93 protein-coding genes and 8 pseudogenes (1 of these 101 running past the window's edge) are annotated in these 115,343 nt (G+C 48.1%); 80 read left to right on the forward strand and 21 right to left on the reverse strand.

Annotated elements, in window-relative coordinates:
• Positions 1-95: 95 nt before the first annotated feature.
• Positions 96-1,607: an alpha/beta fold hydrolase gene (locus ABNN70_RS06700; protein ID WP_353949208.1), complete on the forward strand. Its 1,512-nt coding sequence runs from the start codon at positions 96-98 to the stop codon at positions 1,605-1,607.
• A gap of 61 nt (positions 1,608-1,668) precedes the next feature.
• Here the strand turns inward: ABNN70_RS06700 and ABNN70_RS06705 are convergent.
• Together ABNN70_RS06705 and ABNN70_RS06710 are read right to left on the reverse strand one after the other, a co-directional pair.
• A pseudogene (locus ABNN70_RS06705) lies at positions 1,669-2,165 on the reverse strand (hypothetical protein).
• A 105-nt stretch (positions 2,166-2,270) separates the two neighbouring features.
• Positions 2,271-3,266 (reverse strand): LacI family DNA-binding transcriptional regulator, encoded by a 996-nt coding sequence (locus ABNN70_RS06710; protein WP_353949209.1) that lies wholly within the window; start codon positions 3,264-3,266, stop codon positions 2,271-2,273.
• Between the two features lie 654 nt (positions 3,267-3,920).
• Here ABNN70_RS06710 and ABNN70_RS06715 point away from each other — a divergent pair.
• Both ABNN70_RS06715 and ABNN70_RS06720 read left to right on the forward strand, forming a co-directional pair.
• Positions 3,921-5,342: a sugar porter family MFS transporter gene (locus tag ABNN70_RS06715; protein WP_353949210.1), complete on the forward strand. Its 1,422-nt coding sequence runs from the start codon at positions 3,921-3,923 to the stop codon at positions 5,340-5,342.
• 421 nt (positions 5,343-5,763) lie between these two features.
• Entirely contained in the window at positions 5,764-7,089 is a 1,326-nt protein-coding gene (locus tag ABNN70_RS06720; RefSeq protein ID WP_353949211.1) for an MFS transporter, read from the forward strand.
• Positions 7,090-7,362: 273 nt separating this feature from the next.
• On the opposite strand, the gene ABNN70_RS06725 is transcribed toward ABNN70_RS06720, so the two are convergent.
• Positions 7,363-8,247 carry a DMT family transporter gene (locus ABNN70_RS06725; protein ID WP_353949212.1) on the reverse strand — a complete coding sequence of 295 codons (885 nt, stop codon included), beginning with the start codon at positions 8,245-8,247 and terminating at the stop codon, positions 7,363-7,365.
• A 114-nt stretch (positions 8,248-8,361) separates the two neighbouring features.
• On the opposite strand from ABNN70_RS06725, the gene ABNN70_RS06730 reads away from it, so the two are divergent.
• From ABNN70_RS06730 to ABNN70_RS06800, 15 genes and pseudogenes are all read left to right on the forward strand, one after another.
• Positions 8,362-9,258: a LysR family transcriptional regulator gene (locus ABNN70_RS06730; protein ID WP_353949213.1), complete on the forward strand. Its 897-nt coding sequence runs from the start codon at positions 8,362-8,364 to the stop codon at positions 9,256-9,258.
• Positions 9,259-9,363: 105 nt separating this feature from the next.
• Positions 9,364-10,518 carry a PucR family transcriptional regulator ligand-binding domain-containing protein gene (locus tag ABNN70_RS06735; RefSeq protein ID WP_353949214.1) on the forward strand — a complete coding sequence of 385 codons (1,155 nt, stop codon included), beginning with the start codon at positions 9,364-9,366 and terminating at the stop codon, positions 10,516-10,518.
• Positions 10,519-10,715: 197 nt separating this feature from the next.
• The gene (locus ABNN70_RS06740) at positions 10,716-12,083 is read left to right on the forward strand and encodes an aminotransferase class III-fold pyridoxal phosphate-dependent enzyme (protein WP_353949215.1); all 1,368 of its coding nucleotides are present in this window, start codon (positions 10,716-10,718) and stop codon (positions 12,081-12,083) included.
• Positions 12,084-12,104: 21 nt separating this feature from the next.
• Entirely contained in the window at positions 12,105-13,256 is a 1,152-nt protein-coding gene (locus ABNN70_RS06745) for an iron-containing alcohol dehydrogenase family protein (RefSeq protein ID WP_353949216.1), read from the forward strand.
• Positions 13,257-13,279: 23 nt separating this feature from the next.
• Positions 13,280-14,509, forward strand: a complete 1,230-nt coding sequence (locus ABNN70_RS06750; protein WP_353949217.1) for a Zn-dependent hydrolase — start codon at positions 13,280-13,282, stop codon at positions 14,507-14,509.
• 143 nt (positions 14,510-14,652) lie between these two features.
• Positions 14,653-16,176, forward strand: a complete 1,524-nt coding sequence (locus ABNN70_RS06755) for an NCS1 family nucleobase:cation symporter-1 (RefSeq protein ID WP_353949218.1) — start codon at positions 14,653-14,655, stop codon at positions 16,174-16,176.
• Between the two features lie 49 nt (positions 16,177-16,225).
• On the forward strand, positions 16,226-17,578 hold the full coding sequence (locus tag ABNN70_RS06760) for an NAD(P)-dependent oxidoreductase (protein ID WP_353949219.1): 1,353 nt from the start codon (positions 16,226-16,228) through the stop codon (positions 17,576-17,578).
• Positions 17,579-17,594: 16 nt separating this feature from the next.
• On the forward strand, positions 17,595-18,851 hold the full coding sequence (preA, locus tag ABNN70_RS06765; protein ID WP_353949220.1) for an NAD-dependent dihydropyrimidine dehydrogenase subunit PreA: 1,257 nt from the start codon (positions 17,595-17,597) through the stop codon (positions 18,849-18,851).
• Between the two features lie 33 nt (positions 18,852-18,884).
• Positions 18,885-19,112 carry a hypothetical protein gene (locus ABNN70_RS06770; protein WP_353949221.1) on the forward strand — a complete coding sequence of 76 codons (228 nt, stop codon included), beginning with the start codon at positions 18,885-18,887 and terminating at the stop codon, positions 19,110-19,112.
• 41 nt (positions 19,113-19,153) lie between these two features.
• Positions 19,154-21,238, forward strand: a complete 2,085-nt coding sequence (locus tag ABNN70_RS06775) for a hydantoinase/oxoprolinase family protein (RefSeq protein ID WP_353949222.1) — start codon at positions 19,154-19,156, stop codon at positions 21,236-21,238.
• A gap of 77 nt (positions 21,239-21,315) precedes the next feature.
• Positions 21,316-23,000: pseudogene (locus ABNN70_RS06780) on the forward strand (hydantoinase B/oxoprolinase family protein).
• A gap of 785 nt (positions 23,001-23,785) precedes the next feature.
• A complete protein-coding gene (locus ABNN70_RS06785; RefSeq protein ID WP_353949223.1) occupies positions 23,786-24,718 on the forward strand; it encodes a DMT family transporter in 933 nt (310 codons plus the stop codon).
• Between the two features lie 79 nt (positions 24,719-24,797).
• Entirely contained in the window at positions 24,798-26,078 is a 1,281-nt protein-coding gene (locus ABNN70_RS06790; protein ID WP_353949224.1) for an aspartate aminotransferase family protein, read from the forward strand.
• Positions 26,079-26,092: 14 nt separating this feature from the next.
• Positions 26,093-27,079 (forward strand): C-terminal binding protein, encoded by a 987-nt coding sequence (locus ABNN70_RS06795; RefSeq protein WP_353949225.1) that lies wholly within the window; start codon positions 26,093-26,095, stop codon positions 27,077-27,079.
• 50 nt (positions 27,080-27,129) lie between these two features.
• Positions 27,130-27,675, forward strand: coding sequence for a phosphoribosyltransferase family protein (locus ABNN70_RS06800; RefSeq protein WP_353949226.1), 546 nt, complete (start codon positions 27,130-27,132; stop codon positions 27,673-27,675).
• On the opposite strand, the pseudogene ABNN70_RS06805 reads toward ABNN70_RS06800, so the two are convergent.
• Both ABNN70_RS06805 and ABNN70_RS06810 read right to left on the reverse strand, forming a co-directional pair.
• A pseudogene (locus tag ABNN70_RS06805) lies at positions 27,672-28,608 on the reverse strand (nucleoside hydrolase). The gene ABNN70_RS06800 and the pseudogene ABNN70_RS06805 sit on opposite strands and share 4 nt — an antisense overlap.
• 87 nt (positions 28,609-28,695) lie before the next feature.
• Positions 28,696-29,780, reverse strand: a pseudogene (locus ABNN70_RS06810) (BMP family ABC transporter substrate-binding protein).
• A gap of 326 nt (positions 29,781-30,106) precedes the next feature.
• Here ABNN70_RS06810 and ABNN70_RS06815 point away from each other — a divergent pair.
• From ABNN70_RS06815 to ABNN70_RS06825, 3 genes are all read left to right on the forward strand, one after another.
• Positions 30,107-30,367 (forward strand): hypothetical protein, encoded by a 261-nt coding sequence (locus ABNN70_RS06815; protein WP_353949227.1) that lies wholly within the window; start codon positions 30,107-30,109, stop codon positions 30,365-30,367.
• Positions 30,325-31,179, forward strand: coding sequence for a M20/M25/M40 family metallo-hydrolase (locus ABNN70_RS06820; protein ID WP_353949228.1), 855 nt, complete (start codon positions 30,325-30,327; stop codon positions 31,177-31,179). Before ABNN70_RS06815 ends, ABNN70_RS06820 begins: the two co-directional genes overlap by 43 nt.
• 94 nt (positions 31,180-31,273) lie before the next feature.
• Entirely contained in the window at positions 31,274-31,759 is a 486-nt protein-coding gene (locus ABNN70_RS06825) for an S-ribosylhomocysteine lyase (protein ID WP_129930580.1), read from the forward strand.
• Positions 31,760-31,868: 109 nt separating this feature from the next.
• Here the strand turns inward: ABNN70_RS06825 and ABNN70_RS06830 are convergent, their stop codons facing one another.
• Positions 31,869-33,215 (reverse strand): methyl-accepting chemotaxis protein, encoded by a 1,347-nt coding sequence (locus ABNN70_RS06830; RefSeq protein ID WP_129930578.1) that lies wholly within the window; start codon positions 33,213-33,215, stop codon positions 31,869-31,871.
• A gap of 436 nt (positions 33,216-33,651) precedes the next feature.
• Between ABNN70_RS06830 and ABNN70_RS06835 the strand changes: the two genes are divergently transcribed.
• From ABNN70_RS06835 to ABNN70_RS06845, 3 genes are all read left to right on the forward strand, one after another.
• Positions 33,652-35,991: a nitric-oxide reductase large subunit gene (locus tag ABNN70_RS06835; RefSeq protein WP_353949229.1), complete on the forward strand. Its 2,340-nt coding sequence runs from the start codon at positions 33,652-33,654 to the stop codon at positions 35,989-35,991.
• 85 nt (positions 35,992-36,076) lie between these two features.
• Positions 36,077-37,312 carry an IS256 family transposase gene (locus tag ABNN70_RS06840; protein ID WP_353949230.1) on the forward strand — a complete coding sequence of 412 codons (1,236 nt, stop codon included), beginning with the start codon at positions 36,077-36,079 and terminating at the stop codon, positions 37,310-37,312.
• A 200-nt stretch (positions 37,313-37,512) separates the two neighbouring features.
• Complete coding sequence (locus ABNN70_RS06845; RefSeq protein WP_353949231.1) at positions 37,513-39,177, forward strand: IS1634 family transposase; 1,665 nt, start codon at positions 37,513-37,515, stop codon at positions 39,175-39,177.
• Between the two features lie 311 nt (positions 39,178-39,488).
• Here ABNN70_RS06845 and ABNN70_RS06850 read toward each other — a convergent pair whose 3' ends face one another.
• Positions 39,489-40,004, reverse strand: a complete 516-nt coding sequence (locus tag ABNN70_RS06850) for a hypothetical protein (protein WP_353949232.1) — start codon at positions 40,002-40,004, stop codon at positions 39,489-39,491.
• A gap of 563 nt (positions 40,005-40,567) precedes the next feature.
• Here ABNN70_RS06850 and ilvB point away from each other — a divergent pair.
• From ilvB to ABNN70_RS06935, 17 genes and pseudogenes are all read left to right on the forward strand, one after another.
• On the forward strand, positions 40,568-42,274 hold the full coding sequence (ilvB, locus tag ABNN70_RS06855; protein WP_353949233.1) for a biosynthetic-type acetolactate synthase large subunit: 1,707 nt from the start codon (positions 40,568-40,570) through the stop codon (positions 42,272-42,274).
• A gap of 4 nt (positions 42,275-42,278) precedes the next feature.
• Positions 42,279-42,539, forward strand: coding sequence for an ACT domain-containing protein (locus ABNN70_RS06860; protein ID WP_129930572.1), 261 nt, complete (start codon positions 42,279-42,281; stop codon positions 42,537-42,539).
• A gap of 44 nt (positions 42,540-42,583) precedes the next feature.
• A complete protein-coding gene (ilvC, locus tag ABNN70_RS06865; RefSeq protein WP_353949234.1) occupies positions 42,584-43,618 on the forward strand; it encodes a ketol-acid reductoisomerase in 1,035 nt (344 codons plus the stop codon).
• A gap of 43 nt (positions 43,619-43,661) precedes the next feature.
• Positions 43,662-43,799, forward strand: a complete 138-nt coding sequence (locus ABNN70_RS06870; protein WP_353949235.1) for a hypothetical protein — start codon at positions 43,662-43,664, stop codon at positions 43,797-43,799.
• Positions 43,800-43,814: 15 nt separating this feature from the next.
• Complete coding sequence (locus tag ABNN70_RS06875) at positions 43,815-44,597, forward strand: ABC transporter ATP-binding protein (protein WP_353949236.1); 783 nt, start codon at positions 43,815-43,817, stop codon at positions 44,595-44,597.
• Between the two features lie 852 nt (positions 44,598-45,449).
• A complete protein-coding gene (locus tag ABNN70_RS06880; RefSeq protein ID WP_353949237.1) occupies positions 45,450-45,878 on the forward strand; it encodes a DUF5082 family protein in 429 nt (142 codons plus the stop codon).
• Entirely contained in the window at positions 45,878-46,132 is a 255-nt protein-coding gene (locus ABNN70_RS06885) for a DUF5344 family protein (RefSeq protein ID WP_129930564.1), read from the forward strand. The genes ABNN70_RS06880 and ABNN70_RS06885 overlap by 1 nt, the downstream gene beginning before the upstream one ends.
• Positions 46,129-48,177: a T7SS effector LXG polymorphic toxin gene (locus ABNN70_RS06890; RefSeq protein ID WP_353949238.1), complete on the forward strand. Its 2,049-nt coding sequence runs from the start codon at positions 46,129-46,131 to the stop codon at positions 48,175-48,177. Before ABNN70_RS06885 ends, ABNN70_RS06890 begins: the two co-directional genes overlap by 4 nt.
• A gap of 49 nt (positions 48,178-48,226) precedes the next feature.
• On the forward strand, positions 48,227-48,622 hold the full coding sequence (locus tag ABNN70_RS06895; RefSeq protein ID WP_353949239.1) for an Imm63 family immunity protein: 396 nt from the start codon (positions 48,227-48,229) through the stop codon (positions 48,620-48,622).
• A gap of 87 nt (positions 48,623-48,709) precedes the next feature.
• The gene (locus ABNN70_RS06900) at positions 48,710-48,880 is read left to right on the forward strand and encodes a hypothetical protein (protein WP_353949240.1); all 171 of its coding nucleotides are present in this window, start codon (positions 48,710-48,712) and stop codon (positions 48,878-48,880) included.
• A gap of 304 nt (positions 48,881-49,184) precedes the next feature.
• Positions 49,185-49,709, forward strand: coding sequence for an IS630 family transposase (locus tag ABNN70_RS06905; protein WP_353949396.1), 525 nt, complete (start codon positions 49,185-49,187; stop codon positions 49,707-49,709).
• A gap of 86 nt (positions 49,710-49,795) precedes the next feature.
• On the forward strand, positions 49,796-50,086 hold the full coding sequence (locus ABNN70_RS06910) for a hypothetical protein (RefSeq protein WP_353949241.1): 291 nt from the start codon (positions 49,796-49,798) through the stop codon (positions 50,084-50,086).
• A gap of 188 nt (positions 50,087-50,274) precedes the next feature.
• Positions 50,275-50,727 carry a hypothetical protein gene (locus ABNN70_RS06915; RefSeq protein WP_353949242.1) on the forward strand — a complete coding sequence of 151 codons (453 nt, stop codon included), beginning with the start codon at positions 50,275-50,277 and terminating at the stop codon, positions 50,725-50,727.
• Positions 50,728-50,897: 170 nt separating this feature from the next.
• Positions 50,898-51,188 (forward strand): TNT domain-containing protein, encoded by a 291-nt coding sequence (locus ABNN70_RS06920; protein WP_353949243.1) that lies wholly within the window; start codon positions 50,898-50,900, stop codon positions 51,186-51,188.
• Complete coding sequence (locus ABNN70_RS06925; RefSeq protein ID WP_353949244.1) at positions 51,185-51,424, forward strand: hypothetical protein; 240 nt, start codon at positions 51,185-51,187, stop codon at positions 51,422-51,424. The genes ABNN70_RS06920 and ABNN70_RS06925 overlap by 4 nt, the downstream gene beginning before the upstream one ends.
• A gap of 124 nt (positions 51,425-51,548) precedes the next feature.
• Positions 51,549-52,127: pseudogene (locus ABNN70_RS06930) on the forward strand (transposase); the annotation flags it as partial.
• A gap of 462 nt (positions 52,128-52,589) precedes the next feature.
• Positions 52,590-54,255: pseudogene (locus ABNN70_RS06935) on the forward strand (IS1634 family transposase).
• A gap of 169 nt (positions 54,256-54,424) precedes the next feature.
• Here the strand turns inward: ABNN70_RS06935 and ABNN70_RS06940 are convergent.
• On the reverse strand, positions 54,425-54,631 hold the full coding sequence (locus ABNN70_RS06940; protein ID WP_353949245.1) for a hypothetical protein: 207 nt from the start codon (positions 54,629-54,631) through the stop codon (positions 54,425-54,427).
• A gap of 105 nt (positions 54,632-54,736) precedes the next feature.
• Complete coding sequence (locus ABNN70_RS06945; protein WP_353949246.1) at positions 54,737-55,618, reverse strand: ISL3 family transposase; 882 nt, start codon at positions 55,616-55,618, stop codon at positions 54,737-54,739.
• A 77-nt stretch (positions 55,619-55,695) separates the two neighbouring features.
• Here ABNN70_RS06945 and ABNN70_RS06950 point away from each other — a divergent pair, with 77 nt between their 5' ends.
• The 8 genes from ABNN70_RS06950 (at position 55,696) to ABNN70_RS06985 (ending at position 68,401) form a co-directional block, all read left to right on the forward strand.
• On the forward strand, positions 55,696-56,061 hold the full coding sequence (locus ABNN70_RS06950; protein ID WP_353949397.1) for an ADP-ribosyltransferase: 366 nt from the start codon (positions 55,696-55,698) through the stop codon (positions 56,059-56,061).
• Positions 56,062-56,072: 11 nt separating this feature from the next.
• The gene (locus ABNN70_RS06955) at positions 56,073-57,095 is read left to right on the forward strand and encodes an ADP-ribosylglycohydrolase family protein (protein WP_353949247.1); all 1,023 of its coding nucleotides are present in this window, start codon (positions 56,073-56,075) and stop codon (positions 57,093-57,095) included.
• Positions 57,096-58,427: 1,332 nt separating this feature from the next.
• Positions 58,428-58,721: a WXG100 family type VII secretion target gene (locus ABNN70_RS06960; RefSeq protein ID WP_129930558.1), complete on the forward strand. Its 294-nt coding sequence runs from the start codon at positions 58,428-58,430 to the stop codon at positions 58,719-58,721.
• Between the two features lie 94 nt (positions 58,722-58,815).
• A complete protein-coding gene (locus tag ABNN70_RS06965) occupies positions 58,816-59,055 on the forward strand; it encodes an EsaB/YukD family protein (RefSeq protein WP_165364330.1) in 240 nt (79 codons plus the stop codon).
• Between the two features lie 11 nt (positions 59,056-59,066).
• The gene (gene essB / locus ABNN70_RS06970; RefSeq protein WP_353949248.1) at positions 59,067-60,410 is read left to right on the forward strand and encodes a type VII secretion protein EssB; all 1,344 of its coding nucleotides are present in this window, start codon (positions 59,067-59,069) and stop codon (positions 60,408-60,410) included.
• Between the two features lie 40 nt (positions 60,411-60,450).
• The gene (gene essC, locus ABNN70_RS06975) at positions 60,451-64,932 is read left to right on the forward strand and encodes a type VII secretion protein EssC (RefSeq protein ID WP_353949249.1); all 4,482 of its coding nucleotides are present in this window, start codon (positions 60,451-60,453) and stop codon (positions 64,930-64,932) included.
• 165 nt (positions 64,933-65,097) lie between these two features.
• Positions 65,098-68,100: a type VII secretion protein EsaA gene (gene esaA, locus ABNN70_RS06980; RefSeq protein ID WP_353949250.1), complete on the forward strand. Its 3,003-nt coding sequence runs from the start codon at positions 65,098-65,100 to the stop codon at positions 68,098-68,100.
• Positions 68,081-68,401: a type VII secretion EssA family protein gene (locus tag ABNN70_RS06985; RefSeq protein ID WP_129930056.1), complete on the forward strand. Its 321-nt coding sequence runs from the start codon at positions 68,081-68,083 to the stop codon at positions 68,399-68,401. The genes esaA and ABNN70_RS06985 overlap by 20 nt, the downstream gene beginning before the upstream one ends.
• A gap of 134 nt (positions 68,402-68,535) precedes the next feature.
• On the opposite strand, the gene ABNN70_RS06990 is transcribed toward ABNN70_RS06985, so the two are convergent.
• The 5 genes from ABNN70_RS06990 to ABNN70_RS07010 form a co-directional block, all read right to left on the reverse strand.
• Positions 68,536-69,657 (reverse strand): ABC transporter ATP-binding protein, encoded by a 1,122-nt coding sequence (locus ABNN70_RS06990; RefSeq protein ID WP_353949251.1) that lies wholly within the window; start codon positions 69,655-69,657, stop codon positions 68,536-68,538.
• A 77-nt stretch (positions 69,658-69,734) separates the two neighbouring features.
• Positions 69,735-70,568 (reverse strand): ABC transporter ATP-binding protein, encoded by an 834-nt coding sequence (locus tag ABNN70_RS06995; RefSeq protein ID WP_353949252.1) that lies wholly within the window; start codon positions 70,566-70,568, stop codon positions 69,735-69,737.
• Positions 70,569-70,624: 56 nt separating this feature from the next.
• Positions 70,625-71,554: an ABC transporter permease gene (locus ABNN70_RS07000; protein WP_353949398.1), complete on the reverse strand. Its 930-nt coding sequence runs from the start codon at positions 71,552-71,554 to the stop codon at positions 70,625-70,627.
• A 14-nt stretch (positions 71,555-71,568) separates the two neighbouring features.
• Positions 71,569-72,507, reverse strand: coding sequence for an ABC transporter permease (locus ABNN70_RS07005; protein ID WP_353949253.1), 939 nt, complete (start codon positions 72,505-72,507; stop codon positions 71,569-71,571).
• Between the two features lie 79 nt (positions 72,508-72,586).
• Positions 72,587-74,209 carry a peptide ABC transporter substrate-binding protein gene (locus ABNN70_RS07010; protein ID WP_353949254.1) on the reverse strand — a complete coding sequence of 541 codons (1,623 nt, stop codon included), beginning with the start codon at positions 74,207-74,209 and terminating at the stop codon, positions 72,587-72,589.
• A gap of 343 nt (positions 74,210-74,552) precedes the next feature.
• Between ABNN70_RS07010 and ABNN70_RS07015 the strand changes: the two genes are divergently transcribed.
• Entirely contained in the window at positions 74,553-75,506 is a 954-nt protein-coding gene (locus ABNN70_RS07015; protein WP_353949255.1) for a ketopantoate reductase family protein, read from the forward strand.
• Positions 75,507-75,611: 105 nt separating this feature from the next.
• Here ABNN70_RS07015 and ABNN70_RS07020 read toward each other — a convergent pair whose 3' ends face one another.
• On the reverse strand, positions 75,612-76,640 hold the full coding sequence (locus ABNN70_RS07020) for an LCP family protein (RefSeq protein WP_353949256.1): 1,029 nt from the start codon (positions 76,638-76,640) through the stop codon (positions 75,612-75,614).
• Positions 76,641-76,911: 271 nt separating this feature from the next.
• On the opposite strand from ABNN70_RS07020, the gene ABNN70_RS07025 reads away from it, so the two are divergent.
• The 7 genes from ABNN70_RS07025 (at position 76,912) to ABNN70_RS07055 (ending at position 83,932) form a co-directional block, all read left to right on the forward strand.
• Entirely contained in the window at positions 76,912-77,772 is an 861-nt protein-coding gene (locus ABNN70_RS07025) for a zinc-ribbon domain-containing protein (protein WP_353949257.1), read from the forward strand.
• Positions 77,769-78,518, forward strand: coding sequence for a hypothetical protein (locus ABNN70_RS07030; RefSeq protein ID WP_353949258.1), 750 nt, complete (start codon positions 77,769-77,771; stop codon positions 78,516-78,518). Before ABNN70_RS07025 ends, ABNN70_RS07030 begins: the two co-directional genes overlap by 4 nt.
• A 237-nt stretch (positions 78,519-78,755) precedes the next feature.
• Positions 78,756-80,066, forward strand: coding sequence for a transposase family protein (locus ABNN70_RS07035; protein ID WP_353949259.1), 1,311 nt, complete (start codon positions 78,756-78,758; stop codon positions 80,064-80,066).
• 247 nt (positions 80,067-80,313) lie between these two features.
• Positions 80,314-80,703 carry an AEC family transporter gene (locus ABNN70_RS07040; RefSeq protein WP_353949260.1) on the forward strand — a complete coding sequence of 130 codons (390 nt, stop codon included), beginning with the start codon at positions 80,314-80,316 and terminating at the stop codon, positions 80,701-80,703.
• Positions 80,682-81,221, forward strand: coding sequence for an AEC family transporter (locus ABNN70_RS07045; protein WP_353949261.1), 540 nt, complete (start codon positions 80,682-80,684; stop codon positions 81,219-81,221). Before ABNN70_RS07040 ends, ABNN70_RS07045 begins: the two co-directional genes overlap by 22 nt.
• Before the next feature lie 37 nt (positions 81,222-81,258).
• The gene (locus ABNN70_RS07050) at positions 81,259-81,999 is read left to right on the forward strand and encodes a YdcF family protein (protein WP_353949262.1); all 741 of its coding nucleotides are present in this window, start codon (positions 81,259-81,261) and stop codon (positions 81,997-81,999) included.
• 265 nt (positions 82,000-82,264) lie between these two features.
• Positions 82,265-83,932 (forward strand): RNA-guided endonuclease TnpB family protein, encoded by a 1,668-nt coding sequence (locus ABNN70_RS07055; RefSeq protein ID WP_353949263.1) that lies wholly within the window; start codon positions 82,265-82,267, stop codon positions 83,930-83,932.
• Here ABNN70_RS07055 and ABNN70_RS07060 read toward each other — a convergent pair.
• Positions 83,916-84,374, reverse strand: a complete 459-nt coding sequence (locus tag ABNN70_RS07060; protein WP_353949264.1) for an alpha/beta hydrolase-fold protein — start codon at positions 84,372-84,374, stop codon at positions 83,916-83,918. The two genes, ABNN70_RS07055 and ABNN70_RS07060, sit on opposite strands and share 17 nt — an antisense overlap.
• A gap of 443 nt (positions 84,375-84,817) precedes the next feature.
• Positions 84,818-86,059: an RNA-guided endonuclease TnpB family protein gene (locus ABNN70_RS07065; RefSeq protein WP_129930062.1), complete on the reverse strand. Its 1,242-nt coding sequence runs from the start codon at positions 86,057-86,059 to the stop codon at positions 84,818-84,820.
• Between the two features lie 389 nt (positions 86,060-86,448).
• Here ABNN70_RS07065 and ABNN70_RS07070 point away from each other — a divergent pair.
• A pseudogene (locus ABNN70_RS07070) lies at positions 86,449-87,371 on the forward strand (DUF1861 family protein).
• 202 nt (positions 87,372-87,573) lie between these two features.
• Here the strand turns inward: ABNN70_RS07070 and ABNN70_RS07075 are convergent.
• The gene (locus ABNN70_RS07075; RefSeq protein ID WP_353949265.1) at positions 87,574-88,212 is read right to left on the reverse strand and encodes a DUF421 domain-containing protein; all 639 of its coding nucleotides are present in this window, start codon (positions 88,210-88,212) and stop codon (positions 87,574-87,576) included.
• A 221-nt stretch (positions 88,213-88,433) separates the two neighbouring features.
• Here ABNN70_RS07075 and ABNN70_RS07080 point away from each other — a divergent pair, with 221 nt between their 5' ends.
• Both ABNN70_RS07080 and ABNN70_RS07085 read left to right on the forward strand, forming a co-directional pair.
• Positions 88,434-89,399 (forward strand): phosphoglycerate dehydrogenase, encoded by a 966-nt coding sequence (locus tag ABNN70_RS07080; protein WP_353949266.1) that lies wholly within the window; start codon positions 88,434-88,436, stop codon positions 89,397-89,399.
• Positions 89,400-89,417: 18 nt separating this feature from the next.
• A complete protein-coding gene (locus tag ABNN70_RS07085; RefSeq protein ID WP_129930066.1) occupies positions 89,418-90,458 on the forward strand; it encodes a dipeptidase in 1,041 nt (346 codons plus the stop codon).
• 201 nt (positions 90,459-90,659) lie between these two features.
• Here ABNN70_RS07085 and ABNN70_RS07090 read toward each other — a convergent pair whose 3' ends face one another.
• Positions 90,660-90,923 carry a hypothetical protein gene (locus ABNN70_RS07090; RefSeq protein WP_353949267.1) on the reverse strand — a complete coding sequence of 88 codons (264 nt, stop codon included), beginning with the start codon at positions 90,921-90,923 and terminating at the stop codon, positions 90,660-90,662.
• A gap of 375 nt (positions 90,924-91,298) precedes the next feature.
• Here ABNN70_RS07090 and ABNN70_RS07095 point away from each other — a divergent pair, with 375 nt between their 5' ends.
• Complete coding sequence (locus tag ABNN70_RS07095; protein WP_353949268.1) at positions 91,299-92,588, forward strand: aspartate aminotransferase family protein; 1,290 nt, start codon at positions 91,299-91,301, stop codon at positions 92,586-92,588.
• A 129-nt stretch (positions 92,589-92,717) separates the two neighbouring features.
• Entirely contained in the window at positions 92,718-94,178 is a 1,461-nt protein-coding gene (locus ABNN70_RS07100) for an NAD-dependent succinate-semialdehyde dehydrogenase (RefSeq protein WP_240697339.1), read from the forward strand.
• Between the two features lie 97 nt (positions 94,179-94,275).
• On the opposite strand, the gene ABNN70_RS07105 is transcribed toward ABNN70_RS07100, so the two are convergent.
• Positions 94,276-95,097 carry a glycoside hydrolase domain-containing protein gene (locus tag ABNN70_RS07105; protein WP_353949269.1) on the reverse strand — a complete coding sequence of 274 codons (822 nt, stop codon included), beginning with the start codon at positions 95,095-95,097 and terminating at the stop codon, positions 94,276-94,278.
• 153 nt (positions 95,098-95,250) lie between these two features.
• Between ABNN70_RS07105 and ABNN70_RS07110 the strand changes: the two genes are divergently transcribed.
• The 18 genes and pseudogenes from ABNN70_RS07110 to ABNN70_RS07195 all read left to right on the forward strand — a co-directional run bounded on the left by ABNN70_RS07110 (position 95,251) and on the right by ABNN70_RS07195 (position 114,750).
• A complete protein-coding gene (locus tag ABNN70_RS07110) occupies positions 95,251-95,514 on the forward strand; it encodes a hypothetical protein (protein ID WP_353949270.1) in 264 nt (87 codons plus the stop codon).
• Positions 95,515-95,641: 127 nt separating this feature from the next.
• Positions 95,642-96,964: a UDP-glucose/GDP-mannose dehydrogenase family protein gene (locus tag ABNN70_RS07115; protein WP_353949271.1), complete on the forward strand. Its 1,323-nt coding sequence runs from the start codon at positions 95,642-95,644 to the stop codon at positions 96,962-96,964.
• A gap of 66 nt (positions 96,965-97,030) precedes the next feature.
• Positions 97,031-98,308, forward strand: a complete 1,278-nt coding sequence (locus tag ABNN70_RS07120; protein ID WP_353949272.1) for a glycosyltransferase — start codon at positions 97,031-97,033, stop codon at positions 98,306-98,308.
• Entirely contained in the window at positions 98,308-98,490 is a 183-nt protein-coding gene (locus tag ABNN70_RS07125) for a hypothetical protein (protein WP_353949273.1), read from the forward strand. The genes ABNN70_RS07120 and ABNN70_RS07125 overlap by 1 nt, the downstream gene beginning before the upstream one ends.
• A 63-nt stretch (positions 98,491-98,553) precedes the next feature.
• Positions 98,554-99,972 (forward strand): oligosaccharide flippase family protein, encoded by a 1,419-nt coding sequence (locus ABNN70_RS07130; protein ID WP_353949274.1) that lies wholly within the window; start codon positions 98,554-98,556, stop codon positions 99,970-99,972.
• A gap of 18 nt (positions 99,973-99,990) precedes the next feature.
• The gene (locus ABNN70_RS07135; RefSeq protein ID WP_353949275.1) at positions 99,991-101,109 is read left to right on the forward strand and encodes a glycosyltransferase family 1 protein; all 1,119 of its coding nucleotides are present in this window, start codon (positions 99,991-99,993) and stop codon (positions 101,107-101,109) included.
• A 522-nt stretch (positions 101,110-101,631) separates the two neighbouring features.
• Positions 101,632-102,249 carry a sugar transferase gene (locus tag ABNN70_RS07140; protein ID WP_353949399.1) on the forward strand — a complete coding sequence of 206 codons (618 nt, stop codon included), beginning with the start codon at positions 101,632-101,634 and terminating at the stop codon, positions 102,247-102,249.
• A gap of 31 nt (positions 102,250-102,280) precedes the next feature.
• On the forward strand, positions 102,281-103,216 hold the full coding sequence (locus ABNN70_RS07145; protein WP_353949276.1) for an NAD-dependent epimerase/dehydratase family protein: 936 nt from the start codon (positions 102,281-102,283) through the stop codon (positions 103,214-103,216).
• A gap of 46 nt (positions 103,217-103,262) precedes the next feature.
• The gene (locus ABNN70_RS07150; protein ID WP_353949277.1) at positions 103,263-104,732 is read left to right on the forward strand and encodes an O-antigen ligase family protein; all 1,470 of its coding nucleotides are present in this window, start codon (positions 103,263-103,265) and stop codon (positions 104,730-104,732) included.
• Positions 104,729-105,403 (forward strand): hydrolase, encoded by a 675-nt coding sequence (locus tag ABNN70_RS07155; RefSeq protein WP_353949278.1) that lies wholly within the window; start codon positions 104,729-104,731, stop codon positions 105,401-105,403. The genes ABNN70_RS07150 and ABNN70_RS07155 overlap by 4 nt, the downstream gene beginning before the upstream one ends.
• Positions 105,404-105,430: 27 nt before the next feature.
• Complete coding sequence (locus ABNN70_RS07160; protein ID WP_353949279.1) at positions 105,431-106,195, forward strand: glycosyltransferase family 2 protein; 765 nt, start codon at positions 105,431-105,433, stop codon at positions 106,193-106,195.
• Between the two features lie 7 nt (positions 106,196-106,202).
• Positions 106,203-107,375, forward strand: coding sequence for a glycosyltransferase (locus ABNN70_RS07165; protein WP_353949280.1), 1,173 nt, complete (start codon positions 106,203-106,205; stop codon positions 107,373-107,375).
• A gap of 976 nt (positions 107,376-108,351) precedes the next feature.
• A complete protein-coding gene (gene speD, locus ABNN70_RS07170; RefSeq protein WP_353949281.1) occupies positions 108,352-109,155 on the forward strand; it encodes an adenosylmethionine decarboxylase in 804 nt (267 codons plus the stop codon).
• 66 nt (positions 109,156-109,221) lie between these two features.
• Positions 109,222-110,670 (forward strand): aminotransferase class I/II-fold pyridoxal phosphate-dependent enzyme, encoded by a 1,449-nt coding sequence (locus tag ABNN70_RS07175; RefSeq protein ID WP_353949282.1) that lies wholly within the window; start codon positions 109,222-109,224, stop codon positions 110,668-110,670.
• Between the two features lie 192 nt (positions 110,671-110,862).
• Positions 110,863-111,713 (forward strand): annotated as a pseudogene (gene speE / locus ABNN70_RS07180) (polyamine aminopropyltransferase).
• 25 nt (positions 111,714-111,738) lie between these two features.
• Positions 111,739-112,938: a saccharopine dehydrogenase family protein gene (locus tag ABNN70_RS07185; protein WP_353949283.1), complete on the forward strand. Its 1,200-nt coding sequence runs from the start codon at positions 111,739-111,741 to the stop codon at positions 112,936-112,938.
• Positions 112,939-112,949: 11 nt separating this feature from the next.
• Complete coding sequence (nspC, locus tag ABNN70_RS07190; protein ID WP_353949284.1) at positions 112,950-114,086, forward strand: carboxynorspermidine decarboxylase; 1,137 nt, start codon at positions 112,950-112,952, stop codon at positions 114,084-114,086.
• Between the two features lie 403 nt (positions 114,087-114,489).
• Positions 114,490-114,750, forward strand: a complete 261-nt coding sequence (locus ABNN70_RS07195) for a hypothetical protein (protein ID WP_129930085.1) — start codon at positions 114,490-114,492, stop codon at positions 114,748-114,750.
• A gap of 49 nt (positions 114,751-114,799) precedes the next feature.
• Here ABNN70_RS07195 and ABNN70_RS07200 read toward each other — a convergent pair whose 3' ends face one another.
• On the reverse strand, positions 114,800-115,343 hold the 3' end of the coding sequence (locus ABNN70_RS07200) for an amidohydrolase (protein ID WP_353949285.1). 611 nt of this gene lie beyond the right edge of the window; 544 of the gene's 1,155 nt are visible here — the last part of the coding sequence; its start codon lies beyond the right edge, outside the window; the stop codon is at positions 114,800-114,802.

The following is a 115,343-nucleotide window of genomic DNA, read 5'->3' on the forward strand; positions in this document are numbered from 1 at the left end:
ACTAAGATTGTTGCATTGCGTTTACAAAATGTTCAGATTTTGATCAGACAGTTTCTTTATTATGAGTTAAAGAACTGAAATGAGCGTGATGACCGATGACCATGTTGAAAATAGACGATTACAAACTGCATTTCGAATATCACTTTACTGATCCACATCTGCCGACACTCCTCCTGATTCACGAGCTGTGTCTTGACGGGTCGATGTGGGACGGGCTGATCAGTCACTGGGGATCTGCCTTCAACGTGGTCACCTACGATATGTTCGGGCACGGTCGGACGACAGACAGTGAAAAAAAGGTAACCTCTTTCCGGCTGCTGAAAGAATTGTCCGTTCTGATTCATACCCTTCATTTAAAACACATTCATCTCGTCGGAGCGCATGCGGGCGGTCTGCTGGCTATTCTGGCTGCACGTACTTTTCCCGAGTCGATCGTTTCACTTTCCCTCCTCTCCGTGCCCTATTTTTACCCGAAAGACATTTTAACCCGTTCTTATCAGGAAATGACACGAATATACAGGGCAGACAGAGCGCTTTTATCCCAAATATGGGTGGCAACTTCTGTATTTCCGGTGACCCGGAACAAGACAAATTACATCGTCCGGGCTTTCAGACGTCTGAAGGGACAGACTTTTCTCGATCTTCTGGGTCTGTGTCATGCCATCATCCGTTCACGGGCCTTTGCTTTGATGGATGAGCTCAAGAGCTTAAATGTACCGGTTCTGATTCTGATCTGTGAGAAAAATTTACTGATACCGAAAGAGCTGCACATGGTTTTTTCTACTTTTGTTCCGGACAGCAGTGTATTTGTCGTACCGGAAACTTCGTGGCTGATGGCACTTGACCGACCCGAGAGAGTGGCGGATCTCATCAGGTCTTTTATTACCCAAAAGCAGGTGGCACTCCCCAAGCCGTTATTGATCAATCATAATGAAGCTTTTATGGAAATGCGTGAAACTCTGCAGGCTGCTCTTTCTGAAAGTATGAATAAGAGACAGCATGTTCTGAAAATCCGGTCAATGGAGGGCCATTTCCGTGTGATGTGGAATCAGCAGGAAGTGGCGGGTGAGTGGAGCAGACGGCATGCGATGGAACTGATCATCTATCTTGCAGTTCACCATGGTGTGGCAGCAAGGGATCAGATTATTGATGCCTTACTGCCGGATCTCCCGGTGGACATTGCCCGGCAGCATCTGCGTGTCCGGCTGTCTCATCTTCGAAAGATTTTCCATAACCATTCGGATCCGGCTGTACATCATCTGCTAGTCACGACACGAAGTGCAGTAAGGATAAATGGCCTGGTCACCTGTGATGTCCTGGATTTTTTTAATTTTTTGAAACGATTACAGAACGAAGAGGCAGCTCTTGCGGTTCGTACCGGCTGGTTTTTTCATGTTGCGGAACTCTATCATCCCGGCTGCCTGGACTATATCGGCAGCCAGTGGCTTGAAAAGAGGATATCCAGGGCTAGACCGACATTAGCCGGGATCATGTCTTTGCTGGTTCACCAGATTCTGCATCACGGGGATAAGCTGCTTGCCATGAAAGTTCTGAAGGCGGGTAAGCCTTTTGAATCTGTTAAACAGGGTGCTGCAAAGAAAAAATAGGTGAATGAAACAGGCAAGATCTGACTCTGGCGTATTGATCGAGGCCATTTACCGGCGCTTGTCAGCCGCACCAGACGATGACCCGGTAAGGTACTGTCCGGGCGGGAATGCTTTTAGTTGCAGGGCCGTATATTACGATCAGATCATGGTTTCCGGGGTACCCGGTGAAGTCCAGTCCGTTTGTCAGACGAATCAGGGTCTGGGGGAAAGAGTGAGTTGCAGCAGTCCATCCCGGCTGATCAACTGCTCATTGAAGAAATCGACTTTTACCTGCTGATCGGGCTCTTCTCTCACGATAACGAGCGCCCGGTATTGCGGCGGATAGATCAGCGGAACCGGTGCATTTCCGTCGTAATATCCGGTCAACGTGTCACCATTTGCGAGACCGGCACCGTTAACGACATACGTATCGGGCGAAACCACAAAATGAACGACGTTTTCCTGCTGCTGAACAATGATAATCTTATAGCACCCCTGTGTTTCTTCGTTCTGACCTATTGGGAAATCCATGACAGCGGTGACCACTCCGCGGAATGCCAGCCATTGAACCGTATTCATATCGATCCCTCGCGTCTTTGTGATGGGGCGATGACTTATTCCTACTTTATGTCATTCGGCCGGATTGATGACGCATTTGTTTACAGGGATCGATGCGTTCATTTTTCAGGTTGATTGTCGTTTAACCAGCACCGGGGCAAAAAGGATATGCTGTTTCTGCAAGGCAGGACGGCTGATCTGGGAAACAATTAATTCCATCGTCCTGCGGCACATGTCTTCCAGCGGTTGGTCGATTGAGGTTAATTCCGGCGAAACAATCTCCGACATAATGGTGTTATCGAATCCAATAATCGCAACGTCTTCAGGGATCCGAAGCCCCTTTGATTTTGCTTCCAAAATCGCGCCGATAGCCAGGACATCATTATAGCCAAAAATTGCCGAAGGAGGAGGCTGCAGTTGAGACAGCTTTGCAAAAGCTTTACGGCCTTCACTGATTGATGACTTCGCACAGATGACGTAATCAGCCGAAAAATCCAGATCGTGTTTTCTAAGTGTATCTGTATATCCTCTTAATCTTTCTTTGCTCTGGTTTCCTTCTTCAAGGATCAGGGCAATATGCCGGTGCCCCAGTCCGGCTAAATACTTTATAGCGATACGTGACCCTGAATAATCGTCAACAGAGACAGAATTGACATTTAACCCATAAACATCATTGGATGAAACGAATACCAGTGGTTTGGATGAAGGAATAATCGAATGGAGAGCGGGTTCATCCAGATTAGTCGAACTAATGACCAGTCCATCTATACCTTTTTGAAGCAGTGACTGGATATCGTTTATCGCTTTCTGTTTTGAATAATCTGTATTGCAGACGGTTAAGTCGTATCCGCAGTCACGCGCAGATGCCAGCATCTCTTTTGCCATTGCCGCAAAAAAAGGGTTCGTAATATCAGGGATAAGCAAACCGATCGTATTTGTCTGTCTTTTTGACAGACCGGAGGCATTTTTATTGGGTAAATAACCCGTTTCCCTTATGATCTGATGGATCTTTTGTTGCGTCTTTTGACTGATTTTACCGGTCCTGTTGATCACTTTAGAAACCGTAGCGGTCGATACACCGGCTTGCCGGGCAATATCATAAATAGTTATTTTTCTGTCCATCGTGGTTGTCCTCCTGCCCTGATTGGAAAATGCATGCTCATGGTAAAAACGGGACATTTTCTCCAGTGAATGAAGAATACGCCGGGGTTGCCTGGTCATGCCTTTCCGCACATTTCACCGAATATCAATAAAGTGAAACTTCAATCAGTGGGGGATTTTCTTCATCCCCCACTAAGACTGCTCGTTGAACTCATCGAGCTGCTGCGGGCAAGTTATCCCTGCCCGGAAGAATGTTTGTTTACAGGATAAAGTTAACCGATTACCTCCAACCATCTGAATTTTATAAAACGACAGTCAGGATGTCAAGCATTTTTTTCGGAAATCAGGCGCATTTTCAGGGGGAAAATATAGTAAATCGGGGGACCTGATTTTGAATATTTCCAATGGATGGCATGCTGCAAACGCTAACCCGAATGTTGACATTCTGCAAAACTAGTGAAACAATCAAGTATGAAGGGAACAAAGAACCTGTTCGTGGTATTTCTTTTACGCCGGATTCTTTGATAAAAAAATCACATATTCATTCTGATGCATTCTGATATCTGGAGGGAGAAAGATCGATTGAATGACTGAATTACGCCTCATAGGGAAACCGGTTACCTCTTCAACTGACAGAGCTTAACCTGGTAATATAAGAAAGGATGTCTATTTGTCATGTATAATCAGTCCAGTGCAGAACCTGTCAAGTCGCACAGAAAGAACAGTGCAGCGATCAAAAATTTGAAGCGAATTGCTGCCCTGTCTACATTTGGCGGGTTGCTTTTCGGAATCGATACGGGTGTTATAAATGGCGCCCTGGTCTTTATGAAATTACCTGAAGAATTAAATTTAAACTCAACCAATGAAGGGTTAGTGACGAGCAGCATCACACTGGGAGCAGCTCTGGGGGCTGTTACCGCAGGCTATCTGTCTGATCGATTTGGACGACGCCGGGTTCTGTTTTACCTTTCATTTGTGTTTCTTGCTTTTACCGCCGCCTGTTCCATCGCACCGAACGCCTGGGCGATGATCATTTTTCGCTTTTTGCTTGGCTTGGCAGTTGGCGGTGCATCAGTTGTCGTACCCACTTACTTGTCGGAATTGTCCACGCCCTCCATCCGGGGACGTTTGGTCTCGCAGAATGAACTGATGATTACGGGCGGGCAGTTGCTGGCTTTTACTGTTAATGCCATTCTCGGGACATCTTTTGCTTCTTATACCGGTATCTGGCGCTGGATGATTGCCTTTGGGATGATCCCTTCACTCTGCCTGCTCGTGGGCATGCTCATTGTCCCTGAATCCCCAAGGTGGATGGTCATGAAGGGCTGTGTTGACAAAGCTTCGGAAACATTAAGCAAGGTACGTGAAACATCGGAAGAAGTGGGCCATGAAATCAGCCAGATCCGGACGACACTCAATCAGGCCGGAAAAACGAAACAGGCCGGATTTCGCGATCTGAGGATCCCCTGGATTCGCCGGCTGGTGTTAATTGGAACCGGAATTGGCATCATGCAGCAAATCATCGGGATTAATATCATGATGTATTATGGGACAACGATACTTATGGAATCCGGTTTTGGTCACTCCGCCGCGCTGATTGCCAATATATTCAATGGCGTTGTTTCGGTTCTGGCAACCTATACAGGTATGAGACTGATGAATCGCGTTAACCGAAGAAAGATGCTGCTGACGGGTATCACCGGAACAGGTATCTCCCTTGTTGCCATTGCATGGATTTCCCACGCGCTCGTTCAATCCCCGCTTCTGCCTTATCTGGTCATTTTGACAACGATGATTTTCTTAGGATTTTTTCAGGGGTGCATTTCACCAACTACCTGGCTGCTTATGTCAGAAATTTTCCCTCAGAAACTTCGCGGGCTGGGTATGGGCGTTGCAACCTTCTTCCTTTGGATAAGTAATTTTCTGGTGGGGGCCTTTTTCCCGGTTCTTTTAGCAAATATCGGCCTCTCACAGACATTTATTGTTTTTGTCGCCTGCAACATGGCCTCTTACCTGTTTGCCTGGAAATTTGTCCCGGAAACACGGGGAAAGTCCCTGGAACAGATCCAGGTCAACAGCTCGATGCTGAAGCGATGAGTCTCCTCAGCCGGCGGCGCTGCGCAGGATGGCGAGTCTGAGAACGGAGAACCATACATCTGGTCCGGACGACAGATGAGGTATTTCAATAAGAAAAGAGAAAGCAAGAGCAGGCATGCCCGCAAACCCCATCTGCCACCTGGCCGACTCCCATTTTGAATATAAAATGAATGAAGTGTTTAAACTCAATACATTCGTATCGAGTTTTTTATTCTAAAAATAGTTTAGCCCAAGCACGATCTGTAAAGATTGAGAGGGCTGAAGACACAGATGATGATGTTTAAGAACACGTGATGGATTGTCCGGAATTTGAACTAGCAAAACCGGATGATTCTCGCTGTGGCCGTTCAATCTTCAGCAGCTGCTTTCATGCATGGAGTGCCTGCTGTCTCATGCAAAATTATTTTATTTTTTGGGGGGTATGATCACGACAGATACAAAAGTGAAATTAAGTAAAGATCATATCATGCTTATTATCATAGCAGGGGTGGCCTCTTATCTGGATGCTGCACTGGCCGTCAGCTTAGGCGTTTCTCTTCCTGTCTGGGCAAAGTATCTTAATCTGAACAGTTGGCTCGTTGGCTTATTGAGTACGACACTGACGGTAATGATCGCGGTTGGCGCTTTTATTGGCGGCAAATTATCTGACCAGTTTGGTCGAGTGACGGTTTTTAATATTGATATTTTCTTTGTTGCCGTTGGTTCTGCTGTTATGGTGTTTTCGGATCATTTTACCGGCCTAATGGTGGGTGCTGCGATTACTGGACTTGCTTCTGGCGCTGACTTACCGACATCATTGGCGGTTATTTCGGAACGAACTTCCAGGGAGGCCTATGGTCGGGCCATTTCCTCGACTCAGATTTTCTGGTCGGTTGGTATTATCCTTTCTCAATTCATTGGTTTTCTTACCGCAAATTATGGAATGGGAAGTCCGAAGATTTTATTTGGCTTTATCGGTGTTATTGCTTTCGTGAACTGGAGTGTGCGCGTATTCTCTAAAAATTTGAAAACAATCGAGTCCAATCTTGTTACTTCAGTTAAAGAAGAAGACCATGAAGCAGCTGGTGAAGCCGGGGAGAAAATAAAAATCCGTGATTTATTTAAAAATAACCATTATCTCGTACCCTTAATTTTGTTAACTTTGTTTTACTTGTTTTGGAATCTACCAGCTAATACCTGGGGATCGTTTATTAACTACTTTTTGGTGACGGTTGATCATCAAAGTCAGATGTTCTCAACAATGGTAGCCATGACAGCCAATATTCTGAGTATGATCCTTGTTTTCATTTACCTCAGAATATCTGATTCAAAATATAGATACAAAGCCATGTATGCGGGAATAGCCATTGCATTTCTGTCTTTTGCAGCTGCAGGAACTTTCAGTGGAAATTGGCAGATCTTTACGTTCGCATATATTTGTTATTGCTTAAGCACGGTTCTGTGTGGCGAGCCGATATATAAAGTTTGGTGCCAATCTTTCTATCCAGTGAATGCGAGAGCGACCATGACAGGATTTTCGTACGGTATCGTTCGAGCCTGTACAGCCGTGTTTTCAATAGCAACGCCAACACTGATGGGGTATTCGCCAAGTCTTCTCCTTTGGATCCTGATGGGATGTACCGTTATTTTTGGCCTCTGCGCGATAAGCATTGTCCAGCTCATCAGACGGTTAAATATCAGTGATCCGGCAATCAATAAGGGGGAAGTTAACGTGTTAATCAAACATTATCATCAAACAGGCGCCTGACTTCTTCAGACATCAACGCAAATAGAATTCCGGAATCGCTGAATCATGGCGAATTCCGGATTTTTTAATTTTCAGCTTCATTTCAGGTGATCATATTCTGGCAGACGCTGACGGGCCTATTCAGCTGAAACTTTATCAATGGTAGCGCTGGTAGCGCCGCCCGTGCGCTGATTCCTCTCACGATTAAAGTCAGCTGGCGGCACGTCATGAATGCTTATTCAACATGTCCATTTTTAATGAGTTCTGTAACTCTTCCGGCATGCGACTGGTGGTTCATCTGTTCGCGTGCATCGGGCGGGGATGAAAATACTTCCAGGGATCCACTTCCATGATCATGATGCCGGAGAGGATGATCGCTGCCCCGATAGTTCCTCTCGCAGGCAGGGCTTCTCCCATGAAGATAAAAGCAAACAGCGCGGCAAAGACAGGTTCAAGCGAAAAGATCAAACTGGCATGGGCAGGGACGGTATATTTCTGGGCAACCGTCTGCAACATGTATCCGGCAGCGCTGCACAGGATGGCGAGTCCGAGAACGGAGAGCCAGGCATCTGGTCCGGACGGCAGGTGAGGTGTTTCAATAAGAAAAGAGAAAGTAAGGGCAAAAATGCCCGCAAACCCCATCTGCCAGACCCCGAGGCAGATTGTATTAACGCGTTTTGTGAAGTGGTCGGTCAGGAGGATATAGCTGGCGTTTGCCAGGGCACCGAGGATGCAGAGCAGGTCGCCGGGCTGGAGGAGAAACTGCCCGTTCCATGTCAGAAAACCGATACCGGTGAGGGAAAGACAGGCCCCTGCCGACACGTTCATCCCGGGTTTTTTCCGGAAAAGGACAAAGTTGAGCAAGGGAACGAAGACCACGGTCAGAGCTACCAGAAAACCGGCTTTAGCTGCCGAGGTGGATTTCAGGCCGTATAGAATGCCGGTGAAGACAAGGCAAAGGTTTATGGCGAGGATCATGCTGCAGAACAGGGTGTGCCTGTCTGTGTGCCGGAGTTCGCGGCAAAAGAGCGCTGCCGTGACCAGAAAAGCAATAAGAAATCTCAATGCGATCAGGTTAAAGACATCCAGTGTCTCCAGCCCGGATTTCATGAAAAGGTAGGATGAACCCCACATCGCCGTGGCAAGAACGAGTAACAGATCAGCTCTTCTCTGACTCACCTTCACTTGCTCCTTTCTGTTTACAGGATCAGTATAATCCGGTTATTGTCATAAATAAAATGAATGTTTATAATGATGAAAATGAAATGAATTTATGGAAACGTGGTGTGCAGCATGAGCCTGATCAAATACCAGATTCTTGTAAAAGTCGTTGCATGCGGCAGTTTTACGAAAGCCGCCGGGCAGCTCGGTCTGACGCAGCCGGCCGTCAGCCATGCGATCAACAGTCTCGAAACGGAGTTCGGCTTCCCGCTGATCAACCGGAACCGTTCAGGCATTCAGCTGACGCGGGAGGGTGAGATCCTGCTGCCTTCACTCCGCAGGATTCTTCAGGAAGACAGAAATATCCATCAGCAGGCATCTGAGATTCACGGTACGACGAGGGGGACGCTGCATGTCGGCATTTTTACCAGCGTCACCAGGCATCTTCTGCCCCGGATCATTCAGGTCATGGATAAGGATTATTCGGGCATCCGATTATATCTCCATGAAGGCAATTACATTCAGATCATGGAACAGATCAGCGCCGGAAAACTGGACTGCGGGTTTATTACCTTTTCCGTCTCGAAGGATCTGCGGTGCAAACCCCTGATGCGGGACCGGATTCTCTGCATCGTTTCCCCGCGAAGTGCGCTGTATCATCAGGAAGCTGTTTCCTTCCGGCAGCTGGAGGAGGAACCGTTCATCATGCCGGCTTTTGGCGGTTATCACGAGATCAGACGGATCCTGTCGGAACACGATGTTCATCCGGATATCCGCTTTGAACTGATGGAGGAGAATGCGATTCTGTCGATGGTTGCCCATCATCTCGGGATCAGTATTCTCCCGGAACTGGTTCTGCCGGAAGATATCGCTCCACTCCGGGCGATTCCGCTTGAGTCGGAAAGTTACCGGACGATACAGATTGCGACACGCCTCCATCCCTCACCTGCGGCAGAACGGTTTGTTGAAGTGGCAGAGCGGGTCGTAAAAAAACAAGAGGTAAGTTCAGAGAACCGGTCACATCAGTAATCGGCCTGTTCAGGTGTATTTCAGAGAGGAGTTCAGGATGCTTATGGTATAGTAAATGTATGTTTTTTCACAGAATCATTGCTTTCACTCAGGGAGATGGTCAGAATGATCACACTGCAGGAACTGTTTACCTTACCTGAATTTGATACGATCCATATTGTGGCAGGTGAGCGTGGAATCAGCAGACCGGTCAGCGGTGTCAATGTGATAGAAAGTGCCCATCTGGCTGAATTTTTTAAGAAATATGAGCTACTTATTACAACCGGAATCAATATGCATCAGGATACCGCACAGCTGACTGATCTGGTTGAAACGGCATTTGAGCGCGGGGCGGCGGGGATTATTTTAAACGTCGGTCCCTATATTCCAACGATTCCGGAACAGGTGATTCGCTTTGCAGATCAGAACCATTTCCCTGTGTTTAAGATGCCCTGGGTCTATCGGGTGGCCGATTTCGTCAGGATATCCTTTCAATATCTGGCCGTTGCCGATCAGAAGCAGGCAAAAACAGAAGAACTGTTTTCAGAAATATTGTTTCAACCGGAACATGACAGGGAACGCCTGGCCGGCGATCTTCTGCAGCTGGGGATTAAAAGTCACGCCCATTATGCCGTCATCGTCTGTTCTGTCCGTCCTCCGGCTGCTGTTCCGGCGTGGATGACCTTTTCGTTAGAAGAAGAGCTGCAGAAAAAGTATACGATCCGTCTGTCGATGAATCACGACAATCAGCTGATTTATATGGCTGACCGAAAGGAAAAAGGGGTGACGCGACAGTTTTTCGCAGAGGTGACGCGACATGTGCTGCAAAAGCGACCCAATTCTGGAATTGACCTTTTTATCGGAATCGGAGGTGCCTACAGGGTGGAGCAGCTGTCGAAAAGTTATCGGGAAGCTCTCTCTGTGGTTCAGCTTGTCAGCCGCCGGCCGGAGCTGCCCTTTTTTCAGTATAAAGATGCCGGCGTGTACCGAATCCTTCTGGAGACTTCCGATAAAGCAGTATTTCAGACGTTCCAAAGCGAGATGCTCGGCCCCCTGTATCGCTATGATCATCTGCACCAGACGGATCTGGTCGGCTTCCTGCGCACCTTTCTGGATGAAGACGGAAGGACAACCCCAATCGCCCGGAAAGAATTTATTCACCGAAATACAGTTCTCTATAAAATGAAAAAAATCCAGTCTATCCTAGATATGGATTTAAATAACCCCTATGTCCGGACGAACCTCCTGCTTGCCTTTATGATTGAAGACGTCAGCGACTGATCTGACCCTGACTTTCTCCTTATTTTGACGTCATCTCCCGTTTTCTTACGCACCCTGCCCAGATTTTCCGATAACTCATTCTGACATCCCTTTGTGCAGATGCACAATAATATTTATCTGAATAGGCATTGAATTCAATATATAATGTTTTATTATTAAATTATATTAATTCAGAAAAAAACCGGAGCTGATTGCAGATGAAGACCATAGATAATCAAAAAATTCACAAATTGGATCATCAGTATGTCCTGCATTCCTGGGCGAAGCAGAAGGGGATTCATCCGAAAATCATTAAAAAAAGTCACGGCATTTATTTCTGGGACGAAGGCGGTAAAAAGTACTATGATATGTGTTCCCAGCTCGTATACCTGAATGTTGGGCATCAACATCCGAAGCTGATCGAGGAATTTAAGCATATCGGCGAGATTCCGCTTGCCGCGCCCGGGTTTGCGACAGCATCTAAGGCAGAACTGGCCCGGAAGATTATCGAAGTGGCGCCCCGGAACATGGCCAAAGTCTTTTTTGCAAACGGTGGCGCGGATTCAAATGATCACGCCATTAAGATTGCACGGATGGTGACCGGGCGCTATAAAGTTTTCTCCCGTTACCGGTCTTATCACGGTGCAACTTTTGGTGCGGGGAATCTCTCCGGCGAGGGTCGGCGGTTTCTTGTCGAACCGGGCATTCCCGGATTTATCAAATTTGAAACACCTTATCTGTACCGCGCACCTGTGGATTTTAAAAGTGATGAGGAGGCAACCGCCTTTTATCTTAATCGGCTGAAAAACCAGATGCTCTATGAAGGCCCGGATCAGATTGCGGCTGTGTTCATGGAAACCATTCCCGGCAGTAACGGGGTTCTGATTCCACCGAAGGGATACATGGAAGGCGTCCGGAAGCTGTGTGATCAGTTTGGTATTCTGATGATCTGCGACGAGGTCATGTCCGGTTTCGGCCGAACCGGGAAAATGTTTGCCGTCGATCACTATGATTTTGAACCGGATATGATCACGTTTGCCAAAGGCGTGACCAGTGGGTACAGCCCGCTTGGCGGGGTGATGGTCAGTAAAACCATAGCGGCGTACTTTGACGATCATGTCCTGATGACCGGGCTGACCTACAGCGGGCATACCGTTTCGACGCAGATCGGCTGTGCGACGCTGGATATTTATCAGGATGAGCATCTGATTGAACATGCAGAGGCTATGGGTGAGGTCCTTGCCGGACGGCTTGAAAGGTTAAGAACTTATCAGTCTGTCGGCGATGTCAGGCACATTGGATTATTTGCGACGGTCGAACTGGTGAAAGATAAGAAGACAAAAGAACCGATTATTGCTTACGGTATGGATTACGGAAAGGATAAGGCCGGACTCATGGCAAAATTCATCGGCATGCTGACTGAGAACGGATTCTATACGTATTCGCATGAATCGAGTGTGATGATTGCACCGCCGCTTGTCATTACCGAACAGGAAATAAATGAAGCACTGGATATTTTTGAACGTGTTCTTTCTGAATTTGAGTCGACGGTCCTGTTTGCGGATCAGTCTGTGATTTCAAAATAACAAAGGCGGGGTGGAATACGGATGGAGCATTTTTTTTATAAACTGCCTGTACCTGTCGATTTTGGAGCGGGTAAAAGACATAAGCTGCCGCAGCTTCTGAAGGATATGCATCTGGACCGCGGGCTTCTGATCAGCGCGCCGTCGATGGTCAGAAAAGGGCTGGCGCAGGAGCTGAAAGAAGCATCAGATGGACGGATTGTGGCCATTTTTTCCGATATTCAGCCGAATCCGACGGTGGTCAATACTGAGGCCTGTGCGGAACGGCTGCGTAAAGAGCGGTGCAGTTTTGCGGTCGCGCTTGGCGGCGGAAGTGTGATGGACTGTGCAAAGGCCGCCTGCTTCGCTGCCCGGACGCCCTACCGTATTGCGGATTATCTGAGCGGGAAAAGATCAGTCACTGCCCCGGGCATTCCGCTGATTGCCATGCCGACGACATCCGGAACCGCCAGTGAAGTCACCGGTGCTTCGGTGATCACAGATACGGAGAGGAAAGTCAAGGCACTGATCACAAGTGAATATTTCTATCCGGTGTATGCGCTGATTGATCCGGAGCTGACTTACTCCTGTCCGCCGGCTGTTACGGCGGCAAGCGGGCTGGATGTTCTGGCTCATTCACTGGAAGCCTGGTATGGGAAGCGGCATCAGCCCCTGACCGACCTGGCTGCGCAGCAGGCGGCTTCTCTGGTATTTCAGTTTTTATTACGTGCCTATCATCAGCCGGATGATGCGAAAGCGAGGGAACAGATGAGCCTGGCTTCAGTGACAGCCGGTCTGGCGTTCGGTCTCACATCAACCGCGGCAGCTCACGCCTGCTCTTATCCGCTCACGCAGGATTATGGTCTGCCCCACGGGGAGGCCTGTGCCTTCACTCTTCCCGCATTCTGGAGATTGAACAGCCGTCGCGGTCCGGAATCCGGACGACTGCAGGCGCTCAGCAGACGGCTCGGGTTTAAAGATTCGGATGACCTCGCGGACCGTATTGATCAGATGAAAAAGGAAATGGGTATGCGCACGACTTTAGAGGAGGTGGGGATCCGCAGCGACGAACAGCTGGACAGGCTGGTGGCAAAGAGTTTTGCCCCGAATATGGATAATAATCCGGTCAAAATCACCCGGGAAAGCCTCAAAACTTTATACCAGGATTTATATGAAGATTCACGGACCTCTGTCTGATGCAAAAAGGGGAGGACAAGGACATGCAGAAACAGAAGCTCCTGATTAATCAACGACGCTTAAAAGAAACAATTGAGAGATTTGCAGATTTCGGACGGACGAAGAATCATGGCGTGACGCGCCTGTCTCTTTCCAAAGAAGATATTGGAGCAAGAGATGATCTGATTTCCTGCTGCCGGGAACTCGGGATGACCATAAAAATTGATGACGTGGCCAATATTTACGCGACACTGCCGGGCATTGAAGACAAGCCGCCACTGGTCATGGGATCTCACCTGGACACCGTTATTAAAGGCGGACGTTTTGACGGGGTACTGGGCGTGCTGGCGGCACTTGAAGTTGCGAGAACGCTCCATGATCACCATGTGAAACCGAAGATTCCTTTTACCCTTGTTGATTTTACCAATGAGGAAGGCGCACGCTTTGATCCGGCCATGATGTGCTCCGGCATCCTGTCCGGTATGTTTCAAAAAGAAGACATGCTGCAGATCAGGGATAAGGAAGGCACGACATTCGGTGAGGCATTAAAGGCGAGCGGTTATCAGGGTTCAGCAGAGAACCGGCTGAAAGAAGCTGCGGCTTATCTTGAAATGCATATTGAACAGGGACCGGTCCTGGAAAGCGAATCACTCGAAATCGGAGTGGTCGAAGGCGTTGTAGGTATGGTGAATTATGAAATTGAGGTGACAGGCGAATCAGATCATGCCGGAACCACACCCATGAAGATGAGAAGGGATGCCCTGTTTGCAGCGACAGATCTGATCGGCATCCTGAGAAGCAGGCTCAATACACTTGATCCGAATCTTGTTTACACAATCGGACGAATGAATGTCCTGCCGAATGTCCATACGGTGATTCCGGGAAAAGTGGCGTTCACTCTTGAAGCGAGACACAAGGATCCTGAAGTGATCGGGCAGGTGGTTCACATCATAAAGCACCTGCCGGAAACGGTCGACGGATGTTCCGTCGCAGAGCGAAAACTCTGGGGACGTGATACGGTTGCCTTTGACCCGGACTTATGCGACCGGCTTGAGGCCTCAGCGCAGGGACTTGGCTATTCATATAAGCGGATGTACAGCGGTGCAGGTCACGACGCCCAGTATATCGCAAGTTTCTTGCCTGCTGCGATGCTTTTTGTGCCGAGTGCAGGCGGGAAGAGTCATTGCGAGGAGGAGGAGACGTCTATTGAGGACTGTGCTAAAGGAGTTCAAGTTGCCCTGGATACGGTGCTGGGGATGCTGACGGATCCATAAATCTGCCGATGATCGGTGATAAGAGATTGCATCCTTTCTTCAAATTCATGAAAAAAACAGACAGAACATAATGATGGTGCGCATCGAGCAAATGGCTTCAGGTTGACCTGTGACAGAACCAAATCACAGGGAGTGAAGTACCGATGAAAACCCAGATTGAGAAAGACGGAGTGGTCACCCTTACTGGCGACGCGATCAATAATCTGAAAGACAGTCATATGTGGAATGAGGATCTGCGGCCGACATCCGGAAAGGAGCACGACTGGACCTCTTACAACTTCGCCAGTCTCTGGATTGGCATGTGTATCTGTATTCCAACTTATACAATGGCTTCCGGTTTAATTGCACTTGGGATGAACTGGTGGCAGGCCATTGTCACCATTATTCTCGGAAACCTGATTGTTCTTATCCCCATTCTTTTAAATTCTCACGCAGGAACAAAATTCGGCATTCCCTACCCGGTGTTTGCCCGTGTCTGGTTTGGATCCAAAGGGGCGCATATTCCGGCCATCGCCCGGGCACTCGTTGCCGCCGCATGGTTTGGCATTAACTGCTGGTACGGCGGCGCGGCAATTGACGCGCTGCTCGTCTCAATGAGCGGCTGGGGAAATGTTACCGGACATACGTTTATCGCCTTTCTTCTCTTTTGGGCACTGAATATCATCATTGCTTATCGAGGGCCTGAATCCATTAAAAAAATGGAGGCCTGGGCTGCACCGATTCTCCTTATTCTTGGAGCTGCTCTGTTCATCTGGGCGATTACGGCTGCCGGAGGTATGGGACCGATGCTTTCAGCCCCTTCCAAATTCGAATCTGCGGGGCAGTTTTTCGCCATTTTCTTTCCGGCCCTGACCGGCGTCATCGCTTTCTGGGCAACGCTGGCCCTGAACATTCCCGACTTCTGCCGTTATGCAAAAAACCAGAAGGCACAGATAGTCGGACAGTCCATCGCACTTCCAGGGACCATGGGACTTTTTTCATTCATCGGTGTTGCCGTGACTTCCGCAACGGTAGTGATTTTTGGTGAGGCGATCTGGGATCCGGCCGCTCTCCTGTCACAATTCCACCCTGTCGTCATTCTGATTGGTACGATCGGTATTGCACTGGCTGCGTTAACAACAAATGTTGCCGCCAATATTGTAGCTCCTGCCAGAGCTGTAGAAAACATATGGCCCAAAAAAATCACGTTTGGCGGAGGGGCTGTTCTGACCGGCCTGATTGCACTGGCGATGCAGCCCTGGTATCTGGTTGGTGATATGTCAACGTATATCATGGGATTTCTCGGTGGATATGGTGCGCTGCTTGGACCGATCGACGGCATTGCTATCGCTGACTACTGGCTTGTACGGAAACGTCGTCTCGCCCTGACGGAACTGTATACGAAAAACGGGCGGTACAGTTATCAATCCGGGTTCAACAGAAACAGTATCATCGCATTTGCGGTTGCTATTGCTGTCTCATTGATTGGCCTGCTTGTCCCCGGACTGCGTTTTCTCTGGGATAATGCCTGGACGATCGGCCTTTTGGTTGCCGGTGCTGTTTATGTCTGGCTCATGCAGAACAGCAGCAGTATTCTGACAAGTCAGGAATATAAAGACATGACGATATTCGAAAATTCCGATATGGTGGGCGATCTGGCACCGGGAACGGTCAAGCCGAATGCATAATGACTCATGGCCACGTGAAACAGGTAGAAATTCATGGAGGTGACGGGGAATGTGTGCTTCTGCAACTGAAACAGATTTATGGAAGAGATTTGATGAAGTAAAACCTGATCTGAAGCCTGAAGAAGCAATGGATGAAGCGAACCGCTGTCTGTTCTGTTATGATGCGCCGTGCCGGAAAGCCTGTCCGACCGGCATCAACATCCCGTCTTTTATCAAAAAGATAACGACCGGAAATCTGCAGGGATCGGCAAGGGTAATCATGGAGGCCAACCCGATGGGGGCGACATGTGCCCGCGTTTGCCCGACCGAAGAACTCTGCGAAGGGGCCTGCGTCCTTAATCAGTTTTCCCTTCCCATTATGATCGGCGACCTTCAAAGGTATTCGACAAACTGGGCGATGAAAAATAACCCTCAGCTTTTCACAGAATGTAAGCCAAATGGAAAATCTGTGGCAGTCATCGGCAGCGGGCCTGCCGGTCTGTCAGCGGCGCGTGAACTTGCGCGCCTTGGTTACAAAGTCACTGTTTTTGAAAAAAAAGAAAAGGCGGGAGGACTGGATACGTACGGCATTGTCCCCTTCCGGCTCCCTCAGAGTATCTCTCTCTGGGAAGCAGAACAGGTGGAGCGACTGGGCGTCGAAATTCGCACCGGTGTTGAAGTGGGAAAGGATATGCCGGTTGAAAAGCTGATGCATTCACATGATGCAGTCATTCTTGCTATCGGCATGTCCAGCGTGCCTGAGCTTCATATTCCTGGTGAAGATTTGAAAGGGGTATATGATGCCATCCAGCTGATCGAGAGAGTGAAAGAAGGTCAGATGAAGGATGATCAGTTCATGGGTAAACGTATCGCAGTGATTGGTGCTGGAAATACGGCCATTGATGCGGCTACGTGCCTGAGACGCCTGGGTGCTTCCACCGTCCGGATCGTCTATCGCCGTTCGGAGAAAGAGATGAGTGCTTATCCTTCTGAATATGCCTTTGCCCGGCAGGAAGGGATCGAATTCCGATGGCTGACCTCCCCTGAAGCGATTAAGGATGACGGAAAGGGCCATGTCGCCGGCCTGACCTGTGTGCGCATGACCCTGGGTGAAGCAGATGCTTCGGGACGTCCAAGGCCTGAAGTGATTCAGGGATCTGAATATGATCTCTCTGTTGATATTGTTGTCCGGGCGATTGGCCAGTCGCGGTATACTTCCCTGATTGATGCACTCTGGCTGGAACACGATCAGGGGGTGGTGAAGGCAGATCCTGTGACGCATCAGACATCAAATTCCAAAGTGTATGCGGCGGGGGATGTGACTTTTGGCAGAGGGCACGGTGAAGCGATGGTGGTGGCTGCTGCTGAACAGGGGAAACAGACGGCATACGCCATCCACCGGCAGTTGTCCACTGAGAGTTAAGAGAGGAGGGACTTTTTTGGCAGATTTACAGGTGACTTGCGCAGGAATTAAGTCGATGAACCCATTTTGGCTCGCATCCGGGCCGCCGACGAATACCGGCTATCAGGTGCAGCGTGCCTTTGAAGCCGGTTGGGGCGGCGCCGTCTGGAAGACGCTTGGAGACCCGATTATTAACGTCAGCTCGCGTTTCTCTGCGCTGCAGTACAAAGGCCGTCGTGTCGCCGGATTCAATAATATTGAACTGATTACCGACCGGCCGCTAGATGTGAATCTCAGGGAAATCTCGGAGACGAAGAAAAAGTTTCCCGGACATGTTATCATTGCTTCTCTGATGGTGGAACCACAGCAGGAAAAATGGCACGAGATTGTGAAAAAAACAGAAGCGGCCGGGGTTGATGGACTTGAACTCAATTTTGGCTGTCCGCACGGGATGGCTGAGCGTGGCATGGGATCTGCATCGGGTCAGGTGCCTGAACTTGTTGAAAAGCAGACATACTGGGTGAAAGAGGCAGCCGAAACGCCAGTAATCGTTAAACTGACGCCGAATATTACCGATATTACGGCCACGGCTTATGCTGCGACAAGGGCAGGTGCGGATGCAATCAGTATGATTAATACGATCAACAGTCTGATGGGCGTTAATCTTGACACATGGAACACCATTCCTGATGTCGGAGGTCAGGGGACACATGGCGGTTACTGCGGCCCTGCGGTCAAACCCATTGCCCTGAGTATGGTTGCCGCGTGTGCCCGTGATTCAGAGATTGATGTTCCGATCTCCGGTATTGGAGGTATCGAAACCTGGAAGGATGCAGCCGAATATATGCTGATGGGAGCTTCGACGGTACAGGTCTGCACAGCTGCAATGCATCACAGCTTCCGGATGGTTGAGGATATGATCGACGGCCTGAACAACTATCTGGATGAAAAAGGACTGGCTTCAGCTATGGATCTGGTGGGAAAAACGGTGCCGAAATACCGGAACTGGGGCGATCTCAATCTGAATTATAAAAGGGTTGCACGAATTGACACTGACCGGTGCATTAACTGCAATAAGTGTTTTATTTCCTGCGAAGATACGGCTCACCAGTGTATTGAGAGATTCATTGATTCAGAAGGTCATCAGCAGTTAAAAGTCCGTGAGGAGGACTGCGTCGGCTGCAATCTGTGCGCAATCGTCTGTCCGGTTGACGACGCGATTCAGATGATTGAAAAACCAGGAGATGCGCCAATGACGTGGAATCAGCGCCAGAAACTGCTGGAGAAGCTGTAAGCGTGTAATGATCCAATGAGCGGAGGGAAAATGATGCACGAGCATGAACAATTTCTTCTGGAAAAACGAACGGTGGATCAATTATTGAAAAATAGTAGCCGGATTATAAAAGTTGAAGAAAATTTGAACGGTGCATTGATCCGTTTCAAGGACTCGAATCAAGAGCGCATCGGGACGATACGACTGCTTACTCCAGAAGGACGAATCTATTTCACGAATCAGCTGTTGTTAAGGAAAACAGGCGAGTCAGTCGGGTCCTGACTGGAAATGAGATAACTTTCACAGATGGAGGTAAGGTGTGTATGAAACTCATTGGTGTAGATATTGGCGGGACTTTTACAGATATCATATATACGGATACGGATACCGATGTTTCCTATATCCACAAGACGCCGACCACAAAGGATCCTTCTATTGGAATGGTTAAAGGAATTACAGAACTGTGCGGTCGGTATCATATCAATACGGAAGATATTGACCACATTTTTCATGGTACGACGATTGCAACGAACGCCATTCTCGAGCATAAAGGGGCTAACGTCGGTTTTATCACGACAAAGGGGTACCGGGATTTGCTGCAGATTGGCCGGCATCAGCGCCCGGAAAATTATTCCCTGACGCAGGAAATTCCCTGGCAGGATCGGGCGATCATGCAACGTCGAGACAGACGGGTCGTATCGGAACGCGTGACCGTAAAAGACGGAAAAGCCTTTGAAAAAGTCCCGCTTGATGAGCAGGGAGTTGTCCAGGTGCTGGACGATTTTAAAAAGGAGGGAATAGATTCAGTTGTTGTCGGATTTCTCTTTTCCTATCTTGATCCGGAACATGAAGATCAGGTGGGAGAAATGATTACGAAAAAATATCCCGAATTTTACGTGACCAAATCATCCAATATTTCGCCACAGTTCCGCGAGTTCGAACGGTTTACGACAGCCTGCCTGAACGGTTTTGTCGGACCAAAACTGAAAGGGTACGTCGCAAGCCTTGAGTCAAGACTTCGTCAGGAAAATATAGATTGTGATCTAATGATTATGACGTCAAACGGCGGTGTGGCAAACTCTGGCAGAGTTTCCGAAAAACCGGTTTATACGCTGCTATCAGGGCCGGCAGCCGGCGTACTGGGCGGACAATGGGCAGGGAGGCTGTCCGGACATGACCGGTTGATCACTTTTGATATTGGCGGAACAAGTGCCGACATCGGTATCATTACCGAACGCGGATTTGCGGAAGCAACAGCAGGCGACACATGGATTGCCGGCTTCCCTGTTCAGATTCCGATGATCGATATTCATACGATCGGAGCCGGAGGGGGAAGTATTGCCTTTGTTGACGCTGGCGGTGCGTTTCAGGTTGGGCCGGAGAGTTCAGGTTCACTGCCCGGCCCCGCCTGTTATGGTCGGGGCGGGACACAGCCGACAGTAACCGATGCCGTACTGGTACTCGGCAGACTGGATCCTGAAAATTTTCTTGGCGGGGAAATGAAGATCTATCCGGAGAAAGCGATTCAGGCGGTGAACAATCTGGCCAATCAGCTAGGCCTCGGACTTTATGAGACAGCGGAGGGGATTCTTACTATTGTGAATAACAATATGGCCAATGCGATCCGGTCACGAACAATTCAGAAAGGATTTGACCCGCGCGGTTTCAGCCTGGCTGCACTGGGTGGAGGCGGCCCCATGCTTTCTGTTGAGGTGGCGCAAATTCTTGAAATACCGGAAGTCATTATTCCTCCCTATCCGGGCATTACGTCTGCGGCCGGTCTATTAACCACTGATTTGAAATATGATGCGGTTCAGACCATTTTTATCGCAAGTGACCAGGTGGATATCAATTATCTGAATGACCGGTTCCATGCACTGGAACAGGATATTACCGGACAGTTGAAAGAAGCAGGTTTTGCAGAGAATCAGATTACGCTTGACCGGTATTTTGACTGTCGCTACGCTGGACAGGGATACGAACTGCGTATTCCTGTGTCTTCCGGGATGATTGACAGCACCAATATTATGGAGATCTGGGAGACCTTTCATAAACGACATGAACGCGAATACGGCCATGCGTTTAAGGATGCTCCGATTGAGATTGTCAATATGCGTGTGACGGGGATTGGAGATATGCCGAAAATTGGTGACCCGAATTTTACGCAGGGCAGCCGTTCTCTGAATGAGGCGATGGTTAAAACGGCACCGGCCTGGTTCCGCTCAGAGGGTGATTTAAAAACCTTTGCTACACCTCATTACATGAAGAATAAACTGCCGGTTAATGAATCTTTTGCGGGTCCCTGCCTTATTCTTCAGAAAGACACAACGATCGTGATTCCGCCGGACTGTGAAGTCACGATGCTGGCAAATGGAACGATTATTGTGAAGACAGGAGGAGAAGTGTAATGGTTGAAACGAAAAAAGCAATTGATCCCATTACGGCTCAGGTAGTCAGTGGAGCGCTGAAAAATGTGGCCATTGAAATGGGACATAAGCTGGCACGTATGTCGTATTCCAGCATCATTCGTGAATCTAATGACTTTGGTTGCGCCTTAATGGATGAAAATGGACAGCAGTTGTGTGAATCCGTGAACAGTACACCGCTTCAGTCCGGACCGATACCGGGCTACCTCCTGGGCATCAAAAAAATTATGGCTGAACGAGGGGACACGTTTCATCCCGGGACGTCGTGCTGCACAATTCAACTTTCTATGGCGCGACACATGAGCCGGACTGTGGATTTTTTGTCCCTATTTTCTATAAGGGAGAACTCATTGGCTTTTCCGGTGCAACTGCGCACCAACTGGATCTTGGGGCTCTTTCGCCTGGTTCAATCGGTATCATTGACGCCGTTGACTGCTTTGCGGAAGGATTGCAGTTCAAGGCCATCAAGGTGTATGAAAAGGGAAAGAAAGTTGATATGGTCTGGCAGATTATCCGTGATAATGTCCGTGACAGTAAAGTGATCGGCGACATGGAGGCGGAAATTGCCACCTGCTATATTGGTGCACAGCGTTATCTTGAGATTGTTGAAAAATTCGGGCTTGAGACTGTACGGGCGGCGCGTGATTATATGATTGATTACTCGGAACGGATTTTACGCAATGAGATTGCGAAAATACCGGATGGCACATATTCTTCGGTCGGGTATATTGACGGCTATCTCGATGACCCGGATCCAAAACGGAAAGATCTGAAGTTCGTTGTCAACGTCACTATAAATGGAGATGACATGACAGTTGACCTGACGGGAACATCCGATCAAGTGGCAGATCGTCCGATCAACATGCCCTTTCCGGGGACAACCGATATGGCGGTTTACCTGACCGTTCGGACGATCCTACTCGATTCGAAGAAGTTCGGCTATATTCCGCAGAATGCGGGTATGGTCCGGCCAATCAAAATTATTGCTCCGGCAGGCACACTGGCCAATCCAACCTATCCCGCTCCTACCATCTCCCGTTTTTGTCCGGGGAATGCGCTTGCCGATACGATTATGCACGCTCTTGGGCAAGCTGTCCCCAAACAGGTCTGCGGGGGAATCGGCAACCTGTACATGGTGGCATACAGTGGTATGATTGACGAAAAGTACTGGGTCTACATGGACATTATGGCCGGCAGTTCAGGTGGCCGTTACGGGAAAGACGGAATTGATGCGATTGACGTTTTATATGCGAATACAAGAAACAATCCAATTGAAGACATTGAATCGCATCATCCGCTCAGTGTCACACGTTATGAATTTCCAGATGATGCTGCCGCATCAGGGAAATATCGCGGCGGTGTCGGACCTATCCGTGATATTCAATTTACGGATGAAGGCGGATTTTCTGTTGAGGGAGAAGGTCAGAAGTACAGTCCGTGGGGATTCGCTGGCGGTATGGATGGGACGCCGAGCAAACTGATTTTTACCGATCAGAACGGTGATCAGACAGGTTTACCCTCAAAGGTTCCTTACAAAAAGACACACAAGGGTGAAACGCTGCGCATCATCGGACCGTGCGGCGGAGGTTACGGAAATCCTTTTGAAAGGGATCCGGAACAGGTACTGGCAGATTATCTGGATGGTTATGTTTCATTGGAACGGGCAAAAAAAGATTACGGCGTCAGCATCGAAAATAAACAGGTGAACCGGGAGAAAACGAAAAACCTCCGAGCCATGCAATAAATTTCCCTGATGCTTCAGGTTACAGGATATAGGAGCCCTGCGGCATGCGGTCTGTGACCTGCTGCCACTGACGGGCTCCTTTTTACGTTTGTGGCTTGTTTCGTATTTACCCGGGATACAGAACTCCCGGCGGATTATCGCAGGCTCCGGCTGAAAAAACACTGAACCCGGCTGAAAAACTATCCGATCCGGCTGAAAAACTATCCGATCCGGCTGAATTATTCAAATCTGCGGCTGAAAAAATACCGGCTCCGGCTGAATAACTCAGCTTAGCGGCTGAAAAAATGCTGGATCTGGCTGAATAATTCAGATTTGTGGATGAAAACCGGTCTGGCTGAATTATTCGGACTTGCGGCTGAATAAAAACTGGATCCGGCTGAATAATTCAGATTTGCGGCTGAAAAAATGCTGGATCCGGCTGAATAACTCGGATTTGCGGCTGAATACCGGTCTGGCTGAATAACCCAGATCTGCGGCTGAAAAAATACCGGCTCCGGCTGAATAACCCGAATTTGCGGCTGAAAAAATGCTGGATCCGGCTGAATAACTCGGATTTGCGGCTGAATACCGGTCTGGCTGAATAACCCAGATCTGCGGCTGAAAAACTACCGGATCCGGCTGAATAACCCGAATTTGCGGCTGAAAAAATGCTGGATCTGGCTGAATAACTCAGAATTGCGGCTGAAAACCGGTCCGGCTGAATAATCACATTCAACCGGCGGAATACGAACTTTCAGCCGGACCAGTGAGCAAGTTATCCTCTCGTACGGGGAGATGAAAGGACCATGAAATTTCGTGCTTATCTTGCAGCTGTGCTGTTTTCATGCATCATCGGTTTTTCGTTTTTGTTTGTCAAACTCAGTTTGCAGGAAGCAGATCCCCTGGATGTGCTGGCGCACCGCTTTACAATTGCATTATTTTTTTCCCTGCCCTTTTTACTTTTCAGAAAGATGAAATGGTCTTTTCGGCCGCGGGATCTGCTGCTGCTTATATTACTGTCCGTTTTGAACCCTTTTTTCTATTTTCTGACTCAGGCACTTGGACTGCTCTACCTGCCTGCTTCGGAAGCGGGGATTATTCAGGCACTGCTGCCGATTTTCACCATTCTGATGGCTTCCTGGTTTCTTAAAGAGAGACAGACAGGGCTGCAGAAACTGGCTGTGAGCGTTTCCGTCCTGGGTGTGATGTTTATCTTTATGATGAATAACGTCCATTTTGGACTCGTGAAATGGCCCGGTATTGTACTGATCATGGTCAGTACGCTGACCTATGCCGGCTATAATGTACTTGGCAGGAAGGCGGCGCAGTCTTTCCGAATGGAGGACATGACCTGCTTTATGATTTTCTCAGGATGGATCTCCTTTAATCTTATCTCTGCCGGTAACCACATCGCTTCAGGGACAGTGGCCGGCTACTTTACGCCGCTGGCAAACCCTGTGTACCTGATCTCAGTCAGTTATCTCGGCATTCTGGCGTCGTTTACGACATTTTTTCTGTCCAATTTCGCTCTGAAGCATATGGAGGCTTATCGATTCGGCATTTTTACGAATCTGACAACGATCATCTCCATTTTTGCCGGAACGTTTTTTCTCCATGAACAGCTGTTTTATTATCACTACATCGGCGCACTGATGGTTATAATCGGTGTCATCGGTGTGAATCTCCTTTCGCCTGTTGAGCGTATGGCAGCCGGATCTGCGGACAGGAGGTCTTCATAAAACGTGTTCCGGTATATTTTCACTTCTGATAAATATTTTTATATAAAGAGGATCGCCACGAAAAGATGGAGGCATGCGGATGAACATTGAGGATTACAGGCCATTCCTGAGTCCGGCACTGGCAAAGGCAACCGATCTCATTGTAGCAAGTGGAGAGGGCTGTTATCTGACAGATATTCACGGCGAGCGCTATCTGGATTTTGTGCAGGGAATCGCTGTCAATGCGCTGGGACATGGCCATCCGAAAATTGTTGAGGCGATCAAGAAACAGGCGGGAAAACTGATTCATGCTTCGTTCAATCTCGTCCATTATCCATCCACTCTGGAACTGGCCAGGCGGCTTGCTGCAGTGACACCGGGACGGCTGGACTCGGTGTTTTTCTCAAATGGGGGTGCCGAGGCGATTGACGGGGCTTTGAAACTGGCCAGAGTTTTTACGAAAAGACCGGCGATTATCGCTTTTCAGGGGTCTTTTCATGGCCGGACACTGGGCGCACTTTCGGTGACGGGTTCGAAAGCGAAATACCGAAAATACGTCGAACCGATGGCGGGTCCCGTTTATTTTGCCCCTTATCCGTCAAAGGATCTGTGTCCGGACGGATTCAATACAGCACAGCGTACGGCCTATTGCCTGAATGAACTGGATCACCTGTTTGCGTATCTGATTGCGCCGGATCAGGTGGCGGCGATCATCATGGAGCCGGTTCAGGGAGAAGGAGGGTATGTGGTTCCGGAGAAAGCATTTGTTCAGGGCATTCGCGAGCGCTGCAGCCAGTACGGCATTCTGCTGATTATCGATGAAATACAGTCCGGCTACGGGCGCACAGGCCGGATGTTTGCAAGTGAACAGTTCGGGGTTGTGCCGGATATCATGACGGTTGGAAAAGCGCTGGCGGGCGGGTTGCCGATGAGTGCGGTCGTTGCCTTACCGGAGATCATGGCGGAGTGGCACCCGGGAATGCATGGGACGACGTTTGGCGGTCATCCGGTCAGTGCAGCTGCGGCACTAGCTGTCCTGGATGTTTTTCAGGAAGAAGATCTTTTAGACCATGTCCGAAAAATGGGCGGGTATCTGAAGAGCCGGCTGCTTGATCTGCAGCAAAAGTACACCTGCATCACCGATGTCCGCGGGCTGGGACTGATGCAGGCTATTGAATTTTCTCACCCGGACGGAAGCCCGGCGCCAGATATGCTGTCACGCGTCAGGGCAGACTGCCTGAAGCGCAGACTTCTGACTCTTGGCTGCGGCGTCCATGAGAACGGGATGCGCTTCGCAACGCCGTTCAACATTAAAAAAGAAGAGATGGATCAGGGGCTATCGATTATCGACCGTGTTTTAAGCGGGATCTGTACGCATTGAGAGGAGCAGCTCAGGTGAAGAAAAAAGTTCTCTACTATAATATTGATGATACGCTGGACTACGAACGGCAATTGCTTCGAGAATGGGCCATTCCGGATATCGAGCTCGTTGAAGTGAAGGATTATGAGAAGAAGAAAGATTTCGTCGACCATGCGCGGGACGCAGAGGGCGTGGTGGTTGAATATCAGCAGATCACGCGGGAAATACTTGCTCAGCTGCCGCGTCTGAAAATCGTCGCTCTTCAATCGATCGGTGTCGATCATGTCGATTTGCAGGCGGCAACGGATCACGGCGTCTGTGTCACCAACTGTCCCGGGTTCTGCTCAGAAGAAGTGGCGCTGCATGCAGTCGGGATGATGATTGATCTTGTTCGAAAAATTACCATGCATGACCGTTCTGTCCGGCGCGGGATGTGGAATCCGCTGTATGGTTATAAAACGTACCGGCTGTCTGGAAGGACAGTGGGCCTGTATTTCTTTGGCAGTATTCCCCAGGCGATGATGCCGATGCTGCGTGCGCTACAGGTCCGCGTCCTTGTGTATGCTCCGACGAAAAGCCGGGCATTCCTGAGGCGTTTTGGTGCGGAAAAAGTCGAAACATTTGATGAACTGCTGATGCAATCGGATATTCTTTCGCTGCACTGCCCGCTGATCCCCGCAACGACGCACTTGATTTCAGAAAGAGAACTCAAAATGATGAAAGGGAGTGCTTTTCTCGTCAATACATCCCGGGGCAGGGTGGTGGATGAAGCGGCGCTTGCCGAAGCCATCCGGGAAGGTGAAATCAGGGCAGCAGCCGTTGATGTGATTGAAGATGAAATGACTGAAAAAAGCCCGCTTTTTGCCCTCGAAAATACCGTCATCACGCCTCACTCTGCCTTCGTCTCAGAAGATTCATTTTACAGCGCCCGGAAAATAGCCTTGCAGCAACTGGTCCGGCGATTGCATAAACAGGAAAGACCTGCTAATCTTGTTAATCAGGATATCATTATTCAGGGATAGGTTCAGAGACGAATCGCCTGTTGATCGCGCGCATACAAAGGAGAATTATTATGTCATTTTTTACGTTACATGTTGCCGGTGTCACGCGGCATCTGCCTGTGATACAAATTTCGGATACGCTTTCCATTGCAAGTTTTGTCATTCTCGGTGATGCCGAGCTGGTCGTTCATGCAGCTGCAGAATTAAAGAAAAAGCTTCCGGAAGCAGATTACCTGCTCACAGCGGAAGCAAAAGGGATTCCTCTCGCCCAGGAGTTGTCCCGGATTATGGGGATGAAACGTTATTTTGTTGCCAGAAAAAGTATCAAGCCTTACATGGCAGAGCCCTTTGTCACGGAAGTCCGCTCGATGACCACGCAGAAAAAGCAGATTCTCTGTCTTGATCGGGCGGAAGCCGGTCTGATCAGGGACAGGCGTATTCTGATCATTGATGACGTGATCAGCACCGGTGAATCGATTCAGGCACTGGAATTGCTCGTCCGTGAAGCCGGCGGGCAGGTTGCTGGAAAGGCAGCGATTCTTGCCGAAGGTCAGGCAGCTGAGCGGAGCGACATTATCTATCTGGAAAAACTGCCGGTCTTTCCGGTTGCGGATTAAGCCTTTTTGGCCAGCTCAATCAGTGACGACCAGAAGGACCGGGTATCGACATCGTAGACAACCTCAACAGGGCGACCGTCTTCAACGGGTTCGATTCTGCCCTGGCAGGGTTCTCCAACATGGACACGGGTCAGGGCTTTTTTCGTCCTGACAAGTTCCGGATATCCGGCAGCCATCGTGGTCAGTACATCCCACAGATAGTACGTGGCGTTATTTTCAAAATGAATCAGCGGCGGAACGGATGCGTAACATTGGCCGATAAAATCCAGACCTGTATATTTTCTAAGCGATGCCCACTGATTGCGAATGGGAAGAGTCAGCGGGACCTGACTGGTACTTTCAAGGGCGACCATTTTAATTTTCAGGCTGCTCTGCCAGACGCGGGCCACGGCTTCAGGGTCCCAGAACGCGTTCCTCTGCCGATCCGTCATGTTCAGGTTCCTGGACATTGCCCACCGGATTCAGGGTGCCGCCCATCCAGATCAGCTGGTCTGTTTTTTCTTCAATGTCCGGCGCCTGATCGAGTGCGCGTGCCAGATCAGTCAGCGGGCCGGTACAGAGTATGGTTGTCGGCTCCGGATGGTTTCGAATCTCCTGAATCAGATGTTCATGCGCGGGGAGCGGGCTGACCGGGGCTTCCATCTTTCCTGATTCATTCAAAACAGGCAGGGCATTGACGTAGAAGGAACGCAGGCGCCATTCTTTGGGAAAGGGATGCACGCCCCTTGAGTTCGAGCGGGCGACTTCCGTCTTTTTCCGGGCAAATTGGTCAATGATTTTCCGGCTGGCTTCAATGCCCGGTGACAGATAGCCATCTGCGGGGATGACCGATACGCCGCTGAGTGTCACATGTTCCATCTGAGTCAGTAAAAAAAGCGAAACAAGGTCATCAACATCTGTATCATGGATAAAGTAAATCGTCCTGTTTTTCATGATGAGGCATCTCCTGTTCGTTATCGATTATAGATAGGAAAAACAACGATGGAACCTGCCCATCGCTGTCTTAATAGTGCAGAAAACTTATTTTTTGGGCAATGAAGAGAGATAATCTGCATACTCCTTATCCGTTGACGGAACCGTGATGTCGCCGTCAATAATCTTTTGCTGATAATCTTTCACCTGATCAAGAATCTCCGGTTTCACATTTTCTGTGGTCGGGGCGATCCCTACGCCTTTTTCCTTCAATCCGTACTCAAGGATCTGACCCCCGGGAAGTTGCCCTTCTTCGACTTTGAAGAAGCATCGTAAATCGCCTGATCCACGCGTTTCACCATGGAAGTCAGGGTCACATTTTCCGGAAGCCCTTCTTCATGCTGATCCCGGTCCACTCCGATAACCCAGACGTTCTTCCCGTCCTTTTTGAGAGATTTGGCTTCGGTGAAGACGCCGTTTCCGGTATCGCCGGCAGAAGCGTAAATAATGTCTGCGCCTTTTGTATAGAGCGTCTGGGCGATCGCACGGCCCTTATCCGGTGCATCAAAGGCGCCAGCATACTGGGCGTAAATTTCAGCGTCCGGATTAGCGGCTTTAACACCGGCTTTAAATCCGTTTTCGAATTTTTTGATCAGTGCGGAATCAACGCCGCCGATAAAGCCCACTTTATTGGTTTTCGTTGTTAGCCCGGCGACCACACCGACAAGGAAGGAGCCCTGCTGTTCCTTAAACGTCAGATTAGCCACATTTTTCAGGGGCTTGTTATTTTTGTCCACTGCAACACTGTCAACCAGTGCAAAATGAGCATCAGGACTCTGCTGCGCGATTTTTTGTATATCGCTCTGCATCTGGAAGCCGATCGCAATGATTAAGTTATATTTCTGATTGATTAATTCATGCAGATTCGGTGAAAAGTCACTCGGCTGGCTGGATTCCAGGTATTTCACATCAGATCCGGTCTTCAGATCGTTATCTTCAGCGAACTTTTTCATACCTTCCCATGAGGACTGATTAAAGGATTTGTCGTCAACGCCGCCGATGCCGGTGACCATGGCAACTCTGAACGTGTCCTCTTTAGTTGAACTGCCTGCCCCGCTCCTGTTTCCACAGCCGGAAAGCGCGGCAGCGATGATCAAAACGGCTGAAAGCAGTACTGCGATTTTCTTTAACAAGGAAAACCCTCCTGAAATGAAATATGTAGTTATAAAGTAACTATAACGTATCAATAGGTAAAATGGAACAGAAAATACAGGAAAAAACGAATAATATAAATCAGATCGGCTTTCTTCGTTCGGAATTTGCCACGCATGAACGGGCAGTACCCCCCCCCGCCTCCGGGCCATGAGGGAAAACGACCAGGCGCGGGTGGACGTTTCGCTTTATTCCGGGGAGCAGTCCGGCAGATCAGCGGGATATCCGTTTCAGTATGGAACGTGGATCATTTTTTTATTCCCGCCTGTGCCGGTCTGAGGTAAAATAAGGATAAGGAGGCAAAAAAATGGATAAGAAGCGTTCCTTGCAATTAATAGAAAAACTCTCAAACGCAAACGGCGTGTCGGGGTTTGAAGATGAAGTTGTCCACCTTTTCTCAGAAGCTGTAAAGGATCTGGGCGAAGTAACAGAAGACCCCATGCGTAATGTTTATGTCAGGCGCAGGGGAACACCGGGCATCGTCCGGTTGTTCAGCTGGACGCGCACAGTGACGAAGTGGGGTTCATGGTACAGGCAATCAAGCCGAACGGAACCCTCCGTTTTGTGACGATTGGCAGCTGGGCTCCAGTGAATATTCCGGCACATAAGGTGCGGGTACGTAACAGGGATGGTGTCTATCTTCCGGCGATTATCACCAGTATACCGCCACATTTTATGACTGCTGAACAGAAAAAGGCTGTACCGAAGATCTCCGATATGGCGATCGATGTCGGTGCGACGTCTGCGGAAGAAGTAAAAAATCAATTTAAGATTGATATCGGCGCCCCTGTTGTGCCTGATGTGCGTTTCGAATATCTTGATCATCGTGATGTGATGCTGGGTAAAGCTTTCGATAACAGGATCGGCACCGCATGTCTTGCCGATACCTTGCGTGAACTGGACGGGCAGGATCTTGATGTCGATATTGTTGCCTCCTTATCTGCACAGGAAGAGGTAGGTGAACGCGGGGCACAGGTCACGGTGAAAAAGATTCAGCCGGATCTGTCGATCGTTTTTGAAGGGCCGCCTGCCGACGATACATTTTCTCCGGAGTATATGATTCAGACCGGCATGAAGCGTGGACCGATGCTGCGTGACCGGGATACCTCGATCATCGTTAACCCACGGTTCCAGAAATACGTCCTGGACAGGGCCGGTGCGAAAGGGATTAAAGCACAACGCGCGGTCCGGACCGGAGGCGGTAACGACGGGGCAGTGATCAACCTGTATTCAGGCGCACCAACTATTGTCCTCGGGATTCCGGTCCGGTATGCCCATACGCCGTATAGCTATGTTGCTTTTGAAGACTATGTGTCGGCACTGAAGCTGACAGTTGACGTGCTGAAGTCACTGAATGCGGAAGTGATTGGCCGTTTTTAGTTGAAAAACGTTATGACGTGCATGTTGGGGTATATTCATATTAAAATAGAGTAAAGCAACAGGAATTCAATTATTTAGAAAGGAGATTCTTATCATGGCAAAAGTAGAAAGTTTTACTCTTGATCATACAAAAGTCAAAGCGCCTTATGTCCGGCTGATCAGTACGGAAAAAGGACCCAGGGGCGATGAGATTCAGAATTACGACCTGCGCCTTGTTCAGCCGAATGCCAATGCCATTCCAACAGCAGGCATTCATACGATTGAACATATGCTGGCCAGTCTGCTGCGTGATCGTCTGGACGGCGTGATTGACTGCTCACCGTTCGGCTGCCGGACAGGGTTTCATCTGATTCTCTGGGGCGAACATCAGCCTGACGATGTCGCCAAAGCATTGAAGGGGGCTCTCGAATTCATTGCCGGCCCGGCCACATGGGATGACGTGCAGGGGACAACGATTGAAAGCTGTGGCAACTATCGTGATCATTCACTTTTTTCCGCTAAGGAATGGTCAAAGAAGATCCTTGCAGAAGGAATCAGCTCCGACCCCTTTGAACGTAAAGTCGTAACAGAATCCCTGTAAAAAGGGTGAAGGTATATCTCTCATAACCGAAGAAAAGTCCGGAAGACCGTTTTGTTCCCGTCTTCCGGACTTTTCTTTTACCCCCGTACCTGCTTGCGAAACAGTATGGTTAAGCTTTTGTTTGTCCCTTAACTTTAAATGAGGCGGCTATTTTCTTCAGATCATCTGCAATATCAGAAAGGTCCGCGGCCTGCCCGGCAACACTTTCAGCCACTGCTGTCTGTTCCTGCGTTTCGGCTGAGAGGGTCTGGGTATGTGACGAAGTATTGTTCGCCATCTCTTCGATGGTATGGAAAGACGATGCCGTATTAAATGAAGCAATCGATATTTTATTGACCTCCTGATCCATTTTTTTAATATTTTCGCTGGTTTGTAATACATAGCTTTCAATTTCCCTGAATGATGAACCGGCATGATCAACCAAATTCATTCCATCATCGATCTGCGTGACTTCATTCTTCATCGCATGGGCAATCTGCAGGATTTCGTGGCGGATGGTATCGAGAATTTCATGAATCTGTCTGGCAGATACAGACGATTGATCAGCCAGTTTGCCGATTTCGTGGGCGACAACAGAAAATCCTTTGCCATGTTCCCCGGCGCGGGCAGCCTCAATCGATGCATTTAATGAAAGCATCTGGGTTTCATCCGCGATGGCGTTAATCGACTGGATCATCTGATTAATGTTCTCAGACTGACTGCTGAGTACCCGGACAAGCTCCGACAATTCAGAGATTGTCTGCCTGATCTGGCGCATCTGTTGGGTGGCACGGGTCATTTCTTTCTGACCGGACTGTACGGTATGGACGGAGACTTTCGACTTGTCGGCAAGCTTGAGCGAATCCTGCGTAATCGACGCGATGGCTATATTGATTTCATCGGTCTCTTTTTTCACGCTGCTCACCTGACGCACCTGATGATCGGCAGCCTCAGCGACTTCCTGCAGCGAGCGGGCCATGTCGATGGATGCCTTTTTATTTTGCCCGGAAGATGCAGTCAGCTGACCGGACGAGACGGACACCGACACAGAACGACGGAGAATGTCCTCAATAATCTGATTCAGAGACTGGATCATTTGATTGATGCTGCTTCTCATCAGTCCGAATTCGTGGTTGGTTGTGACATTGTCGTCCAGATCCTGTGAAAGATCATGACGGCTCACGGCCCGGGTTACGGCGATGAAACGATCCATCGGACGCAGGAAGATGATTTTACAGGCAAACCAGACAATCAGAGAAAGAATGACAATGGCCAGAAAAGCGATAAGCCCCATTTTGAGAAGGATCATCATCATTTGTCCGGACTGGCGTATTTCCGGAATCGCCCTTAAATCAAGGTAAACGGATGTGAAGAGAAACACATCAGGAATGATGACGATAGCCGCGACCATGAGCAGAAACAGCGTACGTATATGAAAAGAAAATGCGAACTGAATACAGCGACGGAAGAAATTCACAAAAACCTGCCTCCTGGTTTTTCTCCATATATAATAGAAGAAAATAATATCCAGAGTGATTATCGGCAGGTTTCTCTTACTGTTTAAGCGTTTGCAAGATGTAAAAAGGTGTTGGCTTATAGTGACTCATCGCTGTTCACCTGCTTTCGATAGTTTCCTCAAATCCTATTGTGCAGGGAAGGCTCAGGGAAGGCTCAGCGATGAGTCTTTTTTATCTTCTAAGTGTTGCACTTAAAGTGTAATTCAAGGAGAAAGAAAAAATTGATCTAAATCAAAACTACTAAATTCTACAATTTTGTTAACATACGTATGTTGTAAGCCAAAACTTGATTTCTATCAAGTTTTTTTTAAATGACATCGCTCACAATGGATCTTGGAGTGGGAACTATTAAACAATAATTTACGTTCGTAGATAGATATGAAAGGAGAATGAAGGATGCATATCCAAGATAAGAAATACAAAGAAGGGAAACCCACAACAGTAAATGGCTTGTTGAAATCGATAACAATCATTACATTGGTCATTAGCTTTACCGTTTTGATTGTGGGCGGATTTTGGATTTTTAAAAACCAAGCCCCTATTCCAGGAAAGGTGGTAGACACAGAAGGAAACGTCATTATGACTGATGATTCCATCCGGGGTGGAAAAGCAGTTTTTCAAAAATATGGTTTAATGGACTACGGAACCGTTCTAGGTAATGGCTCTTATATGGGTCCGGACTATACTGCTGAAGCTTTAAAAATCTATACAGAAGGCATGCAAGACTACTACGCCCGTCATGAATATGGGGATTCGTACAACAACTTAGCTGAAGATAAACAGGCCATCATCAAAGATAAAGCCGTCAAAGAAATGCGTGAAAATCGATTCATTAAAGAAGAAAATGTATTATATGCTAACGATGCCCAAGTATATGCAATAGAACAAGTAAAACTTTATTATCAGAATATTTTTACAAATGGCGATGGCTGGGGATTACAAAAGGGACTCATCCAAGAATCTGATCTTCCAGAAGCAAACCGAGCATATGTTGCTGAAGGTGATCAAATCGAGCAAATTTCCGAATTCTTTGTTTGGACAGCCTGGTTATCCAGTACAAACCGCCCAGGTGAAGATATTTCCTATACAAACAACTGGCCATATTATGAAGATGCCGGAAATACCGTCTCATATTCAGCCATTATTTGGAGCGGTGTAAGTATTACCATCTTTGCCCTATTTATTGCTGCTATTTTATATGTTTACAAAAAGTATCATTTTGAAATGGAACCCGCTTATATGCTGGAGAATTATCCGATATATAATCTGAAAAAGAAAAAGGTGACCGTATCCCAAGTAAAATCGGCAAAGTTCTTCCTATTAGTCGTCATGATGTTCTTTGTTCAAGTTATGTTCGGTGCATTACTTGCCCACTATTATACAGAACCAGATGCATTTTTCGGTATGAAATGGATTTATCAACTATTACCATTTGGTGTGGCCAAAGGGTATCATCTTCAATTAGCGATATTCTGGATTGCAACCTCCTGGCTAGGCATGGGGATTTTCCTTGCACCAAGTGTCGGTGGAATTGAACCAAAACGCCAAGGCTTACTTGTTGATATTTTATTCTGGGCTTTAGTCATCGTTGTTGGTGGATCGATTATCGGTGAATGGTTTGGGATTAATGGATATTTAGGAAATATGTGGTTCCTTTTTGGGCACCAAGGATGGGAATACCTCGAAATGGGACGGGGATGGCAAATTGCCTTTGTCCTTGGTATGGCCATCTGGTTGTTCATCGTCTACCGTGGGATTAAAAATGGATTAAAATATGAGCGAGATAAAGGCGGCTTAATTCACCTATTGTTCTATGCATCCATTGCTGTTCCAGCCTTTTACATTGCTGCCCTATTTATTACGCCAGACATGAGTTACACCATGTCCGACTATTGGCGCTGGTGGGTTGTTCATCTTTGGGTAGAAGGTATTTTTGAAGTATTTGCTGTTGTTATGATTGGTTATTTACTCATCAGTTTAAAATTAGTTACAAAGAAATCTGTCGTTCGCATGTTCTATTTCCAAATTACTCTACTACTCGGATCGGGTGTATTAGGAATTGGGCACCATTACTATTATAATGGTGCACCTGAGATGTGGATTGCCATCGGTGCGGTCTTTAGTGCGCTGGAAATCATCCCATTAACACTATTAATTTTTGAAGCACATGATCAATATAAGATGATGCGCGATGGTGGCGTTGATTTCCCTTACAAATCAACATTTTGGTTTCTACTTGCCACGGCGATTTGGAATATCGTTGGCGCAGGTGTAACAGGATTTTTGGTTAATCTACCTGCCGTGAACTACTTTGAACATGGACAACAGCTCACCCCTGCCCACGCTCACGCAGCCATGATGGGTGTATACGGAATGTTTGCCATTGCGGTTCTCCTTTACTCCCTCCGCAATGTAGTTAAACCAGAATTTTGGAATGACAAATGGATTAAATGGTCCTTCTGGTTGATGAATATTGGTTTGTTTGGTATGGTCTTTGTAGCCCTTACACCGATAGGGTTCATTCAATTCAAAGAAGCCTTTGATAAAGGCTACTGGGCTTCCAGAACGAGCGAATTCTTACAGCAAGAATCTGTGCAAAACCTTCTTCTTATTCGTTCTGTTCCGGATACCATCTTCATAATCGGTGTCGTCATCTTATTGATTTTCATAATTCGAATCATGTTCCATCTTAAAAAACCAGCATATAAGGATGGGGACAAAATTGATGAAGCATAAAATATAAGGAAATCTAAGTTCAAAAGAGAACGTATTTGACTATGTGTAAATGGTAATACTTAACTCTAAAAGGAGCTGACCATTTATGCAAAATTATCGCAACTACGGTAACATGACAATTCATGAACTTGCCAGCCAATGTGAAAGTGTCGATGATGTCCAAACAATGATTCGTGATTTATTCAAAGAGACCCTTCAAGTGATTTTTGAAGCTGAAATGGACCATCATTTGGGTTACGAGAAGCACGCTTTTGTAGGAAATAATTCTGGAAACAGCCGCAATGGTTACAGTAAGAAGTCGATCAAATCCAAGTATGGAAACATGACCCTGGACATTCCAAGAGATCGAAATGGGGCCTTTAAACCCCAAATTATTAAGAAACATGAGACCGCCCTGAACGGTTTGGATCATCAAATTATTGGCTTGTATGCTAAAGGGATGTCTACCCGCGATATTGAAGATCATATGCGCGATCTCTATGGGATCAGTGTTTCACCAGCCATGGTGAGTAAGGTTACCGATAAAGTGCTTCCCCTTATCTATGACTGGCATTCTCGTCCCTTAGAGAAAGTCTACACGATCGTTTATCTGGATGCCATTCACTTCAAAGTGAAGCAGGATCATCGGATTGTGAATAAGGCTGCGTACACCGTACTTGGCATCAATACGGAAGGAATGAAAGATATTCTCGGGCTCTGGATTGGTGAAAATGAGAGTGCCAGTTTCTGGCTTAGCGTCTGCAATGACTTGAAAAGCCGAGGTGTCGAAGACATCCTCATTGCCTGTAAAGACGGGCTTTCCGGCTTCTCCGAAGCCATCAATGCGGCCTTCCCAAAGACGCGCATTCAGCTCTGTGTGATTCACCAGTTGCGCAACAGTATCAAGTATATATCGACTAAAAATCGCCAGCCTTTTCTCAACAATATTAAAAAAGTCTATAAAGCCTTTACTATTGAACAGGCAGAATTAGCCTTTGAGGAGGTCAAGAAAAATTGGGCGGATAAATATCCAAGAGTTATTGCATCCTGGGAGACCAACTGGTTAGAACTCACAGCTTATTTTGAGTATCCAACTGAAATCAGAAAGATAATTTATACAACCAACACCGTTGAAGGGTTCCACCGTCAACTCAGAAAAGTGACCAAGTCAAAGAATGCTTACCCTACCGATGATGCGTTGCGAAAGATTATCTATCTGGCTACGATGGACATCACAAAAAAGTGGACGTTAGCCATTCCAGGATGGTTTGAATGCAGGGCGCAACTCCGGATCATTTTTGGGGACCGCTTCACGTCCAGTCTCCCAGACAAAGACTTATGACGTTTGAGTTTAACGCTTTAACTCGACTCCGACAGTTGTAGGCACAATCTTTCAAGTGAGCGATTAAAGGAATCCCTTGTTCTAGGGATTTTTTTTAATTATCCACATGTGTATAATAGGTCATCCAAAAGTTATCCATAGGCACACATCTGTGGATAACTATGCTTGATGTTGAAACTCACCTGTAATATAATATAGGCATGTACTTACGAAGGGTTTCTCGAAAAAATAAAGATGGTCGTACAGTAGCCTATCTGCAGCTAGCTCAAAATGAGTGGGATTCCAAGGCCAAATATGCCAAAGCAAGGGTGATTTATTCGTTCGGTCGCGAGGATCAACTGGATGTTGACGCGCTCCGTCGGCTGGTGGAAAGCATTTCAAGGTATCTCTCTCCTGAAGAAGCCCTGCGGGCTCAGTCTAAGATTGGTCAGGCGGCTGATTTTGCTTTCAAAGCATCCAAAAGGCTGGGTGGAGTCTGGACACTGGATCAGCTCTGGAAAATGCTGAGCATGGATCAAATCATTCATGAATTATTGGCGGGTCGTAAACATGATATCGACGTCGAACGACTCATCTTCGCTATGGTGGCCAATCGAGCTCTGGATCCAACAAGCAAGCTGGGGCTTGAGGAGTGGATACAGGATGAAGTGGCACTGCCCGGACTCAATGAGGCACATGTCCATCAGTTTTACCGTGCCATGGATTTACTCCTGGAAATGCGCAGCCAGCTGGAGGAACAGGTTTATTTTTCGACAGCGAATCTACTGAATCTTGAAGTCGACCTGATCTATTTTGATACAACCTCGTCCTACTTTGAGGTTGAGCCCCAGGAAGCTCCGGAAAAGGAAAATCTGCGAAAGCTGGGCTATTCCAAAGACAAACGTTCGGATCTGCTGCAGGTGGTCATCGGCATGGCCGTTACGAAGGAAGGCTTGCCCATCCGATGTTGGGTCTGGCCAGGTAACACGGCGGATAAAACAGTCGTTGAAGAGGCCAAAAAGGATTTGGTTGGCTGGAAGCTGGGACGGGTGATCAGTGTGATGGACCGTGGCTTTTCCACGGAGGACAATCTAACGACGCTGCAGCGTGCCGGAGGGCATTATATTGTTGGTGAGCCCATGCGTTCCGGTAAGAAAATTGTGGATGAAGCAATGTCCCGTAAGGGACGTTATCAAAAGGTTCGCAACCCTCTTGAAGTTAAGGAGATTGTCGTCGGGGACGGAGAAAAGCGGCAGCGTTTTATCCTCGCCTACAACTCAAAAGAAGCAGAGAAAGATAAGAAACAGCGGGAACGACTGGTTCGTGATTTGGAGATGGCTCTGGAAGACTTACATCAGTTGCCTGAAAAGACGTATACCAAAGCGGCCTGTGCCCTGCGGTCACATAAGCTTTATGGTCGTTATCTTCGCCAGCTGAAGGGCGGGCAGCTGAGAATTAATCGGCAGGCGCTTCGAGATGCAGCGCGCTATGACGGGAAATACCTAATTCGAACATCGGATGACACCCTGCCCGCAGAAGAAGTGGCGCTGGGATACAAGAACCTGATGGCTGTAGAAAATGGATTCCGAACCTTAAAGTCTACACTCTGTCTTCGACCGATGTACCATCGGATCGAGGATCGGATTAAGACGCACGTTTTGCTGAACTGGCTGGCTCTGCTTCTCATTCGGCTGGCGGAACTGAAGACCGGTGAAACCTGGCCAAAACTGAAACATACCATGGATCAGATGGTTTTGGGCAAATTTTCTTCGAAAAAAGGAGACTTCTATCAAAGGACGGAAATCACCGCAAAACAGCATGAAATCATTAAGACTCTTGGGATAAAGGTTCCTCGAAAGATAAGTCGAATCGACCTTAAATCTTAGATACACACATATAAAAATCAAAAGTCCGAAAACAGGCTATCTGTCGCCTTTTTTCGGACTTTTGTGTACCTGGAAACTGTCGAAGTCGAGTTTACGTTGTCTCGCTTTCTGCCAGTTAGCGAAGTCTTCTCATTCATGTGTGGGGCAAGACTTTATGATGCTGATCAAAAGCGACTTTCACGTTAGCCAGGTGACGCCGACGGCTGCAAGTCGATTGCCATGGTGCCACCTGTTTTTCTAACTTTCTCGCATCAAAAGCAGCGTATTTCATACCCTCAGAGCTGATGGCTAAATCGGCTACGCTCATATATCTAAACCAACCGTATAATTTGTCTCAGGGAGTGCCTGATTTTCGCATGGCACCTGTAATGAAACGGTTCGCTTATCGTGAATCCATCCACGGGCCTTCTTGCCACCCTTTGTAAAAGCGTGCCGTCATTGGGGCAGAGCGGCATGCTCCGGAGTGCTGCTTTGCCCGTCCCGAAAATGGTCAATGGATCACAGGAATCAAGGGAGGCGATTACGCCGTGTGCTGATCCGGGTTTGGTGTCCGGACCGCGGGCCATGACGCAGTGAGGCAGAAGGGGATTCAGAAAGGATGCCCTTCTGAGGCGCGCGGTCTGTCCCGTGTGCAGACGGAAGGCAGGATCACGGATGTTTTCGGACAGCGTGACAGATAAAAGGCCCGCTGGCTGATATTTCGGTCTTTCAGAAGAAAAGATCGATGTCCGGATCTGACGGTGCCGGAAAACATGGCCGAACATAATGAGCAGAAATCGGACGAAACGGGATCGATTATTTTGGATCATACAGAACAGATGATGCACAGCTGACTGCCTCCCTTTTCTGAAAAAATTCAGGTGCCAAATGCAGCAACGAAAAAGCCGCCCATTCGTGATTGAATGGGCGGCTTTCCTGAACCCATCCAACGCAAATCCGGGTTCAGGCATTTCACGTTTTTCAACGAATGCCGGAACCCTAACTAATAATCAAAATGACGTTGTGCGTTTGCTGGATTGGGTAAATCATTTAAACTACTCCTTACCTGAATTGTCACATTAATTTGTAAAGTTAATATATCATGGCACGCGAGCTGTGTCAACTCAAACACAGTGCAGAAAACTATTTTTAAGGATAACCCGGGCAAAAGCAGGGAAAATGCTGGATCACAAAAAAAATAAAAATATTTTTCTTCTATAAGAGCGCTTAAAAAAGACCCGAAAATCAGGCAAAAGGGGGTTGACTGAATTTTTCAAAGTGCTTAACATTTGTGCCAATCCCATAAATTTCATTTCCAGGTTGACCGGAAGTAGAGATCAAAGGGATTGAGGCAGAACATATACAGAAAGGATGAAGTGCCTCAGACAGAAAAAGAGAGGAGGAACCTGAATTGACTGTAAAGGCGGGACATGACAGGGATACGGGGGCAGATGCTCTGATGCGTCTGATCAGCCGGTCGGGAACGGACGTCCTGTTCGGCTATCCGGGCGGAGCGGTTCTGCCGATTTATGATGCGGTTTACCGGCATCATATGCGCCACATCCTGACGAGACATGAGCAGGGTGCGGTGCATGCGGCGGAGGGTTATGCCAGGGTTTCGGGGAAACCGGGTGTCGTGCTGGCAACGAGCGGTCCGGGCGCGACAAATCTGATTACGGGTCTGATGGATGCGCTGATCGATTCACTCCCCCTGGTTGTCTTTACCGGACAGGTGACGCGCGGTGCAATCAATACCGATGCGTTCCAGGAAGCGGACGTGGTCAGTATGACCGCTCCGGCAACGAAGCATAATTTCCGGGTCCGAAGTGCAGACGAACTGCCGGAAGTTGTTGCTGAAGCGTTTTATCTCGCAACAAGCGGACGTCCGGGTCCGGTTCTGGTGGATCTGCCAAAGGATATTTGCGCAGGTAGTCTGGAGAACGTCCCGGAGTCTATCCATGATGTTGTGCTGCCCGGTTATCATGTGACGAAAACAGCAGATATCCGGGCTGTACAGAGACTGGCTGCTGCGCTGCAAACCGCTGAACGACCGGTGCTGCTTTCCGGGGCAGGCGTCATTCATTCCGGTGCAGCTGACCGGCTTCGGGATTTTGCTGAACGCTGTCATTTACCGGTTGTGACGACTTTTCTCGGTCTCGGCAGCTTTCCCGGATCTCATCCGCTGTTTCTCGGGATGGGCGGCATGCATGGCACGTTTGCGGCCAACATGGCGCTTTCCGAGTGCGATCTGCTCGTCAATATCGGCTCGCGGTTCGATGACCGGCTGACCGGGAATATTGAAAAATTTGCTCCGGATGCACAGGTTGCCCATGTGGATATTGATCCGTCGGAAATTGGAAAAGTGGTAAAGACCGATTATGGCCTGGTCGGCGATGCCGGCACGGTGCTCTGTCAACTGGAGGAGGCGCTGAACGCTCCGCTCCCGGATCACGGCAGCTGGCTGAATCATCTGCGCGATTATAGGGCGGCACATCCGCTGCATTACGATCACCAGCAGTCGAAAAGGGAGCTGCTGCCCCAGTACGTTATCGAGAGAATCTGCCGTTTTGCCGGTCCTGATGCGGTGGTCGCGACCGATGTCGGACAGCACCAGATGTGGACTGCCCAGTATTACCGGATCGAGTCCCCGGGACATCTGGTCTCCTCAGGCGGACTGGGTACGATGGGTTACGGCCTTCCTGCAGCGATCGGTGCGCAAATAGCCGCACCCGGGAAAAAAGTTGTGGCTATCCTCGGCGATGGTGGTTTTCAGATGACGATTCAGGAGCTGGCTGTGATTGCCGGACAGAAACTTCCGGTGAACATCTTTATTTTGAACAATCATACGCTGGGCATGGTGCGCCAGTGGCAGGAATCTTTCTACGGTGAGCGGTACGCGGCATCTATTCCGGATGTACAGCCTGATTTTGTCCGCCTCGCGGAAAGTTACGGCATTACCGCCCGGCGCCTTTCCGATCCGGGCAAAGCGTCAGAAACCATCAAAGCCGCTCTTGAAGCGGATACGCCGATACTGATTGACTGCGTCGTGAAGCAGATGGAAAATGTAACACCGATGGTTCCTCCTGGTAAAGGATTGATGGAAATGACGGGAGCGTGATCACATGAAACAGACATTAATCGTTGAGACAGCACCGGGTCCTGATGTTCTCGCACGGGTGACGATGCTTCTGGCACGCGGCAATTTGTCTATTGCCGGTATGGATGCTGAACGACAAGACGCGCGGTTTCACCTGCGCCTGACCCTGGTGGCAGAACGTGAGCAGCAGGTAGAGCGCTTTATCCGGCAGGCGGAAAAACTGGTGGATGTCTATGCTGTTGCACCCCCTACTGAAAAAAGTGTTCGTATGAAAGCTGCAAAATGAAAAGACGGAATATTGGAAATTAAAAAAACGAAGGAGATATGAAAATGACAGCAACTGTTTACTATGATAACGATATCGATGATCAGGTTTTGCGCGGCAGGAAAATCGCGGTACTCGGGTATGGCTCACAGGGGCACTCACAGGCCCAGAACCTGCGCGACAGCGGGTTTTCAGTGACAATCGGCGCGCGTCCGGGCAAATCCTGGGACAAAGCAGTGCGGGATGGTTTTACAGTAAAGACGGTTCGGGAGGCTGCTGCTGAAGCGGATGTCGTGATGATGCTGCTCCCGGATGAACGTCAGCCGGAGGTGTATAACAAAGAAGTGGCGGAGGGACTTGAACCTGGAAATGCACTCGCCTTTTCGCACGGCTTCAACATCCATTTTACTCAGATCGTTCCGCCGAAGGATGTCGATGTCTTTATGGTCGCACCGAAAGGTCCGGGTCACTTCTGTCGCCGTGAATACCTGAACGGAGGCGGCGTTCCGGCATTCTACGCGGTTCATCAAAATGCGTCAGGTGACGCGGAAGCTCTGGCGCTTGCCTGGGCCAAAGGACTGGGTGCGGCACGTGCCGGTGTGCTGAAAACCACATTCAAAGAAGAGACGGAAACTGACCTGTTTGGCGAACAGGCCGTACTGATGGGCGGCTTGACGCACCTGATTGAGGCAGGCTTTGAAACGCTTGTTGAAGCGGGCTATCAGCCGGAAAATGCCTATTTTGAAACCTGCCACGAGATGAAAATGCTCACCGATCTGATCTATGAAAACGGGTTAACCGGTATGCGTTACTCCTGCTCGGATACATCGAAATTCGGCGATTTCACCGTCGGGCGTTATGTCATCGATGAAGGCGTAAAAGCGCGGATGAAAAAGGTCCTGGAGAATATCCAGTCGGGTAAGTTTGCCCGTGACTGGGTTCTTGAAAATAAAGTCGGACGCCCGATGTTCAATGCACTTCAGCAAAAAGAAAATAATTCCCAGCTGGAACAGGTTGGACGCGAGCTGCGCCGCCTGATGCCGTTTGTTAAAGAAGGCAAGCAGGACGCAGCAGACATCACGGCAAACGTTACACAATAAGCCGGATAAACCCGGATTGGAACGGGAGAAAGGGGGAAGAACATTGGGGATCAGGTATCAGGTTTATGTGACCGTCCGGCATGTTGGTTTCATGATCTGCGGCGGCCATGCAGATTCTGATGAACTGCCCCGGATCAAACATTTGGCGGCCGGGCCTTCGTCAAAGGCCGGCCCGTTTTGAAGGGTGGAACGGTAAATGATCATTGACGCCAGAGATGTCAGTTGGGTGCGGGCGGATCGTACTATTCTCCATCATGTGGACTGGCAGATACAAAAAGGAGAATATTGGTCGCTGGTCGGTCTGAACGGATCAGGCAAAACCACCCTGCTCAAGATGATCAACGGTTACATCTGGCCGACAAGCGGTTCACTTTCCGTGCTGAACAAGCCGTTCGGATCATACGATCTGCGCGAATTACGCAAGAAAATCGGCTGGGTCAGTTCAGCACTTTCAGAAAGAATCAGGCCGGCTGATGATCCGGAGTCCATTGTCCTCAGCGGCCGATTTGCCTCTATCGGTCTTTACGACAGCGTGTCACCGGATGAATGTGAAAAAGCTCAGGCTTTATTAAACAGGCTGGGATGCTCATCGTTTGCGGGCAGAGCATTCGGACTTCTGTCTCAGGGCGAAAAGCAGCGCGTTCTGATTGCCCGGGCATTAATGGCTGACCCGGAGCTTCTGATCCTTGATGAACCCTGTAACGGACTGGATCTCTTTGCCAGAGAGCAATTGCTGTCCCTGATCTCCCGCCTGGCCCATTCAGCAGAGGCACCGTCTCTGATATTCGTGACGCACCATGTTGAAGAAATTCTGCCATGCTTTGAACATACTTTACTGCTTAAGGCGGGGACGGTTTTTAAATCCGGAAAAACAGGTGAAGTCATGACGCCTGAGGTGATGACAGATTTTTACGATCACCGTGTTTCCGTTCAGAGGCGAAGCGGGCGTCTTCACGTGGATCTGTGCGTTCATGGATAGTCCAGCGGTTCATTATATAGTATCGATCACATTGAGAGCTCTTCTGTGACTCTTTCGGTTTGGAAAAACCCGGAAGAGAGCGGAAGAGCTTTATTGTACAAAAATCTCTGCCGGATCCTGATCACAGGGTTCAGGGTACTCATTGGTAAGCAGCAAATGAAACAAAAAGTCGCGCGTAAAAAGTAATACCAGTAAAAAGGATGCATGATCTTCTGACTATTTCAGCTGTTTTCCTTTCAGCGTGCGGGATATTTCGGGGTTTTTCATGACTTATGGCTGTGTTCTTTTAAAAATTATGTGTTTTATAATGTGGGAAAGAAAGTGCTTACTTCACAAAATCATCACAAAATGGTCTCATATATGCCAAATGATGAAGCCCCTCCTTCAGCCGTACTGTGATCTGCAATAACCCCTGGGAGTTTTTTTCATGGCAGGCAGATCAGGATCATACCGGGAGAATGACGCAGTTTCGCAGCCAAATACGGACAGGAATCGGTGAATACAGGAGATCTGATCAGAGGCTGAACGGAATAATTGATCAGCCGGGACAGTTCTGGGAGGGCACTTCAAGCGGGGCGTTCCGGGATCAGTATATCTGACTTCGCCTTCTTTCCAGCTGATGCAGTAGCTTCCGGATACATCAACAGGGAGCCCGTGAAGATGGCGAACCTCCTTGAAGAAACTGATCAGCGAAAGGCCGGTCAGACCAACAGTAAATCAGTAAAATCCGGCCGGACTTTTTCGCGGAGATTCGGCTGTTTATGCAGTATGAAGAAGGAATCATACCCGGCCGGACGGGAGTACATAAAACTCAGGCTCAGCCAGGTCTTTTTAACGGGAAGGGGTGTTTCCATGGGAGCTTCTGAAACGCTGAACATGATTTTTCGCACGCTGTCGTATCGCTCCGCGGCACTTGACGATCAGATCGAACGACTGAAACGTGCCAACAGAAAGCTGGGACGAGAACAGGCGGAGGCGCTGCACGCGATCCGCCGTCTGACTCAGCCGGAAACAGGAGCGCACTGGACTGGCTCCCATGCCCGTTCTTTTCAAAGGAAAAGGGATGATGCGCAGGACAGGATGCGTGCCAGAATGACAGCAAGCATAGACGGCTACCAGCGAGGGATTGAATCGAAAATTCGCGAGCTGCGGATGGAAAGTGATTTTCTCCAGTCAACCGGCAGTATGGCAAGGGAAGCCGGCCGAATGCTGGACAGAGGGGAAAAAGCAGCAGATGCTCTGGAACGCAATCTGACATCTATTAAAAGGCGGTTGTTCTAATGTACAAGATTGAGCTCAATGACAGTGTGGTGAAGAGTCGAATAGACCAGGCGGAACAGGCCCTCAGTCGCTTGATGCCTCCGGGATCTTTTTCCTGTGGCAGTAATCGGCTGGCTGCAACAGGAGCCTGGCGGGAAAGGGAACAGATGCTGGTACGGCTTTTATCTGCCTATCTGGCCGGTGTGCAGAAAAATATCAGTGATACACGGGCCAATGTTGACCTTCTGAAGCGGCAGGACGAGGTGATCAGATGAGGGCGGCCCGTTATGGCGGCGCAGGTTCGGCAGGCAGCACTCAGGTTTATGATGCGGAATCACTCAAAGCTGCTGCTGAATCGCAGGCAGATACTTATCAAAATCTTCGCGATCAGTTCCATGCTCTCCGGACAGCGTTTACGCAGCTCTCTGAACTGGGTTCCGACTTCCAGGGGCAGGGCGCAACCGCGATTAAAAACTTCTATTCAGCGCAGGTGCAAGTCGTTGATGCCTGGCTGAGACTTCTGGACAAGCAGGTCGCTTATTATCGGGGCATTGCCGGTGAGATTGACGACAGGCAGTTAGGTGGCAGGACCCATGTGCAAATCCCTTTTCTCAATGAAGATCTGATGATGGGCTACGCCCGTTCCAAAGCTATGATCAGGGATCAGCGCGAACAGATTTCCCGAATCCTCCGCAGTGTTTCCGATCTTGTTTCAATCCCCGTTTTCTCTAATCATGATGTGGATCAGGCACTGGATGAGGCTGAAAAAAAGCGGGCGCAGACGGTGCTTGATGTCCAGAATCTTGATCAGAGCCTGACGAGTGAATACCATCAGATTACCGAAGATCTGCCGTACATTGCCTCGCTTTATGGCGAACTGATTCACGCAACGAAGCAGGGTGCGGACGTGCAGCCGATGCATTTCAACGCTGAAGCCTGGCGTAGCAGTGCTATTTACCAGGCACAGGATGAAATGAAGCAGGTAACGGGAAATTATCTGCAATACAAAAAGCAGCAGGAAAATGTTCGCGAGATGGAGAAGCAGAAAGAGGCGGAAGCAAACCGGCCATGGTATCAAAAAGCCGGATCTGCGATGGCCACATTTGCCGGTGAGCTCTCCGGCTATTATGATTATCTCAGGGCGGTCGAAGGCATCGATCCGGAGACCGGACGAAAGCTGAGCGCCGGCGAACGCGCCACTGCCGGGGCCATGGCGGCGGCAACATTTATCCCGATTATCGGCTGGGGCGGACGGATCGCCAAAGGCGGCACGGCCCTCTACAAAACGACGCGCGGCACGGAAGCAGTCGGTAAAGCACTGAACACTTACGACCAGGCAAACCAAACACTCAAAGTGCTCAGCCAAAGTGAAAAAGGAATCACCGCCCTGCTCGCCGCAAACGGCATCACTCAGGCCACCACCGGCAGAGATCTGTTCGGCAGACAGCTGACGGAAGACGAGCAAAGAAGCAGCCTCCTTCAAGGCGTGTTCATGATGAATCTCTTCACCCGCAGGCTCGCCATTTCACCCGAGCAAAAAGCGAGTGTGCATGAGCAGAGCCAGGCATTTAAAGCACATGTAGCCAAAATTGTCCATAATGCTAAAGCATCGGTCAGCTCAAACAAATGGAAACCGGCGATGGCCGGGGCATCCGATGATCTTGCGAAAGTGAGTGATGATGCAGAGGGTATAGCGAAGACACTTAGTGCGACGAAAGTTGATAGGTCGGGGAATATTGGTGAGAAGAGCTCAGCAGGTGTTGGGAGAGCGAATGATGACGCTATACATTCTAATTTAGTTAGTACTTTCGGAGAAATGAATGATGAAGATGCTATTAGATATAATCAATATTGGGTAGATGTCTCAAAAGGATTGGACACTGAAACTCGAGTAAAATTAACTCAATGGGGTCACTATAGACCAAGCACTAGTCTATACAGTGAGTACAAACATGTATATGATAACCCTAAATATTATAATCAGGAAACGGGAGAAATTTATTGGCCTAAGAATAATGGTGCAGAACTAGGGACTGAGGAAAGAGTATCCATGGGATCTGGAGATACATTTGGTAGAATTGGAGGAGAAAAAGGAAGGTTCGTCGCTCCTTGTGGAACTTCTCCAGAACAACTATCACTTGCTCCAGGAACCGACTTGTCTAAATACACGGAGTATAGAGTTTTGCAAGAGATACCTGATATTGAAAAAGCAAGGGTAGCCCCTTGGTTTGATCAACCAGGTGGAGGAATTCAATTCTTCATGCCAGCGAAAATAAAGGATTTATTACAACAGGGGTATATTGAAAAAATAGGAAAGTAAGGAAGTGTGATTAATTTTGAAGCTCCTAAAATTATTGGATACAATGGATTTGAAGAAAGAAATAAATCCAAAAATAAAAACTTTAAACTATTATTCTAACGAGATATATTTCAGCCATCCTAATTTAGGCTATGATGGTTCTTATATTTATAGTGATGCCCAAGGGTATCATTATGTTGAAACAGAAAGAGGTGAGAAAACAACACATAAAGTAACAGATGATGTATTTGAAATTAGTTATTGGGTGCTTGAACCGATTGTAAGCGAGATTGCCTTTAATTTTGAATCAAAAAATAGAGTTTATGGTGAAGATTCTAGGAAGCTGGCTTTTAGAAAAAAATTAGAACTTTTCTCATTAATTGGAGAAAATTTTAAAAAGAGAGAAGAAATTGAGCAAAGTGAAATATTAAAAAGAGTACCATATAAACATATCAAAGAAAATTAACATAGACTAGTGCATCGTAACTACGATTTCAAAGTTTATTGTAATAAAATTCCTTTTTTGGTACTATTTAGTTAAAAAAGTGAAATGATGCGACACATAAAATACATTATTGCTTTGAATGACGACGAAGTGACCCTCCTTGAGAAGATCTTTAAAGACAAAACGACCAGTCAAACCACCAAGAAACGCAGTCAGATTTTACTGGATGCCGACGTCAATCACGGAAAAACACGCCAACGTAAAGAAATTGCAAAATAAAGTCGCGTTGCCCCTTAACCGTAGCCAATGTGATCAGGCTTTTTGTAAACAACGGCCTGGATGATGCCCTAACTTTTAAACGCGGTTAAGGTTCAAATCACTCAAACCAAAAAATCGATGGCGAAGCCGAAACAAAAATCATTGAACTGGCTTGCGGACCTGCGCCTGAAGGCTATTCGCGCTGGTCATTACGGCTGTTGGAAAAGGAATCCAAAGTGATTTTGGATGTGCCTGTGAAAAAAGATGCAATCGGTCGGATGTTAAAAAAAACGAACTTAAACCTCACCGTGATGACTACTGAGCGATCCCCAAGAAACAAGACGCCGATTTTGTAGCACATATGGAGGACGTGCTGGACGTCTATTCGCAACCGTATGATCCACAAAAGCCGTTAATCTGTCTGGATGAAAAGACCTACATGATGCATGCGGATAAAGTTAAACCCTTACCGATCAAAAACAAAAGCCCACGCAAAATCGACTATGAATATGAACGAAAAGGTTCCTGTTCTATCTTCGGACTTATTGAACCCTTGACCGGCAAGCAATATGTCGATGTCAGACCGACTCGGACAGCGGTGGACTTTGCCGAAGTGGTGCATCATTTAGTTGATGATTTATATCCCCAAGCCGAGAAAATAGTTCTGGTTATGGACAATCTGAACACGCATCGCATCAGCTCGTTGTATAAAAAGTATCCGCCGGCCGAAGCCAGACGAATTTTGGATAAACTGGACATTCACTATACGCCGAAACACGGCAGTTGGCTAAATATTGCAGACAAAAAGCGAGTGTGCATGAGCAAAGTCAAGCGTTTAAAGCACATGTAGCCAAAATTGTCCGCGATACAAAAGCATCAGTCAGCTCAAGTCAATGGAAACCGGCAATGGACGGGGCGTCCGATGATCTTGCGAAAGTGAGTGATGATGCAGAGGGTATAGCGAAGACGCAGCGATTGGCGAAAAGTGATACGAATGTTAACAAGGCAGATGAAGTGATTGAAAACAAAATTGAAGGTTTAAGAAAAAATGAAGTTCATGGTATTGAAATAGATAGATCTAACCATGGAAGATATACAAACAGATTAGATTATTTGCATAATAAATTTGGAGCAATGTCTGCAAGTGAATTACACGCTGAAATTAATAGGCCACAGTTAAGAAGAATGTTAGAAGACTATAGTCCATCTGATTATGCGAGAAACTAGCAGGGAAGTACTCCTTATTTTGGAATAAATGAATATGTAGATAAATTTTATTCAAAGGGTACTGTACTATGCGCAGGAGAGCCATATACTTCGTGGTATTTTTCGAAAAATGAGGTTATCTTGGAATCCGGAAAGGATGCGCAAAAACTCTTTGAGGGCTTACAAGTAAAACTTTTTTTGCTGAAGGTATGGATAAAGCGATTTACAGAGAGAAAATGGGAGCATATAGATTGAATGCTGATTTAAAAGGAGCAAATGGTTTTGCAAAAGCAAATCCACAGTTTGGAAAAGGCGGCTTAGAACAAATTTTTATCCCTGATTTTCAAGAGTTATTGCATAATAAATTTATAAGTAGAATTGATGGTGTATCATTTTGGATAAATGTTATTTTTGATGACAATCGAATGAAAATTATCGAATTAAGTGATGCTAATGAAACATTTCAAAACTCATATAATGATTGGTCAAATTATAGATACGAGAAAAAAAGAGAAGCACACGATAGGTGGATCTTACGACAATTAGGGAGACCATTTGAAGAAAAAACAAATGCATTGACTTTTAATCGAAGTTGGGGAAGTGCTACTTCCTATACTGATATGAAAAATGGCGAAGTGAAAATTATGATATCTTATAAATAAATTAGCTTTGCTAAAGAACCGTAAGAGTACATGATTTAATGCATCTTTGCGGATTTTATTTTCGAAATAGAATCTAAAGTGACTAATAATCTAAAAACCATTCGAAAGTAATACCATGTGAATAACCGAAAAAACGTGTTTTAACGAATAATATTACAAGAGAATTCAGATTGGGCAAGTCTGAAACTACAACAATGAAGCCTGGTACAATTATCGATAGATTTGGTTACGAAGCTGGAACGTTTGTTTCACCTTATGGAGTTCCATATGAAATGCGCTCATTAACTCCTGAAACATATTTAAAGCCATATAAGGTTTATGTAATAAGAAAACCAATAGAAGTGCAAGTTGGAAAAATTGCTCCATGGTTTGATGAATCAGGTCACGGCATTCAATATGAGCTGAATCAATCAGTAAGAAGTTTAATAAATAAAGGAATAATTGGAAGGATAGGAAAATGATTATGAAAAAAAATGAATTACAGCAATTGTTAACTACTGCTAATATTCCTGTGGATTTATACAAATTAAATGGAGGGTTGCCCAATGAAGCATTTTGTTTAAATAACAATAAAGAAAATAATGTTTGGGAAGTATATTATAGCGAGCGCGGGTTGAAATCACAGTTAAAGAAATTTAACTCAGAAGATGAGGCTTGTGATTATTTTTATAAAACAATGTTAGAATTTCTAAATTGATAGCATTTATCCGATTAACTATCGTCGTTTAATTATGTACCTCGGAATAACCGAAGGAAAAGATGCCGAGATATAGAGAGCCTGTAAAGAAAAACTTGAGGCTTATGGGCGCTGTACCCAAAACGTCACAGAAGTCTGCATGGATATGTCTGCGGCCTTTATTAAAGGGGCTTCCGACTACTTTCCGGACGCGTCGATTACCTTTGACAAGTTCCATGTGATTCAGGAAGCCAACCGGGCGGTCGATGTCGTACGCCGGAACGAACGGAATCGTTGTGCCGATTTAAAGAATACGCGTTATATCTGGCTGAAGAACGAGAAGAACCTGACGAAAAAGCAGAAAGAAACCCTCGATAAGTTGAAGGACAGCGAACTGGATACAGCCAAAGCCTACCGCATGCGCCTATGCCTTCAGGAGATCTACAAATATCCGGCTCAAATTGCACCGGCGGTGCTTGAAGACTGGATCCAATGGGGCCTGCGCTGCCGGCTGGCCCCCATGGTGGATCTCGCAAAGACACTGAAAAAGCATTACGGCGGTGTGGTCAGGTGGTTCCAATCCCAACTCAACAATGGGATATTGGAAGGTATCAACAGCCTATTCCAGGCCGCGAAGCGGAAAGCCAGAGGCTACCGCTCCGATAAGAATATCATCGCCATGGTCTATCTGCTTGCCGGGAAATTAGACTTCGCACAAAAATAAAAGAACAGGCATCAGTGCGGAGCCACGTATCGCTCACAACCGAACCCGTTCCCTTGTCCATGGATTAGTCTGTCCATTCTGGAGAGGTTTATTCAGGCATCAGACGGTGAACGTGGAGCGAGCAATTGAACCCGTTCCCTTGTCCGATTTTCATAGATTATCTGGAAACTACTTTACCAAACTTTGTCCTATTTCACGGGTTTTAGCGAAGAGCCTTAATTTTAGCTAAGAATATCATCATCATATTCTAGTATTTGTATTTCAATTGTTTTATCTCTTTTAACTCGACTTCGACAGTTGTAGGCACAATCTTTCAAGTGAGCGATTAAAGGAATCCCGTGTCCTAGGAATTTTTTTAAATTATCCACATGTGTATAATAGGTCATCTAAAAGTTATCCATAGGCACACATCTGTGGATAACCATGCTTGATGTTGAAACTCACCTGTAATATAATATAGGCATGTACTTACGAAGGGTTTCTCGAAAAAATAAAGATGGTCGTACAGTAGCCTATCTGCAGCTGGCTCAAAATGAGTGGGATTCCAAGGCCAAATATGCCAAAGCAAGGGTGATTTATTCGTTCGGTCGCGAGGATCAACTGGATGTTGACGCGCTCCGTCGGCTGGTGGAAAGCATTTCAAGGTATCTCTCTCCTGAAGAAGCCCTGCGGGCTCAGTCTGAGATTGGTCAGGCGGCTGATTTTGCTTTCAAAGCATCCAAAAGGCTGGGTGGAGTCTGGACACTGGATCAGCTCTGGAAAATGCTGAGCATGGACCAGATCATTCATGAATTATTGGCGGGTCGTAAACATGATATCGACGTCGAACGACTCATCTTCGCTACGGTAGCCAATCGAGCTCTGGATCCAATCAAGCAAGCTGGGGCTTGAGGAGTGGATACAGGATGAAGTGGCACTGCCTGGACTCAATGAGGCACATGTCCATCAGTTTTACCGTGCCATGGATTTACTTCTGGAAATGCGCAGCCAGCTGGAGGAACAGGTTTATTTTTCGACAGCGAATCTACTGAATCTTGAAGTCGACCTGATCTATTTTGATACAACCTCGTCCTACTTTGAGGTTGAGCCCCAGAAAGCTCCGGAAAAGGAAAATCTGCGAAAGCTGGGCTATTCCAAAGACAAACGTCCGGATCTGCTGCAGGTGGTCATCGGCATGGCCGTTACGAAGGAAGGCTTGCCCATCCGATGCTGGGTCTGGCCAGGTAACACGGCGGATAAAACAGTCGTTGAAGAGGCCAAAAAGGATTTAGTTGGCTGGAAGCTGGGACGGGTGATCAGTGTGATGGACCGTGGCTTTTCCACGGAGGACAATCTAACGACGCTGCAGCGTGCCGGAGGGCATTATATTGTTGGTGAGCCCATGCGTTCCGGTAAGAAAATTGTGGATGAAGCGATGTCCCGCAAGGGACGTTATCAAAAGGTTCGCAACCATCTTGAGGTTAAGGAGATTGTCGTCGGGGACGGAGAAAAGCGGCAGCGTTTTATCCTCGCCTACAACTCAAAAGAAGCAGAGAAAGATAAGAAACAGCGGGAACGACTGGTTCGTGATTTGGAGATGGCTCTGGAAGACTTACATCAGTTGCCTGAAAAGAAGCATACCAAAGCGGCCTGTGCCCTGCGGTCACATAAGCTTTATGGTCGTTATCTTCGCCAGCTGAAGGACGGGCAGCTGAGAATTAATCGGCAGGCGCTTCGAGATGCGGCGCGTTATGACGGGAAATACCTGATTCGAACATCGGATGATACCCTGTCCGCAGAAGAAGTGGCGCTGGGATACAAGAACCTGATGGCTGTAGAAAATGGATTCCGAACCTTAAAGTCTACACTCTGTCTTCGACCGATGTACCATCGGATCGAGGATCGGATTAAGACGCACGTTTTACTGAACTGGCTGGCTCTGCTTCTTATTCGGCTGGCGGAACTGAAGACCGGTGAAACCTGGCCAAAACTGAAACATACCATGGATCAGATGGTTCTGGGCAAATTTTCTTCAAAAAAAGGAGACTTCTATCAAAGGACGGAAATCACCGCAAAACAGCATGAAATCATTAAGGCTCTTGGGATAAAGGTCCCTCGAAAGATATGTCGAATCGACCTTAAATCCTAGATACACACATATAAAAATTAAAAGTCCGAAAACAGGCTACCTGTCGCCTTTTTTCGGACTTTTGTGTACCTAGAAACTGTCGAAGTCGAGTTTAATCAGCTCTTCAACTGTGGTTTCATCTATCTGTCTTTTTGTTTGACGTAATACTTGTGTTATCTCCAGCGATACATTATATTTTTTCAAAACTTTTAATAGTATCTAACAAATCTTGCAGCTTCTCTGGAGTCTTTAAATAATCCCAAGTCAAAACAGGAAGTTGATTTTCAATTTGTTTTTTAACTTTACTAATCGATTCGCCACTATATTTTCTAATTTGGGGTATGAGCTTGTTTGCATTATCTACGCTTATAAATTTCACTTCAATTGTATTACCCATACAAATCTTAACCCCCTAAAAGTCTTTAATTTTATTTATCTACTCTCCTGGTATGCTGGCACAGGCGCATGCGGTAGGCCTTGGCTGTATCCAGTTCGCTGTCCTTCAACTTATCGAGGGTTTTTTATGCTTTTTCGTCAGGTTCTTCTCGTTCTTCAGCCAGATATAACGCGTATTCTTTAAATCGGCACAACGATTCCGTTCGTTCCGGCGTACGACATCGACCGCCCGGTTGGCTTCCTGAATCACATGGAACTTGTCAAAGGTAATCGACGCGTCCGGAAAGTAGTCGGAAGCCCTTTTAATAAAGGCCGCAGACATATCCATGCAGACTTCTGTGACGTTTTGGACACGGCCCCCATGGGCTTCGAGTTTTTCTTTACAGGCTCTCCATGTCTCGGCATCTTTCCCTTTGGCGACGTGGATGACATTTTTCTTTTCGGAATCCACAAAGATCGTAATATAATTGTGCCCGCGCTTTGAGGAGGTCTCGTCGGTATTAATCTTTGTCACCTGGGACAAGTCCTGAACAGCTAAAGCGTGATCTACATAATGATGCAGAATCCGCCATAGTCGGGTATCATGTTCACCGACCAGACGGCTGACCGCGTTCATCGGCATATCTTTAACCAATTTCATAATCCAGGCATCAAAAAGTTTGGTAAAACCCGCACGGGGCTTGATGGCCCATGGAATTTCCACCCGCTGTTTTTTACCACACTTTTTACAATCTGTCCTCGGATGTTCCGCGTGGATGTAGCAGGGGTATTCTAAAAAGTTCAGATGCCTCCACGTACGATCGTAATCAGCGATATCATAGATCGGCTGGTGTCCGGCACCACAGTTTGGACACGATAACAGCGCTTCTTTGTAGACTTTTAAATAAACATCCAACTTTTTTTGGCTTTCGTTGAAGATACAGTCATGAACGTACCAGGGTTCTGTAATATGGAATAAGTTTTCCAGGTCATTGAATTCTACTAACATTTGAAAACCACCTGTCGTTTTTAATTAGGTAGTTTCCAGTATTTCCAGGTTCATTCATTTTAATCAGCGAAGAAGCGATTAAGTTACCTCAAGATATTACTGTTTATAGAGGGACTGACTCAAGACCTTTTGAACAATTATTAGAGATAGATCAATTAACTGGAGAATATAATTGGCACACTTTAATTGGAAAAACTTTTAAAGAGTATGCATTTTTAAGTACTTCTGTCGAACAAAGAGCAGCTTTTAATCACTTAAATGTGTCTTGGGAAATTAATCTGCCTAAAGGAACTACTGGAGGAATGTTAAATCAAGTAAGCAACTACCCGATAGAAGCAGAATTTTTACTTAATGCAGGGCAAGAATTTCTAATTTCAGACACCAAAGTGGATAGTTTTGGTAATGTTAAGGTAATAATGGATTTAATTTTAAATTCAAAGTAGGAGGTCATTCTATGAGCAGGAGAATGGTGGATCGATGGGAAGATGACAATAAAAGTTATTTAAAATTGAATATTAAAAATAGAATTTATCCTACTTTGTATGGTTTAGTAATTGGGGATTGTTTAGGGGTACCAGTAGAATTTAAAAAAAGAGGGACTTTCACTATTGCCGATATGGAAGGTTATGGAACCTATAATCAACCTAAAGGGACATGGTCAGATGATTCCTCATTAACGTTTTGCTTAATGGAGAATATTGTGGAAAATGGTGATGAAGCTTCATTGTTACGGAAATTTGTAAAATATAAAGAAGAGGGGTATCTAACCCCATATGGTGCAATGTTTGATATTGGAAACACTACAATAGAAGCGGTAAACCGTTTCCTGGGGGGATCATCACCCAGTCAATGCGGTGGCAAAGAAGAGTATGACAATGGAAATGGTGCTCTAATGAGAATTGCGCCTTTAGCATTTATATTATGTAGCAATTTTAACTTTATTGAAAAGTGTAATGTAATTAAAAAGTATACGGAGTTGACACATGCGCATCCAAGATCAATAGTCGGCTCGATTATCTATATTCAGCTGTTAATCGCAATGTATTTAAACAATTCCATTAATTTATCTATTTCAGGAATAGAGAAACTGTTCAAAACAAATTTCAATGAAAATCATGTATATAGAAAAGAGTTAGAGAGTTATAAGAGAATTTTTCAAGACGGTTTTTTTGACTTAAAAGAAAATGAAATAAAATCAAGTGGATATGTAGTGGATACACTGGAAGCAGCTATTTGGTGTTTAGGTACAACAAAGACCTTTGAAGGAGCGGTATTAAAGGCAGTTAATTTAGGTGGAGATACAGATACGATAGCTTCTATTACTGGAAGTTTGGCGGGGATTTACTATAAAATGGATGCTATCCCGGAAAAGTGGATAAGACAAATTGCAAGTAAAGAAAAAGTTGATGAGTTAATTAATAGATTCATGTTGTATTGTGCAAATCAAGCGGTAATTAAGGAATATGGTGAGTTATAAAAAAAGAATTAGTTACCGAACAAATTAAAATGGCCGGAAGTATGATTACTGAACAGTTAAAGAGTACCTATCCAAATGTTAAATTAACTCAATGATTATAGGTGACGGTGGCCACGTCATCGGCCCCCTTTTGCCAAAAAATAGGCCACCTAATGCCAAGAATTAGTCCACCTTCTGCCATAATTTGATCCATAGGTATTGAATAATGCCTTTTGTCCACGCCCAGTGAACAGGCCGCTATTTCGAAGATTTCGATCATGATGATTGGCGGTGGAAAAATTAGAGAAAAATCCTAGTAAGATTCATCAATAGATGGCCGGTTCTGGCCCTTCCCTATCTAACTACTACGACCATTTTCTTTGAGGTTCTGACAAGGGCGACCGTAGGGAGGGCGGAGCCTTTACCCTTGCCAGGTTCTCAGAGAAAGTGGATACTCTCTCAAGATAGGGAAAGGGAACAGCGCAGAAACTGACGGGGCTCACCATCTGCCTCCTGGTCTATTTACTTGCAGAAGGTGGCTCATGTTGTGGCAGAACATGGCCTACTTTTTGGCACGAGTGGCCTATTTCGATGGCCGCCTTCAATAGGGATGGAGAAGGTACAATTGGAAAATATTGTTTCTGATTTTAAGGCTTTCAAACCTGTGAATAAAGATGTATAAAAAAGGCACTCTACTACCTTGAATTTCTAATAATTTGGAGCCCATTGGATTTAAGTCAATCTTTTGGACACCATTCGAGCAGCACCCTCACATTGGGATGAGGGTGCTGTTTTTTGCTTAATAGAAATTCTGCCAGGGCGGCGCAGCCTACAAAATGGTGCGCAGCATGAATGAATGAATGAAGACGTCCGGCCATGCACTGAACACCTGCGACCGGACAGGCCAGCCGTTCAAGTTGCTCAGCCAGAGTGAGAAACACATCGATGCTGCCTGCCCCACATAACGTCCCCGGGATCGACACCTGCGCCCCGGAAAAATCCGAAGTGTGAATACATGTATCGTGAAGCTGAATCACTTATCTGGGGACGATACGGAATGCCAAATGGGGAAAAAGGCCTGATAAATCCATACTGTTTTCATGATATTTCTTTCAGCGTGCGGGATTTTTCGGGGTTTTTCGTGACTTATGGCGGTGCCCTTCTGGAATTTATGTGTTTTATAATGTGAGAAAGAAAGTGCTTACTTCACATAAGCGTCACAGAAAAGTCGCATGTTTTTCAAATAATCCGGAAAACTTCTGTTGAAAAATGCTCAGCGATCAATCCGCTTTATGGTGGATTCATCATAATATACGCACACCAAGTTGTGCAATAACCCGAGGAGGTTTTTTCATGGCAGGACAGATCAGGCTTACACCGGAAGAATTACGCAGTTTCGCGGCGAAATACGGACAGGAATCGGCGAACGCGGGAGATATGATCGGACGTCTGAACGGGATGATTGATCAGCTGGGACAGGTCTGGGAGGGCTCTTCAAGCCAGGCATTCCGGGATCAGTATATCCGGCTTCGCCCCTCTTTCCAGCAAATGCAGCAGCTTTTGGATGACATCAACAGGCAGCTGGCGCAGACGGCGAACATTCTTGAAGAAACCGATCAGCGAATTGCCGGTCAGATCAACGGATAAAAGATCCAAAAGGGCCGAGACCTCATCCGGGGTTTCGGTCTTTTATAGATAAAGGATGAATCGGCTTGACAAAACCATGATGAGGGGTGAGGGCATGTATATCAATATCACGGTTGATCTGTCGCATTATCACAGGCCTTCACTTGATTTACGGATCTCGGACAGGCAGCCGGTCAGGCAGCTGATTCAGACGGTCTGGAAGATTAACGGGATCAGTGATCCGCCGCGACCCGGTTATTGGGTACGCGTGTCCAATAAGGCTCAGATGATTCGCGGATATGAAGTCTTACGCGATAAAAAGATTTCAAGCGGAGATAAACTCACCGTATTGTGAGGAGTGACATCATGCCACAGGAAGAGAGCTTTTTTCAATCAAAATATGAAGCACAGGCAGAGTTCAAAGAAGGGAAATACGTGCTGACCTTTCAGCGGGTAAAGATACCGCTTCGCCAGGCTGATGAGCTCGGTGCGCTGGGGAGCATTGACGACGGGGTCGAACGGAAGATCGAGACAAATGAAGATGAAATCGTTATTATTGCCGGACCCGAAAAGACTCTGAGACCCTTTTCAGATTTAAAGCAGGAGACAGCAACAGAACGTCTGATATTTGCCAGCAATCTGATTCACTTCTTTGCTTGCTATCGAAATCAGCGGGTGATCCCGTCCTGTTTTCCTGAAAATATCTTCTTTACGCCCGGGTTTGAACCTGTTTTTCTTCATTATGGAATAAAAGACAGTCTTCCTCCTGTTTCATATCAGGAGGAAGAGTCATTGCGGCAGGTGAAGGCAGTGGCAGCCCTCCTCTTTGATCCTGCCCATCCTTTTGATACATATTTGAAATTTGATTTTGCGGCAAAAACCACACGCTTTGTCAAAGATATTCTGCGATGCACCACTTTTCAATCGATGTTAGGCCTTGTTGAGAAAGAGCGGAGAAAGGAAATTGGCGAAGAGAAACGGAGTATAAGGCTTCCGAAAAAAAGGAACAGGGTCAAAAATAGTGTAATGACCGGGACTGTCGTGTTATTGATTCCGCTGATCATCCTGACGGTTTATGCTTTCATCATTCAGATGCCGAGACAGGATCTGTTCGAGCAGAGTCATGAGCATTATCTGCAGGACCAGTACAGTGATGTGGTCACTGTACTGGACCCGGTGGATGAGGATCAGATGCCGAAAGTTGTCCGATATGAGCTTGCCGTCTCCTATGTGAAAAATGAGGCACTGACCGAGTCGCAGCAGAACACTATTTTGAACGATCTGACGCTTCAGAGCAACCCTTTGTATTACCGGTACTGGATTCAGACCGGAAGAGGGGAAACGTCGGGTGCGCTCAATACAGCCCGTTCATTAAATGACCGGATGCTGATTGCGTACGGCCTGTTAAAGGAGAAAGCGGCCCTTCAGGATAACCTGTCCATGAACGGCAAACAGAAGCAGGAACGTCTTCAGAGTATCGATTCAGAGCTGAAAAAATATAGCGAAATCCTGGGCAGTGGAGAAAGTTCGCCGGCGGATGGAGCGGCCCGGCCGGCCGATTCCGAAACGGGCAACGACGGTGGATCCCCTGATGAAGAGACAAGCGGGTCAAGTGCCGGTTCCACGGGGAGCAGCACGGCTCCGGACACATCCGCGGCACAGGATAAAGCGGGAAGCCGTACCGGCAGTTCCGGAACGTCGGGGAAATGATGAACGGGAAGCCTGATACTTCTGGGAGGAGGAACTTCAGATGGAAAAGATCTGGCTGTTTACAGAAGCATATGTACAGTGTACGGAACTGCAGCCTTTTCATAAAAAAGGGATGGTCATTGGAAACCAGCCTGTTGATACGCTCACGGTGCCTGCTCTTGGTGACGACAAAATACGTCTGGTCTGGAATCCGGAAAACCGGCAATGGACCTTCCGTCTGAAAGAAAAAGAGGAGATCCTGAGCGACGGGAAGTCTGAAGCCTTTCCCGGAGGAATGTTTGTTTATCGAAAAACAGCCGACGGGAATGGACCTTCGGGGTATTACATCGGAAATGCCCGGCAGATTTCGGTATCGCCTGAAAGCGACGCAGATTTCAGCTTCCCCGCCGCAACGGAACAGTCGGGCTTTCAGATCAGCAGGGAGCAGGCGGGCTGGCGCGTTTTCCCTGTGCATGAAAATACCCGGGTATACGTCAATGGCGGACGCGTCCGGGGCAGTATGCTTCTTCAGCCGGGCGATATTATTTCCTGGGATCTGAATGAATGGACATTGAAATCGGATGATTTACTGGTGCTTTCAACGGGTGAAACCTTCACCACTGATTTATGCCTGACACGTGATCCGCAAACGATTCTTTCGGACAAATATCCCGATTACCGACGTATGCCACGGTTAATCTATGAACGTCCCAAGGACAAAGTGAAATTTTCCTGGCCGTCAAACAATGAAAACGATGGCAGAAGAAACCTTTGGATCACGATTCTTCCGCCGGTCGTCATGCTTCTGGTCATGGGACTGGTCCTGATTATTCAGCCGAGCGGGATCTATATGCTGCTGTCGATCGTGATGTTCGTATCGACGATTATTACTTCTTCCTATCAGTATTTTCGGGATTCGCGGAGAGAAAAAGCGCGCAGACATGAACGGGAAACGAATTATACCCATTATATGACGGAGAAACGTGAGGAACTGAACAGCCTTTATGAAAAGCAGCGCTTCGTTCTGCGCTATCAGTTCCCGCCGACAGATCGCCTGAAGGAACTGACGGATCAGCTTAGTCCGCGCATCTGGGAAAGAAGCCGGGAAGATGAGGATTTTCTGGATATCCGGCTGGGTCTCACCGACCTTGCGCCGGATTATGAGATTCAGGGCAGTGATCAGGATCTTTCCAATCAGTCTTTTGATGCCCTGTACCGGGAAGCAAAGAGGCTGATTGATCACTATCGGACGATCCGCGATGTACCCCTGACTATCCGCTTGCTGGACGGTCCGGTCGGCATTGTCGGTAAACACTCCATTATCCGGAAAGCCGTCCAGCAGATGATTCTGCAGCTTGCCTTTTTCCACAGCTACCATGATCTGCGTCTGGTTGTCCTGTTTGATGAGGAAGAGTATGAGGAATGGGCGTGGCTGAAATGGCTGCCTCATCTGAGAAGTCTGAGTACGAGCGGAAGAAATCTGATCTACAATGAGCAGACCCGCGATCTGACCCTTTCCGGATTGTACGAGTTGCTGAAAATACGGGAGCATACGGACAAGAAGGAGAAAAAGGTGTTCCTGCCGCACATTGTCTTCATCGTTGCTTCGGATCAGCTGATTCATGAACACGAGATCACGGAATTTCTGAATAACGATTGCACGGATATTGGGGTCAGCTCGCTTTTTCTGGCTAATACAAAAGATAATCTGAATGAACATATTAACACGGTGATTCGCTATGTGAATGAGCGCGAAGGTGATGTCCTGATTCTGAACAAGGTCGCCGGTGGACAATCCTTCCGACTGGATCCATTTTCTAAAAAGGGTAACGAGCGATTTGCGAGGCGTCTTGCCTCGCTCAATCATCAGAGCGGGTTTACAAACTCCATTCCTGAGAGCGTCACTTTTCTTGACATGATGCACGCAGAGGATGTCCGTGACCTTCAGATCCGGAAGCGCTGGGAGGAACATGATCCGATTCAGTCGCTCGCGGTACCGATCGGACTGCGAAGTAAGACCGATGTGTTGGAACTGAATCTCCATGAAAAAGCGCACGGACCGCATGGGTTGCTTGCCGGTACCACCGGTTCGGGAAAATCGGAATTGCTGCAGTCCTATATTCTGTCGCTGGCCGTGAACTTCCATCCCCATGATGTCGCCTTTCTGCTGATTGATTTCAAAGGCGGGGGTATGGCGCAACTGTTTGACAAGCTGCCGCATCTGCTCGGAACGATGACCAATATAAATGATGAGAAAAATTTCAGTGACCGGGCACTCGCAGCGGTAAAGAGTGAATCCCGCCGGCGCCAGTTGCTTTTTTCCAAATACAACATTAATCACATTGATGATTATCAGCTTTTGTTCAAGCAGGGTAAAGTCAGAGAACCCATGCCCCACTTGTTTATCATTTCCGATGAATTTGCGGAGCTGAAAAAGGAAGAACCTGATTTTATACGCGAACTGGTAACGACGGCGCGTATCGGACGCAGTCTTGGGATTCACCTGATTCTCGCGACGCAGAAGCCGGCCGGAGTGGTTGATGATCAGATTCGCAGCAACTCGCGGTTCAAAATTGCCCTGCGCGTGCAGGATGCTTCGGACAGTAATGACATTCTTGGAAATGGTGATGCAGCCGAATTGAAACAGGTGGGTCGCGGATATCTGCAGGTCGGAAATAATGAGATTTATGAACTCTTCCAGTCAGCCTGGAGCGGGGCACCTTATGAGAAAAATATATATACATCCGAAGATGACGTCTACTATGTCCGGGATACCGGATTGTATCCGATTTCCGAAGCCCATGCCAGAACAAAGGCTCAGGAAAAGAAGAAAACAGAGCTTGAAGTGATTGTTCAGACGATTGCCGATCTTTACCATGACATGGGACTCAGGCGTCTTCCCAGTCCCTGGCTTGCTCCGCTCCCGCTCCATATTGTCCGGCCGGCTGCGACGAAGGAAGACGAGAGGGAAGATCGTTTCCTGATCGGACTCGCTGATCATCCGGAGAAACAACGGCAGACGCCTGTCTACCTGAATCTGCAGAAAGGGAAGAATATGGCTGTCTTCGGTGCTTCAGGATTTGGGAAAACGACGACGGTCGCTTCCTTTCTGCTTGAGGCCGCGCGCCGATATTCAGCGGATCAGGTCCGGTTTTACATTTTCGATTTCGGCAGCGGCGGTCTCCTGCCGTTCAGCATGATGCACCACACGGGGGATTATTTCAGGCTGGATGAGAAAGAGAAAATACAGAAGTTCGCAAAATGGCTGAATCAGGAAATCCGGCGGCGCAAGGATACGCTGCGCCGGACAGGGGTACCGAATATTGCCCTCTTTAATGAACAGGAAAATGAGTTTATGCCTTATATCAAAATCATTGTTGATCATTTTGAAGCGCTGCGGGAGGAGCAGGCGGATGAGCTGGAAGAATCCTTTGTCCGCTGGGCGCGTGAAGGAGGAAGTCTCGGTTTCCAGTTTATTCTGACCGCCTCCAGGACGAACAGTATCCGTCCGAACCTTCTTGCCAGCCTGCCCGTCCGGCTTGTCCATTACATGGTCGATCAGTCGGATTTCTATTCCATTTTCAGTGGCTCGGCGAAGCGGACAGTGGAACCCATTCCCGGACGGGCATTAATCAAAAGAGAAGAAGTGGAAAGTGTACAGATTTATCTGCCCTTTGAAGCCGGATCTGCCGGAGAGCAGCTGGACAGGCTGCGCACTGCGGTTGAAGAGTGTAATCATTTCCACCCGACAAGCGACACGATCTATCACGTGCCGATGCTTCCGGAACAACTGGATGTCTCCTTATTTCTCCGGAACAGGGAGATGGAGCCGGATACCTTTTATCTTGGACTTGATGAGGAAACCGTTGAGCCGCTCGGTGTAAGCCGGAAGCAGCTGGACGCGTTTATCATCATCAGTGATGCGGGCGGGGGCAAGACCAATGCAATCAGGCTGTTCATGGAACAGTTGATCCGGCAGGGAGCAGAACATGTGGCTGTCAGTGATTCAGATGAGATGCAGCTGGCCCGGGTGGCGGAGCAGCAAGGCTGGATGTACCTGGACGATGGCGACGTGATTGAACGGTATCTGAATCAGCTGGAAAAAGCTTTGTCGGTCAGGGAACAGAAAGTCAAACGCCTGATGCTTGAAAGCAGCCTGCCCCGGAAGGAAATTTCAGACCGCTATCCGGCGTATTATTTGTTGATCGACGGGCTGGATACGTTTATCCGGAACGCCGGCAGTCAGAATCAGACCAGACTGGTGCAATTGATGAAGCGCTTTACGTCAAATGGTTTTCATGTCATTGCCTCCGGGAATCAACAGGAGTGGAAAGGATACGATCCTGTCGTTCCGGAACTGAAAAACGCTAAGGATGCACTGCTTCTGGTGAAGAAGAGCGATCAGTCGGTCTTTACATTACCTTATGTGAGCAGAGAGCCAGCATTGAATGTCGGATTCGGCTATCTGATTCGCCAGGGCCAGGACCGTCGTGTAATGATTCCGCTGACCGACACCATGACTTTAGATACCGTAAACAGGTAATCACTCAGACTAACCCGCAAAAAAGGAGTGCTCCATCATGAAGCATCATTTTTTCTATCATGTAAAAAAATGGGGATCAATAGCCATTGTGTTTATTGTGATTGTGTGCATTTCCGGAGCTCTGCCAAATTATCTGACTCCGCCGTCCCCCAGAAGCAGCAGACGGTGGAAAAGGATGAACCCAAAAAGATTGAACCGGCTGCGAAAATCGGCCATCTGGCACTGGTTAACGAAGACCAGGGGGCAGATATGGGCAGTCAGCATCTGAATCTGGGTAACCAGGTGGCACCGCTTTTCCGTGAAGATCATTACCAGTGGGAAAACGTCAGCCGCAGCACGGCGGATAATGGGCTGAAACAGGGCGTGTATCAGGCTGCTATCTACATTCCGTCTGATTTTACGGAGAATATTTTTACCTATGATCGTCAGAAACCGAAAGCAGCTGTTATTTCCTATCAGTCAAACCCGAAGCTGACGGCCGAGGACTCAGCGAAAATGCAGACCGAATTTCAGAAGGTCAGAGGCACGCTCAATCAGGAGTTTTCAAAAATATACTGGCGGCTTGTTGCTGACAAAATTAATTATGTGAACAGTAACTTCGCTGCTGTTCTGCAGAAGGACAGGCAATTTCTTCAGGCCATGTCTGATTTTTACAAGCCGTCCTCGAAGGATATGGCTCAGGTCTTTGAATCCCAGCTGAACCAGGTTAATGACCTGCTCGATCAGACCAATCGCACTTCAGAAGAAGCAGCGACCCGGCAGGAGTCTCTGACGGAAACGAAGAAACAGATCAGCGACCAGCTGGAAGCATTAAATAAGCTGAATGAACAGATGAAAGAGCAGATTCATACACTTCAGAAAACCAGGGACACAAATAAAGAGCTTGTGGATGATGCGATCGCAAAAAGTCAGGACGGCCTGAACGAGGTCATGGATACGTTTAAAAGCAATATGGCCAGTCCATTGAAAACTTCTGTTACAATAGATGATCCTCTGAAAACCAGTGAAGAATTCACAGACCTGGATCATCTTTTCGCTCATGCGAATACAAGATTGACCCATGTAAATACTCAGGCCACAAATCAGATTATGGACATCTCAAATGATTATCCGGATGACCCGGACGATCTGATTCCCACTATTGATGAACTTGTTACTCAGATTAATCATGCAAAAGAGGGCGTTCATGCGGCGTTAATGGATACGGATGACGAAAGCAGTGTATCCGAACAGGTAAAGACTCTTAACGATCAGGCCATCAGCCTTTTTGATGAGGCAAAGCGTAACTATGAAACCGCACAAGATCTTTATCATCAGGCTTATGGTCAGGACGGAGAAACGCCAAGCCTGTATGATAAGGTAGATGTTTACTATAATGAAGCCCTGAATTTATATAAACAGGCATTGAAACGTGAGGGAATCGGGCAGGATCAATATCAGAAATATCAAGACTTCTTTCAGGCAATGACCACTGTCGCACTTAACAATGTACAAAGTGATATATCGACTCTTGAGCAAATATCAAAGCCTGAGGTCATCACCGACACGGAGAATGGGAAAGATGGGCCGGCCCTATTAAAAAGTATCGGTGACATCCAAAATGAAATAGGTAATCAAAATAATGGATTGGCGAATAATGCGAATATAACAAAGTTTGATCTTGACTTAAGTAAAATTGATGACGACGCTGATTTCAGTGAAGAGTCACTGTTTATCGATACAGATCCGAATAAGAATTATAGGGAATCTGAATTAAGATCTTACCAATTACTCCTGATGAATACGAAAAACAGCCTAAGCAATCTGCTGAAAATGGTGACCACTTTCCAGCCTGTCCAACCCGTTTATTCTGATCTGATTCAGCCTGATGATCCTGCTCTATCTGCACCGGAAGATATGGAACTTACAGAACCAGAACGACCAGATTCTGTAGAATTAGGAGGTGCATTCGATCAGACCGGAAGCTGGATGGAACAGGTAACCGGGCAGTTGATTTCTTCACTGTACGGATTGGATGGAATAAATAAGGAAGCTCAAACGGTTGATCAACGGGAAACAATGAACGACACGGAAAAATCAATACAGGGTCAATACGATCATGCAATTAAGCAATACAATGATGCATTAGACATTCAAAAAGCGGAATTAGAAAAAGCGCAAAACGTCTTATTAAACAATATGTCCCATATGCAGCAACAGGTTGAGAACGTAGCTAAGCCGCTTGTCCTGACTGAACCGGATCCAACATTCAAAGATGTTGACAAGGGCTTTGTACTGTCATTTAAGAGCAATACCTTTAACGAGCTGAATACGATCGAGGAAGGCATCCAGTCCATCGCTGACAGTCAGTCCGCCATTCTGAAGTCTTCACAGGACGTGCGCTCACTGGTCAATGGCGTCCAGAGCGATGCCAATCAGCTGAGCGGTAACTGGGGACAGAATGTTGAGGCAACAGCGCAGCTGGGTCATGCCATCGCCCGGACGCTCGGGAATACCGGTGAACCCGGAAATCGTAATCCGTCTGCCTATCAGCAGCTTGTCAGTCCGGTCAATCTCGCGGGCTTGCAGCCTGGCGGTCCGAACAACATCGCCGAGGCAGAGCATGATGATCCCGCAGACACAAGTACGGACGCGGCGCCGACTGAACAGCCGTTTCTGACACTGCTTGCCGTTCTGGTCGCAAGTATTCTCATCGGATACTTCAGCTACCATTACCGGAATCTGAGTCGAATCCTCAATGTTGTGATTTCATCGTTGCTGGCACTGGTTTCATCTGCCGCAATCGTCGCCTATGGCATCACGCAATACGGACTTGAGGGCAGTGGAGTCATTATGTGGAGCTTCTTTACTCTGGGACTGATCGCCGTCATTTCAGTCTGGGTCCGTGAAGCCTGGCAGATCTCCGATATGGTCGGCGTGCTGCTCATCACCGGGTTGATCGTTTACTTTACGCTGCCGCTGCTGAAAAACAGTCTGGAGCGTTTTGCCTATCAGAATCCGGCGGCCGATGTCTACCTGTCGATTGCTTATGGAGAGGCTTCCTTTCTGTTCCTTGAAGGCATGGTGGCACTGGCTGTACTGATGATCCCGGCTCTTGCTGTGATCGGGATCAGGGAAGTCATCCATCATATAAAGGAGGAGAAGGCTCATGAAAGTGAAACACTGTAAAAGATGGCTGCTTGCCGGGGCCCTGCCTCTGGCCTTTATCATTGTATCCGGGTATGGCGGGGACAGTAGCAGTAAGCCGGAGCCGAACAGGTTTCAGGAAGAAAATACGACCATCAATACAGAAGAAATCCAGGCTGATCTGACCAATAATTATAAGAAAATACCTGCTCAGGTACGTCAGCTGACATTTAAGAAAACACAGCGCGATGAACAACTGCTGAATAAACTCTTTCTGGAACCGGGAGAGCGGGAAAAGATCAACGTCGAACGCGAAACAGCCAAATTAGGCCTGTTCGAATGAGCTGAAGAATAACGGGAATAAAGAAAAAAAGGATGTTCCAAAAGCTGACTTTTGGAACACCCTTTTTTTCAATATTAGAATGGAACAGAACATAAGATCAGCCGACGCCCGGATCTGACTGAAGGTTTCGCCTGTTACGGCTGATCACTTTTGCTGTAGTGGCAGGCGACCCAGTGCCCCGGTCTGATTTCACGCCATTCCGGCACTTCCCGGCATCTGTCTGTCGCGAGCGGGCACCGGGTCCGGAATTTGCAGCCAGTCGGCGGATTGACCGGACTTGGCAGTTCACCTTCGAGTACCACGCGTTTTTTTCGGCGCTCTTCTGCCGGATTGGGAACAGGAATGGCTGACAGGAGCGCCTGTGTATAAGGATGCATCGGTTCCCTGTAAAGTTCATCCGAAGGGGCCAGCTCGACCAGGTGACCCAGGTACATGACGCCGATCCGGTCACTGATATATTTCACCATGGACAGATCGTGAGCGATGAACAGATAGGTCAGGCCTCTGTCTTTCTGAAGTTTTTTCATGAGATTAACCACCTGCGCCTGAATGGAAACATCGAGGGCGGAAATCGGCTCATCAGCGATGATAAATTCAGGTTCAACCGCAAGCGCCCGGGCAATACCGATTCTCTGCCGTTGTCCTCCTGAGAACTCATGGGGATACCGGCTGGCGTGGTCTTTATGTAGTCCGACGAGTTCCAGGAGATGAATGACTTTCTCACGACGCTCTTTAGCGGAGTGATAGAGATGATGGATGTCCATACCTTCGGCGATGGTATCCTCAATCGTTTTTCTTGGGTCGAGCGAGGCATAGGGGTCCTGAAAGATCATCTGCATCCGCCGGTGAAGACCGGCCTTCTGATCGGAGGTCAGTTTGCCGTGAATGGGCTCACCCTGAAAGCGTATCTCGCCTTCTGTTGATTCATACAGACGCATAATAGAGCGACCGGTTGTTGATTTTCCACATCCGGATTCCCCGACCAGTCCGAACGTTTCCCCGTGACGTATGCTGAAGCTGATATCATCTACAGCTTTTAAAAAACGTTTGTTATCTAAATGGAAGTACTTTTTAAGATGGCTGACATCTAAGACGGCTTCATCAGAGTTTTTGGCCTCAGGTAAAATAGAGGGACTCTCCCTGTCTGATACTCTGAGAATGCCCTTTTTAGTGACCTTAACCGGTGGTTTGATTTCAGGCGCTTTCGGATGGAGCAGCCAGGTTGCCGCATAATGTGTTTCCGAAATTTTGAACATTGGGGGTTCCTGAAGGTAATCTACGGCTAAAGCAAATTCATTACGTGGTGCAAAAGCATCTCCTTTTGGGGGATCCATCAGATCAGGAGGGGACCCGGGATGGATACCAGTTCCCCCTTCGTTTCCAGATCCGGCATGGAACGCAGCAGTCCCCAGTTATAAGGATGCCGGGGATCATAGAAGATTTCATCTACTGTACCCGTCTCAACGATTTTCCCGGCATACATGACGGCAACTGAGTCGGCCATATGAGCGACCACGCCAAGATCATGGGTAATCAGGATAATCGCTGTTCCCGTTTTTTTCTGAATATCACTGAGAAGTTGCAGAATCTGTGCCTGAATCGTTACGTCAAGCGCTGTGGTTGGCTCGTCAGCAATCAGGATTTTCGGGTCACAGGCAAGAGCCAGGGCGATCATCACTCGCTGGCGCATGCCGCCGGAAAACTGATGAGGATACTGTCTGTAACGCATATCAGCATGGGGAATGCCGACCAGTTCCAGCAATTCAATCGCTCGATCTCTTGCCTTGCTTTTACTGATTTTATGATGATGACGGACCCCTTCAATGACCTGCCTGCCTATGGTCATGGTCGGGTTCAGGGCAGTCATCGGATCCTGAAAAATCATGGATATTTCCGATCCCCGTATATGCCGCATGTTTCTTTCGGACAGTGAGACCAGATCCTGGTCCTCAAATATAATCTGTCCCGCATCGATGTGGGCGGTTTTTTCCGGAAGTAATCCTATGATCGAACGGGAAGTGACCGATTTTCCGGATCCGGATTCGCCGACAATGGCCAGCGTCCGCCCTCTGTCCAGTGAAAAACTGACACCACGCACTGCCTGGACTTTTCCCGCATAGGTCTGAAAAGATACATGGAGGTTTTTCACTTCAAGCAAATGTGCCATGATCCTGCCTCCTTATCGTCTGTCTCTTTGTGATGTGCCTGCTGATATTCCAGCAGTTATTTCCTCATTTTCGGATCAAAAGCGTCACGCAGCCCGTCAGCTAACAGGTTAAAGCAGATCATTAATGCTGTAATGATGATGGCGGGATAGATCAGCAGATAAAAGCTTGTCCGCATCGCCTGAAATCCATCGTTGATCAGGACACCGAGCGAGGCCTGAGGCGCCTGAAGGCCGAGACCGATAAAACTGAGAAAGGCTTCTGTGAAGATGGCACTGGGTATCGTGAACATCATATTGATGATGATCAGTCCGATGGTGTTGGGAATCATGTGGTGGAACATGATTCTGCGATTGGTGGCCCCAAGTGAACGTGAAGCCAGGATGAATTCCTGATTTTTAAATTTAAAGATCTGCGCACGGACGAGCCGGGCCATATTTACCCATCCGGTAATGACCATGGCAACTGTGATGCTGAGAATGCCCGGCTCGACCATCATGATCAGCAGGATCACGATAATCAGGTGGGGAATGCCAATTAGAATTTCAATGACGCGCTGCATCAGACTGTCCAGCTTCCCGCCGACCAGCGCAGCGGTCGCACCAAAGGTGACGCCGATTGCGATATCCAGGATGGCTGCGAGAAAGGCGATATACAGTGAAATCCGTGTCCCGTCCCAGATTCGTGTCCACTGATCCCGGCCAAATTTGTCGGTGCCCAGCCAGTGCTCCCCGCCCGGCGGCTGATAGGTTTTTGTATAATCGGTCTGATAATAATTATAAGAACTCATGAAGGGACCGATAAGGGCAAATAGAATAATAAGCGCCAGCACGATCAGACTGAAGATGGCTGCTTTGTTCTTCTTCAGCCGAATCCAGCTGTCTTTAAGAAAGGTCAGCGATGGCCGGGCTATTTTGTCGATTTCATCATCTTTTCGCCCGACGACTTTGAAAAGTTCATCCGGCATATGTGACATCCTGCTGTCCAGCTGCTGCACGGGTCTCACTCCTTATTTCCGCTGATTCGAATTCTGGGGTCAATGACACTGTACATAAGATCAATGATCAGCATCGTCACGATGAAAAAAGCACTGTAAAAGAGGGTCAGTCCCATAATGGTTGTGTAATCATTAAACTTGATTGAATCGACAAAAAGGCTGCCGATGCCCGGGACGCTGAAAATATTTTCAATAACCAGAGAGCCGGTCAGGATATTTACAGCGATGGGTCCAAGCACGGTGATCACCGGAATCAGGGCATTGCGAACGGCATGACGAACCAGGACAGTCATCGGACCCAGCCCTTTCGACTTTGCGGTCAGAATATACTCCTGCTGCAGAACATCCAGCATTTCCGTCCGCATAAATCGGGCAATTAAAGCAATGACCATCAGTGAGAGGGCGATCGTGGGCAGTATCGAACTGTTATAAGACTCCCAGTTAGCGACAGGAAGCAGCCCCCATTGCAGCCCGACATAGTACTGCAGAAATGCAGCGAAGACGAAATTGGGTATGGAGACGCCCAGGACCGCGATAATCATCGTGACGTAATCCCATATCGTGTTATGGCGGAAGGCGGCAATCATACCCAGAAGCAGCCCGACGGATACACCCAGCAGGACAGCCTGGACACCGAGAAAAGCGGATGGAACGATCCGTTTCGCCAGCAGTTCGTTTACCGACTGACCTTTATAATAGTAAGAAACGCCAAGATCCCCTCTCGTCAGATTGCTCAGATATTTGAGATATTGCACACTGACCGGCTTGTCGAGCCCGTACCGCGACATAAACTCCATCCGCGCGTCATCGGACAGGCGGGACAGCTTTTCTTCATTAAAAGGGGAACCCGGCAGCATCTTCATCATGAAAAATGTGATGGTGGCAATAATCCAGAGTGTGATCAGGATATTCAGAATCCGGATGCCGGTCTTTTTTACAGGCAAAGGGCAACACCTCTCAAAATAAAGAAGAGAGTGCACTCTCTTCTTCAGATTTGCAATATTCAGCTAAACAGGCCGCGGTTCACTCCTTTGTGACATATTTCAATTCGAGCATTGAGCCGGGCGGCAGAACCAGATTTTTGACTTTCGTATTCTTCAGATAGGCACGTCCATCATAATACAGCGGACCAACAATGCCATCCCCGATTAATACCTTTTCTGCCTCAATGAACATGTCGATCCGTTTCTGTTCATCCGGTTCTTTTTCTGCAGCAAGGACGGTCTCGTTATATTTCCTGCTGTTGTAATAACCGCGAGATCCGTTCTTGCCATCTGTATAAACCCATTCGTGGAGATAGGTCATCGGATCGTTATAATCAGCGCCCCAGCGGTTGACAGCGATCATGTAATTTCCTTCCCGCATGGTCTCAAGGCGTCCGCTGAATGGCTGCGTTTTGATACTGACATCTACACCAAGATTTTTCTTGAATTCACTTTGCAGGAAAGTGGCCGTATCTTTGGAGACAGAGTCATCAGAAGCCAGAAGTTCAATCTTCGGAAGTTTGCCGCTTTCCTCGATGCCTTCCTCCAGAAGCTGTTTCGCTTTCGCCGGATCCGGTTTAATCACATCTCCGGCCAGATCACGGTACGTCTTTGATGCTGTGCCACGCATGCCTGCAGGGACGACGCCATATGCCGGAAGTGAACCGTTGTTCAGGACGGTTTCTGCCAGCACTTTCGGATCATAGGCCAGCTGGAAAGCCTGTCTGATTTTTTGATTGTCAAAAGGTTTCTTTTTCAGATTGACCTGCGTGAAATAGGAGCGGAACATGGTTTCCGTACCAAAATCTTTATGATCTTTGTATGTGTTCACGTCTGCGGAAGAAAGATACACACGGTCAAGATCACCGGCTTCATACATATTCAGCGCCGTGCTTGCTTCCTTGACGACATCCATGTTTACCTTTTTGATGCTGACCTTGCCCTTGTCCCAGTAATGATCATTTTTCTCCAGTGTGACGCCTTCTGCCTGATCAAATGAGGTCAGGACATAGGGGCCATTATAGAGAATATTATCAGCTTTAAGGCCAAGATTTTTGAAGCCGATTTTATTGACAAATTTTTCGTTCAGCGGGAAGAAGGTGACAAAGGCTGTCAGATCCAGAAAGAACGGGGTCGGCTGATTGAGCGTGACAACAAAGGTCTGATCATCCGGCGCGTCAATGGCGACAGCTTCCGGTCCTGCTTCACCTGCGTTATAGGCGGCACCGCCTTTGACAAACTGGGCGATAATAAAGGAATATTCACTGGCAGTCTCCGGATCAAGCGTCTTCAGCCAGGAATATTTGAAATCCTGAGCGGTTACAGGGTCACCGTTGCTCCATTCAATATTATCCCTGAGGTGGAAGGTGTATGTCAGCTTATCTTCGGAAATGTCGACGCTTTCTGCCATAGCTGGCTGAGGCTTGTTATTCTTATCCAGCCTGTACAGTCCTTCAAGAACGTTATTCAGAATACTGAATGAGGTACCGTCAGTCGAGGTGGTCTGGTTCAAATCAGGTATATCGGACTCGAGACTTAATTTCAGCGGGCGGGACTCGGAGCCGGACTTGCCGCTTTCTGAGGAGAAACCTCCGCATCCACTGAGCATGATCGATAATGCCAGAATAACAGACATAACTACAGCTAATCTTTTTTTGCGCATCTTTTTACCCCCTGCTTTCTGATTGTCATCAAGAGTATGCCGCCCCAATTCGGTTGCAGTTTGCCGGTTTTCTGTAAATCAGCAGTTATGTATCCTTTTCTGAGAGAACCCCTCCCTCTTTGATTTGCACAAAACATTCTTTAAAATTTGAAAAATAAAATATATTCACTATTTTAATAGAAAATTTAACAACTGTTCAATATAATCTGTGAGAATATATTTCGACAGGAAACGACAGGTGCTTCCTTCCTGTCTGTTTTTCAGCGTTCCATCCTCTCTTATTTTTGATAGAATAGAACTGAGACCAGCCGAATAGACAGATCAGAGTGAGGGAGAGATTGAGATGAGAATAGCCGTCATTGGCGCGGGCGCTATGGGTCTGCGTTATGGTATCCTGCTGCAGGAAGCGGGAAATGAAGTGGACTTTGTCGAGCCATGGGAACCGAGTTATCAGGCAATTAAAGAGCAGGACGGTGTTTATGTTTCGCGTGACCATCAGAATCAGCACCTTGTGCCGGTACATGTTTATCGGCCGGCAGAATATCCGAAAGAGCCGGAACTTGTCATCCTGTTCGTGAAACAGATGCAGTCGGAGGAGGCGATGGCTGCCTGCAGTCATTTTATCGGAGACCGTACATATGTCCTGACGAATCAGAATGGGATCGGGTCTGTTGATGTCATCCGTCAATATGTCCCGGATCAGCATATTATTGCCGGTATCGCACTGATTGCATCGGTGCTGGATGCCCCTGGGAAAGTAGATTTTATGGGGGCAAAAGGCGCCGGTCATACCCATCTGGCAAATGTCACTGAGAAACCGGATGCTTTTACCCGTCAGGTTGTGGAAGAATTCCGGAAGGCCGGAATGAATCCGACGCTTCACAAGAATTATCTGGGGACTCTGTGGAGTAAGCTGCTGATGAATTCCGTCATTAACACCCTCTGCACACTGATGGATATCACGATGGGTCAGTATGTCGCCTATTCAGGAGCGGCGGGACTGACGAAGCGTCTGATTGATGAAGGGTACGACGCCGGGCTGGCCGATGGTGTACGGTTCATGCAAAGCCGCGAAGAGATGGCGGGAATCATTTTTCACGAAAGTTCGCAGGTTAATCCGCTGCATCGGCCGTCGATGTATCAGGATATGGTGAATGGCAGGCCGACGGAAGTGGATTATATTAATGGCTATATTGTCAGGGTGGCAAAGAAACATCATCTGGAAGCGAAAAGTCATGAGCTGCTCGTGGAACTGCTTCATCTGGCTGAACAGGTCCGGAATCCGAAACACGAATGAAAACCTGACGCTGCCAGAGGCTTAGTTTTTCGTAAAACTAATAGCTGATAAAAAGATGAAAACCCCCGTAACGGCTGAAGACCGCTTCCGGGGGTTTTCTGAGGATCAGTTGGTAAAGTATTTCTTTATGACTGTTTTCAATTCTGATTCATTTAAGATAATCTGGCTGTTGTTTCTCTCCAGAACATCATCATACATGGTCGCACCGCGTCCTTTGACCTGACGGTACTTAATCTGTTCTTCCGGATGAAAATCTCCTTTGACGCCGAGTCCGATGCTGACCATGTCTTCAGTTGACATGTTTGTTGCAATCAGGAATTTTGAAAGTGACCTTGAAAGGGCCGGAAGTTTTGTGACATTGGAAGGGTGCATGACTTTTTTCGCAATACCAATCAGTGCGGCCTGCTGAATCTTTTGCCTGCCGTAATCGGTACCGGGCAGCGAGTAGCGTTCGTGCGTCAGTTCGGCAACCATCCTGCCGTTGACTGAATGGGTGCCGGCTGTGAACGTCTTTCCTTTGTTTTCCGGATACCAGGGGTGGGTCAGGGTGACTTTAAAGGGAAGATTGATGTCGATACCGCCCAGTGTGTCGACCATATCCTGAAGACCCCAATAGTTGGTTTCTGCATAGTAGTTGATGGGAACTCCGGTCAGACGGGAGACGGCTTTGACCGAATCAACAATTCCCTGTTGTGTGCCTTTTTTCGACTGAGATATGTACTGGACACTCGTCAGTTTGGTGTATCCGTAACCTGGCATGTATACCCGTGTATCACGGGGGATACTTAGCATGTTGTATGTATGGTTGTTCAGGTTGGCGTGAATTAATACCATAGAATCGGTGTGGCTCGCTGTATTTCCCTTGCGCGCGTCAGAGCCGATCAGAAGGACATTGAATGTTCCCGATTTCTGCTCAGGGGCCTGCTTTTTTCCGTTATCCGGTGAAACGCCGATGGCATCGAGGTCTTTAAAATGGTTCACAGGTTTCAGCGTATTATATTTATAGAAACCGAACGCCGTTCCGGAGACGATCAGAAGTGCGAGGATAAGCAGGGTATAGCGAAGGACCCGGTGGTTCTTCCTCGATTTTTTAATCCCTTCCCTTGTATTTTCGTTATCGGTTTTCCTGGACAAAGAGTGATCCCTCTTTCCGTAGTGGTTTTTCACATCGATATTTGTTCGCGGGTACAAAGTCATTATAACGGTCAAGCCATCCCCAGACAACATCATCCGGCAAAATGTCGATTTTCAGTAGATGATCCATGTCACATTTTCTTTCATAAGCCGGGTGATGGATCCGTTGCATTAATATTCAATTTTTTTGTTCCATGGTCGATTAATTGGATCCATGTCCATGGTATAATGGATCTGTTTCAAAATTTTTACAGGAAAGAAGGTTTGTGATTTGTATTGTAAACATTGCGGCGCCCCGCTTCTTGACGGGGCAAAGTTCTGCGGGACGTGCGGTGCACCAGTTCCGCCGGCGGATGGGAAAGAGCAGGGGAACGACCGGGAAACCGAACCTCCTGTATCCTCTGCTGTTCATGAGGATGCGCCTGATGCGTCTGCTGAAAAAGTTCATGAAGATCAGCACGCCTCAGAGCATGAGGAGCGTCAGATGGTTGCCGTACCTCCCCGTGACGCGGCAGTTGAATCTGCCGATACCGTAACGGAGAGGCGGCCCGCTACCGGAAAGTCCTGGATACATAGAAAAGCCATTATGATCCCGCTGGTTTCATTGATTATCATTTTTGCCGGCCTGTACTTTACGGGAAAGTACCTGACCGATCCGGTCCGTACGGTTGATGCGTTTGAACAGGCGGTCGAGGATCAGAATATCGATAAACTGAAAGGCATGATCTATACCTATGAGGATGTTAAAATGACAGATACACAGGTTAAAGCCATGCTGGCCTGGTTTAAAAATGATCCGGATACGTATTCAGACATTGTTCAGTCGCTGGAAAACACGGCACACGCGGCGAATCACGTCAGATACGGCCATACCCCGTACTATCTGCATAAAGCCGGAAAACAATATCTCCTGTTCGATCATTATCAGATTGCAACAGAACTCATTTACCCGGAAGTGACGACGAACCTGAAAAACATGGTTATCGGGATCACAGGTGCCGGTAAGGGGAAAACAGCAGAAAAAGCAGAAAGCAATTCACCGCAGACGATTAAACTCGATGGGGTGATTCCGGGCATCTATACGTTCTACGGACATTCAGATGCGATGGATCAGACGAAAAAAAGACATTGACTTCGGACGACAGGCAGGTTGATTTTTCCGGGACTTATATTTCGTTAAGCAGTAATATCCCTGTTGCCAAGCTTTATGTCAATAATGAAGATACAGGTAAAACCGTGGCTCAGGCCGGTGAATGGGGGCCGTTCAAGAAGGATGATACACCGACTTTTTATGCCAGATATACGGCAAACGGGCATTCCATTCAATCGGAGACGGTCTCTGTTTCCGATGAGTCTGACTATGATACCGTCACCCTGGATGAAGCCGAAAGTGACGGCATCGACCTTTATTTTGAAGATGTGGAAAACGGTGATTTTTATACGCTCGATGGAACCGATAATCAGGCGAATATGGAGACGCTGAAAACCTACTTTGACAATTATTACAACGCCAATGCGAGTGCCGTATCTTATGGCGAGATGGACCACTTTGCCTCCTTTTTTGAAACAGGCACTGATTTTTCCAATAGTCAGTTGAAAAGCGCTCAGAAATTCTATGACAACGGCGTCACGGAATCGATTAATTCTTATGATCTGAATAATCTCAAGAGTCAGGGTAAGGGACTTTACAGTGTTGAAGCCAATGAAAGCTGGGACGAAACCATTACAGATGACGAGACAGGGGACAGAAAAGACATTACTTTCACACTGAAAAATACGTATCAGCTGAAAGAAACAGCTCCGGGCGAACTGAAAATCGTCGGGATGAAGATTGAGGATCGGAAGGTTCAGACAACTTCTGAAAATGAAGAGTACTGATCTCAACCGCCACTGAAACAGAGTTATACTTATCGTAAGAAGAGCCTGTGCCCGTAAAAAGCGGGGTACAGGCTTCTTCATTCTGTGACAGCTGTTCTTTGACGCGCGCCGGATGCAGCTCTGAGGAGTAAAAATTCTTCGCGATAAAATCAACAACAGCCCCCTAAATAATGCTATATATGAGATAATTTAACAGTAATAAATCCCATAATAGTGCTATTTTTTTAGGAGGTTCTTATGATTACACGGAAAGAGAAACGAGAGCAGGAGAAGAACGTCAATTATTTTCTCGAGTTTCAGAAAATATGCCGTCATTTCTTTAAAGGATTCACCAACAGGCTCAGAAAGGTCAAAGATCCGAGACATCAGAGTTATGTCACCTATGATTCAGACTTGATGCTCTGGATGATGATCCTGAAAAATGTCTGTCAGTTCACCAGCATGCGCAGCCTGAGCAACGGACTTAATCGTGAAGAATGTATCGATAACCTGCAAAAGATGCTCGCTACTCAAGAGCTTCATGAACTGCCCCACTATGACACGATCAACGATTTCCTGTCGCGGCTTGATCCGAAGGAGCTGGAAAACATTCGCATCGGTTTAATCCGGGAGCTCCTCAAAAAGCGGTGTTTTGAGGCCGAACGGATCGAGGGGAAGTATTGGGGGATTATCATTGATGGGACCGGGCTTTTCCACTTTAACAAGAAGCATTGTGCACATTGCCTGAAACGCGAACATACCCACAAAAAGACCGGAGAAACCTGGACGGATTACCAGCATCACGTTCTGGAAGCCAAACTGGTCGTTGGGGACATGGTGCTGAGTATCGACTCGGAATTTATAGAGAACGAGCACGAGGACGTGACCAAACAGGACTGTGAACGTCGTGCCTTCGAGCGCCTGAGCACCCGATTGAAAGCAACCTTCAAGCGTCTGCCCATCTGTATCCTGGCGGATAGCCTATATGCGTGTGAATCCGTCTTTCAGCGATGTGAGGCTAACCGCTGGAAATACATGTTTCGCTTCAAAGCAGGCAGTATTCCGAGTGTGGCGCAGGAATTCGAGGCGCTGAAAGCGCTGAAGTATCGGGGACAATCTGCAACGACCTACTGGGTGAATGATATCGCCTACCAGGAAAGAAAACTAAATGCCCTGGAGGCTACGGTTCAGGAAAAAGAAAAAGCGCACACCTTTCTGTTTCTGACCAATCTGCCTATCACGGAGAAGAAGGCAGAGGCGTTGGTAGCAGTTGGGCGAAGGCGCTGGAAGATTGAAAATCAGGGGTTTAATCGACAAAAGCACGTACAGTACGCCATTCAACACGTGAACAGCCAGAATCATCAGGCGATGAAGATTCACTATCTTCTTACACAGATTGCGGATATTTTGATGCAGTTATATGAAAAGGGGTCAAAGCTGCTCCGTACGCAAAAAAAGACGGCAAAAGAAATATCCTCAGCCCTGTTAGAAGCGATTCGGACACGCAGATTAACAGAGGAGGATATGGCTAGCCTGGTGAAACCGATGCAAGTCCGGTTCACCGGGTAAGAACAGTATATCAGAAAGGGGAATGCAAGGCAAAGCTACAGTCAAAAAAAATTAAAAAAGGCCATCAAAATTTGGCTTGTCCCTTTTTCAAAAAAAGCGGAAAAGCAGAAATGGAAATATATGTAAAATCAGATCAACTATTCGCATGACACGGAGGGCCTCACAAAAATTTACTCCTCAGAGCTGCGCCGGATGACATCTTATTGACGAATTTTTCTGATTGAAGCATGATAAGGCTATAACTCTGTTGGAGGGACCTCTGATTTTACAATTTGTTGACGTGATTCTGCCGGTCTTTATGATCTTTCTGAGCGGTTACCTGGTTCAGAAAATTTTCAGGCTGGATATTAAACCGATTTCGACGGTTGCCGTCTATCTGCTTCTGCCTTTTCTGGTATTCGACACCTTTTACACAACGCCGCTTAATATGAGCTTTTTCTATATTACGGTCACATCGACTCTGATTATGGTGCTGCTGATCCTGATCGGCGTCATTGTGTGCCGGCTGTTTCGTTATGAAAAAGCGGAGACGAACGCCTTTCTTCTGTCGACGATTTTTCCCAACAGCGGCAATTACGGCATCCCGATCATTCTGTTTGCCTTCGGGAAAGCCGGGTGGCCTATGCCCTGCCGCTGATGGTTTTTCATGCGATTCTGATGGGCGTTGTCGGGATCTATATTGCGGCAAACGGGCGGGGCGGCGCGAAGACCGCTTTACAGACGGTGCTGAAACAGCCGATGAACTATGCCATTATCCCAGCTATTCTCTTGCAGGAGCTTCATATCCGGATTCCCGGTAATTTTATGGAAAGCATCCAGATGATCAGTAATACGTCGATCCCGCTTATTATGATCATTCTCGGGATGCAGCTGGCAAATGTGGAAGTGCGGCGGATGAACTGGGGCGGGATCAGTCTGGTTACCGTCGTCCGTTTGATTGTCTCACCTCTGATTGCTTATGCGGTTTGTCTGTTTTTCCCAATCAGTACCTTACTCACAAACGTGATTATTGTTATGGCGGCGATGCCGAGTGCGGCAAATACGACGCTTTACGCGATTCAGTTCAACGCAAAGCCGCAGTTCGTCTCCAGCTGTACATTGATCACGACACTGGCCAGTATGGTCACACTGGCAGTTTTACTAAATGTATTATAACTAAGAGAAATAAAAAGCTGAAACTGAGGAGCAGATAATGGAATATGTTATAAAATTTATCTACGGTTTTATCCTGCCGCCCGGCTTATTCATCACTTTACTGTTTGTGATGGGTATCCGGCTGTTCAGGCGCAGGCGGAAACTTGCTTATCTGCTTTTGGGGCTTGGGCTGCTCCAGTATCTTGCGTTCATCCCGCTGACGGGCATTCTTCTGCTTCATCCGCTGGAGAACCGTTACGCGCAGCCGGCTCACCCGGATGGTGACGTGATTGTGATGCTGGGCGGCGGGGCGACGCTTGGCACGCCTGACCTGAACGGGACCGGGAATTTAGGAGGAGATGCGGCGAACAGGCTGATCACCATCGTCCGGCTGTACCGCGAAACCGGCCTGCCGGTCATCCTCTCGGGCGGGAAGGTTTACTCCGACAGCGGGACAGAAGCAGAGATCGGCAGGCGGCAGCTGATCGCGATGGGTGTTCCGTCTCAGAAAATTATTCCCGAAAACCAAAGCATTACCACCAGAACGAATGCGGAAAACATAAAGCGTATTCTCAGGCAGCAGGCATTCCGTCATCCGATTCTGGTAACTTCCGCTTATCATATGCCGCGGGCGGTACAGAATTTCAGTAAGCTGGATGTGTCCGTTCAGCCGTACCCGACCGGTTACCTCGTCAGCAGGCAGCTGAAGATTTACCCCGGACAGTTTGTACCGGGAAGCGGCCGGGAGACCTTTGTAGCGCTGAAAGAATACGTCGGGCTGCTGGCGTCGTTATTGTAAGCAGGTGGAAAGTCAGGAGAGCGGCAGTCTTTTTCTGCCGTTCTTTTTTCTGAGGCGTTCAGGAACAATCCATTCAGGGACCGACTTTTTACCTGTTTTCATTAAAACAGATATGTCATACTTGAATAATAGGGATTAAGCTTATAAACAAAAAATAATTTCTTTTATCATAATCTCAGTGAGAATACTGATTGACCGAAAGGGAACGTTTGTTCTATAATAAACGAAAGAATCTTTTAAAAAGCTTAGAAAGGAGGTCTCCTTCATGGCCACCCAAAGTAAAAAGAAAAAAACGAAAAGCAAAAAAACCGTAACAAAAAACGTCTTTCTTTACGGTCACCCGACAAAGGTGAAACAAGACCTTTTACAAACCACGCAAAAAGCATATGTTCATCAAATCAACCACTTCATCAACGTTTTGATGGCTGATCTGCCCAAGTATCTCCTTATTCTTTTGATCAATGATAAAAAGAATACCAAAATCGGGCAACTTGAAAAAGAACATCGCACGTCTTTAGGCTCAGCGTATGGGCAAAATGCGGTGCGACACGCCATCACCGAACTGCACAATCATTTGATCCGGCAAAAGAATAAACTCTATGGCTGGATGCAAAGTCATGAGCCGGATCTTTTGCCTTATGCCCGTTTCATTTCATTACTGCATGCATCTGTCCTTGACGAAGATGAGCTCACTATTATCAAAACCCTCATTCAAAGAGAGCAGGGCAAAGACAAGCCAGACGCGGAGAAACTCGCTGCGTATACCGACGTTTTCAATGAACTTTCTACTGTAACCAGCGAGCAGCGGGCAGAGAATCGGGCCATCGTGCGTGCTCTATACCTTGAACGCTTAGAAAACACGCGCCTGCCTTTTGTGAAAAAAGCACCGCTGCAGCTGGATGCACGGCTTGCCACCTTAGAAGAGGCGAAAAATATCAGATCGTCTTATGTCTTATCTGTTAAACTTACAGGAAGCAAACAACGCGTACTTTTCCCAGTCAACACGAGTCGGAACGGGAGGCGTCGCCTCGCTCAATATAAAACAGGTGGCATGACAGCGACCTGGGAGCAGGGAAAAATCCGTGTCGGCGTCCCCATAAAAAAGAACATCACGAAGCAAAAATGGACAGAAAAAGTGGGTGCGGATGCCGGGATTAACGATTTGTTTCATTCCAGCACCGGCCACGCCTATGGCAGCTTTTCCGGGAGGGTCAAACAGTTCGAAGAACTTTTGGAAACCAAGACCGGGCATCGGTCATCCCTGCGCAACGTGATGAAACGCTATCAAAAAGAGCTCAAAAAGACCGATGACTTGTGGCAACAATCCTTCCTGCGTACCAAAATTGCACACATAGCGAAAACCTTAAATGGCAGGAAGTCGCTTCAAAAAGTTCAGCGTCGTTACAGACACCAGAGAGATTTAGCAATGCACGAGGCGGTGAATCAGCTTTTTGAAGAGGTCAGGCAAGACCATCTCGTTTTGGTTCTTGAAGATCTGGAGTTCACAAACTTTGACCGAGGCAAAAAAGCCAATAAAAGAAACAGTTCCTGGATCCGAGGTCAGTTGTTTCAAAAGATCACTGAACGTCTCAATTGGCACGGCATGCCTTATGTCACGGTGGATCCAGCTTATACCTCACAGATGTGCCATGCCTGCGGTCATCTGGATAAAGCAAGTCGAAGCGGCAAATCGTTTGTCTGTACCGTGTGCGGACACAGCGATGATGCCGATCATAACGCAGCCCTGAACATTAAAGACCGTGCGGATGACGCTGAGATTAAAGAGATCGCAGAAAAGTATCCATACAACACAAAGAAGCGTCATCAAGCCATAAAAGAACGCATTGAAGAACGTTACCGCAGTCAGCATCCTAAAAGCCGCTCCGGCAGTCTAAAGGTGTTGACCACAGGAACCTCTAACCTCGCTGTTTAAGTGAGGGACAAGCTTCGAGTTGATGATCTCTCAAATGAGAGATCCGCTCGCCGAAGGTGCTTTCCATCCTGATCGGAGACTCTTGTTTTGTAAAAAGAACTTGGGTTTTTGAGTAGGGAAAAGAAGCCTGCCACTTTAGTGGCAGGAGGTTCACTTTTTCCGGAAGTTCTTTCGTCAGATACGTCCAGTAATGGTTACCGAAAGCCATATCCGTATAGAAACTGCGATGCACGTCAGGCATGATAATGAGAAACGGGCGGTTTTCTGCATAGCGCAACACGGATGAATGCATCAGCCAGGTACTGGAGTCATCTGAGAGTCCGTGCAATAGATAAAGCACGGCCAGTGGATGATCTTTCTGCAACTTATCCGGAATGATGATGTTCACCGTTGTGTCGAGCTGAAGCGTTTCCGAATAGAATCGGGTCGTCATAAGTGCCATATGTATCCCTCCACTTAAACTGAAACAGGGTCCATCTGCTTCTTCTTACTATATTTTACTATATTGTAAGATACCCGCACGATCAATAACAAATGAGTACGAAAGCAACAGAAGGGCTTGTATACAAAAATTTTGAAAGGCAATCCATTCATTCGGTATTTTTCAAAAGGCTGTGAAAAACGTCGTCTTAATTAGTGATGTAAGCGCTATTGTAATGAGAATTGATCAGAGGATCAATGACCCTCGACTGAAGTCGAAGGCTTGCAACTGCCTCAGTGGTACAAACGTCATGCAACAGAGGCATGCTCCCACTCTTTTTGTGAGCGTGATCGCTCACCGGCGTCGCATCATCAAGCTTGGGGTTTTCACCAAAGCCTGTCCCAGCCCGCTGGGATCGGATGATTGACAGCACCCGTTTTGCTGGCAGGTTTACCCGCCAACCATTAGTCTTTTTCAAAATGCGGAGCAGCGACTCCACTGACGTATTGTGTCCCGAGTAACTGAATGTTCATCGCGCCAATGCGATCGTCATTACTGCGGGTGCCACAGTTTTCGCAAACGTACTCGTGCGTTTCGTGGCGACGATGATCTTTATTAATCTTTCCGCATTTGGGACATCGCTGGCTCGTATAATGAGCATCCACTTTAATGACTTCACTTTGGTTTAAACGGGCCTTATAGGTTAAAAACTGTTCCAGTTGATAGAATGCCCACGACACCTGTTCGTAGCGACGATCTTTGGACACCTTTTCGGTCGCAAAACGTACGCCGGTTAAGTCTTCCAGTGTAAACAAGGTATTTGCTCCGTAATGGGCGACGAGTGCCTTTGAAATCTGATGGTTGATGTCTGCCATCCAACGTTTTTCTCGCTGTCCGATCTTTCGGAGTCGGCGTTTCGCTGAGTATGTGCCTTTAGCCTGAAGCTGCCCCCTAAGTTTTTTATACTTGCTGCGCGTGTGCATGATTTCTTTACCGTTGATAAAAAGCGTTTTTCCCTTTTCATCGTAACCGGTAACAAGAAAACGGAGGCCCCGGTCAAGACCTGCCACGTGCTTGACGTTTTGCGTCTCAAAGTCGGGTACTTCTTTGGTTGCTCCGATATGCAGGAAAAATTTTCCCCGCCTTTGAACAAGTTTAGCTGTGCCAAGCTTCCAGTCCTGGTTAAGGTACTGTTTAAATCCTTTCGTACTATATGAGACCTTGATGCGTTTGCCCATGGTGTTTAGAGACAGCGTGCCGTCCGAGAGGAAACTGTAATCCCGGTTAAAAACCAGATCGGCTTGCGGACGGGCAAACTGGATGGGTTTCCACAAATGGTCCAGGGTTTTGCAGGTAAACACAGGGATGGGGTGCCCTTTTGTATCCAGCAAGGGGTTCCCATTGGTATTTAATTTCCAGCCGTTTTGCACACGCTCATGGGAAAGCTGCGTGCGAACCGAGCGATAGCGGGCTAACACAGTCAGCAGGACGGACTGAGCTGCCTGGGATTTGAGTGCATAATCGCGACGCAGTTTATTGTAAAGCCGGTCGTGCAGTTGTACCTGATTCAGCCTAAAGTGATGATCAAAATAATAATGAGAGACCTCGTTACAGGCGTTGCGATAGATCATCATTAATGTTTTAAGCCTTTCTGCCTGGTCGCTTGTTACTTTGAGTTTCAGTTTTAAACTAAGCCCGATATTCACCATGATCACCTCTTTTCTATCACTCTATTATAGACCTGCTTCATAGAAATATTAACCATTTGAGGGTTTATTTGTAAGACAAGCAGTAGACTTTTTTTATGTAAAAACAACTTGCTGAAACGTCAATTCCTTTCGGTTATTAATAACCGAGTTTCTTTGACTGGCAAGTTTTATGAAAAAAAAGAAAAGGCAGGCGCTTATCTATGAGTGTGTCTTAGTTAGGATTAGAGAAAAAAGTTATTATTGTGACAGGTGGTGCGGATGGTACCGGGCGGAGATGGATAGTCACGTGAAAAAATGCTGAGTCTATTTCTTGACATCCATCTCAACAGGTTTATACTTCTGTCTCTTAGAGGAATACAATTACAATAAACTCGGGAGGACCGTGGATGATTCAGGGAACAGAATGCAGGACGCTGTTGAAGAAGTATTACAGAGAAAGAAAACCTGCCCGCTTTGTTGAGAAACTGAAGTTTTCCGGTGTCGGAGATAAGGATGTCTATAATATTACGGCTCCATTTCATGATGAAGGGAAGGTGATCATCGCCGGGCGGGTGGAGTCCAGAGACTCTGAGGTGTCCGTCACCACCTTTTTTGAAAAAAAGGATGGGGTCTGGCGTCTGATGAAGGATATGCCGGCTTTTCCATTGCAGGATCCGTTTATGACGCGTATTGACGGCCTGCTTGTGCTCGGCGGTGTTCACGTTTACAGAAAAGACAGTGGCGAGACGACCTGGCGTACGGAACTTTATAAGGGGAAGACAGTGAAGACACTTGAACCGTTCTTTAATGGTCCGGAGGGCATGAAGGATCTGCGGCTTGCACAGATGCCCGACGGAATCATTCTTGTTCTCACCCGGCCGCAGGGTGAAAAGGGCGGCCGGGGAAGATCGGCTTCTTTCGGATTCCGGACCTGAATGATCTGACAGTGAAAATGATTGAGGACGCACCGATGCTCGAAGGCCATTTTGCCGAAGGAGAGTGGGGCGGAGCCAATGATATTCATCCGCTGAAAAATGGCCATGCCGGCATACTCGGACATGTGGCCTGTTTTGATGAAAAAGGCGACAGACATTATTATCCGATGGTCTTTACCCTTGATCCGCAGACCGGCAATTATACGCCGGTTGAAATCATTGCGACGCGGGCTGACTTTATCGATGGACCGGCAAAGCGACCTGACCTTAAAGATATCGTCTTCAGCGGGGGCGGAATTCGTGGAAATTCTCAGTTTGTTCTGTATGCAGGAACAAGTGATACGGAAGCGCAGCGCATGGTGATTGAGGATCCTTTTGAAAAATACGACAAGTAAGCGGCTTCACCCTTATCGAAGGTATATGAAAAATCCGCTGATCACGCTAAAAAGATCATGATGACGCGCCCGGTCCGTCGCCCGCCGCGCGGAACGGGATATCGATGAGATGCTGTGGATTCTGATCTTTACCCGGGCCTGCCCCCGGGCTTTTCTATGGGATCAGAAGGTCAGTCCTCAGGCGTGATGCGATAGCACGCTCTTAAGCTTCATGGTTTTTCGGAACAACAAACAGTCCGCGCTCCGACCATTCCGCGCCGAAAATATCATTCCTGCTGATGTTTTTTTCCTTCAGCAGGTCGGTGAGCCACTGCTCATCCTTATCGATAAATTTCAGGTTATCGGTGATCACCTGGCCATTTGAAATCACTACGACAGGCAGATCAGCCCCATCGCTTTTAATTACAGTCAGCTGTCCGCTTGGTTCAAGCTGGGCATACTTCAAATCACGCAGGGAGAAAATACCGCGCATGCGTAGCATCGTTGTAAAGTCAGAGATATCCAGATTGGTTTGGTTGAAATTTTTCACAATAAACTTTCTGTTAACTACCAGCGGGATGACCTCACCGGCAACGATCCGGCGCACGTCCAGATTTCTCATCTTCAGAAAACGGGCGACGGTCATCATCGCGCTCCACAGAAGAATCACAATGAGAAACTGTGGGATCCGGATATCGGGATTGTAGATAATACCTCCGATGATCGCTCCCAGAACCAGGTTTCCGATCAAATCAACCGGTGACATCTGAGAAAGCTGTGTTTTGCCTGATACATTCAAAAAGATAAGCAGACAAATAAAACCAATCAGCAACTTCAGTCCGATTTCTAAAATATCTTGCATGCTCTACCGCCTTATACTAAGAGAGACTTTGAAAACAGGATGTCTCACCTCTCCTGAAAAAATACCCCTTACCAGGAAAAGGGAGGAAGATCTTCCGGCAACAGATCTGTTTCGCATCCGCATGAATACGCGCAGCCGTTTATGGTGACTCCTGTAGAAGGATGTTATATAATTTTTGAAGAACATAGGACAGCCCGCTGAAGAAGGAAGGTGACCTGCAGGTGAAAATCCTGTTTTGTGTAGGCAAATCGTATTACCCGATCCATCAGGACATGGTACGTCAGCTGGAGGCAGCCGGGGCAGATGTCTGCTGCCTGATGTACGATGAGGCACAGGATAAGCAGAAGATCATTCATGCGATTCATGATGCTGAAATTTATATCACAGCCGTATCTCCCGCGGACCGGGAAGTCATCGATGCGGCACCGCAGTTAAAATATATCCTGAAGACAGGGACAGGACTGGATAATGTGGCTATCGAGTATGCGACGGAAAAAGGAATCTGCGTGAGCAACGCTCCAGGAGAAAACGCCATTTCCGTTGCCGAGCTGGCGATCGGGCTGATGGTTTCCATATCAAGGATGATCCCGCAGCTGGACCGGCGGACGAAGGATGGCCACTGGAATCACAGCAATGGATTTGAATGTTACGGAAAAACGCTCGGGATTATCGGATTCGGTGCTATCGGACAGAGAATCGCGCGGATGGCGTCGGCTTTCAGCATGAAGCTGATGACCTATGGGGTTCATAAGGACTTTGATCAAGCGGCGGAAATCGGCGCTACCTTCGTCGATCTGGATCACCTCCTTGCAGAATCCGATTATATTGTGATCAGTACATCTCTGAAAAAAACAAATTTTCATATGATTGATGCAGGGGCACTGGAAAAAATGAAGCAGACTGCCTTCCTGATCAATGTTTCACGCGGGGCGCTGATCGATGAACCGGCCCTTCTGGATGCCCTGAAAAAAAAGAAGATTGCCGGGGCGGCACTCGATGTTTTTGAATCGGAGCCGCCGGTGCCCCCTCTTCCGCACCTCGAGAATCTGATTGCAACGCCTCATATCGGCGGAACAACCCAGGAAAGTATCTGGCGTGTCGCTCAGGTAACGATTGAAAATGTACGCCGGTTTATCCGCCATGAATTGCCGACCCATGTTGTGAATCGAGTGGACACGTTCAAATAATAAGCGGGAGGGACTTTTATGACCGAAACCCTTGAGGAGCACGTAAAACGCCTGCAACATCAATTCATCACAGTGGACGCTCATTTTGATCTGTTAATGGAAGTCGATCTTCGGCGAAAGCTGGGCTACAGAAAGGTGATTGAGACGGAGTTTCTCCCGGGGATCAGAGCCGGCGGTGTTGATGTACTGGTCTGCTCCCTGTTCATATCCAGCCAGTATCTTCCTGAAATGGGGCTGAAGAAAGCGCTCGATCAGGTGAGCGCGCTGTACTCGGAAATGAAGGAATCGCCGGATAAACTGCAGCTGTGCACAACCTTTAACGAAATCGTTACTGCCCGGGCGGCGGGAAAACTGGCTATTCTTCTATCGTTTGAAGGCGTAGACCCGCTGACCAATGATCTCGATCTGCTGCAGATTTTCTACAGGCTGGGGGTGCGTTTTGTCGGACTGACCTGGAGCCGGCGCAATGAAGCAGCAGACGGCTGCCATTTCGCCGATGTTGACGAGGGACAGCAGGGCGGCCTGACTGAATTCGGTGTCCGCCTGATCGAGCAGGCCCAGAACATGTCTATGATTCTCGATGTCAGCCATCTGAACGATGCGGGATTCGCGGATGTGCTCAGTCGCGCTAAGACGCCCGTCATCGCTTCACATTCCAATGCCAGGCGGATAGCTTCATCAAAACGTAATCTGACAGATCAGCAGATCCGCGCACTGGCCGAGACAGGCGGAGTCATTGGAATGAACGGCTGTAATATGTTTGTTTCTGACAAATATGAAGAAGGCGATGTCGCCCATTTAATCAATCACTTGGATTACATGGTTCAACTGGTCGGTGCCGAGCATGTGGGTATCGGTCTGGATATCTGTCATTCGATGACGGATATCCCGCTGAAACCTGCCGGACATACCGGACCGGACAACTTTGACATTATCCGCAGCCACAGAGATTTTCCTCTTATTATTGAAGAACTGATTAAAAGGGGTTATCCGGACAATCAGATCGGTATGATCCTTGGCGGGAACTTTATGAATCTGTACAAAAAAGTTTTGAAATGAAAGAGTCTGAGGATTTTATGCATGATGATGGAAACCCGGCAGGTGATTCTTATGTCAGCCTGCCGGGTTTAATCATTCAGAGGAGCCTGTTTGCCATTATGGCAGGAAGGCCGTGTTACAGTAAATAATGATCTGACAATTACAGAAAATGCTACTTCAAACGCAGATACCATAGTGACAACTCTTTCATCATAGTAATCATCAGATACCACTGTCTTTACCTTCATTCTTTTTCTCTATTCTTTTCATCAATTTGAAAATAACAGGTGAAAAAACAATGAGAATAATTAATGTCGCCCAGGGATCAGGTACGTTGATAATACTATGGGAAGTTCCGTTATACCCTGCAAAAAAGATAGTCATTATGACTAATGTTAAATATCCATACTTCAAATATGGATTTTTAAAAAGTGGAGCGGCGGAAATAAAGGCCAAAAGCAACATAAGAAAAACAAAATAGTACACGAATAAACACTCCTTCACTCAAGTTTCATTTTCCCCCTGAGTGGTAATTTTCTTCCGTTTATCATATTATCATGTTATCATAAAAGACAAAAAAATCACTTTTTGAGGTGCGTGTCAGGCTTTCCTCGAGAACTTGGACGAGAAAAAATGGAATCTTCTGAGGATTCAAATCCGTAGCCAGTGCGCCGTGCATCATCTCAGAAAATACCATGTGACGCTGAGCGAAGCTGGATACCTGGAGGTTTACCTCTATTCTTGTGACTGCATTCCTGACCATTTTATGGTTTAAATAACTTAACCATCCATATTTAAATTTTATCATAATCGAATAGTGACAGAATTCATAAGATGAATCCAGGGGAAAGAGGAATTGTTATGGAAAAAAAGAGCTTATATGAGCGTGCCTGTCAGGTTATGCCACCGGTTGCGACGGGACGGGCAACGAAACTTGAAATTGTGAAAGGGCGCGGAGCTTATTTGTGGGATACAAATGGGAAGAAATATCTGGATTTTGCGAGCGGTGTCGGTGTCGTGAATATGGGGCACAATCATCCCTATGTCATGGAAAAGGCACAACAGCAAATGGAGAACCTGGTACACGCCGGTCATAATGTAGTCTTTTATCCCTCCTATGTTGAACTGGCTGAGCGATTAAGTGCCGCTCTTGATCATGAGTATAAGGTCTACTTTTCAAACAGTGGTGCCGAAGCCGTTGAAGGTGCTTTAAAACTGGCCAAGTGGACGACCGGACGACCAGGTATTATTTCGTTTAAACGCAGCTTTCATGGTCGAACAGCCGGGGCAATGACTGTTACGGCTTCCAGTTCAGCCTATCGGAGAGAATATGAAGCCCTGATGCCGAGCGTCTATTATGCGGAATACCCCTATTGTTTCAGAAGCGGCCTTTCGGAAGAAGAGGAAACGAAGAGATGTATTCGATCCATTAAAGAGATTTTCCAGTATCTGATTGCTCCGGAAAAGGTTGCGGCTATGATCATGGAACCACAGCAGGGTGAAGGAGGATATATTGTACCGCCAGAAGCATTTGTTAAGCAAGTACGACAGATCTGTACGGAACACGGGATTAAACTGATTTTTGATGAAATTCAGTCCGGATTCGGCCGAACGGGAGAACTGTTCGCCTGGCAGCACTTTCATGTAAAGCCGGACATCATGTGTGTGGCAAAAGGGATAGCCAATGGATTTCCACTCAGTGCCGTGATCGGGAAGAATGAACTGATGGATCAATGGACGGCCGGAGCACACGGGGGGACGTTTGGAGGTAATCCAATTGCCTGTGCGGCAGGCATTGCTGTTCTTGATCTGCTTCAGGGCGGCCTGCTTGAACAGGTTAAGGAAACAGGAAAATATTTTAAACAGAAATTAGTGGATCTCTCCGCAAAATTCCCCGTCATCAAAGATGTCCGCGGTATGGGACTGATGATTGGTTTAGAATGCGGGACTGAAGACGGAAAACCGGACAGCCGGACCGTCAGCCGGTTAAGAGAACGGGCATTAAAAAAAGGTCTGATTTTACTTAGCTGTGGTGTTGATCATAATGTGATCCGGTTTATCCCTCCCCTGATCATAACCCGAGAAGAAGTCGACAGAGCGGTCTCTATATTGGAAGAATCATTGGCAGAATGCCTGGCTTCAAAGGTCTGAATGCTGCACAGCCGGGCCGGCAAAATAATGGCAATCATCGGATTATTCGTTCATAATAAAAAGAGAGATAAGTGTTCTGCACCACATAAACTGACGTGACTGTGATCATAAAATGGATGAGGTGTTATGATGAGCAGTACTTTAATAATCAAAGATGCACCTGATCAGCTTTTTATCGGGGGCAAATGGATTGACGCGGAAAGCGGCGAAACAGATGAAGTGATTAATCCGGCAACCGGTGAGGTCGTTGCACATGTGGCCCGTGGCGGTGCGGCCGATACGAAAAAGGCGATAGCGGCAGCTTCTGACGCTTTTGTCACCTGGTCGGAGACGCCTCCTGATGAACGGGCGAAAACCATGCGGCGCATGGCAGATCTGATTGTAGAGCGGGCAGACCGGCTGGCCCGGATTATGACGATTGAACAGGGGAAACCCGTCGCCCAGGCTAAAGGTGAAATTCTTGCCGGGGCTGAAAGTGTACGCTGGTATGCTGAGGAACTGCGGCGCATTTATGGCGAAACAATCCCCGGGCCGGACGGGCATCTGCTGCTTGTCCAGAAAGAGCCGCTTGGCGTTGTCGGTGCAATCACACCCTGGAACTTCCCATCGTCAATGATTACACGGAAAATATCTCCCGCCATTGCTGCCGGAAACACCGTCGTACTCAAACCCTCCCCGGAGACACCGCTGTCGGCAACGGCGCTGGCAGCTATATTCCAGGAAGCGGGCCTGCCGGACGGGGTCGTTAATCTGGTCATGGGTGATGCCCCGGCGATTGGAAAGGTTCTGACAGAAAGTCCGATCGTACGAAAAATAGCGTTCACCGGTTCAACAGCTGTTGGAAAGCGACTCTTTGGCCAGTCGGCGGATACGGTAAAGAAGGTTGCGCTGGAACTGGGCGGTCACGCGCCTTTCATTGTCTTTGATGACGCGCCGCTTGAGCAGACGGTCCAGGATCTTGTCGCAGCCAAATTCAGAAATAATGGGCAGGTCTGCACATCGCCAAATCGGATTTTTGTGCATGAATCGATTCTGAAGCCCTTTACTGAACAGCTGGTAGCTGCGGTGAAACAGGTGAAAGTCGGCAACGGGCTGGATGAAGGTGTCGATGCCGGTCCGCTGATTCGTGAGGACGCCCTTGTGAAGATCGATCGCCAGCTTGCTGACGCGACGGCAAAGGGAGCAAAGATTGCGACAGGCGGTGGACGGCTGACAGGCGGCGATTATGCCAGAGGCTATTTTTACGCGCCGACGGTTCTGACCGGAGTAACAAATAAAATGAAGATTTTCTATGAGGAAACATTCGGACCAGTGCTGCCGATTATCGCTTTCTCCGACACGGATCAGGTGATCGCCATGGCGAACGACACAGTCTATGGACTCGCCAGTTATTTCTATACAAAGGATCTGGCGCGGATCGCCAAAGTGAGCCGCAGCCTTCAATACGGTATGGTTGGCGTCAACAGTCCTCGGGTAGCGTTCCCGCAGGCTCCTTTCGGCGGGGTCAAACAATCCGGAATCGGCCGGGAAAACGGGCATCAGGGCATCGATGATTATGTCACGATCAAGTTTGTCAATCTGAAATATTAAGCTTTACAGTAAAAAAGAGCCGGGGATGCCCCCGGCTCTTTTGCTGCAGTATCCGAAAAAAGGCTCCGGCGTAAATAGAAGATCGCCAAATTTTTCTTCAAAAAAGGACATGCCATGTGACCGGGCCGACAAGGCCATCGGCGACAAGGCCGTGCCGACGCTGATAGGCGCGTACGGCCTGTTCTGTTTTCGGACCGAAAATCCCGTCTGGTACAGCACCCACCGCGTTTTGAGTACGGACCACGTCCCGCCCCCTGCTGCCGCGCCGGATCAGGTGGCCGGGATAGGGGACAACAGCGGCCGGGGAGACGGCCGGATGCTTCACAGCGCTTCTGGCCGGTCCCCAGACTGCTGACGGGTTGCGGATTCGGTCAAGATCGACAGGAATACCGGCCAGCATCCGGTTATTCTGATACTGATAAATGTCCGCGTGGCGCGACTCATGACCAAAAGACCAGGCATAAGTCTGATAATAAAAATCGGCGAGCCCCTTGCCGCGCAGGTCCTCAATCATGCGAAACGATCCGTAAATGCCGATCCTGTATTTCTGACTGCGGGACCGGATCGCCTGAAAGTAGGCACGAATCACACCGAAGTCATCCGGGGCGGCATCGTAATCCACTGTAAAAAAGATCGGTGAGGCTTCCGGCTGGCCAATCTGCCCCGCATACCGGGCCGCTTTTTCCGCATCCTTTTTCCCCTGTTCTTCCGTAAAATAGGCACGCCGTGTTGGACGGGTTTCCCAGATGCTGAATATTCTGCAGCCGGCCCTCTGTATGGCCTCTGCTTCACCGCGGGTAATCGTTTTCCATGATTCTGCAGGGCCGATATATCTGCCGACCGCATCCACCCCCTGACTTTTCAGACGTCGAGCGGATTGTTCTGTAAGTTTTGTTGCACAGTCTATACCGGACATCATATCCATCAGCCTCCTTCTGTTTTCATTCAATAAATAGACTGTTGCCTCAAAATTGGTGAAAAAGGCCTGTGATTAGCGGCCGGGCCGCTGTGGCATATTAATAAGAGAAATGACCACAGGGAGGCCTGCAGATGTTCCGCTACGCCTTATTTATTGAATACGACGGGCTCACCGTCGTCTCCTGTTGACATTGCGCTTCCCGAAGAAGTCATTGAAGCCACGGCGATCACTCATGCCGTATCGGTTTACGCGCTGCGCCATAATTTTGAACTGGTCAGGTACGTTGAACTATCGGAAAATGCGGCACGGGCTTTTTTCCGGGAACGCAGGCGCATTGGCAACCCGCGCAAGATCATCTGTCACTTTCATCTGATATCCGGCGGAGAGGAAGAGCCGCAACCGGAACGGAAAGAATAAAAATTAACAGGAATCATAATCTGATTTAACAGTAGCTTAATGCAGACAGATTATGATAAATGTTGATTTTTCAGGTCGTACAGACCCTGTAACGGGGGACAGAATCAGGAGAATGTGAGGAGATAAGATGAAACTCGCAGTCATAGGAACAGGCTATGTCGGGCTGGTGACAGGCGTAGCCCTGTCAGAAATCGGGCATGCGGTGACCTGCATCGACGTCGATCCGGAAAAAATTGAGAAACTCAGCAGCGGTGTTCCGACGATTTATGAACCCGGGCTCGAAGAACTGATGCGCAGAAACATGGACGCGGGACGGCTGTTATTTACTTCCCGGCACCGTGAAGGGCTGAGCGGAGCTGAAGTGATCTATATTGCGGTGGGTACACCTCAGCGTCCGGATGGATCAGCCAATCTGGACTATATTCAGAGAGCTGCCTCAGATATCGCAGATCACATCGACAGACATGTGATCGTTGTGATAAAAAGTACCGTACCGGTGGGCACGAACAGACGGGTCAGGGAGCTGATCAACAGCCGGACGAAGGAGGGCGTTCAGGTCGATATCGCTTCCAATCCTGAATTTCTCCGTGAAGGTTCGGCTGTCAATGATACATTTCGTGGCGACCGGATTGTAATTGGAACTGAGAATCGTGAGACGGCCGACACTCTGGAGAAAATCAATAGGCCATTTGGCATTCCGATCATTAAGACGGATATTGCCAGCAGCGAAATGATTAAATATGCATCAAACGCCTTTCTTGCGACCAAGATCAGTTTTATCAATGAGATTGCCAATATCTGTGACAGGCTCGGTGCTAATGTTGAAGAAGTGGCAAAAGGAATGGGACTGGATCATCGGATCGGTCCGGATTTTCTCAGAGCGGGTATCGGATACGGCGGATCCTGTTTCCCTAAAGACACCAGCGCGCTCGTTCAGATCGCGGGGAACCATCACCATGAGTTTAATCTGCTTCAATCCGTGATTGAGGTGAATAATCATCAGCAGATCCTGCTGATTGAAAAACTGCTGGCACGCTTTACATCTCTTGAAGGGAAAAAGATCGCCGTGCTTGGTCTCGCCTTCAAGCCCCATACAGACGATCTGCGTGAATCGCCGGCTCTGGTCCTTATTCCGAAACTGGCTGCGCTGGGGGCAGACATTGCCGCGTATGATCCGATTGCAGCGGACCAGGCCAGAAAGCTTCTTGGAGACAACGGTATCCTCTATACCCATCAGCTCCGTGACGCCCTTTCCGGGGCCGACTGTGCCGTGATCGTGACCGACTGGCCGGATATTAAGAAGATGGAGGCGGCCACATACACCAGGCTGATGAAGCGGGCAATTGTCTTTGACGGCCGGAATTGTTACCGTCTCGACGCCATGAGAAAATCGAATGTAGAATATTACTCCATCGGCCGGCCGGCACACATTCCGGAACTGATCAGCTGAATCACTTTATTCGTTGCGGGCTGCGGAGGAAAATTGACATGAATATCGGGACGGAGACATACACCTATGAACATTCTGTTTGTGGTCGGCGAGTTTCCCAAACTGTCGCAGACTTTTATTCTGAATCAGATGACCGGGCTTATAGATGCCGGGCATGATGTACAGATTCTGGCCAAGAAAGCGGCGCCGGACCGGAAAGTACATCCTGACGTGATCCGGTACCGGCTTGCGCAGCGGACCTTTTACTATGGGACCGGCAGGCCGGGCGGAAAGTTTCAGAAAACGTTAGAATTTGCCGGAGGACTGGTACAGCTCACGCTGGACCGGTTCATACATAAAAAAGGGATCCATCCGAACGCCTTCAGGGATCTTTTTCGTTATCCCAACCTGATTTTGATGATCCGGGCGCTCAGGCGGATTGATCTGACGGATCGTGATGTCATTCTGGCTCATTTTGGTCCGAACGGCATCCTGGCCAGGAAATGCCTTGATCTGGGGCTGCTTCATGGCCGGCTTTTCACGGCTTTTCATGGTTATGATATGCTGCGTTATCTTCAGGCAAAAGGGCAGCAGGCTTATCAGGACCTGTTCCGGTCGCAGACGATGCTGCTTCCCATCAGCCTGTTCTGGAAAAAGAGGCTGATCCGGCTGGGGGCAGATCCTTCGCGGACCATCGTGCACCACATGGGCATTGATCCGGATAAATTTTCCTTCTGTCCTGCGCAGCCGGCATCGCCCGTCCATATCGTATCTGCTGCCCGTTTTGTTGAGAAAAAGGGGCTTTCATTCGCCATCAGAGCCGTCGCCGGGCTGATTGAACGTGGATATGATGTCCGATACCGGATAGCCGGAGATGGTCCGCTGCACGCGCAGCTGCAGCAGCAGATTGCAGATCTGGGTCTTGAAGATCACGTCTTCCTTGCCGGCTGGAAGACGCAGGATGAGTGGATTGACATGATGCGGGAAGCACAGATGGTTCTTGCACCCAGCATAACGGCGGACGACGGAGATATGGAAGGCATCCCGGTTCAGCTGATGGAAGCGATGGCGATGGGGAAAATAGTTGTATCCACCCTTCACAGTGGGATTCCCGAACTGATTCAAAGCGGAGTAAACGGGTATCTCGTTCCGGAGAAGGATCCGGACAGTCTGACAGAAACGATGGCCAGTGCCCTGAAATCACCGGATTTGTGGCCGGATCTTGCCGGAAAGGCCAGGCAGACGGTTGCCGACCAGTTTCAGATCAGGCGTCAGAACAGTCAGCTCATCTGCCTGCTTTCGGGGGAACCGATGAAGAAAAAAATGCCGGACGGCCGATTGCAGGCACCGCCGGAGGCTCAGTGATGAACAATATTTTTCTGATTTCAGGGGGGCTGTGGTTTTTCACGCAAAGTGCCCGCTTCCCGCGGGGCGTCCGTGAGCCTCCCTGCCCGGGACGCGTTGCCGGAGCCTCGCTCTGCTTCTTACGCAGGAGTCCCGCACCTTCCGCAGTAATCCGTAAAGGGCAGGATCAACAGGTCACGTGAAGAGAGCCGGGCATCAGGAAAATACGGGCGGACTGCGGCACGGATAGGGGATTCAGACGATCTATGGCAAAATTTATCGAAAAATTTATCGGCTTTTCTGTCGGTCCGGTGATTGGGGCGCTCATCTCCTTTGTGACCGTTCCGCTGACCACCTATTTTATTGATCCGAATGAATATGGCCGGGCCAGTATGTTTTTTCTGTTTCAGATGATTTTCGGCACCTTCTTATTTCTTGGAATGGATCAGGCCTATACCCGGGAATATCATGTCGTCGATAATAAGCTGAAATTATTTCAGAACGCGGTGATCATTCCCCTCACTCTGGCCTTCGTCGTGCTTGTTGGGACACTGGCGTTGCCGCATGAAGTGTCCGGGCTGCTGTTTGGGACGCCGGAAGAACCGTTCCCTGCCATTCTTTTTGGCGTCATGCTGGCCTTTATGGTTGTTGAACGCTATATTCTGCTTTCCATCAGAATGCGTGAAAGTGCACTGGAGTATTCACTTCTGAATATTTTTGTCAAGCTGGGTATTCTCACTTTTACCCTGCTTTTTGTCCTGTTCATTCGCCGCGATTATCTGGCCGTTGTCTATGCGACCGTACTCGGTCAGATCAGCGGCGATGTCTATCTCGTGATCAGGTACCGGAAGCTGTTTGCTTTCCGCCGTTTCTCTCCGGATCGCCGTCTTCTTACGCGGATGCTGAAATTCGGCTTACCGGTCGTTGTGGCGACGTCGTTATCCAGCCTGCTGCATTATATGGATCGACTGGCGCTTTACGCCTGGAGCAGTTTTTACCAGATCGGGATATTTACGGCAACTTTGAAAATTGCTGCGGTGGTTTCTCTTCTGCAAACCAGTTTTACGACCTTTTGGGTCCCCACGGCCTACCGGTGGCATGAAAACGGCAAGGAGATCCGCTATTTCAGGACGGTCAGCGACACGGTGCTCCTCTTCATGTCACTAGTCATGATCGTCGTCCTCCTGTTTAAAGATTTCATAACCGTCATTCTTTCGTCTCAGTATGCAGAAGCCAGATATATTGTTGCTTTCTTATGCCTGCCGCCCGTCATTTTCACGATCAGTGAGACCACCTGTCTGGGCATTGTTTTCTCGAGAAAAACGCATTTAAGTATCTGGACAGGACTCATTGCGCTGATTCCCAATGCGCTTCTGAATATTGTACTGGTTCCTCGCTTCGGGGCGCCTGGAGCAGCAGCTTCAACAGGCTGCGCTTACCTTTTCTTTTTTGCCGCACGAACCTTCTTCTCGAACCGGAACGGCATCCGGATTCCGGCGTGGAAACATCATCTGGTTTTATTGATCCTGTTTGCCGGGGCCGTGATGAATGCGTTTCCCATCAAATATATTCTGCCGGTCAACCTGCTCCTGCTTGTGATCGTCCTGATTGTACAGGCAGGAACAATCAGGCAGTTAATGCAGATATTCAAAACCAGAAAAAAGAAAGAATGGGATTTTTCATGAACCCGGGAGGAATGACAGATGCAGGTTAATTTTGGCATGCAGGAAGTGAATAACCAAAGAATCGGTATTGGCATTTTTGCCCGTCATTTAATTACGGAACTGGTGCAATATCCTGACCTGACGTGCTCCGGACATGCCTTTCTGACCTGGCACACCAGGCCGCAGTCCTTCTCCCGTTTTCCTTTTCCAACCAAGATTTCGCTTATCCCCGCCAGATGGATGTACAGCCCGCACAGGTCCCTGTTGCCCGTTTCCATGCGCCGGATCTGCCGGAGTTCGAGTGATATTTATCTCTATTTCAACTATAAGCTGCCGCGGGCCCGTCTTGACGGCAAAGTGATTTCAACCATTCATGACCTGATTCCGTTAAAAACGGAAATGGAGAATCAGTCGGTCAAAGCCGATTATTTAGCTTACATTCGCGACGCCATCAGTCGATCTGATGACATTCTGACGGTTTCGGAGTGTTCAAAACGCGATATTCTCACGTATTTTCCGATTTCTGAAGAGAGAATTCATGTCATTCCCAATGGGGTTGATTTCGCCCGGTTCCACACGCCGTTTCATCCGGAAAGGCTGAAAGAGGTGAGGAAAAAATATCACTTACCGGAAAAATTCATTTTGTATTTCGGGTCCAGTCGTAAGCATAAAAACGTGACTTCTGTTCTTAAATCCTACGCAAAGGTTCAGAAAGCAGTCAGGGACTCGGTGAAACTGGTGATCACGAACGGGAGTGAGCCGCTCAGACAGCTGGCCGGGCAGCTGGGTATTGAAAGCGACGTGCGCTTTACTGATGCTGTGGATGACCGGGATAAAGCAGCCTTTTACCAGCTGGCATCGATTAAACTGTTTGTTTCTTTATATGAAGGCTTTGGAATTCCTGTTCTGGAAGCCATGGCGGCGGGAACCCCGGTGATTGCCTCCAACGTGTCCGCTCTGCCGGAAATTTCAGGGGATGCCGCCTGGCTGGTTGATCCGCTTGATACGGATGGCATCGCTTTTGCGGTGGAAAGCGTGCTGGCCGATGATGCGTTGCGGCAGGATATGATTCAGAAAGGATTTTTGAATGCAAAAGCCTGGTCCTGGCGGCGGGCGGGTGAAAAATTACACGCCTGTATCATGCACCTGAACGACTGATTTCTATTTTCAGCAGCTTCCTCTGCCGCGTGCCGGGAATCTGAAGTATATTGCCCTGCTCTGATTGGGTATGCTGATAAGAGCATGGATCCTGTTACATGTGAATGCTTTCGAAAGAAGTAATCTCTCTTTCTGCCCGTCCCGGTACGTTTTCCCTTGTCATAAACCCTGCTTTCCCTGAAAAGGGCACCACAATTTACACAAAATTTATACAAAAACCATAGTGCCTCTATATATGGTTTTTATAATACGATTAAGAAAGAATTTTTATGGGAAAAGGATCAGAAAAACGAAGCCTCCGGCGTGCCTGCGACTTGCCGGTCGGAAAGTTTTTCTTCATCTGTTTATGTCATTAAAACAGGAACTTATTTCCGGAGGAAGCGGAAAACCTGTCTACGGGAACAGTCTGACCGGCAGATTTTTTCCGGTGCTTTTCCGGAGTTCCGAACGGACTCTTGAATGAACAGTGGGGCGTTTTGTATGCATGCAGAGAAACAGATCAAGGCTTATGGTGGTTATTCAATGGTCGGTGCGCAGAAAGTAACCCTGCCTGAAAAGGTCAAACCTTATCTGTTCGTCAAACGCGGACTGGATATCGTTTTATCTGCAATGGGTATCGTGATCGCAGCACCTGTTGTCCTTTTATTCTCCATTCTGATTGTTCTTGAGACGCCCGGCTCTCCCTTTTATGTCCAGAAAAGGGTCGGAAAGGGCGGCGGAACATTTAATCTGGTAAAACTGCGCTCCATGCGAAAAGATGCTGAGCGCTCCGGTGCCCAGTGGGCAGCAGCTCATGATCCCCGGGTCACAAAGGTCGGAAAATTCATTCGTCAAACACGGATCGATGAGTTACCTCAGCTGCTGACTGTACTGAAAGGGGACATGTCACTGATTGGACCGCGTCCTGAACGACCGTTCTTCACGGAAAAGTTTGACCGGGAAATCCCCGGTTTTAAAAATCGTCTGCTTGTGAAACCGGGTCTGACCGGGCTTGCCCAGGTAAATGGCGGATATGATCTGACGCCGCAGGAAAAACTGATTTTTGATCTTGAATATGTCAGTCATCTGTCTTTCACTCTGGAATGGAAAATCATGCTGAAGACCGTCAGGGTGCTGCTGACAGGTGAAGGGGCAAGGTAACAGCCCATCTCAGAAATTGGAGGAATGCTGTATGAAAAAAGCGATCGTAACAGGCGGTGCCGGTTTTATCGGATCCCATGTCGTTGAAGAACTGCTTCGACAGAACATGCATGTCGCGGTTATGGATAACTTTTCCACCGGCCATCACAGAAATATTGCCGGGCTGCCGATTGATTTATATATCTGTGATATTGCTGATCCGTCGGTCATCAATCTGATTCAATCCATCAAACCTGATTTTATTATCCATCTTGCGGCTCAGGTCAGTGTCCGTCAGTCGGTGGAGGATCCACTGTTTGATGAACGGACCAATGTTTCCGGGTCACTGAATATCCTGAATGCGGCCCGGCTGACGAAAGTAAAAAAGGTCGTTTTTTCTTCCTCAGCGGCGGTTTACGGCAATCCGACATTTCTGCCTGTCACAGCGGATCACCCGACTCACCCGGAGTCTCCGTACGGTCTGGCCAAGCTGACGGTTGAGCACTATCTGGATCTGTTCCGGAAGTTCTATGGCCTGCCTTACGGGATCCTCAGGTTCAGTAATGTGTACGGACCGAGACAGGACGCGGCGGGTGAAGGCGGTGTCGTGTCCATTTTTGCTGATCGAATCAGGAAAGGCACGCCGCCGATGATTTATGGCGATGGCGGGCAGACCCGGGATTTCATTTACGTCCGGGATGTTGCAAAAGCGGTTGCCTGTGCCCTGAAAGTCGATCAGAGTTTTATTGCCAATGTCTCCTCCGGTACATCCGTTTCAATCAATCAGCTTTTCCAGATGATGAAAGAAGCAGCGAAGTCCGATATTGGTGTCTATTATGGCCCTGAGCGTCAGGGGGATATCCGGAACAGTACCCTTTCAAATGAAGAGACGAAATCCTTGCTCAAGTGGGCGCCCTCCTGGGATCTTCGAAAGGGCCTGCGCGAGACAGCAGGCAGCGTGCGGAAAGCAAAGAACGCGGTGCTCTGAGGCGAGAAGTTTCATATATATAGATAAAAAAACAGGGGATTACATGATGAATCACATCAATCGGATGGCGGCGGGAACAGCCGGACTGCTGGCGATTCTGCTTGCCGGTCTGGTTGCGGCACTGCTTGTCGATTCCGCGCCGAAACAACTGTTTTTCCTTATCCTGTGGACATGGGCGCTGATTGCAGCGTGCCTTCTGATCAGAAAAACAGTCGTAGGAGAGGACCTTTTGACAGGCGCGATGTATGTGTTCCTCGCGGCAACCTTTCTGAATCAGTCACTGCTGAGCCTGCCCGCAGGCTTTTTCACTTTATTTATATACCGGATCATGATGCTCGTCTGTCTGATGATTCTTTTTGCACTCGCTCTCAGACGGCGTGGTCTTGCGAACCTGTGGCAGGACGTCGAAGTGAAAGGCATCCTGTACTTTTTTCTGTTCTGGATGGCTTACGGGGCGGTGTCACTTCTCTGGGCGCGTTCGGTGATCGACGGCATCAGGTATCTGTTTCTCATCGATACCGGAATCGCATTCGTTTTTCTTTCGGTTTTCGCCTTCCAAAGCATGCGCCGGCTGAGCGCTGTATTCAGGATCTGGATGGTGATGAGCGGATGCCTGATTCTGATCGGCCTGATCAATCATTTCGCAAAGATCCAGCTGCCGACCTCCACGCTTTATGGCGGACCGGCGTACAAGCTGGGTTATCCGACAGCCGTTTTCACCAATCAGAACGATTTTGCAACGCTGCTTGCCATCTCAGTCTTTTTTTATCTTGCCTGCGCGAGAAATGTGAAAAACAGAGGGATCAGAGGTTTAGCAGCCGGTGCAGCCGTTTTGTCCGTCTATTCTATCTGGCTGACGGATTCGCGTGCCAGCCTGCTTGCCGTGACAGCAGGGATGGCGTTCTACGTCTTTTTACTCCTGCCGCAGAAGCTGAAGAAAATCGGCGTGACGGCAGGTTTCCTGCTGCTGGCCGCAGGTCTGGGCTATGCCACGCTCCATGACGGACTGCCGGGTCACCTGGCGATGGAGGAACCGCAGGATCCGGTGAACGCTGCCCCCTCATCGAACAGGGTGCGGATGAATCTGCTGCGGAGTACAGTCAGTTATCTGGCTGATTCCTGGGGCTTCGGGGTCGGTGCCGGCAATCTGCCCGTCTATCTGGAATATCAGCCGCGGTACCCGACCGGTCAGATTTATGAAGTCCATAACTGGCTTGCAGAGATTGCCGGAAATTTCGGCATTTTCATAGCTGCCGGTTATCTGGCGGTGTACGCCGCGCTCTTTTTTGGACTGTACCGGAACAGCCGGGGACTTTCAGGCGCTGAACCGCGCATGCTGGCTGAAGGTGCCATGACGTCGATGATCGCCTTTCTGATTTCGAGCATCAGTCCGAGTTCCGTCAGCAATCTGTATTTTCACTGGACCTTTCTCGGATTTATCGTCGCCCTTGTTTCTGTACTTCAAAAGAAGCGATTTTCTGAAAAAAAGATCAGAGGACAGGAGGGTTGCCTGTGATTTCTCATAGTGTTGCGCGACTGCGTCAATATCTGTGGCTCGCACTCAGTGTTCCCATTCTCTTCGGATTGATCGGCTGGTTCGTACCGACAGGCGGGGCACCGGCAAGTTATAAAGCTGCCGTAACGCTTATCCTCGGCAGCCATCATAACCGGGTACTCAATGAACAGGAACCGGTCACGGTGCTTCTGACGAATGCGCCGTTTTATCAGGAACAGATGCCCGATCTGTGGGAGAAAGAACAGAATGGCCTGCTCAGCCGTCTGCATGTAGCGACGCTCAGTGCCGGCCGGATGCAGCTGACGTACACCGGGACTTCAGCAGCAGAAGCAGCGAATACGGCCAACCGGATTGCTGAAGCTTTTATCCGGCTTGATCAGAAGGAATATAACAAAAAAACGGCCGTGATTGATCAGAGTATCCAGGCCGTCAGCCGGACGGACAATGTGGCCGCAACAGCTGTTGACCGTGAACGTTTCCTTTATAAGCTGAAAACCGATCGGCTCGCTCTTCGGCCGGCAGAATTACTGGAGCCGGCCGCAGCTGCCTCAGGAAGTATCGGCAGCCCCTTTACACCAAAGAAACGTGCGGTACTCGGCGTGATGATTGGTCTGACCTTAGTGATTCTCTGGGCGGTGTTCCCGGAATTTGTCCGGGAGAGAAAATCCTGATCGGAAGTTCAGTGAGGAGGTCCCGTTATGGTACAGATTGATCCGGAGGTATCGGTGATCACCCCGGCCTGGAATGCGGAAAAGACGATTGAAGAGGTAATCAGTTCCGTAAGAGCTCAGACCTTTGCGAACTGGGAAATGGTGATCGTCGATGATGGTTCTTCAGATGGTACACGGGAAAAACTTGTGGCGGCGACGCTTGCCGATGAACGGATCCATCCCGTCTTTCTCAGTGAAAACAGCGGGGCTGCCGCTGCGCGCAACAAGGCTTTATATCTGGCACGCGGACGTTTTGTTGCGTTTCTGGACAGTGATGATCGCTGGAAGCCGGATAAACTGGCGAAACAGCTTGCTTTCATGAAAAAACATCAGTATGCCTTTACCTTCACGGGCTATGAATATATGGATGCATCAGGCCGGCCACTGAACAAAATCATTCATGCCCCGCAGCGCGTCACGTATCATGATCTGCTGAAAAATACCATCGTCGGCTGCCTGACTGTGATGATTGACCGCAATCAGACCGGCAGATTTCAGATGCCTGATCTGCGTTCCCGTCAGGATCTGGCCACATGGCTGAAGCTGCTGAAGCAAGGGTTTACAGCCTATGGTCTGGATGAGAACCTGTCGGCGTATCGTGTGGGCAGCCGAAACGCCCTGTCAGGGAATAAATGGAAGGCGGCAAAAAAGACCTGGTTTGTGTTTCGCCGGGTGGAGGGTCTGCCGCTTCCTGAGGCCTGCTGGTATTTCTGCCATTATGCGGCAAACGCGGCTATCAAACGCTTTTCATAACAGGGGGATGATCCGGCTGAAACATGTACATATTATTGTCGCAACAGGCGTATGGGCTCAGGACGGACTCCGGTACCGCCGCCATCGTCTCGCCGGCTTTTTACAGAAGCAGCAGGAAACAGAGAAGGTGATCTGGCTCTGTCCGACGCCGGACCGGACCTTATCCGGCTTCACGGAGCTGCCTGGTGGCATTCTTCAGTTTGCTGTACCGGACCCTTTTCCTCAGAAGGCATTCCGTTTCGGGCGTTTTCTGTCGTTTTATTATAAAAAGAAGCTTTCAGCACTTCATGCGATGCTTGAGCGTTTCAGAGGGCATGCACACGTCTTTCTGTGGTTTACGTGCCCGCTCTTCCCTGAAGTAATGAATCTGTATGCATGGGATAAGGTGATCTATGACTGCAGTGATTTCTGGGCGGCGCCGATCAGCGGCAAGATGTCGCTGCCCTACCGGCTCAGGAGTATTCTGATTTCCCATGCTGAGAGAAAAATTATCAGTCGGGCAGATCTCATTTTCTGCACCTCTGATTATCTGAGAAATCAGGTGACGCAGCGGGTGCAGCTGGATAAATGCACACGCGTACGGACATTTGAGAATGGCGTCGACTACAGCCTGTTCGCTCAATCTTCCGTCGCGGCGGACCATGTCCTTCCGGAGCATTTCACGGGGCCTGTACTCGGCTATATCGGCGGCATCAAACCAAAACTGGATTTTCGTCTGATTCAGGACGCGGCGCGAAAAAGGCGGGACTGGCTCTTCCTTTTTGTCGGACCGGATGGAACAGGAGAAGACCCGGCATTCCGTGAGCTGCTTCAGGAAAAAAATGTCATCTGGACCGGAAGCGTGTCCCCTGCTGAAGTACCGAAATACATGAAGCTGGTTGATGTCGGGATCATGCCCTATAAACTGTCTCCGTATAATGCGGCTGTTTTTCCATTGAAACTGTTTGAATTTCTCGCTGCCGGGAAACCGGCTGTCGGCATCAATCTGCCGTCAACCGCCGCTTATGCAGCAGACTCGGTGTATGCCGAGATCGACCGTTCCGATACCGATACCTTTATTCATGTATGTGAAGAAATGTTGCGGGGAAAAGATGATCCTGACCTGAAGGCAAGAAGAACACGCCTCGCGAAGAGCAGGGACTGGGACGCGATTTTTCAGAAGATGGCCAATCAGCTCTGAAGGCACGCCCGGAAGAGGCGCCCGGCAGTTCATTGCAATGAGTTGTGAAGTTAATTTCTTCCAAAACAGAGGGGAAGTCGCAGGGTCAAAACATATGAAAAATACAGTGGGACGATGATCTCTATGAGTTTAATGTATCAGTCCGAATCCGTGAAAAGTTGGTCCAAATTCAAGAAAAGTTGATCCGAATCCCTGAAAAGTTGGTCCAAACCCGAAAAAAGTCGGACCAAATCACAGAAAAGTCGGTCCAAACTCGGGGATGATAAGGAAAACCTGAAGGCGTATGGTCAAAATCTGAGACGATTTACAACAATATGAAAAATACAGAGGGGGGGTTCCCGGGATCCGCTCTTATCGGCTGGGGGGTCAGGTTAAGCGCATGATCAGATGAATAGACGGAAAAATTCCGCTTATTTGAGTCATTAAATTTAAAAACAGCTAAAATAGACGGAGAGATTCCACGTCTATTAACTCAGAAAACGGGAAATGGAGCTTTTTTCCTGGCCTAATCGGAAAAATTCCGCTTATATGCCCCCGAAAACCGTTCCGTTCTGCCCCTAATCGGAAAATCTCCACTTATCTTACTTTTTGCTCTCAGGACAAAACATCTGATGACAAGTAAGTAGGATGTAAGCCCTTGCAAGATGAAAGACGGCCTGCGGGGCTTTGAAAGGGAGCGCAAAACGCAGAAGAAGAGTCGCCCGGCCAGGAAGGCAGCCCTTTGACCATATGGAAAAGTTGCGCCGCTTAGATTGGCATGATGAAAAAAATCAACATCGCAAAAAGTGCGAGTGTATTTTTTTATATTGACTTACCCTCTGTTCTGTATATAATTAATATTGATTTTTGTCTCTTATTGGATAATCTCTTCATTTAACCCTCACGACGATGTTCCTGTCACTTGAATGGATCCCCGTTTTTTTCTGCCTGGTATCCTTTAATTACCTGAATATAGAGAAAGGCTGTGAGGACAGGGTTGGAAAATAAGCTGAAGCTGTATGGCTTTAACAACCTCACAAAGGCACTGAGCTTCAACATTTATGATGTTTGCTATGCAAAGAGCGAGCGTGAGCAGAGAGACTACATTTCTTATATCGATGAGCAGTATAATTCGGAACGTCTGACGAAGATTCTCTGTAAAGTCACAGAGATGATCGGTGCCCATGTTCTTAATATCAGCAAGCAGGACTATGATCCGCAGGGCGCAAGTGTGACGGTGCTGATCGCGGAGCAGGAGTTCCCGGCGGACAAAATCGATCCCTCCTGTAATCTCGGCCGGATCGGTGACGCGCGGGATACGATCGTCGGACATCTCGATAAAAGCCACGTGACGGTGCACACCTATCCGGAATTCCACCCGGGGAATGCGATTGCTACCTTTCGGGTGGATATTGACGTGGCAACCTGTGGTGAGATCACACCGCTTAATACGCTGAATTATCTGATCGGCAGCTTCGATTCCGATATCATTACGGCCGATTACCGGGTTCGCGGATTCACGCGCGATGTGGACGGAAAGAAGCTGTTCATGGATCACCGGATGACTTCAATTCAGGATTATATTGATGAAACGACTTTGGAAAAATATGATGCTACGGATATCAATGTTTATCAGGCGAATCTGTTTCATACTAAAATGCTGATTAAGGAACTGGATCTGCAGAATTATCTGTTTAACCGGGATGTACTGGAAATTCCTCCGAAAGAGCGGTTGAAAATCAGCAGCAGTTTACGCAGGGAAATGATCGAAATCTTCAGTGGTGCCAATATATTTGGCTGATTGTAAAAAATAGGACAGCCTGCCGGTCACCCGGACAGGCTTTAAAACGGAGAATGATGAAATAAAATGAACCAGCTGTCACAAAAACGGGCGCCTGTACTTGAAGCGCTGAACCGTTTTAAGGCCATGCGGGTTGTTCCGTTCGATGTACCCGGGCACAAGAGAGGGCGGGGAAACAGGGAACTGGCTGATTTTCTCGGCGACCGCTGCCTGTCGGTTGATGTCAATTCCATGAAGCCGCTCGACAACCTCTGCCATCCGGTTTTGGTCATCAGGGATGCGGAAGACCTCGCGGCTGAGGCATTCGGGGCGGAACACGCGTTTTTTATGGTGAACGGGACCACCTCAGCTGTCCAGAGTATGGTGATGAGTGTCTGCAAGCGCGGAGAAAAAATCATTATGCCGCGTAATGTGCACCGGAGCGCAATCAATGCCCTGATTCTGAGCGGTGCGGTGCCTGTCTATGTCAATCCCGGTATGAACCGTGATCTGGGGATCTCTCTGGGCATGTCTCTTGACGATGTCAGGCAGGCTGTGATCGAAAATCCGGATGCGAAAGCGGTCCTTGTCAACAATCCGACCTATTATGGCATCTGTTCCAATCTGAAGGCGATCACGGATCTGGCGCATGAATATGGCATGCGTGTTCTCGTTGATGAAGCACACGGCACGCACTTCTACTTTGGTGAACAGATGCCGGTGACCGCGATGGCCGCCGGTGCTGACATGGCTGCTGTCAGTATGCACAAGTCGGGCGGGTCGCTGACGCAGAGCTCGCTTTTGCTGACGAGTCATGGGATGAGTGAAGGGTATGTCCGCCAAATCATTAACCTGACGCAGACGACCAGCGGTTCCTATCTGCTGATCTCTTCGCTGGACATTTCCCGGCGTAATCTCGCTCTGAACGGCCGGCGGATTTTCAGCAGAGTCAGCACGATGGCGGAATATGCCCGGTCTGAGATCAACAGGATCGGCGGTTATTACGCCTTTTCAGGCGAGCTCATCAACGGGGATACCATTTATGATTTTGACCGGACGAAGCTGTCGATACACACCCTGGAGCTTGGTCTGGCGGGGATTGAGGTCTACGATACGCTGCGTGATGAATACGATATCCAGATTGAATTCGGTGATATTGGGAATATTCTGGCTTATCTGTCGATCGGTGACCGGATTCTGGATATCGAACGACTTGTCTCGGCATTGTCTGAAATCCGGAGGCAATATGCCGGAGATAAAACGGGCATGCTCAGCCAGGAATATATCCGGCCGCAGGTTGTGGCTGCGCCGCAGGAAGCGTTTTATGCGGAAAGTGAATCGGTTGCGCTCAATGAAAGCAGCGGCAGGATCTGCGGTGAATTTGTCATGTGCTATCCGCCCGGCATCCCGATTCTTGCTCCCGGCGAACGGATCACAGCCGATATATTAACGTATATCCGCTATGCGAAGGAAAGAGGCTGCTTTCTGACGGGTACCCGGGACAGCAGGGTCAATCGCCTGCAGGTGATCAAGTGAAACGTCAATCAGTGGGCGCGCAGGACGAGCCCGCGCAGGCGTTGCGACAGGACGCCCTCGTTTTTAACCTGCCCTGATTGCTCGTTGAACCCATCGGACGGCTGCGGACAGTGATCCCCCAGACATGTTCGTGTACCCTCATGGCCCTGAGGTGGTACTGCCCGTTCATGCGGGATAAAGGAGGCGAAGGGTTTGGAATTATGGTTTACGGAGAAGCATACGAAGCATGTGAAGTTTTCGATTCAGGTAGACAAACAGATCTATTCCGGCCGGAGTGAGTTTCAGCGAATCGACCTCTTTGATTCACCTGAATTCGGCCGGTTTCTGACCCTCGACGGCTATATGATGCTGACGGAGAAAGATGAATTTATCTATCACGAGATGATCATCCATGTCCCGATGGCTGTGCATCCTCAAGCAAAGCGTGTGCTCGTCATTGGAGGCGGAGACGGCGGTGCTGTCCGGGAACTGGTGCGTTATCCGGGCATTGAACAGATTGATCTCGTGGAAATTGACCGGCAGGTGGTCGAAGTCTGTAAAAAATTCTTGCCGCAAACCGCCGGCGGTCTGGACGACCCCGGGTGTCGATCCATTATGAGGACGGCCTGAAATTTGTTCGGACAAAAGATCAGGCATATGATTTAATTGTTGTAGATTCAACAGACCCGTTCGGCCCGGGTGAGGGGCTTTTTACCAAAGAGTTTTATGGCAATTGTTATAAAGCCCTTCGCGCAGACGGGCTGATGGTCAATCAGCAGGAAAGCCCCTTTTATCCTGTAGATGCCGTGGCGATGCAACGGGCGCACAAGCGGATTGTTGCCTCGTTCCCGGTCAGCCGCGTCTATCAGGCGCATATTCCCACTTATCCGTCGGGACACTGGCTGTTCGGATTCGCATCGAAAAAGGATCATCCGACAAAGGATTTTGATCCGGAAGCGTGGCTAAAACTCGGCCTCAGGACGCGATACTACAATCCGGACATTCATATCGGTGCCTTTGCCCTGCCGAACTATGTGAAGGATCTCTTGGAAGAAGTTGAGTAAGGACATTTAAGGAGGCGTTCATCAAATGGGAAAAGCGTTAATTATCGGAGCAGGCGGTGTCGCTGGTGTTGTGGTACACAAATGCTGCCAGAATCCGGCTGTTTTTGAAGAAATCTGCATTGCAAGCCGTACCGTATCCAAATGCGAGGCTTTAAAAAAGAAACTGGACGGAGGGCGGACAAAGATTCAGACGGCACAGGTCGACGCGAATCACGTTCCGGAACTGGTGGCACTGATTAAGAAGTTTCAGCCTGATATCGTGATTAACGTGGCCCTTCCGTATCAGGATCTGACCATTATGGACGCCTGCCTTGAGACCGGAGTGGACTATGTCGACACAGCCAATTATGAACCGGAGGATACGGCGAAGTTTGAATATAAATGGCAGTGGGCGTACCGGGACAGATTTAAGGAGGCCGGGATTACGGCTCTTCTCGGAAGCGGGTTCGACCCGGGCGTCACCGGTGTTTTTTCGGCCTACGCGCAGAAGCACTATTTTGATGAGATCCATCAGATTGATATACTTGATGCCAATGCAGGCGACCATGGCTATCCGTTCGCAACCAATTTCAACCCGGAGATCAATATCCGTGAAGTGACGGCAAAAGGCAGCTATTTTGAAAAAGGCCGGTTCATCGAAACGGAACCGATGTCGTTCAAAAAAGTCTATGATTTCCCGCAGATCGGACCGAAAGATATCTACCTGCTGCATCATGAAGAGATGGAGTCCCTCGCACTCCATATCAAAGGGATTAAGAAGATCAGATTCTGGATGACTTTCTCGCAGAGTTATCTGAACCATCTTCAGGTCCTGCAGGATGTCGGCATGACCTCGATTGAACCCATCAACTTCGAAGGAAAACAGATTGTCCCTCTGCAGTTTTTGAAGGCGGTTCTTCCGGATCCGGCTTCCCTTGGCCCGCGGACCAAAGGGAAAACGAATATCGGCTGCATCTTCCAGGGGACAAAAGGGGGCAGACCGGTCAGGTATTATGTGTACAACGTCTGTGATCACGAGGCGTGCTATAAGGAAGTCGGCTCGCAGGCTATCTCCTATACAACCGGTGTGCCGGCGATGATCGGAGCCTCGATGATCCTGACCGGCAAGTGGAAAAAGCCGGGTGTTTACAACATTGAAGAATTTGATCCCGATCCGTTCATGGACGCACTGAATCAGTTCGGACTGCCGTGGCAGGAGAGCTTTTCGCCGGAACTGATTGACTGAGGGGGCAGCTGATGGCTATTGATTTCAGGCAGACCCCTTCGCCTTGCTATATCGTTGATGAAGGGCTGCTCATTAAAAATCTGGAAATCCTGAATACGGTTGAACGTCAGACTGGCTGTAAGATTCTGCTGGCACAGAAGGCGTTTTCGATGTTTTCTCTTTATCCGCTGATGGGCAGATATCTGAGCGGCGTCGCCTCAAGTTCCCTGCATGAAGCGCGGCTCGGGCGTGAGGAAATGGATAAAGAGGTGCATGTTTACTCACCCGCTTACAGGGAAAGTGAATTTGATGAGATCCTGCACGTCGCCGATCATCTTGTTTTTAACTCCTTCAGCCAGTGGCGCCGGTTTCGCGACCGGGTGAAACAATCCGGGCAGCCTGTTTCCTGCGGGATCCGGGTGAATCCGGAATACTCGGAAGTCGCCGCCGGTTTGTATAATCCGTGTGCGCCATGTTCCCGGATGGGAGTCACACTGAAAAACTTTGAACCTGATGCGCTTGAGGGCCTTGAAGGCCTGCATTTTCACACCCTGTGTGAACAAAATTCAGATGCTCTGGAGCATACACTTTCCGCTGTAGATGAAAAGTTCGGCAGGTACCTGAAGCAGATGAAGTGGATCAACTTTGGCGGCGGACACCACATCACGCGTCCGGATTATGATCTGAGCCGGCTGAGGCGCTGCATCCGCTTCATGCAGGATAAGTATGATCTTCAGGTTTATCTGGAACCGGGTGAGGCGGTTGCGCTGAATGCGGGGTATCTCGTTGGAACTGTGCTGGATGTGATGCATAACGGCATGGATCTGGCTATACTGGATCTGTCAGCCACCTGCCATATGCCGGATGTGCTGGAGATGCCGTATCGCCCGGTGTTGATTGGAGCGGGAAAGCCTGGCGAAAAGTCGTTTACGTACCGCCTGGGTGGTCCGACCTGCCTTGCAGGAGACGTCATCGGTGATTATTCATTTGATCACCGGCTCCGCCCGGGAGATCGCCTGGTGTTCTGTGATATGGTCATATATTCCATGGTCAAGAACAATACGTTCAACGGCGTCGGTCTCCCGTCTATTGCTGTATTTAATGAAACAGACGGACTGCGTATCGTGAAATCTTTCAGTTATAAAGATTTCAAATCACGGCTGTCCTGAAAAAAGCCTGCCAATCGGCAGGCTTTTTCTTTAAAATATGAAAAATCTGACGATAATTGCAGGATTTTGAAAGAGGAAAAAAGAAAAGAGAATATAAGAAATTTGAGCGGACACAGTGACTGCGCCTTTTCTTATCAGACGCTTACAATCTGTTCTATAATTTAAATAAAGTAAAGCAAAAACTAAAGGAGATGTGGAAAATCGACGTGGTGGCGCACGCAGGGCTGTCCCAAATAAACGTATTTATTAAAAATGTTTTTTCACAGGACGACCCTCCTGCGCTACACGAATAAAGGACGATCTCCATCCGGTAATCACTGCTGAAAACCCTTAAGCCACTGGCTCCTGACGAATACATGACTGACCGGAGAACTGCTTATACTGAAACATAAGGAGGGATTCCATGAACAAATACGGATTTTATGCTGAATTCGATGGAAAGCAGTCGTTACCTGTTGAAATCAGCCGGCCTGAGGAAACCATGATTTCAGAGACCATGCTGTCATCAATCAAGGCTTTTGCGCGTAAAAAAGGGACGGAAGTGATCGGCGTGGATGAACTGAAAGACGGTGCCATGCGTGCTTATTTTCGCAAAAAAAAGTGGTTTCACAAAAATCCCGAAATCATTTATTATGTCAGTGAAATCACTGACCGTGATTCCTGAAGTCTGAACGCGAAGCAGAACCTGACCGCCTGCCTGCGTTCATTTTTCTTTATAACTTCAACCTGCGCAGCAGATGGCCAGCCAGTTCTGTAAAAAAACGGGCAGCGGGCAGAACAGCCTGTTCGTCAACGATCAGGTCGGGATGATGCAGATCGGAATTTCCTGAAACGCCCATGAAAAAGAAGCTGCCGGGGATCTTTTTCTGGTATTCGGCAAAATCTTCACCAATGAGGGTCAGCGGGGGTTCAACCACGTTCAACCCGCAAGCCGCAGCCGTATCAGTGGCTATTCCGGATAAAAGCGGATCATTCACCACAGGCGGGCCGAGTCTTATATACCGGACATGCGCTTCTGTACCCAGTGCGAGCGCCGTGTGTCTGGCAACCCGTTTCATCTTTTGTTCGATATTTTCCCGTACTTCTTCGCTGAACGTGCGTACGGTTCCTTCGAGCTGCGCCCGGTCAGGCATCACGTTCCATGTATTTCCGGCCTCCAGCCGGGTGACACTGATCAGCGCCTGATTCAGAGGGGATGTATTCCGGCTGATAATCGTCTGCAGGGCGCCGACCATCTGCGTAGCCGCAACAATAGTA

This window comes from Sporolactobacillus sp. Y61, assembly GCF_040529185.1.
Classification (GTDB): domain Bacteria; phylum Bacillota; class Bacilli; order Bacillales; family Sporolactobacillaceae; genus Sporolactobacillus.

Excerpts from the sequence above, each read along its gene's own strand:
- ABNN70_RS07130 (WP_353949274.1), top strand. The coding sequence starts at position 98,554 with ATGGCAAAATTTATCGAAAAATTTATCGGCTTTTCTGTCGGTCCGGTG.
- ABNN70_RS07140 (WP_353949399.1), top strand. The coding sequence starts at position 101,632 with ATGGTCGGTGCGCAGAAAGTAACCCTGCCTGAAAAGGTCAAACCTTAT.
- ABNN70_RS07085 (WP_129930066.1), top strand. The coding sequence starts at position 89,418 with ATGACCGAAACCCTTGAGGAGCACGTAAAACGCCTGCAACATCAATTC.
- ABNN70_RS06965 (WP_165364330.1), top strand. The coding sequence starts at position 58,816 with ATGTATATCAATATCACGGTTGATCTGTCGCATTATCACAGGCCTTCA.
- ABNN70_RS07035 (WP_353949259.1), top strand. The coding sequence starts at position 78,756 with ATGATTACACGGAAAGAGAAACGAGAGCAGGAGAAGAACGTCAATTAT.
- ABNN70_RS06760 (WP_353949219.1), top strand. The coding sequence starts at position 16,226 with ATGTGTGCTTCTGCAACTGAAACAGATTTATGGAAGAGATTTGATGAA.
- ABNN70_RS06875 (WP_353949236.1), top strand. The coding sequence starts at position 43,815 with ATGATCATTGACGCCAGAGATGTCAGTTGGGTGCGGGCGGATCGTACT.
- ABNN70_RS06835 (WP_353949229.1), top strand. The coding sequence starts at position 33,652 with ATGCATATCCAAGATAAGAAATACAAAGAAGGGAAACCCACAACAGTA.
- ABNN70_RS07120 (WP_353949272.1), top strand. The coding sequence starts at position 97,031 with ATGAACATTCTGTTTGTGGTCGGCGAGTTTCCCAAACTGTCGCAGACT.
- ABNN70_RS06925 (WP_353949244.1), top strand. The coding sequence starts at position 51,185 with ATGATTATGAAAAAAAATGAATTACAGCAATTGTTAACTACTGCTAAT.
- ABNN70_RS07010 (WP_353949254.1), bottom strand. The coding sequence starts at position 74,209 with ATGCGCAAAAAAAGATTAGCTGTAGTTATGTCTGTTATTCTGGCATTA.
- ABNN70_RS06915 (WP_353949242.1), top strand. The coding sequence starts at position 50,275 with ATGGATAAAGCGATTTACAGAGAGAAAATGGGAGCATATAGATTGAAT.
- ABNN70_RS07135 (WP_353949275.1), top strand. The coding sequence starts at position 99,991 with ATGCAGGTTAATTTTGGCATGCAGGAAGTGAATAACCAAAGAATCGGT.
- ABNN70_RS07105 (WP_353949269.1), bottom strand. The coding sequence starts at position 95,097 with ATGATGTCCGGTATAGACTGTGCAACAAAACTTACAGAACAATCCGCT.
- ABNN70_RS06985 (WP_129930056.1), top strand. The coding sequence starts at position 68,081 with ATGAAAGTGAAACACTGTAAAAGATGGCTGCTTGCCGGGGCCCTGCCT.
- ABNN70_RS07050 (WP_353949262.1), top strand. The coding sequence starts at position 81,259 with ATGGAATATGTTATAAAATTTATCTACGGTTTTATCCTGCCGCCCGGC.
- ABNN70_RS06745 (WP_353949216.1), top strand. The coding sequence starts at position 12,105 with ATGGAGCATTTTTTTTATAAACTGCCTGTACCTGTCGATTTTGGAGCG.
- nspC (WP_353949284.1), top strand. The coding sequence starts at position 112,950 with ATGGCTATTGATTTCAGGCAGACCCCTTCGCCTTGCTATATCGTTGAT.
- ABNN70_RS06740 (WP_353949215.1), top strand. The coding sequence starts at position 10,716 with ATGAAGACCATAGATAATCAAAAAATTCACAAATTGGATCATCAGTAT.
- ABNN70_RS06815 (WP_353949227.1), top strand. The coding sequence starts at position 30,107 with ATGGATAAGAAGCGTTCCTTGCAATTAATAGAAAAACTCTCAAACGCA.
- ABNN70_RS07185 (WP_353949283.1), top strand. The coding sequence starts at position 111,739 with ATGGGAAAAGCGTTAATTATCGGAGCAGGCGGTGTCGCTGGTGTTGTG.
- ABNN70_RS06735 (WP_353949214.1), top strand. The coding sequence starts at position 9,364 with ATGATCACACTGCAGGAACTGTTTACCTTACCTGAATTTGATACGATC.
- ABNN70_RS06770 (WP_353949221.1), top strand. The coding sequence starts at position 18,885 with ATGCACGAGCATGAACAATTTCTTCTGGAAAAACGAACGGTGGATCAA.
- ABNN70_RS06730 (WP_353949213.1), top strand. The coding sequence starts at position 8,362 with ATGAGCCTGATCAAATACCAGATTCTTGTAAAAGTCGTTGCATGCGGC.
- ABNN70_RS06750 (WP_353949217.1), top strand. The coding sequence starts at position 13,280 with ATGCAGAAACAGAAGCTCCTGATTAATCAACGACGCTTAAAAGAAACA.
- ABNN70_RS06785 (WP_353949223.1), top strand. The coding sequence starts at position 23,786 with ATGAAATTTCGTGCTTATCTTGCAGCTGTGCTGTTTTCATGCATCATC.
- ABNN70_RS06900 (WP_353949240.1), top strand. The coding sequence starts at position 48,710 with ATGCGACACATAAAATACATTATTGCTTTGAATGACGACGAAGTGACC.
- ABNN70_RS06820 (WP_353949228.1), top strand. The coding sequence starts at position 30,325 with ATGGTACAGGCAATCAAGCCGAACGGAACCCTCCGTTTTGTGACGATT.
- ABNN70_RS06995 (WP_353949252.1), bottom strand. The coding sequence starts at position 70,568 with ATGGCACATTTGCTTGAAGTGAAAAACCTCCATGTATCTTTTCAGACC.
- ABNN70_RS06955 (WP_353949247.1), top strand. The coding sequence starts at position 56,073 with ATGAGCAGGAGAATGGTGGATCGATGGGAAGATGACAATAAAAGTTAT.
- ABNN70_RS06700 (WP_353949208.1), top strand. The coding sequence starts at position 96 with ATGACCATGTTGAAAATAGACGATTACAAACTGCATTTCGAATATCAC.
- ABNN70_RS06940 (WP_353949245.1), bottom strand. The coding sequence starts at position 54,631 with ATGGGTAATACAATTGAAGTGAAATTTATAAGCGTAGATAATGCAAAC.
- ABNN70_RS07195 (WP_129930085.1), top strand. The coding sequence starts at position 114,490 with ATGAACAAATACGGATTTTATGCTGAATTCGATGGAAAGCAGTCGTTA.
- ABNN70_RS06880 (WP_353949237.1), top strand. The coding sequence starts at position 45,450 with ATGGGAGCTTCTGAAACGCTGAACATGATTTTTCGCACGCTGTCGTAT.
- ABNN70_RS06960 (WP_129930558.1), top strand. The coding sequence starts at position 58,428 with ATGGCAGGACAGATCAGGCTTACACCGGAAGAATTACGCAGTTTCGCG.
- ABNN70_RS06790 (WP_353949224.1), top strand. The coding sequence starts at position 24,798 with ATGAACATTGAGGATTACAGGCCATTCCTGAGTCCGGCACTGGCAAAG.
- ABNN70_RS06840 (WP_353949230.1), top strand. The coding sequence starts at position 36,077 with ATGCAAAATTATCGCAACTACGGTAACATGACAATTCATGAACTTGCC.
- ABNN70_RS06845 (WP_353949231.1), top strand. The coding sequence starts at position 37,513 with ATGTACTTACGAAGGGTTTCTCGAAAAAATAAAGATGGTCGTACAGTA.
- ABNN70_RS07015 (WP_353949255.1), top strand. The coding sequence starts at position 74,553 with ATGAGAATAGCCGTCATTGGCGCGGGCGCTATGGGTCTGCGTTATGGT.
- ABNN70_RS06825 (WP_129930580.1), top strand. The coding sequence starts at position 31,274 with ATGGCAAAAGTAGAAAGTTTTACTCTTGATCATACAAAAGTCAAAGCG.
- ABNN70_RS06860 (WP_129930572.1), top strand. The coding sequence starts at position 42,279 with ATGAAACAGACATTAATCGTTGAGACAGCACCGGGTCCTGATGTTCTC.
- ABNN70_RS07165 (WP_353949280.1), top strand. The coding sequence starts at position 106,203 with ATGATCCGGCTGAAACATGTACATATTATTGTCGCAACAGGCGTATGG.
- ABNN70_RS07125 (WP_353949273.1), top strand. The coding sequence starts at position 98,308 with ATGAACAATATTTTTCTGATTTCAGGGGGGCTGTGGTTTTTCACGCAA.
- ABNN70_RS06710 (WP_353949209.1), bottom strand. The coding sequence starts at position 3,266 with ATGGACAGAAAAATAACTATTTATGATATTGCCCGGCAAGCCGGTGTA.
- essC (WP_353949249.1), top strand. The coding sequence starts at position 60,451 with ATGGAAAAGATCTGGCTGTTTACAGAAGCATATGTACAGTGTACGGAA.
- essB (WP_353949248.1), top strand. The coding sequence starts at position 59,067 with ATGCCACAGGAAGAGAGCTTTTTTCAATCAAAATATGAAGCACAGGCA.
- ABNN70_RS07100 (WP_240697339.1), top strand. The coding sequence starts at position 92,718 with ATGAGCAGTACTTTAATAATCAAAGATGCACCTGATCAGCTTTTTATC.
- ABNN70_RS07145 (WP_353949276.1), top strand. The coding sequence starts at position 102,281 with ATGAAAAAAGCGATCGTAACAGGCGGTGCCGGTTTTATCGGATCCCAT.
- ABNN70_RS07175 (WP_353949282.1), top strand. The coding sequence starts at position 109,222 with ATGAACCAGCTGTCACAAAAACGGGCGCCTGTACTTGAAGCGCTGAAC.
- ABNN70_RS07055 (WP_353949263.1), top strand. The coding sequence starts at position 82,265 with ATGGCCACCCAAAGTAAAAAGAAAAAAACGAAAAGCAAAAAAACCGTA.
- ABNN70_RS06720 (WP_353949211.1), top strand. The coding sequence starts at position 5,764 with ATGATCACGACAGATACAAAAGTGAAATTAAGTAAAGATCATATCATG.
- ABNN70_RS06990 (WP_353949251.1), bottom strand. The coding sequence starts at position 69,657 with ATGTTCAAAATTTCGGAAACACATTATGCGGCAACCTGGCTGCTCCAT.
- ilvC (WP_353949234.1), top strand. The coding sequence starts at position 42,584 with ATGACAGCAACTGTTTACTATGATAACGATATCGATGATCAGGTTTTG.
- ABNN70_RS06715 (WP_353949210.1), top strand. The coding sequence starts at position 3,921 with ATGTATAATCAGTCCAGTGCAGAACCTGTCAAGTCGCACAGAAAGAAC.
- ABNN70_RS06800 (WP_353949226.1), top strand. The coding sequence starts at position 27,130 with ATGTCATTTTTTACGTTACATGTTGCCGGTGTCACGCGGCATCTGCCT.
- ABNN70_RS06945 (WP_353949246.1), bottom strand. The coding sequence starts at position 55,618 with ATGTTAGTAGAATTCAATGACCTGGAAAACTTATTCCATATTACAGAA.
- ABNN70_RS07060 (WP_353949264.1), bottom strand. The coding sequence starts at position 84,374 with ATGGCACTTATGACGACCCGATTCTATTCGGAAACGCTTCAGCTCGAC.
- ABNN70_RS06755 (WP_353949218.1), top strand. The coding sequence starts at position 14,653 with ATGAAAACCCAGATTGAGAAAGACGGAGTGGTCACCCTTACTGGCGAC.
- ABNN70_RS06890 (WP_353949238.1), top strand. The coding sequence starts at position 46,129 with ATGAGGGCGGCCCGTTATGGCGGCGCAGGTTCGGCAGGCAGCACTCAG.
- ABNN70_RS06885 (WP_129930564.1), top strand. The coding sequence starts at position 45,878 with ATGTACAAGATTGAGCTCAATGACAGTGTGGTGAAGAGTCGAATAGAC.
- ABNN70_RS07150 (WP_353949277.1), top strand. The coding sequence starts at position 103,263 with ATGAATCACATCAATCGGATGGCGGCGGGAACAGCCGGACTGCTGGCG.
- ABNN70_RS07160 (WP_353949279.1), top strand. The coding sequence starts at position 105,431 with ATGGTACAGATTGATCCGGAGGTATCGGTGATCACCCCGGCCTGGAAT.
- ABNN70_RS07075 (WP_353949265.1), bottom strand. The coding sequence starts at position 88,212 with ATGCAAGATATTTTAGAAATCGGACTGAAGTTGCTGATTGGTTTTATT.
- ABNN70_RS07115 (WP_353949271.1), top strand. The coding sequence starts at position 95,642 with ATGAAACTCGCAGTCATAGGAACAGGCTATGTCGGGCTGGTGACAGGC.
- ABNN70_RS06775 (WP_353949222.1), top strand. The coding sequence starts at position 19,154 with ATGAAACTCATTGGTGTAGATATTGGCGGGACTTTTACAGATATCATA.
- ABNN70_RS07095 (WP_353949268.1), top strand. The coding sequence starts at position 91,299 with ATGGAAAAAAAGAGCTTATATGAGCGTGCCTGTCAGGTTATGCCACCG.